The organism is Streptomyces sp. NBC_01618 (assembly GCF_045209435.1).
Lineage (GTDB): Bacteria > Actinomycetota > Actinomycetes > Streptomycetales > Streptomycetaceae > Streptomyces.
This window is the reverse complement of the sequence record NZ_CP109297.1, coordinates 4,521,809-4,632,774: the sequence shown is the minus strand read 5'-3', so window position 1 is coordinate 4,632,774 and position 110,966 is coordinate 4,521,809. Positions and strand designations below refer to the sequence as shown.

General features: G+C 70.9%; 108 protein-coding genes and 2 pseudogenes (2 of these 110 running past the window's edge). 54 read left to right on the top strand and 56 right to left on the bottom strand.

The features are described from left to right. Positions 1 to 1,523, bottom strand: partial view of a protein kinase domain-containing protein gene (locus OH735_RS21605; protein ID WP_406383180.1) — the 5' portion only. Its footprint begins 400 nt before the window's first position; the window shows 1,523 of its 1,923 coding nt (coding positions 1-1,523); it begins with the start codon at positions 1,521 to 1,523; the stop codon falls past the left edge of the window. 427 nt (positions 1,524 to 1,950) lie between these two features. Beyond that, positions 1,951 to 2,829 carry a menaquinone biosynthetic enzyme MqnA/MqnD family protein gene (locus OH735_RS21600; protein ID WP_406383178.1) on the bottom strand — a complete coding sequence of 293 codons (879 nt, stop codon included), beginning with the start codon at positions 2,827 to 2,829 and terminating at the stop codon, positions 1,951 to 1,953. Between the two features lie 388 nt (positions 2,830 to 3,217). Between OH735_RS21600 and OH735_RS21595 the strand changes: the two genes are divergently transcribed. Continuing rightward, positions 3,218 to 3,421, top strand: a complete 204-nt coding sequence (locus OH735_RS21595) for a cold-shock protein (protein ID WP_003967102.1) — start codon at positions 3,218 to 3,220, stop codon at positions 3,419 to 3,421. A gap of 140 nt (positions 3,422 to 3,561) precedes the next feature. Here the strand turns inward: OH735_RS21595 and OH735_RS21590 are convergent, their stop codons facing one another. Beyond that, positions 3,562 to 4,587 (bottom strand): CU044_5270 family protein, encoded by a 1,026-nt coding sequence (locus tag OH735_RS21590; RefSeq protein ID WP_406383176.1) that lies wholly within the window; start codon positions 4,585 to 4,587, stop codon positions 3,562 to 3,564. After that, entirely contained in the window at positions 4,584 to 5,213 is a 630-nt protein-coding gene (locus tag OH735_RS21585) for an RNA polymerase sigma factor (protein WP_406383174.1), read from the bottom strand. The genes OH735_RS21590 and OH735_RS21585 overlap by 4 nt, the downstream gene beginning before the upstream one ends. Before the next feature lie 124 nt (positions 5,214 to 5,337). Between OH735_RS21585 and OH735_RS21580 the strand changes: the two genes are divergently transcribed. Next, positions 5,338 to 5,886, top strand: coding sequence for a GyrI-like domain-containing protein (locus OH735_RS21580; protein ID WP_406383172.1), 549 nt, complete (start codon positions 5,338 to 5,340; stop codon positions 5,884 to 5,886). 73 nt (positions 5,887 to 5,959) lie between these two features. Here the strand turns inward: OH735_RS21580 and OH735_RS21575 are convergent, their stop codons facing one another. Further along, the gene (locus OH735_RS21575) at positions 5,960 to 7,192 is read right to left on the bottom strand and encodes an amidohydrolase family protein (protein WP_406383170.1); all 1,233 of its coding nucleotides are present in this window, start codon (positions 7,190 to 7,192) and stop codon (positions 5,960 to 5,962) included. Between the two features lie 263 nt (positions 7,193 to 7,455). Here OH735_RS21575 and OH735_RS21570 point away from each other — a divergent pair, with 263 nt between their 5' ends. The 4 genes and pseudogenes from OH735_RS21570 (at position 7,456) to OH735_RS21555 (ending at position 12,893) form a co-directional block, all read left to right on the top strand. Then, positions 7,456 to 10,416: an AfsR/SARP family transcriptional regulator gene (locus tag OH735_RS21570; RefSeq protein WP_406383168.1), complete on the top strand. Its 2,961-nt coding sequence runs from the start codon at positions 7,456 to 7,458 to the stop codon at positions 10,414 to 10,416. 205 nt (positions 10,417 to 10,621) lie between these two features. Beyond that, positions 10,622 to 10,786, top strand: coding sequence for a hypothetical protein (locus tag OH735_RS21565; protein WP_406383166.1), 165 nt, complete (start codon positions 10,622 to 10,624; stop codon positions 10,784 to 10,786). Between the two features lie 412 nt (positions 10,787 to 11,198). Then, a pseudogene (locus OH735_RS21560) lies at positions 11,199 to 12,433 on the top strand (IS110 family transposase). 250 nt (positions 12,434 to 12,683) lie between these two features. After that, complete coding sequence (locus tag OH735_RS21555) at positions 12,684 to 12,893, top strand: hypothetical protein (protein WP_406383164.1); 210 nt, start codon at positions 12,684 to 12,686, stop codon at positions 12,891 to 12,893. Between the two features lie 61 nt (positions 12,894 to 12,954). On the opposite strand, the gene OH735_RS21550 is transcribed toward OH735_RS21555, so the two are convergent. After that, on the bottom strand, positions 12,955 to 13,353 hold the full coding sequence (locus OH735_RS21550) for a PIN domain-containing protein (RefSeq protein ID WP_406383162.1): 399 nt from the start codon (positions 13,351 to 13,353) through the stop codon (positions 12,955 to 12,957). Further along, positions 13,350 to 13,625 (bottom strand): hypothetical protein, encoded by a 276-nt coding sequence (locus OH735_RS21545; protein ID WP_406383160.1) that lies wholly within the window; start codon positions 13,623 to 13,625, stop codon positions 13,350 to 13,352. Before OH735_RS21545 ends, OH735_RS21550 begins: the two co-directional genes overlap by 4 nt. 123 nt (positions 13,626 to 13,748) lie before the next feature. On the opposite strand from OH735_RS21545, the gene OH735_RS21540 reads away from it, so the two are divergent. Continuing rightward, on the top strand, positions 13,749 to 14,108 hold the full coding sequence (locus tag OH735_RS21540) for a hypothetical protein (RefSeq protein ID WP_406383158.1): 360 nt from the start codon (positions 13,749 to 13,751) through the stop codon (positions 14,106 to 14,108). Next, a complete protein-coding gene (locus OH735_RS21535) occupies positions 14,101 to 14,373 on the top strand; it encodes a hypothetical protein (protein ID WP_406383156.1) in 273 nt (90 codons plus the stop codon). Before OH735_RS21540 ends, OH735_RS21535 begins: the two co-directional genes overlap by 8 nt. A 13-nt stretch (positions 14,374 to 14,386) precedes the next feature. Here the strand turns inward: OH735_RS21535 and OH735_RS21530 are convergent, their stop codons facing one another. Further along, positions 14,387 to 15,949 (bottom strand): FadD3 family acyl-CoA ligase, encoded by a 1,563-nt coding sequence (locus OH735_RS21530; protein WP_406383154.1) that lies wholly within the window; start codon positions 15,947 to 15,949, stop codon positions 14,387 to 14,389. A 104-nt stretch (positions 15,950 to 16,053) separates the two neighbouring features. Between OH735_RS21530 and OH735_RS21525 the strand changes: the two genes are divergently transcribed. Genes OH735_RS21525 through OH735_RS21515 form a run of 3 tightly spaced genes read left to right on the top strand, consistent with a single transcriptional unit; the run spans position 16,054 to position 18,431 of the window. Further along, entirely contained in the window at positions 16,054 to 17,202 is a 1,149-nt protein-coding gene (locus OH735_RS21525) for a lipid-transfer protein (RefSeq protein ID WP_406386673.1), read from the top strand. 9 nt (positions 17,203 to 17,211) lie between these two features. Then, a complete protein-coding gene (locus OH735_RS21520) occupies positions 17,212 to 17,652 on the top strand; it encodes a Zn-ribbon domain-containing OB-fold protein (RefSeq protein WP_406383153.1) in 441 nt (146 codons plus the stop codon). Positions 17,653 to 17,657: 5 nt separating this feature from the next. Beyond that, entirely contained in the window at positions 17,658 to 18,431 is a 774-nt protein-coding gene (locus OH735_RS21515; RefSeq protein WP_406383151.1) for an enoyl-CoA hydratase/isomerase family protein, read from the top strand. 66 nt (positions 18,432 to 18,497) lie between these two features. Here OH735_RS21515 and OH735_RS21510 read toward each other — a convergent pair whose 3' ends face one another. Further along, positions 18,498 to 19,046 carry a hypothetical protein gene (locus tag OH735_RS21510; protein ID WP_406383149.1) on the bottom strand — a complete coding sequence of 183 codons (549 nt, stop codon included), beginning with the start codon at positions 19,044 to 19,046 and terminating at the stop codon, positions 18,498 to 18,500. Between the two features lie 170 nt (positions 19,047 to 19,216). Between OH735_RS21510 and OH735_RS21505 the strand changes: the two genes are divergently transcribed. Continuing rightward, positions 19,217 to 19,885 (top strand): hypothetical protein, encoded by a 669-nt coding sequence (locus OH735_RS21505; protein WP_406386671.1) that lies wholly within the window; start codon positions 19,217 to 19,219, stop codon positions 19,883 to 19,885. A gap of 79 nt (positions 19,886 to 19,964) precedes the next feature. Here the strand turns inward: OH735_RS21505 and OH735_RS21500 are convergent, their stop codons facing one another. Continuing rightward, entirely contained in the window at positions 19,965 to 22,373 is a 2,409-nt protein-coding gene (locus OH735_RS21500) for a PQQ-binding-like beta-propeller repeat protein (protein ID WP_406386670.1), read from the bottom strand. 163 nt (positions 22,374 to 22,536) lie between these two features. Further along, positions 22,537 to 23,352, bottom strand: a complete 816-nt coding sequence (locus OH735_RS21495; RefSeq protein ID WP_406383147.1) for a VOC family protein — start codon at positions 23,350 to 23,352, stop codon at positions 22,537 to 22,539. Between the two features lie 303 nt (positions 23,353 to 23,655). Between OH735_RS21495 and OH735_RS21490 the strand changes: the two genes are divergently transcribed. Next, a complete protein-coding gene (locus OH735_RS21490) occupies positions 23,656 to 24,303 on the top strand; it encodes a TetR family transcriptional regulator (protein ID WP_406383145.1) in 648 nt (215 codons plus the stop codon). A 299-nt stretch (positions 24,304 to 24,602) separates the two neighbouring features. Here the strand turns inward: OH735_RS21490 and OH735_RS21485 are convergent, their stop codons facing one another. The 3 genes from OH735_RS21485 to OH735_RS21475 are packed head-to-tail and all read right to left on the bottom strand — an operon-like array spanning position 24,603 to position 26,624. Next, positions 24,603 to 25,109 (bottom strand): nitroreductase family deazaflavin-dependent oxidoreductase, encoded by a 507-nt coding sequence (locus tag OH735_RS21485; protein WP_406383144.1) that lies wholly within the window; start codon positions 25,107 to 25,109, stop codon positions 24,603 to 24,605. Continuing rightward, complete coding sequence (locus OH735_RS21480; RefSeq protein ID WP_406383142.1) at positions 25,109 to 26,371, bottom strand: acyl-CoA dehydrogenase family protein; 1,263 nt, start codon at positions 26,369 to 26,371, stop codon at positions 25,109 to 25,111. The genes OH735_RS21485 and OH735_RS21480 overlap by 1 nt, the downstream gene beginning before the upstream one ends. A 55-nt stretch (positions 26,372 to 26,426) precedes the next feature. Further along, positions 26,427 to 26,624: a hypothetical protein gene (locus OH735_RS21475; RefSeq protein WP_406383141.1), complete on the bottom strand. Its 198-nt coding sequence runs from the start codon at positions 26,622 to 26,624 to the stop codon at positions 26,427 to 26,429. On the opposite strand from OH735_RS21475, the gene OH735_RS21470 reads away from it, so the two are divergent. The 5 genes from OH735_RS21470 to OH735_RS21450 all read left to right on the top strand — a co-directional run bounded on the left by OH735_RS21470 (position 26,623) and on the right by OH735_RS21450 (position 31,067). After that, positions 26,623 to 27,792, top strand: a complete 1,170-nt coding sequence (locus OH735_RS21470; RefSeq protein ID WP_406383140.1) for a thiolase C-terminal domain-containing protein — start codon at positions 26,623 to 26,625, stop codon at positions 27,790 to 27,792. The two genes, OH735_RS21475 and OH735_RS21470, sit on opposite strands and share 2 nt — an antisense overlap. A gap of 108 nt (positions 27,793 to 27,900) precedes the next feature. Beyond that, on the top strand, positions 27,901 to 28,566 hold the full coding sequence (locus tag OH735_RS21465; RefSeq protein WP_406383139.1) for a pyridoxal 5'-phosphate synthase: 666 nt from the start codon (positions 27,901 to 27,903) through the stop codon (positions 28,564 to 28,566). 350 nt (positions 28,567 to 28,916) lie between these two features. Then, positions 28,917 to 29,828, top strand: coding sequence for a zinc metalloprotease HtpX (gene htpX, locus OH735_RS21460; protein WP_406383137.1), 912 nt, complete (start codon positions 28,917 to 28,919; stop codon positions 29,826 to 29,828). A 9-nt stretch (positions 29,829 to 29,837) separates the two neighbouring features. Next, the gene (locus OH735_RS21455) at positions 29,838 to 30,422 is read left to right on the top strand and encodes a hypothetical protein (protein ID WP_406383136.1); all 585 of its coding nucleotides are present in this window, start codon (positions 29,838 to 29,840) and stop codon (positions 30,420 to 30,422) included. Positions 30,423 to 30,479: 57 nt separating this feature from the next. Continuing rightward, on the top strand, positions 30,480 to 31,067 hold the full coding sequence (locus OH735_RS21450; protein WP_406383135.1) for a DUF1707 domain-containing protein: 588 nt from the start codon (positions 30,480 to 30,482) through the stop codon (positions 31,065 to 31,067). A gap of 61 nt (positions 31,068 to 31,128) precedes the next feature. Here the strand turns inward: OH735_RS21450 and OH735_RS21445 are convergent, their stop codons facing one another. Both OH735_RS21445 and OH735_RS21440 read right to left on the bottom strand, forming a co-directional pair. Further along, positions 31,129 to 31,548 (bottom strand): Zn-ribbon domain-containing OB-fold protein, encoded by a 420-nt coding sequence (locus tag OH735_RS21445; protein WP_406383134.1) that lies wholly within the window; start codon positions 31,546 to 31,548, stop codon positions 31,129 to 31,131. Further along, positions 31,545 to 31,997, bottom strand: coding sequence for a DoxX family protein (locus OH735_RS21440; RefSeq protein WP_406383133.1), 453 nt, complete (start codon positions 31,995 to 31,997; stop codon positions 31,545 to 31,547). Before OH735_RS21440 ends, OH735_RS21445 begins: the two co-directional genes overlap by 4 nt. Positions 31,998 to 32,187: 190 nt before the next feature. Here OH735_RS21440 and OH735_RS21435 point away from each other — a divergent pair, with 190 nt between their 5' ends. Beyond that, complete coding sequence (locus OH735_RS21435) at positions 32,188 to 33,372, top strand: flavin-containing monooxygenase (protein ID WP_406383132.1); 1,185 nt, start codon at positions 32,188 to 32,190, stop codon at positions 33,370 to 33,372. Positions 33,373 to 33,408: 36 nt separating this feature from the next. Here OH735_RS21435 and OH735_RS21430 read toward each other — a convergent pair whose 3' ends face one another. Together OH735_RS21430 and OH735_RS21425 are read right to left on the bottom strand one after the other, a co-directional pair. After that, complete coding sequence (locus OH735_RS21430) at positions 33,409 to 33,996, bottom strand: Uma2 family endonuclease (protein ID WP_406383131.1); 588 nt, start codon at positions 33,994 to 33,996, stop codon at positions 33,409 to 33,411. A gap of 49 nt (positions 33,997 to 34,045) precedes the next feature. Then, the gene (locus OH735_RS21425) at positions 34,046 to 35,002 is read right to left on the bottom strand and encodes a helix-turn-helix domain-containing protein (protein WP_406383130.1); all 957 of its coding nucleotides are present in this window, start codon (positions 35,000 to 35,002) and stop codon (positions 34,046 to 34,048) included. A gap of 833 nt (positions 35,003 to 35,835) precedes the next feature. On the opposite strand from OH735_RS21425, the gene OH735_RS21420 reads away from it, so the two are divergent. The 4 genes from OH735_RS21420 to OH735_RS21405 all read left to right on the top strand — a co-directional run bounded on the left by OH735_RS21420 (position 35,836) and on the right by OH735_RS21405 (position 40,951). Continuing rightward, on the top strand, positions 35,836 to 38,064 hold the full coding sequence (locus OH735_RS21420; RefSeq protein WP_406383129.1) for an acetate--CoA ligase family protein: 2,229 nt from the start codon (positions 35,836 to 35,838) through the stop codon (positions 38,062 to 38,064). A 67-nt stretch (positions 38,065 to 38,131) separates the two neighbouring features. Continuing rightward, entirely contained in the window at positions 38,132 to 38,971 is an 840-nt protein-coding gene (locus OH735_RS21415; protein WP_406383128.1) for an enoyl-CoA hydratase/isomerase family protein, read from the top strand. Positions 38,972 to 39,271: 300 nt separating this feature from the next. Next, positions 39,272 to 39,940, top strand: a complete 669-nt coding sequence (locus tag OH735_RS21410) for a HEAT repeat domain-containing protein (RefSeq protein ID WP_406383126.1) — start codon at positions 39,272 to 39,274, stop codon at positions 39,938 to 39,940. A gap of 6 nt (positions 39,941 to 39,946) precedes the next feature. Next, positions 39,947 to 40,951 (top strand): HEAT repeat domain-containing protein, encoded by a 1,005-nt coding sequence (locus OH735_RS21405; RefSeq protein ID WP_406383125.1) that lies wholly within the window; start codon positions 39,947 to 39,949, stop codon positions 40,949 to 40,951. 53 nt (positions 40,952 to 41,004) lie between these two features. Here OH735_RS21405 and OH735_RS21400 read toward each other — a convergent pair whose 3' ends face one another. After that, entirely contained in the window at positions 41,005 to 42,003 is a 999-nt protein-coding gene (locus OH735_RS21400) for a hypothetical protein (RefSeq protein WP_406383124.1), read from the bottom strand. Positions 42,004 to 42,207: 204 nt separating this feature from the next. After that, on the bottom strand, positions 42,208 to 42,648 hold the full coding sequence (locus OH735_RS21395; protein WP_406383123.1) for an ATP-binding protein: 441 nt from the start codon (positions 42,646 to 42,648) through the stop codon (positions 42,208 to 42,210). Positions 42,649 to 42,804: 156 nt separating this feature from the next. Here OH735_RS21395 and OH735_RS21390 point away from each other — a divergent pair, with 156 nt between their 5' ends. Together OH735_RS21390 and OH735_RS21385 are read left to right on the top strand one after the other, a co-directional pair. Continuing rightward, a complete protein-coding gene (locus OH735_RS21390) occupies positions 42,805 to 43,683 on the top strand; it encodes a helix-turn-helix domain-containing protein (protein ID WP_406383122.1) in 879 nt (292 codons plus the stop codon). Further along, the gene (locus tag OH735_RS21385) at positions 43,680 to 43,889 is read left to right on the top strand and encodes a DUF397 domain-containing protein (protein WP_406383121.1); all 210 of its coding nucleotides are present in this window, start codon (positions 43,680 to 43,682) and stop codon (positions 43,887 to 43,889) included. The genes OH735_RS21390 and OH735_RS21385 overlap by 4 nt, the downstream gene beginning before the upstream one ends. 160 nt (positions 43,890 to 44,049) lie before the next feature. Here the strand turns inward: OH735_RS21385 and OH735_RS21380 are convergent, their stop codons facing one another. Further along, the gene (locus tag OH735_RS21380; protein WP_406383120.1) at positions 44,050 to 45,012 is read right to left on the bottom strand and encodes a hypothetical protein; all 963 of its coding nucleotides are present in this window, start codon (positions 45,010 to 45,012) and stop codon (positions 44,050 to 44,052) included. Between the two features lie 181 nt (positions 45,013 to 45,193). Here OH735_RS21380 and OH735_RS21375 point away from each other — a divergent pair, with 181 nt between their 5' ends. Then, positions 45,194 to 45,808: a flavin reductase family protein gene (locus OH735_RS21375; protein ID WP_406386668.1), complete on the top strand. Its 615-nt coding sequence runs from the start codon at positions 45,194 to 45,196 to the stop codon at positions 45,806 to 45,808. A 57-nt stretch (positions 45,809 to 45,865) separates the two neighbouring features. On the opposite strand, the gene OH735_RS21370 is transcribed toward OH735_RS21375, so the two are convergent. After that, positions 45,866 to 47,209 (bottom strand): MFS transporter, encoded by a 1,344-nt coding sequence (locus OH735_RS21370; protein ID WP_406383119.1) that lies wholly within the window; start codon positions 47,207 to 47,209, stop codon positions 45,866 to 45,868. 174 nt (positions 47,210 to 47,383) lie between these two features. On the opposite strand from OH735_RS21370, the gene OH735_RS21365 reads away from it, so the two are divergent. Next, positions 47,384 to 47,713, top strand: a complete 330-nt coding sequence (locus OH735_RS21365) for a hypothetical protein (protein WP_406383118.1) — start codon at positions 47,384 to 47,386, stop codon at positions 47,711 to 47,713. Here the strand turns inward: OH735_RS21365 and OH735_RS21360 are convergent. Both OH735_RS21360 and OH735_RS21355 read right to left on the bottom strand, forming a co-directional pair. Further along, positions 47,670 to 48,116: a DUF2809 domain-containing protein gene (locus OH735_RS21360; protein WP_406383116.1), complete on the bottom strand. Its 447-nt coding sequence runs from the start codon at positions 48,114 to 48,116 to the stop codon at positions 47,670 to 47,672. The genes OH735_RS21365 and OH735_RS21360 overlap by 44 nt on opposite strands. Then, on the bottom strand, positions 48,113 to 49,366 hold the full coding sequence (locus OH735_RS21355) for an MFS transporter (RefSeq protein WP_406383115.1): 1,254 nt from the start codon (positions 49,364 to 49,366) through the stop codon (positions 48,113 to 48,115). The genes OH735_RS21360 and OH735_RS21355 overlap by 4 nt, the downstream gene beginning before the upstream one ends. Before the next feature lie 133 nt (positions 49,367 to 49,499). Here OH735_RS21355 and OH735_RS21350 point away from each other — a divergent pair, with 133 nt between their 5' ends. Beyond that, a complete protein-coding gene (locus OH735_RS21350) occupies positions 49,500 to 50,483 on the top strand; it encodes a GlxA family transcriptional regulator (protein ID WP_406383114.1) in 984 nt (327 codons plus the stop codon). 124 nt (positions 50,484 to 50,607) lie between these two features. Here the strand turns inward: OH735_RS21350 and OH735_RS21345 are convergent, their stop codons facing one another. Further along, positions 50,608 to 51,624, bottom strand: a complete 1,017-nt coding sequence (locus OH735_RS21345; protein WP_406383113.1) for a LacI family DNA-binding transcriptional regulator — start codon at positions 51,622 to 51,624, stop codon at positions 50,608 to 50,610. 113 nt (positions 51,625 to 51,737) lie between these two features. Between OH735_RS21345 and OH735_RS21340 the strand changes: the two genes are divergently transcribed. Further along, positions 51,738 to 53,630, top strand: coding sequence for an amidohydrolase (locus tag OH735_RS21340; RefSeq protein WP_406383112.1), 1,893 nt, complete (start codon positions 51,738 to 51,740; stop codon positions 53,628 to 53,630). Between the two features lie 262 nt (positions 53,631 to 53,892). Here the strand turns inward: OH735_RS21340 and OH735_RS21335 are convergent, their stop codons facing one another. Further along, complete coding sequence (locus OH735_RS21335) at positions 53,893 to 54,942, bottom strand: Zn-dependent alcohol dehydrogenase (protein ID WP_406383111.1); 1,050 nt, start codon at positions 54,940 to 54,942, stop codon at positions 53,893 to 53,895. A gap of 132 nt (positions 54,943 to 55,074) precedes the next feature. Continuing rightward, a complete protein-coding gene (locus tag OH735_RS21330; RefSeq protein WP_406383110.1) occupies positions 55,075 to 56,007 on the bottom strand; it encodes an SDR family oxidoreductase in 933 nt (310 codons plus the stop codon). A gap of 83 nt (positions 56,008 to 56,090) precedes the next feature. Here OH735_RS21330 and OH735_RS21325 point away from each other — a divergent pair, with 83 nt between their 5' ends. Continuing rightward, complete coding sequence (locus tag OH735_RS21325) at positions 56,091 to 57,017, top strand: cyclase family protein (protein ID WP_406383109.1); 927 nt, start codon at positions 56,091 to 56,093, stop codon at positions 57,015 to 57,017. Positions 57,018 to 57,161: 144 nt separating this feature from the next. On the opposite strand, the gene OH735_RS21320 is transcribed toward OH735_RS21325, so the two are convergent. From OH735_RS21320 to OH735_RS21305, 4 genes are all read right to left on the bottom strand, one after another. Further along, positions 57,162 to 57,653, bottom strand: coding sequence for an ATP-binding protein (locus OH735_RS21320; RefSeq protein ID WP_406383108.1), 492 nt, complete (start codon positions 57,651 to 57,653; stop codon positions 57,162 to 57,164). A gap of 517 nt (positions 57,654 to 58,170) precedes the next feature. Continuing rightward, on the bottom strand, positions 58,171 to 59,160 hold the full coding sequence (locus OH735_RS21315; protein ID WP_406383107.1) for an acyl-CoA dehydrogenase family protein: 990 nt from the start codon (positions 59,158 to 59,160) through the stop codon (positions 58,171 to 58,173). A gap of 7 nt (positions 59,161 to 59,167) precedes the next feature. Beyond that, the gene (locus tag OH735_RS21310; protein ID WP_406383105.1) at positions 59,168 to 60,322 is read right to left on the bottom strand and encodes an acyl-CoA dehydrogenase; all 1,155 of its coding nucleotides are present in this window, start codon (positions 60,320 to 60,322) and stop codon (positions 59,168 to 59,170) included. 34 nt (positions 60,323 to 60,356) lie between these two features. Next, on the bottom strand, positions 60,357 to 61,556 hold the full coding sequence (locus OH735_RS21305) for an amidohydrolase family protein (RefSeq protein ID WP_406383104.1): 1,200 nt from the start codon (positions 61,554 to 61,556) through the stop codon (positions 60,357 to 60,359). A gap of 149 nt (positions 61,557 to 61,705) precedes the next feature. Here OH735_RS21305 and OH735_RS21300 point away from each other — a divergent pair, with 149 nt between their 5' ends. Then, the gene (locus tag OH735_RS21300; RefSeq protein ID WP_406383103.1) at positions 61,706 to 63,250 is read left to right on the top strand and encodes a class I adenylate-forming enzyme family protein; all 1,545 of its coding nucleotides are present in this window, start codon (positions 61,706 to 61,708) and stop codon (positions 63,248 to 63,250) included. A gap of 90 nt (positions 63,251 to 63,340) precedes the next feature. Here OH735_RS21300 and OH735_RS21295 read toward each other — a convergent pair whose 3' ends face one another. Both OH735_RS21295 and OH735_RS21290 read right to left on the bottom strand, forming a co-directional pair. Then, a complete protein-coding gene (locus OH735_RS21295) occupies positions 63,341 to 63,862 on the bottom strand; it encodes an EF-hand domain-containing protein (RefSeq protein ID WP_406383102.1) in 522 nt (173 codons plus the stop codon). A 215-nt stretch (positions 63,863 to 64,077) separates the two neighbouring features. Then, complete coding sequence (locus OH735_RS21290; protein WP_406383101.1) at positions 64,078 to 64,452, bottom strand: STAS domain-containing protein; 375 nt, start codon at positions 64,450 to 64,452, stop codon at positions 64,078 to 64,080. A gap of 278 nt (positions 64,453 to 64,730) precedes the next feature. Here OH735_RS21290 and OH735_RS21285 point away from each other — a divergent pair, with 278 nt between their 5' ends. Further along, complete coding sequence (locus OH735_RS21285) at positions 64,731 to 65,333, top strand: RNA polymerase sigma factor (RefSeq protein WP_406383100.1); 603 nt, start codon at positions 64,731 to 64,733, stop codon at positions 65,331 to 65,333. Beyond that, a complete protein-coding gene (locus OH735_RS21280; RefSeq protein ID WP_406383099.1) occupies positions 65,330 to 66,766 on the top strand; it encodes a zf-HC2 domain-containing protein in 1,437 nt (478 codons plus the stop codon). The genes OH735_RS21285 and OH735_RS21280 overlap by 4 nt, the downstream gene beginning before the upstream one ends. 326 nt (positions 66,767 to 67,092) lie before the next feature. Here OH735_RS21280 and OH735_RS21275 read toward each other — a convergent pair whose 3' ends face one another. The 3 genes from OH735_RS21275 to OH735_RS21265 all read right to left on the bottom strand — a co-directional run bounded on the left by OH735_RS21275 (position 67,093) and on the right by OH735_RS21265 (position 69,862). Next, positions 67,093 to 67,302, bottom strand: coding sequence for a YbdD/YjiX family protein (locus OH735_RS21275; protein ID WP_406383098.1), 210 nt, complete (start codon positions 67,300 to 67,302; stop codon positions 67,093 to 67,095). Next, on the bottom strand, positions 67,299 to 69,506 hold the full coding sequence (locus tag OH735_RS21270) for a carbon starvation CstA family protein (protein ID WP_406383097.1): 2,208 nt from the start codon (positions 69,504 to 69,506) through the stop codon (positions 67,299 to 67,301). Before OH735_RS21270 ends, OH735_RS21275 begins: the two co-directional genes overlap by 4 nt. 104 nt (positions 69,507 to 69,610) lie before the next feature. Further along, positions 69,611 to 69,862, bottom strand: coding sequence for a DUF3311 domain-containing protein (locus OH735_RS21265; RefSeq protein ID WP_406383096.1), 252 nt, complete (start codon positions 69,860 to 69,862; stop codon positions 69,611 to 69,613). A gap of 341 nt (positions 69,863 to 70,203) precedes the next feature. On the opposite strand from OH735_RS21265, the gene OH735_RS21260 reads away from it, so the two are divergent. From OH735_RS21260 to OH735_RS21250, 3 genes are read left to right on the top strand one after another with little or no spacing between them, the layout of a single operon-like run. Next, positions 70,204 to 71,757, top strand: a complete 1,554-nt coding sequence (locus OH735_RS21260; RefSeq protein ID WP_406383094.1) for a sodium:solute symporter — start codon at positions 70,204 to 70,206, stop codon at positions 71,755 to 71,757. Next, positions 71,754 to 72,422 carry an RNA polymerase sigma factor gene (locus OH735_RS21255; protein ID WP_406383093.1) on the top strand — a complete coding sequence of 223 codons (669 nt, stop codon included), beginning with the start codon at positions 71,754 to 71,756 and terminating at the stop codon, positions 72,420 to 72,422. The genes OH735_RS21260 and OH735_RS21255 overlap by 4 nt, the downstream gene beginning before the upstream one ends. Continuing rightward, the gene (locus OH735_RS21250) at positions 72,422 to 72,682 is read left to right on the top strand and encodes a hypothetical protein (RefSeq protein WP_406383092.1); all 261 of its coding nucleotides are present in this window, start codon (positions 72,422 to 72,424) and stop codon (positions 72,680 to 72,682) included. The genes OH735_RS21255 and OH735_RS21250 overlap by 1 nt, the downstream gene beginning before the upstream one ends. A gap of 92 nt (positions 72,683 to 72,774) precedes the next feature. Here the strand turns inward: OH735_RS21250 and OH735_RS21245 are convergent, their stop codons facing one another. The 4 genes from OH735_RS21245 to OH735_RS21230 form a co-directional block, all read right to left on the bottom strand. Then, positions 72,775 to 74,190 carry an aminotransferase class V-fold PLP-dependent enzyme gene (locus tag OH735_RS21245; protein ID WP_406383091.1) on the bottom strand — a complete coding sequence of 472 codons (1,416 nt, stop codon included), beginning with the start codon at positions 74,188 to 74,190 and terminating at the stop codon, positions 72,775 to 72,777. Between the two features lie 23 nt (positions 74,191 to 74,213). Continuing rightward, positions 74,214 to 74,687, bottom strand: a complete 474-nt coding sequence (locus tag OH735_RS21240) for a RidA family protein (RefSeq protein ID WP_406383090.1) — start codon at positions 74,685 to 74,687, stop codon at positions 74,214 to 74,216. A 252-nt stretch (positions 74,688 to 74,939) separates the two neighbouring features. Further along, complete coding sequence (gene purU, locus OH735_RS21235; protein ID WP_406383089.1) at positions 74,940 to 75,818, bottom strand: formyltetrahydrofolate deformylase; 879 nt, start codon at positions 75,816 to 75,818, stop codon at positions 74,940 to 74,942. A 28-nt stretch (positions 75,819 to 75,846) separates the two neighbouring features. Next, positions 75,847 to 76,293 carry a hypothetical protein gene (locus OH735_RS21230; RefSeq protein ID WP_406386667.1) on the bottom strand — a complete coding sequence of 149 codons (447 nt, stop codon included), beginning with the start codon at positions 76,291 to 76,293 and terminating at the stop codon, positions 75,847 to 75,849. Positions 76,294 to 76,467: 174 nt separating this feature from the next. Between OH735_RS21230 and OH735_RS21225 the strand changes: the two genes are divergently transcribed. Further along, positions 76,468 to 77,757, top strand: a complete 1,290-nt coding sequence (locus OH735_RS21225; RefSeq protein WP_406383087.1) for an ABC transporter substrate-binding protein — start codon at positions 76,468 to 76,470, stop codon at positions 77,755 to 77,757. Positions 77,758 to 77,818: 61 nt separating this feature from the next. Here OH735_RS21225 and OH735_RS21220 read toward each other — a convergent pair whose 3' ends face one another. Continuing rightward, on the bottom strand, positions 77,819 to 79,276 hold the full coding sequence (locus OH735_RS21220; RefSeq protein ID WP_406383086.1) for a hypothetical protein: 1,458 nt from the start codon (positions 79,274 to 79,276) through the stop codon (positions 77,819 to 77,821). 194 nt (positions 79,277 to 79,470) lie between these two features. Then, the gene (locus OH735_RS21215) at positions 79,471 to 80,853 is read right to left on the bottom strand and encodes a transcriptional regulator (RefSeq protein ID WP_406383085.1); all 1,383 of its coding nucleotides are present in this window, start codon (positions 80,851 to 80,853) and stop codon (positions 79,471 to 79,473) included. A gap of 359 nt (positions 80,854 to 81,212) precedes the next feature. On the opposite strand from OH735_RS21215, the gene OH735_RS21210 reads away from it, so the two are divergent. Both OH735_RS21210 and OH735_RS21205 read left to right on the top strand, forming a co-directional pair. Continuing rightward, entirely contained in the window at positions 81,213 to 81,890 is a 678-nt protein-coding gene (locus OH735_RS21210; protein ID WP_406383084.1) for a bifunctional DNA primase/polymerase, read from the top strand. 42 nt (positions 81,891 to 81,932) lie between these two features. Continuing rightward, a pseudogene (locus tag OH735_RS21205) lies at positions 81,933 to 82,277 on the top strand (AAA family ATPase); the annotation flags it as partial. A gap of 24 nt (positions 82,278 to 82,301) precedes the next feature. Here OH735_RS21205 and OH735_RS21200 read toward each other — a convergent pair. Both OH735_RS21200 and OH735_RS21195 read right to left on the bottom strand, forming a co-directional pair. After that, on the bottom strand, positions 82,302 to 83,195 hold the full coding sequence (locus tag OH735_RS21200) for an alpha/beta fold hydrolase (protein WP_406386666.1): 894 nt from the start codon (positions 83,193 to 83,195) through the stop codon (positions 82,302 to 82,304). 575 nt (positions 83,196 to 83,770) lie between these two features. Beyond that, positions 83,771 to 84,463 (bottom strand): metal-dependent transcriptional regulator, encoded by a 693-nt coding sequence (locus tag OH735_RS21195; protein WP_266747775.1) that lies wholly within the window; start codon positions 84,461 to 84,463, stop codon positions 83,771 to 83,773. A 206-nt stretch (positions 84,464 to 84,669) separates the two neighbouring features. On the opposite strand from OH735_RS21195, the gene OH735_RS21190 reads away from it, so the two are divergent. After that, positions 84,670 to 85,425, top strand: coding sequence for an SIS domain-containing protein (locus OH735_RS21190; protein WP_406383083.1), 756 nt, complete (start codon positions 84,670 to 84,672; stop codon positions 85,423 to 85,425). A 258-nt stretch (positions 85,426 to 85,683) separates the two neighbouring features. On the opposite strand, the gene pdxH is transcribed toward OH735_RS21190, so the two are convergent. Beyond that, positions 85,684 to 86,310, bottom strand: a complete 627-nt coding sequence (pdxH, locus tag OH735_RS21185) for a pyridoxamine 5'-phosphate oxidase (protein ID WP_406386665.1) — start codon at positions 86,308 to 86,310, stop codon at positions 85,684 to 85,686. 221 nt (positions 86,311 to 86,531) lie between these two features. Between pdxH and OH735_RS21180 the strand changes: the two genes are divergently transcribed. Continuing rightward, a complete protein-coding gene (locus OH735_RS21180; RefSeq protein ID WP_406383082.1) occupies positions 86,532 to 87,671 on the top strand; it encodes a citrate synthase 2 in 1,140 nt (379 codons plus the stop codon). 106 nt (positions 87,672 to 87,777) lie between these two features. Here OH735_RS21180 and OH735_RS21175 read toward each other — a convergent pair whose 3' ends face one another. The 3 genes from OH735_RS21175 to OH735_RS21165 form a co-directional block, all read right to left on the bottom strand. Continuing rightward, positions 87,778 to 88,572 carry a TIGR03084 family metal-binding protein gene (locus OH735_RS21175; protein WP_406383081.1) on the bottom strand — a complete coding sequence of 265 codons (795 nt, stop codon included), beginning with the start codon at positions 88,570 to 88,572 and terminating at the stop codon, positions 87,778 to 87,780. A gap of 123 nt (positions 88,573 to 88,695) precedes the next feature. Next, positions 88,696 to 89,112, bottom strand: a complete 417-nt coding sequence (locus OH735_RS21170) for a hypothetical protein (protein ID WP_406386664.1) — start codon at positions 89,110 to 89,112, stop codon at positions 88,696 to 88,698. 105 nt (positions 89,113 to 89,217) lie between these two features. Then, entirely contained in the window at positions 89,218 to 90,192 is a 975-nt protein-coding gene (locus OH735_RS21165) for an EamA family transporter (protein WP_406383079.1), read from the bottom strand. A gap of 150 nt (positions 90,193 to 90,342) precedes the next feature. On the opposite strand from OH735_RS21165, the gene OH735_RS21160 reads away from it, so the two are divergent. Further along, the gene (locus tag OH735_RS21160) at positions 90,343 to 91,254 is read left to right on the top strand and encodes a LysR family transcriptional regulator (RefSeq protein ID WP_406383078.1); all 912 of its coding nucleotides are present in this window, start codon (positions 90,343 to 90,345) and stop codon (positions 91,252 to 91,254) included. A 47-nt stretch (positions 91,255 to 91,301) separates the two neighbouring features. Here OH735_RS21160 and OH735_RS21155 read toward each other — a convergent pair whose 3' ends face one another. Beyond that, a complete protein-coding gene (locus OH735_RS21155) occupies positions 91,302 to 94,112 on the bottom strand; it encodes an FAD-binding and (Fe-S)-binding domain-containing protein (RefSeq protein ID WP_406383077.1) in 2,811 nt (936 codons plus the stop codon). Between the two features lie 368 nt (positions 94,113 to 94,480). Here OH735_RS21155 and OH735_RS21150 point away from each other — a divergent pair, with 368 nt between their 5' ends. The 8 genes from OH735_RS21150 to OH735_RS21115 all read left to right on the top strand — a co-directional run bounded on the left by OH735_RS21150 (position 94,481) and on the right by OH735_RS21115 (position 101,869). After that, a complete protein-coding gene (locus tag OH735_RS21150; RefSeq protein WP_406383076.1) occupies positions 94,481 to 95,947 on the top strand; it encodes a sensor histidine kinase in 1,467 nt (488 codons plus the stop codon). Next, positions 95,944 to 96,387, top strand: a complete 444-nt coding sequence (locus OH735_RS21145; protein WP_406383075.1) for a roadblock/LC7 domain-containing protein — start codon at positions 95,944 to 95,946, stop codon at positions 96,385 to 96,387. Before OH735_RS21150 ends, OH735_RS21145 begins: the two co-directional genes overlap by 4 nt. After that, on the top strand, positions 96,384 to 96,746 hold the full coding sequence (locus OH735_RS21140; RefSeq protein WP_406383074.1) for a DUF742 domain-containing protein: 363 nt from the start codon (positions 96,384 to 96,386) through the stop codon (positions 96,744 to 96,746). The genes OH735_RS21145 and OH735_RS21140 overlap by 4 nt, the downstream gene beginning before the upstream one ends. Further along, positions 96,727 to 97,407, top strand: coding sequence for a GTP-binding protein (locus tag OH735_RS21135; RefSeq protein WP_406383073.1), 681 nt, complete (start codon positions 96,727 to 96,729; stop codon positions 97,405 to 97,407). Before OH735_RS21140 ends, OH735_RS21135 begins: the two co-directional genes overlap by 20 nt. Then, positions 97,404 to 98,696 carry a cytochrome P450 gene (locus OH735_RS21130; protein WP_406383072.1) on the top strand — a complete coding sequence of 431 codons (1,293 nt, stop codon included), beginning with the start codon at positions 97,404 to 97,406 and terminating at the stop codon, positions 98,694 to 98,696. Before OH735_RS21135 ends, OH735_RS21130 begins: the two co-directional genes overlap by 4 nt. Then, entirely contained in the window at positions 98,693 to 99,901 is a 1,209-nt protein-coding gene (locus tag OH735_RS21125) for a cytochrome P450 (RefSeq protein ID WP_406383071.1), read from the top strand. The genes OH735_RS21130 and OH735_RS21125 overlap by 4 nt, the downstream gene beginning before the upstream one ends. 94 nt (positions 99,902 to 99,995) lie before the next feature. Continuing rightward, the gene (gene serC / locus OH735_RS21120) at positions 99,996 to 101,114 is read left to right on the top strand and encodes a phosphoserine transaminase (protein WP_406383070.1); all 1,119 of its coding nucleotides are present in this window, start codon (positions 99,996 to 99,998) and stop codon (positions 101,112 to 101,114) included. 143 nt (positions 101,115 to 101,257) lie between these two features. Continuing rightward, complete coding sequence (locus OH735_RS21115; RefSeq protein WP_406383069.1) at positions 101,258 to 101,869, top strand: Uma2 family endonuclease; 612 nt, start codon at positions 101,258 to 101,260, stop codon at positions 101,867 to 101,869. Positions 101,870 to 101,886: 17 nt separating this feature from the next. Here OH735_RS21115 and OH735_RS21110 read toward each other — a convergent pair whose 3' ends face one another. Beyond that, complete coding sequence (locus OH735_RS21110; RefSeq protein WP_406383068.1) at positions 101,887 to 102,405, bottom strand: GNAT family N-acetyltransferase; 519 nt, start codon at positions 102,403 to 102,405, stop codon at positions 101,887 to 101,889. A gap of 51 nt (positions 102,406 to 102,456) precedes the next feature. After that, a complete protein-coding gene (locus OH735_RS21105) occupies positions 102,457 to 103,461 on the bottom strand; it encodes a WD40 repeat domain-containing protein (RefSeq protein ID WP_406383067.1) in 1,005 nt (334 codons plus the stop codon). Positions 103,462 to 103,519: 58 nt separating this feature from the next. Here OH735_RS21105 and OH735_RS21100 point away from each other — a divergent pair, with 58 nt between their 5' ends. Continuing rightward, complete coding sequence (locus tag OH735_RS21100; protein ID WP_406383066.1) at positions 103,520 to 104,206, top strand: GDSL-type esterase/lipase family protein; 687 nt, start codon at positions 103,520 to 103,522, stop codon at positions 104,204 to 104,206. Positions 104,207 to 104,242: 36 nt separating this feature from the next. Here the strand turns inward: OH735_RS21100 and OH735_RS21095 are convergent, their stop codons facing one another. Beyond that, positions 104,243 to 104,869, bottom strand: a complete 627-nt coding sequence (locus OH735_RS21095) for a helix-turn-helix domain-containing protein (RefSeq protein ID WP_406383065.1) — start codon at positions 104,867 to 104,869, stop codon at positions 104,243 to 104,245. A gap of 48 nt (positions 104,870 to 104,917) precedes the next feature. After that, entirely contained in the window at positions 104,918 to 105,508 is a 591-nt protein-coding gene (locus tag OH735_RS21090; RefSeq protein WP_406386663.1) for a TetR/AcrR family transcriptional regulator, read from the bottom strand. A 465-nt stretch (positions 105,509 to 105,973) separates the two neighbouring features. On the opposite strand from OH735_RS21090, the gene OH735_RS21085 reads away from it, so the two are divergent. The 3 genes from OH735_RS21085 to OH735_RS21075 are packed head-to-tail and all read left to right on the top strand — an operon-like array spanning position 105,974 to position 108,841. Next, a complete protein-coding gene (locus tag OH735_RS21085; protein WP_406383064.1) occupies positions 105,974 to 106,813 on the top strand; it encodes a class I SAM-dependent methyltransferase in 840 nt (279 codons plus the stop codon). Then, positions 106,810 to 107,043 carry a DUF397 domain-containing protein gene (locus OH735_RS21080; RefSeq protein WP_406383063.1) on the top strand — a complete coding sequence of 78 codons (234 nt, stop codon included), beginning with the start codon at positions 106,810 to 106,812 and terminating at the stop codon, positions 107,041 to 107,043. The genes OH735_RS21085 and OH735_RS21080 overlap by 4 nt, the downstream gene beginning before the upstream one ends. Before the next feature lie 43 nt (positions 107,044 to 107,086). Further along, complete coding sequence (locus OH735_RS21075) at positions 107,087 to 108,841, top strand: NlpC/P60 family protein (protein ID WP_406383062.1); 1,755 nt, start codon at positions 107,087 to 107,089, stop codon at positions 108,839 to 108,841. 73 nt (positions 108,842 to 108,914) lie between these two features. Here OH735_RS21075 and OH735_RS21070 read toward each other — a convergent pair whose 3' ends face one another. The 3 genes in view from OH735_RS21070 to OH735_RS21060 are tightly spaced (each overlapping or abutting the next) and all read right to left on the bottom strand, a layout consistent with a single transcriptional unit that may run on beyond the window. Next, positions 108,915 to 109,778, bottom strand: a complete 864-nt coding sequence (locus OH735_RS21070; RefSeq protein WP_406383061.1) for an ABC transporter permease — start codon at positions 109,776 to 109,778, stop codon at positions 108,915 to 108,917. Further along, positions 109,738 to 110,616, bottom strand: coding sequence for an ABC transporter ATP-binding protein (locus OH735_RS21065; RefSeq protein ID WP_406383060.1), 879 nt, complete (start codon positions 110,614 to 110,616; stop codon positions 109,738 to 109,740). Before OH735_RS21065 ends, OH735_RS21070 begins: the two co-directional genes overlap by 41 nt. Further along, positions 110,613 to 110,966, bottom strand: partial view of a MarR family winged helix-turn-helix transcriptional regulator gene (locus OH735_RS21060; RefSeq protein WP_406383059.1) — the 3' portion only. The gene runs 156 nt beyond the window's last position; 354 of the gene's 510 nt are visible here — the last part of the coding sequence; its start codon lies beyond the right edge, outside the window; its stop codon occupies positions 110,613 to 110,615. Before OH735_RS21060 ends, OH735_RS21065 begins: the two co-directional genes overlap by 4 nt.

Genomic DNA, 110,966 nt, shown 5'->3' with positions numbered 1-110,966 from the left:
CCACCCGTGTCCGTGCCCGAGGTCCGCGAGGGTTCTGTGGAGGCGGAGGGCGTGGCGGCGGACGGGGTCCGGCCGACACCGCCGTTCTCGGCGCCGTCCCGGCTGCCGCCGCCCGGCATCAGATCCAACAGATACGCACTGCCCACGGTCACGGCGGCGAGCGTGCCCGCCACGGCGAGGGCGACGGTGCAGCTCAGTCGGCGGCCACGGTTCGCATCGGCGCGGGCCGGGCCGGAGTCCGCGCCGACGGTGACGGAGAAGTGGGGGGCGGACGCCCGCTGCCCGGGCAGCCCGGCCGGCCCGGATGTTCCCGACGGACCGGCCGGCTGTGGTGTTCCCGACGACCGGGCCGGCTCGGCCGTACCGGCGGTCGCGGGCCACGAGGGCGGCCCGTTCGGCCGGGGCGGCCGGGTCGGTTCATGCGACAGGACCGGCTCGACCGGCGGGCCGAACCCACCGCCCGCGCCACCCCCACCGTTCGCACCGTTCCCCCACCCGTCCGGCCCCAGGGCACCATCCGCACCACTGACACCACTGACACCACCGGCACCACTGACACCACCGGCACCGCTGACACCCCACGTCGCACTGCTGAACGGCACCGGCCCCGACTGCACCGGCGCGTCCTGCGGCTCCAGGTCCAGGAGCGCGACCGCCGCCCGGCTCACCTCGCGCACGAGCGGGCCGGGCAGCCAGCCCGCCGCCACCAGCGCCGCCGCCCCGCCCGGCGCCAGCCGCCGGGCCAGCTCCATCGGGGTCGGCCGGTCCTCCGGCTCCTTCGCCAGGCACCCGGCGACAACGTCCCGCAACTCCCCGTCCAGCTCCCCCAGCTCGGGCTCCTCGTGCACCACCTTGTAGAGCAGCACGGCGGAGGAGTCGCCGAGGAAGGGGGCGTTACCCGTCGCCGCGTACACGAGCACCGCGCCGAGCGAGAAGACATCGGCCGCGCCCGAGATGTCCACGCCCCGGATCTGCTCCGGGGCCATGTAGCCGGGCGAGCCGACCGTGACCCCGGTGGAGGTGAGGGAGGCGGTGTCGCCGATGGCGTGGGCGATGCCGAAGTCGATGAGCCGGGGGCCGTCGAGGGCGAGCAGTACGTTGGACGGCTTCACGTCACGGTGGATGAGGCCCTGCGCGTGCACCGCCGCCAGGGCCTCCCCCAGCCCGGCGCCCAGCGTCCGTACCGCCTGGTCGGGCAGCGGCCCGTGCTCGGCGACGGCGGCGGACAGCGGGGGCCCGGCCACGTAGCCGGTGGCGACCCACGGAATGGGCGCGTCCGGGTCGGCGTCCAGGACGGGCGCCGTCCACTGCGCACCGATCCGCCGCGCCGCGTCCACTTCCCGCCGGAAGCGGGCCCGGAACTGCTCGTCGAGAGCGAAATGGGGATGCACGACCTTTACCGCGACGGTGCGTCCGCCCGCGCTGCGCCCCAGATAGACCCGGCCCATGCCGCCCGCACCGAGCCTGCCGAGCAATCGGTAGGCACCGATGGTCAGCGGTTCGCCGGCTTCCAGCGGCTGCATATGGACTCCCCCTGTGGACCGGCCGGACCTCCGACCGAAGCCTAGGGGCGAAGGTCATCGGGTCACAGAGGAAACCATCCGCCGATTTCCCCCCTAAGGGAACGAACAACGGCTTTCGACACAACAAAAGGCGTGAACACGTCGTTCACCCGAGCGATTCTGGTACACGAGCGGGACTCACCCCGGACACCGTCCGGGAATCGACTATTCGACGCGTATTAACCCGAATCGATTCGATGGCCGACCGGAGGAAGGGGTGGGAGAAGGACGGAGAGAAGAACAGGAGAGAAGAACAGGGGGAAGGGGCGGGAAGCGATATCGGACCCGGAGGTACGGGATTCACCTATATCCCGGCCCATTCCCTCGTCCGGCGCACCCTGCGTCCGCGCCGCACTCCGCCCCGCCCCCTCCCGCGCCCCTCGTCCGGTCAGCCGCCGAGCAGCTCGACCTTCACGTCCGCCGGGAAGCCGGTCGTCGGACCGACCCGGCGTGCGAACTCCTGTACGCCGGCCAGCTGGTCCGGGCCGAAGCGGAAGTCCAGGGTCGTGAAGTACCGCTCCAGCACCTCCGCGTCGAAGGCCTCCCAGCGCGCCGCCTGCTCCGCGACCTTGGTGACCTCCTCCAGGGAGACGTCCCGCGAGGCCAGGAAGGCCTCGTGCACCTTGCTCACGTGGTGGGGCTCGGCCGCCAGGTAGTCCTTGCGGGTCGCCCAGACCGCGAAGACGAAGGGGAGCCCGGTCCACTCCTTCCACATCTGCCCCAGGTCGTGGACCTGGAGGCCGAGCCGGGGCGCGTCGTGCAGGTTGGCGCGCAGCGCGGCGTCGCCGATCAGCACGGCGGCGTCCGCCTCCTGCATCATCAGGCCGAGGTCCGGCGGGCAGGTGTAGTAGTCCGGGCTGACCCCGTACCGCTCGGCGAGCAGCAGCTGGGCCAGGCGCACGGAGGTGCGCGAGGTGGAACCGAGCGCCACCCGGGCCCGGTCCAGCTGGTCCAGCGGCACCTGCGACACGATCACGCACGACATGACGGGCCCGTCGCAGCCCACCGCGATGTCCGGGAAGGCGACCAGATCGTCGGCATTGCGGAGGAACTCGACCAGCGTGATGGGGCCGATGTCCAGATCGCCCCTGACCAGCTGCTCACTGAGCTTCTCCGGGGTGTCCTTCGAGAGCTCCAGGTCGAGCAGGGTTCCGGTTCTCGCCAGTCCCCAGTACAGGGGGAGGCAGTTCAGGAACTGGATGTGGCCGACGCGCGGCCTGCTGCGACGGTCGTCGCCTGCGACGGTTGAGACGGTTGAATTGTCCACATCGCGAGGCTAGACCCGCGGTGCGGCCCGGGCGGCACCGGGTACGCGCGGCGTCGCCGGATCCCGCCCCGGGGAACGCCCCGAATCCCTGCCCGCGCCCCCTGTCCGTACCCCTCGAAAGCGCCTCCGCGAACCGTTCACGACACCCCCGCGACCCCCCTCGCGACACCCACTTCGTCAGGCCATCGGCACGGCAATCAAACATCCGAGTGAAGTGATCTTTCCCTCTACCCTTCCCCACATGCTGCGTGCTAGGCTCGTCGCAAGTTGCAGTTTGGTTTCCCTTGCAGTACAGAGCCTGCGGAGCATGTAACCCGCAGGCTTTTGTAGTTTTCAGACTTGTTTGCAGGTTCTGGAGCAGGGCAACCCTTTGGCCCAAGGAGGGCTTATGGCTACCGGAACCGTCAAGTGGTTCAACGCTGAAAAGGGCTTCGGCTTCATCGCCCAGGACGGCGGCGGCCCGGATGTCTTCGTTCACTACTCCGCGATCAACGCGTCCGGGTTCCGCTCCCTCGAGGAGAACCAGGTCGTGAACTTCGACGTCACTCAGGGACCCAAGGGTCCGCAGGCTGAGAACGTCACCCCGGCCTAGTTGCCCGGGTCGGCCGATCGCGGCCGGTAAGCAGTACCCAAGGAGCCCTGCTCCTCCGCTTCGGCGGAGGAGCAGGGCTCCTGCCTGTGAGTGGCCGCCCTGTGGGTGGCCGCCCTGTGGGTGGCCACCCACACGTTTCCCTACTTCTTCGGCGTCTCGTACCGGCTGTTCACGACGCCGCGGTCGAGCACGGCCTGCATCTCGGTGACGGTGCCCTTCTTTCCCAGCTCGGTGTCCTGGACCAGGTAGGCACGCATCCCCAGGTAGTCGTAGCTGTTGGCGTCGAACACCAGCTCCTTCCGCTCGTGCGTCCGCTCGTCCGTACGGGCCAGTGCCACACCGGGCCGGCCGTCGCCGTCCTGTGCCTTGTCCAGCGCGACGACGCCGGGGATCTGCGCCGCGGCACGGTAGAGAGCGGCACCCGTCTCCGGCGGCAGGATCGACTCGCTGATCAGGCCGCCCACGTAGTCGAAGAGGTTCTGGTCGGACGAGCCGGAGTACGCGGCGTCCTCACGGAGCTTCTTCAGCAGCGCACCGGGTTCGGTGGGCAGCTTCTGGAGCGCGGCGTAGGTGTGATTGCGGTTGTCCTGCGCATGGTCCTCGGAGCGCGGAGCCGACCAGATGATGTCGTCGCCCGGCTGCTTGAGCCGGCTCTGCACCTTGTCGGGGTTCTGGGACGTCCACGACTCCCGGTAGTACGTTTTCAGCTTGAAGGGGCTGCCGTCGACCGCCTGCATGTTGGAGTAGTGCGAGCGTACGTATACGAACTGGTTCTGGCCGACGCGGTTCGCGGGAGCCTGTGAGGCGCGCTCGGCAACGTTCTCCATCAGCGCTCCGACGCCGTTCGCCGAGCCGACCTCGACCTTGACCACCGGGGCCGCGCTGAGGTGGAACCCGTCGTCGCCGCCGCTCCGGCCGGGACCGGCCAGGAAGGTGAAGGCGAGCGCTCCTGCGGCGACCATGCCGACAGGCACGGCGTACCACGCGCGGCGGCGGCGCGGCCGCGCGTCCTGCGGCGCCTTCTCGGCCAGGACCTGGACCTGGTGGATCTCGTTCATCAAGTGCTCCTTGAGCAGCCGGTGACGGTCGCCCGGCAGGACCGGTCCGTGCGGCTCGGGCAGTAGCGCCCTGAGCTCCCCCGCAACCTTCTTCGCATCGGCACTCATCGGTTTCCCTCCCTTTCGTTCGACCGGACCGCAGTGGCGCGGCCACTCCGGTACTGTCCGCCTGCTCCGGGTAGTTCCATGTTTCTTGCGATTTTCTTTATTTCGTCCTCGGTGAGGTCCCTCAGTCGCTTCCTGGCCCGTGAGAGCCGCGAACGGACGGTCCCGACGGGGACACCGAGCGCCCGTGCGGCGCCCCGGTAGTCCAGGCCGTCCCAGACGCAGAGCAGGAACACCTCCCGCTCCTTGGGTCTCAGCCGTCCCAGCGCGGCCTGCGCGGCGACGAGCTGTTCCGCGTCATGGATGCGGCCCACCAGCTCATCGGCGAAGTCCGGCACGGCCGGCCTGACCGGCATCCGGGTCAGTGCCGCGGCATGCCGTCCGGCGGCGCGGCGGGTGTTGCGCAAGACGTTGGTCGCGATGCCGAGCAGCCAGGGCTTCAGCTCCTCGTCCGAGTCCCGCAGGGTCTCGCGCAGCCGCCACGCCTCCAGGAAGGTCAGCGATACGACGTCCTCCGCACCGGCCCAGTCGCCGGTCGAGCGGACCGCGTACCGGAACACCGTCTGTGCGTAGTCGTCGAAGAGGCTGCCGAACGCGTCCGGGTCACCTGCCCGTATCCGGGCTCTCAAGGAATGCTCCACATCACGTCCTGTCCGCAGCAGGACCGGGGTTCCGGTGACCTGTGTCATATTCACGTCGGGGTGCTGCGGCGCTTGACCTCGACACCGTGTGAAGCAGTGCAGTGGAGCCATCATGTTCACCATCGGAGACTTCGCCCGGTACGGACGGGTGTCGGCCCGGTTGCTGCGCCACTACGACGCCATCGGGCTCCTGCACCCCGACCGCACCGACCCCGCCACCGGCTACCGCTTCTACGGCGCCGCCCAGCTCACCCGCCTCAACCGCGTCATCACTCCGTTGATCGGCCCGCTGTACGACCGGCTCTTCCCGCTGCCGGACACGGTGGACGTCAGTCCGAGCGGCCCCGGGATCGCGCATTACGAGGACGCTCCGGAGGGCGGCGGCGCGGTCGTCGTCCACGCCGGGGTGACGGTCTCCGCCCCGGTGGGCCCGCTCGGGGACACCGGAATCACGGTGGTCGAGCTGCCCCCGTTCGAGGCCGCGACCATGATGCACCGGGGCTCGACGGACGGCGTACTGCCGACGGCCCAGACCCTGGCCCGCTGGATCGACGCCAACGGCTACCGGTCCACGGGATACGCCCGCGAGATCAGCCTGGAATGCCCCGAGGACCAGGACGAGTGGGTGACGGAACTCCAGGAGCCGATCATCAGGGTCTGACCCGCTCCGGACACCCATGGGTGGAAAAGAACGTGACACCCGATGCCTGGAGTGTCACGTTCTTTTCCTCCCCCTACCGTCCTCCTCCGGGCCCAGCCCACAGCCCGTCGTCCGTCAGCCCCAGCAGGTCGATCGCGTTGCGGCGCACGATCCGGTCCACGACATCGGCGTCCAGATGTCCCATCTGCGCCTCGCCGACCTCGCGCGACTTGGGCCAGGTGGAGTCGGAGTGCGGGTAGTCCGTCTCGTACAGGACATTCCCGACGCCGATCGCGTCCAGGTTCTTCAGCCCGAAGGCGTCGTCGAAGAAGCAGCCGTAGACGTGCTCGGCGAACAGCTCGGACGGCGGGCGGTGGACCTTGTCGGCGACGCCGCCCCAGGCCCGGTTCTCCTCCCAGACCACGTCGGCGCGTTCCAGGATGTACGGAATCCAGCCGATCTGGCCCTCCGCGTACATGATCCGGAGGTTCGGGAACCGTTCGAACTTGCCGCTCATCAGCCAGTCGACCATCGAGAAGCAGCAGTTGGCGAAGGTGATGGTGGACCCGACGGCGGGCGGCGCGTCGGCCGAGGTGGACGGCATCTTCGAGGATGAGCCGATGTGCATCGCGATCACCGTGCCCGTCTCGTCACAGGCCCGCAGGAACGGATCCCACTCGTCCGTGTGAATCGACGGCAGCCCCAGATGCGGAGGTATCTCGGAGAACGCCACCGCGCGCACACCGCGCGCGGCGTTCCGCCGGACCTCGTCCGCGGCCAATTGGGCATCCCAGAGCGGGATCAGGGTGAGCGGGATGAGCCGGCCCCGTGCCTCGGGCCCGCACCACTCCTCCACCATCCAGTCGTTGTACGCCCGCACCCCGAGCAGCCCCAGCTCGCGGTCCTTCGCTTCGGTGAAGGTCTGGCCGCAGAAGCGGGGGAAGGTGGGGAAGCAGAGGGCGGACTGGACGTGGTTGACGTCCATGTCGGCCAGCCGGTCGGGAACCGAGAAGGAACCCGGGCGCATCTGCTCGTACGTGATGACCTCGAGCTTGATCTCGTCCCGGTCGTAGCCGACCGAGGTGTCGAGCCGGGTGAGCGGGCGGTGCAGATCCTCGTACACCCACCAGTCGCCGATCGGCCCGTCGTCGCCCTTCGCACCCATCACGGGCGCGAACTTGCCGCCCATGAAGGTCATTTCCTTGAGCGGTGCGCGGACGATCCGCGGCCCGCGGTCGAGGTACTTGGACGGGAGCCGGTCCCGCCAGACATGAGGGGGCTCCACCGTGTGGTCGTCCACCGAGATGATCTTCGGGAAGGTCTCCATGCCTCCCACGGTAGCGTCGATCTGACGAACCGTCAGCTATCTGCACCGGCCCCCGTTCCACAATCGTTGTCGAGGGCTTGTGCAGAGAGTCGCCCACTGCTGACGTGTCGGCCCCTGACAAGGCAGACTGTTGAGCGCGATACCAGCGGTACCGAACAATCCGGATTCACCCGTACCCGACCGGCACATGGGCGGGCAATCCGAAATGGACAGCACCAGCACGATCGGCAGGACCGGCGGGGCGAGCAGGGCAGGGGGCAGCAATGGACCGTGACCACGGGCCGCGCATGCATGTTCCGGAGCAGCGAGCTCCACAACAGGCGGCGGCCGACGGCGCCGATCTGCGATTCTCCGTGCTCGGCCCGGTACGGGCATGGCGGGGCGGCGAGGTGCTGCCGTCCGGTTCACCGCAGCAGCGCGCCCTGCTGACGGCGCTGCTACTGCGCGGCGGCCGCACCGCCACCGCCTCCGAACTCATCGACGCCATCTGGGGCGAGGACCCGCCCTCGCAGGCGCTCGCCGCGGTACGCACGTACGCCTCCCGGCTCCGGAAGGTCCTCGACCCGCGGACGCTGGTCAGCGACGCCGGCGGTTACGCGATCCGGACCAGGCGCGACGCCCTCGACCTGACCGTGGCCCAGGAGCTTGCGGCCGAGGCGGACAAGGCCCGTGCGGCCTGCGACCGCGCCCGGGCCCGCACCCTGCTCAACAAGGCGCTCGGCCTGTGGGACGGCGAGGCCCTGGCCTCCGTGCCCGGCCCGTACGCCGAGTATCAGCGCACCCGGCTGGAGGAGTGGCGGCTCCAGCTCACCGAGACCCGCCTGGACCTGGACCTGGAGGTCGGCTGCCACGCGGAGGCGGTCTCCGAACTGACCGCGCTGACCGCCGCGCACCCGCTGCGTGAACGGCTGCGCGAACTCCTCATGGTCGCCCTGTACCGCAGCGGCCGCCAGGCGGAGGCGCTCGCGGTGTACGCCGACACCCGCCGGCTGCTCGCCGACGAACTGGGCGTCGACCCGCGCCCCGAACTCTCCCAGCTCCAGCAGCGCATCCTGCGGGCCGACGAGGAACTGGCCCGTCCGGCCGACGAACCGGCCCCGGCCCCCGCACCCGTCCGCCCCGCCCAACTCCCGGCCACGGTCCCGGACTTCACCGGCCGCGTGTCCTTCGTACGCGAGCTGGGCGACCGGCTGGCGACCGCCGAGGGTTCGGTCATGGCCGTCTCGGCGGTCGCCGGCATCGGTGGCGTCGGCAAGACAACCCTCGCCGTGCACGTCGCCCACCAGGCACGCCAGCATTTCCCGGACGGCCAGCTGTACGTGGACCTCCAGGGCGCCGGCGCGCGGGCGGCAGAGCCGGAGACGGTGCTCGGCGCGTTCCTGCGCGCCTTGGGCACGGCGGACTCGGCGATCCCCGACTCGCTGGACGAGCGTGCCGCGCTCTACCGCTCCACGCTCGACGGCCGCCGCATCCTGGTCCTCCTCGACAACGCCCACGACGCGGCCCAGATCCGCCCCCTCCTCCCCGGCACCGCGGGCTGCGCGGCCCTGGTCACCAGCCGCGTCCGGATGGTCGACCTGGCCGGCGCGCACCTGGTCGACCTGGACGTGATGTCGCCGGAGGAGGCGCTCCAGCTCTTCACCCGCATCGTGGGCGAGGAGCGCATCAACTCCGAGCGTGAGGCCGCCCTCGACGTGGTCGCCGCCTGCGGCTTCCTCCCCCTGGCCATCCGCATCGCCGCCTCCCGCCTGGCCGCCCGCCGCACCTGGACGGTCTCGGTCCTGGCCACCAAACTCGCCGACGAACGCCGCCGCCTGGACGAGCTCCAGGCCGGCGACCTCGCGGTGAAGGCCACCTTCGAACTCGGCTACGGCCAGCTGGAACCGGCCCAGGCCCGCGCCTTCCGCCTCCTCGGCCTCGCCGACGGCCCCGACATCTCCCTGGCCGCGGCGGCAGCCCTGCTGAACCTGGAGGCCCACGCTGCGGAGGACCTCCTGGAGGCCCTGGTCGACACCAGCCTCCTGGAATCGGCCGCCCCGGGCCGCTACCGCTACCACGACCTGTTACGGCTCTACGCGCGCGCGTGCGCGGAACGGGACGAGCAGCCGCCGGAGGAGCGGGAGTTGGCGCTTTCTCGGCTGCTGGACTTCTACTTGTCCACGGCGGCGGGGGTGTATGCGCTGGAGCGGCCTGGAGACCGGTTGGTGGATCACTTGGAGCCGACGGAGCACGAGGGGCTGTCATTCACGGACCGGCACTCGGCACTGGACTGGCTCTACGCGGAGGCAACCAACCTGCTCGCGTGCGTGTGCCAGTCGGCCGGTCCCAGCACACTGCGCCGCGCCGTTGACCTGCTCTATGCCGCACTCGACCTGGGCGAATCGGGTGCGAACTCGAAGCAGTACGAAGCTGCTGCTGTCACGATTCGTGAAGCGGTCCGAACGTGCGGCGATCCCCGGGCAGAGGGTCGCGCCGTCATGTCCCTTGCCAACGTGCACCAGCTCGCGGGGCGGTTCGACCACGCGGATCGCGAGGCTCAGGAGGCGATGCGACTCGCCGGCACGGTCAACGACCCGCTGCCGGTCTGCTGGGCGTCCAATGCCCGCGGCATCATCGCTCTCTACCAAAATCGACATGCGGACGGCGAAGCCTTCCTGACCCAGGCGATCGAAGCGTTCCGGAGCGACAAGAACCGCCCCGGAGAGGCAAGCGCTCTGTGCAATCTCTCCCGCATACATCTGGCCACCGGGCGCACGAAGAGTGCCATCACCCTTGCCCAGTCCGGCATCGAGATCTACGAGTCCCTGGGCCACGCGCTGCGCAGTGCCAATGGTCGCTATGCCCTGGGACTGGCCCTCACCCAGAGCGGAAAGTTCTCGGCCGCGACGGACGAGCTGAACGAAGCCCTGGCCGTCTTCCGGGACAGTCGCCAGCGGCTGTGGGAGGGCATGGCCCTGTTCCGCCTGGCAGAAGTCGATATCGCCGCCGGCCACCCCGCCCAGGCTGCCCAGTTCGCCGAGTTGGCCCTCACCGTGCTGCGTGGCATCGGTGGCGAGTGGCGTCGTGGAAACGTGCTCACGGTTCTCGGGCGAGCACTGGCGGGAATCGGGCAGACCGGACGCGCCCAGGTCTGCTGGCGCGAGGCGCTGACCATCTACGAAGAGCTCGGCTCCCCGGAAGCGGAAGACGTTCAGTCGCTGCTGACACCTGCGGCAGCCGCCTGAAGACGGGGCGTTCATCATTCGTTTATCGCCCCCATGCATTCTCATACCTGTCGATCCGTCGCGTCGGGGGGCAGACGGGGGCGACAGCGGCCACACCACTAAGGTGAGCGGCCCGAGAGAGGCCCGTCCGGCAGTCCACGGGGGAACAGCCGGGCGGGCCTCGCCCAACCATTGCACTTCGTGCGCTCAGAGGGAGTTGACCACCATGGCCGATGCCAAGAAGCAGGACCCGATCACCAAGCCGGCAGACCAGCACGCCACTGGTGAACCGGAGACTCCGGTCACCACGCAGGACCAGCACGCAACTGGCGAAGAGGTAACCACTCTGGACCAGCACGCCACGTCGGAGCCGTTCAAGCCGACCATCTAGACCCAACCTGCACGGGGGAGCGGCCGCGGCGGCGCGGAGGGGGAGCCGTCGCGGCCGCCGCACGTCTGCGTACGTACACAGTCAGCGCAATCGCGCCAACGTTCGACTACTTCCCGCCAGAGGGGTACCGCCATCGCCCCGTTACCTTTTCTGTGGCCCCGAAATGGGGCGCCTGGCCCCCGGGTCCGGTATGGCTGTGTGCCCCCTGTCGAAGTCGATGACCTGGGGGGTGTTGCCGCCGGGCTTCGGGGCACCGCTTGACCGCTGATGAGGGGCCTGACGACTGCCTGGTCCGGTGCAACGCCGGACCGCTTCACGGGCGGGATGTCTGCGTAACGTGGTTGCCGGCGTGTGGTGCCGCAGGGACGGCCGGGACGGATGCGAAAGGCACGACCGAAGAGGGGCATCGCGCATGGCCGACACCGTCATCGATATCTCCGGCATAGGTCTGTTCCTCGGCCTGGACCTGGGCAAGGAGTTCCACCACGCCCGCGGCCTGACCGGGCAGGGCAAGACCGTCCACGACAAGAAGCTGCCCAACACCGAGGCCCGCCTGCGGGAGTTGTTCGACAAGCTCAGGGCCAAGTTCGGCACCGTCCTGGTGATCGTGGACCAGGTCGCCAACATCGGCGCGCTGCCACTGACCGTGGCCCGCGCGACCGGCTGCCGGGTCGCTTACCTGCCGGGACTCTCGATGCGCCGGGCCGCCGACCTCTACCCGGGCGAAGCCAAGACCGACGCCCGCGACGCCTTCGTCATCGCCGACACCGCCCGGACCATGCCGCACACCCTGCGCGTGGTGGACCGCGACGACGAGAAGCTGGCCGAGCTGACCATGCTCACCGGCTACGACAACGACCTGGCCGGCGAGGTCAACCGCACCTCCAACCGGCTGCGCGGCCTGCTCTCCCAGATCCATCCCACCCTGGAGCGGGTGGTCGGCCCCCGGCTGGGCTACCCCTACATCCTGGCCCTCCTTGAACGGCACGGCTCCCGGCCAGGCTGAAGAAACTGGGCCGCACCCGCTGCGAGGCCCTGCTCAAGGCGCACGGCTCGCGCAAGGCCCGCCACCTCACCGCGGAGATCTTCGACGCGCTTGCCGAGCAGACCGTCATCGTGCCCGGCACCGAGGCCAGCGCGCTGATCGTGCCCGGACTTGCCGCCCAGCTCGCCGCCGCCCACACCCAGCGCCGCCAGGCCGAGCAGGAGATCGCCGCCCTGCTGGAGGCCCTCCCTCTTTTCCACCTCCTGACCTCCATGCCCGGCATGGGCGTCAGGACCACCGCCGCCGTGATCGTCGCCATCGGCGACGGCACCACCTTCCCCACCGCAGGACACCTCGCCTCCTACGCCGGACTCGCCCCCGCCACCAAGTCCTCGGGCACCTCCATCCGTGGCGAGCACGCACCCCACCGCGGCAACCGGCTCCTCAAACGCGCCCTCTTCCAGGCCGCGTTCGCCGCGATCGGCTGCAAATCCGACCGCTCCTCCCGCACCTACTACGACCGTCAACGCGCACGCGGCAAGACCCACACCCAAGCGATCCTCCGCCTGGCCCGCCAACGTGTGAACGTCATCCACGCGATGATCCGCACCGGGGCCCTCTACGAACCACGAACCCCCGGCGACATCGGCCTCGCGGCCTGACAGCACCACCGTCCCTACCTTCCTGACCCCATCACGCGCGCACCGGCACGGCCACCCCCGCCGTGCCGGCCACCGGGCTGCCCATCAGGCACCCGATCCGCCGGGAACGTCCCGCTTCGCGGGACGTTCCCAAAAACCAGCACCAACTCCCACGAACCGACCCTGACAGGGTTGACGAAACAGATAGGGGCACCCCCCTGTCACTAGCGTCACTAACGTCCGGAAGCTCGCTCCCATCACAGGAGTTGGAATGACCCGCACGAAGAAGACGCTCGTCGCCGCCGCGTTCGCCGTGGCCCTCGGTCTCGGCGCGGCCACCCCGGCCCTGGCCGACAACCACGCGAGCGGCGACACCCCGGTCACCACGCAGGACAACCACGCCAGCGGCGGCGACGCCAGCACGCAGGACAACCACGCCAGCGGCGGCGACGCCAGCACGCAGGACAACCACGCCAGCTGAGGTACGCGGGCGCATAGCGAGGGGCCCGAGCCACCCGGCTTGGGCCCCCTCTCCGTACCCCCTAGACCCCCCTGACCTGCACCCCCGGCAGGCACAGCTTCCGCATGTCCTCCTCGTCCGAGGTGAACACCGCGACCCGCCCCCGCTGTCGCCCCGCGATCACCGCGAGCGCCGCGTCGATGGCGTACTTGTGGCCGTGCAGGCCGGTGTCCGCGAGCAGCGCGATCGCCTCGTCCGCGACCTCCTTGGTCACCGGTTCGACGACGATCCGGGACATGGCCCAGTTCCATTCCGAGCGCCGGATCTTGCTGTGATACGCCTCGATGAGGGTCGTGGAACTGGTCACGACCCGGACGCCGGCCTGATGGGCCTTGGCGAGCACCCCGGTCATGGCCCGCTCACGGAGCACGGCCCTCGACAAAGCCTCGCTGTCCAGCACGAAGCAGAGAGCGGTCGTCACGCAGCCGTCGCCCCGCCCTGCGCACCGGACTCCCGCTCCTCGAACCACCGCTCGATGTCGCGCATCTCCGACGCGGCAGCCGCCTGTTCCTCCTCGGTGAGCGGCCCGCTCTTCTCCTGCATCCACGCCACCAGCTCCCCCAGCCGGTCGTGCTCGCGCTGGCGCTCTATGGCGTGAGTGACATACGCGCTGAACGCCCCCGGGCCCACCTCGCTGCGGATCTCCTCCGCGAGCTCCTCCGGCAGCGTGACGGTGTACTTCTTGGTTGCCATACCTGTCACCATACCGGCGTGATCGGTGCCCGCCCCACCTGCTTCACTCCATGGGGTGAAGCACATGCGCCGTCGCACGCCTCTCCCGTACCGTGACTGTGAAAGCCGCGCGAAGGGACCGGAATGACCGCACAGCACATCGACCCTACGGAGCCCCTCATCCCGCGCCCGCAGCGGACCCCGGCGGCGCTCCGAATCGCCCTCGCACAGGTGGCTCCGCACCGGCTGGGCGAGATGGAGCAGCAGAAGGACGCAGCCATCGCCCTGGCCACGGAGACGGGTAGCCTGGGGCCGATCATGCAGTTCCTGGAGTCGTGGGCCGTGACTGTGGAGATCGCCCGGCTGCCAGTTGCCGCCGCCCGCCTGCACTCCGCCGAGTACGCGGCGCAGAACCTCGACAGGGATGCCCCTGCCTGGCGGGCAGCCATGGACGAGATCCGTCACGTGCACGCGTCCGCACGGGAATCCCTCGCCCGTGAGTGAATGGCGTTGGGAATACGACCCGGACGAGACCCACGTCATCGGCGGAGCGACGCCGCCGCCACCCGTCTTTGTCGCAGAGGTCGAGAAGCGCACCGATGAGCTCGTAAGGGCCGCATCCGCGCTGCATCTCGACGGGACATCGTTCCAGGGGGCCGGCGACGGCGTTCAGACCGCGTTCGTACCGGGCGGGATGTTCCTCTACCTCACCATCATCCGACACCAGTGCATCTACGTGCTCCAGGTGACACCTTGGCCTTCGGTTTGAGCGACCCGACCCGTCAGGCCCCCCGCCCCCGCAGCTCCCCCTTCATCACCTTGCCGCTCGCGTTGCGCGGCAGTTCGTCCACGAACTCCACCGCTCTCGGGACCTTGTAGTTCGCCATTTCCCGCCTCGACCAGGCGATCAGGTCGTCGGCCGTGACCGTCGCGCCCGGTCTGCGTACCGCGTAGGCCTTGCCGACCTCGCCCAGGCGGGGGTCGGGGATGCCGATGACCGCCACGTCGGCCACGTCCGGGTGCAGGCCGAGGAGTTGTTCGATCTCGGCGGGGTACGCGTTGAAGCCGCCGACGATGAACATGTCCTTGATCCGGTCGGTGATCCGGAGGTTGCCGTCCTCGTCGAGGACGCCCACGTCGCCCGTGTGGAGCCAGCCGTCGGAGGTGATCGTGGCGGCCGTGGTCTCCGGGTCCTCGAAGTAGCCGCGCATCACGTTGAAGCCGCGGACCAGGACCTCGCCGGGGGTGCCGGGGGCGGGGGCCAGGACGCGGAGTTCCGTGCCGGGGATCGCCCGGCCGGATGTCGAGGCGATCGTCCGCGCCGGGTCGCCGCGGCGGCACATCGTGACGATGCCGCTCGCCTCGGAGAGGCCGTACGCGGTGAGGACCGTCGCTATGCCGAGTTCCGCGCGCAGGCGTTCCACCAGTTGGAGGGGGACGACCGCCGCGCCCGTCACGACCAGGCGGAGGGCGGAGAGATCGTGGGCGTCCCGGGCCGGGTGGTCCAGGAGGGACTGGTGGAGGGTGGGCGGGCCCGGCAGGACCGAGATGCGTTCGGCGGCGATGTTGGCCAGGACCGTGTCGACGTTGAACACCGGTTGCGGGACCATCGTCGCGCCCCGCATCAGGCACGCGATGATGCCCGCCTTGTAGCCGAAGGTGTGGAAGAAGGGGTTCACGATCAGATAGCGGTCCCCCTCGCGCAGATCCGCCAGTTCGCTCCAGATCGCGTAGCAGCGCAGAGTCTGGGCGTGGGTGATGACCGCGCCCTTGGGCCGGCCGGTGGTGCCCGAGGTGTAGATGATGTCGGAGGGGGCCGAGGGGGCGATGGCGGCAGCCCGGGCCCGTACCGCCTCCGGCGCCACCCCCTCCCCCGCGGCCAGGAAGTCCTTCCAGGTGACGTAGTCGTCCGGGGCGCTGTCCGCCAGCACCACCACCCGTTCCAGGTGCGGCAGCGGTACGTCGGCCCGGCGCAGGGACGCCACGTACGACGTACCGAGGAAGGTGCCCGTGACGAAGAGCAGTTTCGCCCGGCTGCGCTGCAGGATGTACGCCGCCTCCGTGCCCTTGAAGCGGGTGTTGAGGGGGACGAGAACCGCCCCGGCCGTGACGGCACCGAGCGCGGAGACGATCCAGTCCAGGGTGTTCGGGGCCCAGACCGCGACCCGGTCCCCCGGCTCGACGCCCGAGGCGATACAGGCGGCGGCGGCCCGATCTACACGGTCGCCGAGTTCGGCGTACGAGATCCGGGTCCGGCCCTCGACGACCGCCTCCCGGTCCCCGTACCGCCGCGCCGCCGCCCGTACCAGCTCCGGGATGCTGCCCCACTCCTCGTCGCCGCGCATCGTTCGCCCTCTCTGACGCAGTAGCCGACCCAGTAGCTGACTATCCGTCAGATTAGCTGTAGCCTCAGCCGCTGTCAGCAGTCATGACGGTCTCGGAGGTGGCGGTGGCGGCGCTCAAGGACGTGACAGCGATAGCAGGCATAGGGCAGACGGCCTTCGCGAAACAACTCCCGGAATCCGAGAAGACCTTGGCCTGCCGGGCCATCGTCGCGGCGCTCGACGACGCGGGCATCGCCGCCTCGGAGGTGGACGCCTTCGCCTCGTACACGATGGAGGAGACCGACGAGGTCGAGATCGCCAAGGCCATCGGTGCGGGCGATGTCACCTTCTTCAGCAAGGTGGGGTACGGGGGCGGCGGTTCGTGCGCGACGATCGCGCATCTCGCCGCGGCCGTGGCGACCGGGCAGGCGAGTGTCGGTGTCGCCTGGCGGTCGCGGAAGCGGGGATCGGGGCCCCGCCCCTGGAAGAACACCGCCGCGCAACTGCCCACCCCCGCCCAGTGGACCCGGCCGTACGGACTGCTGCGGCCGGCCGACGAGATCGGAATGCTGGCGCGGCGGTACATGCACGAGTACGGGGCGACCCGCGACCATCTGTTCAACGTCGCCCTCGCCTGCCGCAACCGCGCCAACCAGAACCCGGACGCGGTGATGTACGAGCGGCCACTGACCCGCGACATGTATATGACCTCACGCTGGATCAGCGAGCCGCTCTGCCTCTTCGACAACTGCCTGGAGACGGACGGCGCGCTGGCCTGCGTCATCGTCTCGGCCCAGCGGGCCCGCGACTGCCGGCAGAAGCCCGTCTACATCCACTCCGTCGCCCAGGGGCTGCCCGCCCAGCACCACGGCATGGTCAATTACTGGAACGACGACCCGCTCACCGGCCCCGCCTGGACGGCCGCCCGGCAGCTGTGGAAGCAGGCCGACTTCGGCCCCGACGACGTGGATGTCGCGCAGATCTACGACGCGTTCACCCCGCTCATCCCGCTCTCGCTGGAGGGTTACGGCTTCTGCGGGCGCGGCGAGGGCGCCGCGTTCACCGAGGGCGGGGCGCTGGAGAGCGGCGGGCGGCTGCCGATCAATACCGGCGGCGGCGGGCTCAGCGAGGCGTACGTGCACGGCTTCAACCTGATCAACGAGGGCGTGAAGCAGCTGCGCGGTGTCTCCATCGCCCAGGTCCCGGACGCCGGTACGTGCCTGGTCACCGCCGGGGAGGGTGTGCCCACCTCCGCCATACTGCTGAGGAGTTGAGGAGCCGACATGGATGCCCTGCTGATGCCTGTCGTGGACGAGGACGGCGCCCCCTTCTGGGAGTACGCGGCGCGCGGCGAACTCCGCGTCCAGGCGTGCGCCGCCCCGGAGTGCGGACGGCTCCGCTTCCCGCCGCGGCCGTGCTGTCCGCACTGCCAGTCCTTCGCGAGCGAGTGGCGGCCGATGAGCGGACGCGGCCGCATCTGGTCGTACGTGCTGCCGCATCCGCCGCTGCTGCCCGCGTACGCCGCGCAGGCCCCGTACAACGCCGTCGTGGTCGAGCTGGCCGACGCCCCTCAGATCCGGCTGGTCGGGAACGTGGTGAGCGGTCCGGACGCCCCGCTGGACTCGGTCGATCCGGGTCGGCTGCGGATCGGGGCGCCGGTGCGGGCGGTGTTCTGCCCGTCCGGGTCCGGGGTGACGCTGGTGCGCTGGCTGCTGGAGCGGTGACGGCGATGACGCTGCGGACGGAGACGGACAAGGAGACCGGGGTCGCGCTCGTCACCCTGGACCGGCCGGAGAAGCACAACGCGATCGACCTGGCGACGGCCGCCGAACTGACCGCCGCCTGGCGGGCGTTCCGCTTCGACGACGGGGTGCGGGCCGTCGTCGTCACCGGGGCGGGCGGCCGGGCCTTCTGTACGGGGATCGACCGGGACGTGACGGTGCCGCAGCCCTCGTCCCCGTACACGATCGACGATCCGCTGATCGCGATCGGGCCGAAGGCGAACGACCTGTGGAAGCCGGTTATCGCGGCCGTGGAGGGAATGGCCTGCGGCGGGGCGTTCTATCTGCTGGGCGAGGCGGAGTTCGTCATCGCGTCCGAGGAGGCGACGTTCTTCGACCCGCACACCACATACGGCATGGTCAGCGCGTACGAGGCGATCTCGATGGCGCAGCGGATGCCGTTCGGCGAGGTGGCCCGGATGTCCCTGATGGGTACGGCCGAACGGGTCACGGCCCGGCGGGCGTACGAGACGGGGCTGGTCAGTGAGGTGACGGCGCCCGGCGACGCGGTGGCGGCGGCGCTGCGGGCGGCGGCGGTGATCGCCTCGTACCCGACGGAGGGTGTGCAGGGGACGGTCCGGGCGGTGTGGTCCGCGAAGGAGGCGGCCAGGGCGCAGGCCATGGCGCACGCCCCGCACCTGATCGCGCTCGGGAACCTGGCGCCGGAGCGGCAGGCCGAGTTGTTCCGGGGGCGGGGCGGCAGCGGCTTCCGGCTGCGCTGAGGCCAGTAACCCAGCAGGTCAGTAACCCAGCAGGCCAGTAACTCAGCAGGTCAGTAACTCAGCAGGTCAGTAACTGAGCTCGGCCTCCACCCGGCACCTCTTCACCTTGGAGACCTTGCGCGGGCTGTCCATCCGTACGGAGACGGTCTTCGTCTCGCCGCCCTCGGCCTCCACGCTCGCCTCACCGCGGTCGATGGTGTTGCCCTGCGCGTCGAGGAAGGCCACGTCGACGTCGTACGTGTGCGAGCCGAGGGCCTGAGCCGTGAGCCTGACGGTGGAGGTGGTGACGGCCTTGCGCTTGCCCTTGCGGGGCATGGCGCAGCGGACGACGTACACCTGGGGTGCGTCCGAGGCGCTCGGGGACGGTGTCGCGTAGCCGGCATTGCCGGAGGAGCCGCTCGACGAGTCGTAGCTGTCGTCGTTGTCGTCGTCGTAGTCGCTGCGGTGGTAGCTGCCGTTGCTCTTCTTGGAGTTGGAGCATCCGCCGCCGCTGCCGCTGCCGCTCGATCCCTTGCTCTTGCCGCTTCGGCCGCCGTGGCTGGAGGTCGAGAAGCCGGTGAGTGCGAGTACCACCACGACCAGGACTGCGGAAAACTTTATGTGCTGCCGCATCATCGATGCAGCCCCCCTTGAGTTGTTGTCCGTCTCTGCTGTTGTCGAATGCTGTCGAACGACCGCGCGACACCGTAGCGCAAGGATGCGGGGGGCAGAGGCCAGGCGTAGCGTCGGGGGCGGTAGCGGTACAGGACCGTGACGCCGGTCCGCGCACACGCAGGAGGCCGATGATGGTCCGCAACGTCCTCGGCTCCTTCCTCGCTCTCCTGGGAGCGGCGGCCGCCGTGCTGAGCCCCTTCCGTCAGTGGTACGACGGCCGTCTCGGGCGTCACTACCGGGTCGACGAACTGTTCACCGGTATCACCGGCAGCCGGCCCGGACCGCTGGGCTCGATCCTGGTCGTCTTCCTCTTCGCCGCTCTGCTGACGATCGTCGGCGTGGTGCTGCGGTCGCGGCTGCTGGTGGCGGCCGCTGGTGTGGTGACGCTCGGGTTCACCGTGCTGTGGATGGTGCGCCAGGGGGAGGCGGTGGGCAGCCTGACGGTCTCGGGCGACGGTTCGGGGCTGCGGTGGGGCGCGGCGGAGGCGACGGTGGGCGCGGTGCTGATGCTGCTGGGCGCGTTGGTGATGTCGGGTCGGCGCGGTGGCGGGCGGCGGCACGGGGGCGGGGGCCATGACCACCCGTACGCCGCGCCCGGTTCGGAGAACCCGGACACGTGGCCGCCGACGCAGGAGCCGGGGCCTTCCGTGCAGACGAGTCCGTTGCCGGAGCCCGAGCCGGACCTGTACACGGGGCCGCCGCCGGGGGCCCGCCGCCCCGGTCCGGAGGACCAGGACACGACCCCGCACCCCGTCGTACCGGACGAGGGGCCCGGTCCGCGCCGCCCTCCGCCCTCCTGAGGCCCTCCGCGCCGGGGGTTCCGTCCTCGAGCAGGGGTTCCGTCCTCAAGCACCGGACGGGCTTGAGGTGGTCGACGCGCTACGCCCGGGCCCGGTTGCCCGTCCCCGTGCCCTTCAGCGCGTCCAACGCGTACACGCAGCGGTCCTTGCTGCACGCGTACACGACACCGCCCTGCGCCACCGGCGACCCCGTGATCTCGCCGCCCGTCGCGAGCTTCCAGCGGAGCTGTCCGCCCGCCGCGTCCAGGGTGTACAGGACGTGGTCGGCGGAGCCGAAGTGGACCCGGCCGTCGGCGACCACCGGGGCCCCCACCACCTCGCCGCCCGCCGCGAACCGCCACTTCGGGGTGCCGGTGACCGCGTCGAGCGTGTACAGGGCGCTGCCGCTGCCGACGTGGACGTTCCCGGCCGCCACCAGGACCGGTTCGATCGACTGCCGGGCCTCCGTGGCGATGCGCCAGCGGTCCTTGCCGGTCGCGGCGTCGAGCGCGTACACCGTGCCGAGGTAGTCGGCCAGGTACACCCCGCCTCCGGTGACGGCGGGCCCCGGCACGAACGCGGGCGGGGAGAGGAAGACCGCGGGCGATTCGAAGTGCCAGCGGACATGGCCGGACACCGTGTCGACGGCCAGGACCCGGGCCCCGGCGCTGACGTACACGAAGCCGTCCGGCGCCGGGGTCACCCGGACCGGCACTCCACCGCAGGAGGCGGCGTCGCCGATGGGGTACGACCAGCGCTCGATGCCGGTACGGGCGTCGACCGCGCGCAGCCGGGCGTCCTGCCAGAGGTAGACCGTGCCGTCGTGGATCACGGGCCCGGCCTCCGGCGTCTCGAAGTCGATCTGTACGCCGCCGCTCTCCCACAGCTTCTCACCCGTGGACGCCTCCCACGCTTGGACGCCGCCGCCCCGGGTGCCGGTGACGACGGTGCCGCGGTCGGCCTTGAGGGAGTAGACCCAGGCGTCGGTCTGCAGCCGCCACCGTTCGGCGCCGCTCGCCGCGTCCAGGGCGTACAGCGACGGCCCGTCCGAGGCATGGATACGGCCGCCCTCGACGGCCATCACCCAGGCCACGTCCCGGGTCTTGAACTGGCGCCGCCCGTTGCCGACGTCCAGGGCGTGCACCTCGAACGACGTGACGTAGAGGAGGTCCCCGGCGACGACGGGCGTCCCCCAGACGTCGTTGGACATCCGGAACCGCCAGGGCCGCCAGCGGTCGGGACCGGGGAGCGCGGACTCGGGGGCGTGCGCGGGCCCGGGCAGGGGGGCGGGCGGGGCGGCGGGGGCCGCGCCGTTCACCCCGGCGGGCGGGCGCACCCAGCCGGTAGCGGGGCCGGCGTCAGCGGTGGCCGTGGCGGCGGCCCGGACGTCCTGGGCGCGCGGGCCGGGGCCGATCGGCACCTTCGCCCCAGGCAGCCGCACCGGGCCGCCCCCGTCGGGCAGGTGGGCCGGAGCGGCGCCCGGGGAGCGCAGGTCGGCGCCGCTGCGCCAGGCGGTGTCCCGGTCCGCGCCGGGCGGCTGCTGGGGCGGCGGCGGCACGGGGGCGGGCGCAGCCGCGGGGGCGGGCGCCGGAGCGGGGGCGGGCGCTGCGGCCTTGCGGCCGCCGCGGCGCTGCTCGATCATCGCGGTCGCGGAGGTGGGCAGCCAGGCCGAGGCCGTACCGCTGTCGTCTCCGCCGGAGGCGAAGAGGTGCGGGGCGAGCTGGGCCTGCAGGTCGGCGGGGGTGGGCCGCAGCCCGGCGTCCATCTGCATGCAGGAATCGATCAGCGGCCGCAGTTCGTCGGGCAGGCCCTCCAGGTCGGGGCCCTCGCGCAACAGCATGAAGACCGTCTCGACGGGGTTGGCGCCGTGGAACGGCGCATGGCCGGTTGCGGCGAAGACTAGCGTCGAGCCGAGCGAGAACACATCGCTGGCGCCGGTGACGCTGCGCGAGTCCCGCGCCTGCTCGGGCGACATGTACGCGGGCGTGCCGACAGCGACGTTCGTCATGGTCAGCCGGGTGTTGGAGACCCCGGACGCGATCCCGAAGTCGATCACCCGCGGGCCGTCCTCGACGACCAGCACGTTCGACGGCTTCATGTCGCGGTGGACCAGGCCCGCACCGTGGATCGACTGGAGCGCCTCGGCGATACCGGCGGCCAGCCAGCGCACCGCCTGGACCGGCATGGGCCCGCACTCGTTCACTATCTCTTCGAGCGACGGTGCGGGCACATAGGCGGTGGCCAGCCACGGCACGGCGGCCCGCGGATCGGCGTCCACCACCGCGGCCGTGTAGAAGCCGCTGACGGCCCGGGCGGCCTCCACCTCACGCGTGAAACGGACCCGGAACAGCTGATCCTCGGCAAGCTCCGTACGTACCGTCTTGATCGCCACCCGTCGGCCCGAAGCCGAGCGGGCGAGATAGACCAGCCCCATGCCACCGGCCCCGAGCCGTCCCAGCACCTCGAACGGGCCGATCCGTCTCGGGTCGTGCTGCGTCAGCTGCTCCACCACTTGCCCTGCCACCTCCCCGTACGAGCCTCAGGAACAGAAGCCCGCGAAAACCCGCCCTGTACGGCGTCTCACCACTGGGCACCACCCGGCGGTGCGCACCCCGATTGTTCCTGGCTGAGCCCCCGGTTGCGAACCCGGGGGCCGACCGGGGTGTCACAGCTCACTCTGCCCTCTTCCCGGACACAGGAGGCTGAAGTACGGCGAACACGGCACCCTGGTCGTCCTGGAGGACCGCCATCCGTCCGTACGGGATGTCGAAGGGCGGCGCTGAGATGCGGCCGCCGAGGCGTACGGCGTGCCCGGCGGTGGCGTTGCAGTCCTCGACGGCGAAGTAGCTCAGGAAGTAGCTGGGCATCTCGGCCGGGAAGGCGTCGGTGATGACGCTGCGCCCGCCGATCGCGGTGTCCGGTCCCGGTTCGGTGCCCGCCGGGGACCACATGCGGAAGTCCACGCCGGACTCGGAGGCGCCGGACTCGGAGGCGTCCGAGGTGTCCAGGTCGGTGCCTTGGAAGCCGAAGACCTCCTCGTAGAAGGCGTCGACGCGGTCCTTCTCGCGGGTGTACACCTCGGTCCAGCAGAAGGAAACCGGTTCGTGTCGCTTCTGGAAGCCCTCGCGTTCACCGGCCTGCCAGAGCCCGAAGACCGCTCCGCCGGGGTCGGCCGCCTGGGCGAGCACTCCGGCCCGGCCGGCCCGCACGGGGTCGGTGATCACCTGACCACCGGCCTCCCTGATCCGGGCGACGGTCGCGACGATGTCGTCGGTGGCGAAGTAGACGCCCCACGCAGTGGGCATCCGGCCGTCCTGCTTGGCGGCGAGTGCGGCGACGAGCTTCCCGTTGCTGAAGGCGTCCGCGTACGGGCCGTCGCCGGCCCGGAAGGTCCAGCCGAACAGCTCGCCGTAGAAGCGCTTGCCCGCTTCGAGGTCGGGGAGCTGCACATCCACCCAGCACGGCGCGGATCGCGCGAATGCGGCCATGGGCCCGGGTCCTTCCGTCACGGTCGTACGCGGCGAGTGACGCTCGTCACGGCAAACGTAACCGGTGGCGGCACGCACCGCGCCCCGACCCGTCCACATCGAACTAATTTTCGATAGTGGACTTCCTTGCTCGCGGCATCACCGAAAGTTATCCACGGAAGTTATCCACAGGCTGTTGATAAGACTTATTGCCCTGCGGGTCGCATCCGTCGACATCCGGCCACTCCCCCCGCCCCGTCTGCGGCGCTCCCCATTTGCAGTCGGCCGAATCGCGCTCCGACCCCCCCTCGGTAAGCTGACGGCATGACAGGACAAGTGCGCACCGTCGACGGCCGCGTGGCCGGTCGACGCGGACAGGCGACGCGGCAGAAGCTGCTCGACTGCCTCAGCGAGATGCTCAGTTCCTCGCCGTACCGGGACGTCAAAGTCATCGACGTGGCCCGGAAGGCGGGGACTTCACCCGCGACGTTCTACCAGTACTTCCCCGACGTCGAGGGCGCCGTCCTCGAAATCGCCGAAGAAATGGCCAAGGAGGGCGCCGGATTGACCGAACTGGTCGCAGGCCGCTCCTGGGTCGGCAAGGCCGGCTGGCAGACCGCCGAAGAACTCGTCGAGGGATTCCTCGACTTCTGGCGACATCACGACGCGATCCTGCGCGTGGTCGACCTCGGGGCGGCCGAGGGCGACAAGCGGTTCTACAAGATCCGCATGAAGATCCTGAACTCGGTCACCAACTCCCTGACGGATTCGGTGAAGGAGCTCCAGGCCAAGGGCAAGGTCGACAAGGACGTGAGCGCCGCCGCGATGGCGGGCTCGCTGGTCGCGATGCTGGCCGCGGTCGCCTCGCACCAGAAGGGCTTCACGACCTGGGGCGTCAAGCAGGCCGAACTCAGGCCGAATCTCGCGCTGTTGGTGCATCTGGGCATCACCGGCAGGAAGCCGACGAAGTAGCGCCGCGCCGGGCCCCTTCCCCGTACTGGGCACCGCGCGGTGATTCCGGGCGCCCCAGGTCCTGTCTCACCGACGGCGGACCACGCAAGTGGTCCGCCGTCGGCGCGCCCGGACCATTCCGGTGATCGCCCCAACAGCCGTTCCCACACACGGTGTTCACGCGCCCGGCGTTCGTGCACGCAGTGTTCCCGCACACGGTCTTCGCGCACGCGGTGCTCCCGCACACGGTCTTCGCGCACGCGGTGCTCCGCCGTTTCCGAGGCGTCGAGTCCGGCACACCGATTCCGCCTCCGGCCGTCTCAGGTCGTGGCGTCGTCCCGCCGCTCCAGCCGGAAGAGCCGGATCTCCCGCTCGATCCGCGCCTGGTATGCCGCGTACGGCGGCCAGAACTTCAGCGCCGTCTGCCACACCGCGTCCCGTTCCGCACCCTTCAGCAGCGTGGCGCGCACGGGAATGTCCTGGCCCTTCCAGTTGACGACGGCCGCGTCGGGACCGGCCAGCAGATTCGCGGTCCAGGCCGGGTGCCCCGTACGGCCGAAGTTGCTGCCGACCAGGATCCAGCTCTGCTCCGCCCCGCTCTCCGGCCCTCGCTCCGGCATGCAGGCCAGCGGAGTGGTCCTGAGCTGCCCGCTCCGCGCGCCCGGCACCGTCAGGATCAGCCCCGGCAGCATCCGGGCGCTGAGCAGCACCTTGCCGCGCGTGAGCCGGTGCACCGTACGGTCCATGGCAGGCACGACATGCGGGGCGATCCTCGCGAACGTGCGGGTCGAGGAGACCTTCTGGATCAGCCGTACGCCGGGCGCCATCAGACCGCCACCTGCCCGGCCGAGCCAGGGGTGACCGATTTCGGGACGGCCGGTTCCGGGACCGCCGATTTCGGGACGGCCGGTTCCGGGGCAGCGAAGAGCCCGGCGCGCTGGGCCGCATGGTCGCGGAGCCGGTGGACGGGGCCGAAGAGCAGTTCGTCGGCGGCGGCCCGCTTGAAGTACAGATGCGCCTCGTGTTCCCAGGTGAAGCCGTTGCCGCCGTGCAACTGGACGGCCTCCGCGGTGGTGATCCGCAGCGCCTCCAGGGCCTGGGCGAGCGCGAGCCCCCCGGCCGTGGCCGGGTCCCAGGCCGCGTAGTACGCGGCGGAACGGGCCGCCTGCACCCGTACGTACAGATCCGCGAGGCGGTGCTTCACGGCCTCGAAGGAGCCGAGCGCCCGGCCGAACTGTTTGCGCGCCTCGACGTATGCGACGGTCCGCTCCAGGGCGCCCGCCGCCGTCCCCACCGCCTCCGCCGCGAGCAGGGCGGCGGCCCCGTGTCCGACCGAGTCGAGAGCGCCGGTCACGTCCGCGGCGTCGTCCGCGCCGAGCAGTTCGGCCTCGGCGTCGCGGAGTTCCACACGGGCCAGCGGGCGGGTCTCGTCCGACGAGGTCCGGCGGGTGCGGACGACTCCGGCCGCCGTGTCCGGGCGGACCAGGAAGAGGAGCGTACGGCTGCGCGGGAAGCCGCCGGCGTGGGCCGCGACCAGGAGGAGCCCCGCGCTGTGCCCGTCGAGGACCTGGTCCGCCTCCCCGTACAGCCGCCAGCCCGCCCCGCCGCCGACCGGCCTCGCCTGGACGCCGCCCGCCCGGCCGCCACCCGCCCAGGCGCCGCCGGTCGGGTCGCCGGTGAGGCCGAGCGCGGTGCCGAGCGAGCCGCCGGGTACGGCCGGCGTCGCGGTCAGTTCCCCGGCGGCGATGCGCGGCAGCAGGGCGGTGCGCTGGGCCCCGGTGCCGAGTGCGGCGATCAGGGGCGCGGCGAGCGCGGCGGTGGCGATCAGGGGTGACGGCAGCAGCGCGCGGCCGGTCTCCTCGCAGGCGACGGCGAGGTCGGTGAGGCCGCGGCCGCCGCCTCCGTACTCCTGAGGGAGGGCGAGTCCGGGCAGCCCGAGGTCCCGGGCGAGCCGCCGCCACAGGGCCGCGTCGTACCCGTCGGCGGCCCGCACGGCGCTCCGGAGGTCTTCGGGTCCGCCGTGTTCGGCGAGCAGTTCGCGCAGGGCGCGGCGGATCTCGTCCTGTTCCGCGGTGAAGGCGGCATCCATCGTCGGGCTCCTTCTCCTCAGGGGCGTTCGGCCTCTGATCTGACGGTCCGTCATGCTAGGGGTGAATCTTCGAGATGCCCAGGGCCGCGCACGTCGGCGGCCCGCCCGGCGCCTCACCACCCTGCCCCGCACCCAACCCCGCGACGCACTCCGTGCCCCACTCCGCGACCCACTCCGCAGCCGACTCCGTGACCCACTCCGCGACCCACTCGGCGGTCCGCTCGGCGCGTATCTGATGTACCGTCAGATCCATGCCTTCTTCCCACCGCAAGGTCGCTGTCGTCGGCATATCCCTCGCCGACTGCGGACGCGTCGACGAGGCCACGCCGTACGCCCTGCACGCCCAGGCCGCCCGCCGGGCCCTGGCCGATTCGGGGCTGGACCGGTCCGTCGTCGACGGTTTCGCCTCCGCCGGGCTCGGCACGCTCGCCCCGGTCGAGGTCGCCGAGTATCTGGGACTGAAACCCACCTGGGTGGATTCCACCGCGGTCGGCGGCTCGACCTGGGAGGTGATGGCGGCCCATGCGGCGGACGCCGTCGCGGCCGGGCACGCCAATGCCGTACTGCTGGTGTACGGGTCGACGGCCCGGGCGGACATCAAGGCGGGCCGCCGGACGTCCAACCTCTCCTTCGGGGCGCGCGGCCCGCTCCAGTTCGAGGTGCCGTACGGGCACTCGCTGATCGCCAAGTACGCGATGGCCGCCCGCCGCCATATGCACGAGTACGGGACGACCCTGGAGCAGCTCGCCGAGGTGGCGGTCCAGGCACGGGCGAACGCGGCGGCCAACCCGGACGCGATGTTCCGTGACCCGATCACCGTGGACGACGTGCTGTCGGGGCCGATGATCGCGGACCCGTTCACCAAGCTGCACTGCTGCATCCGCAGCGACGGCGGCTGCGCGGTGCTGCTGGCCGCCGAGGAGTACGTACCGGACACGGCGAAGGAACCCGTGTGGATCCTCGGTGCCGGTGAGCACGTCTCGCACTCCACGATGTCCGAGTGGGACGACTTCACGGTCTCCCCCGCGGCGGTCTCCGGCCGGCTGGCGTTCGAACGGGCCGGGGTGCGGCCGGACGACATCGACCTCGCCGAGATCTACGACGCGTTCACCTATATGACGCTGGTGACGCTGGAAGACCTGGGTTTCTGCGCGAAGGGCGAGGGCGGCGCGTTCATGGAGAAGGGCCGGACCGGCCTGACGGGCGAGCTGCCGGTCAACACGGACGGCGGCGGCCTGTCCGCCTGCCACCCCGGGATGCGCGGGCTGTTCCTGCTGGTGGAGGCGGTACGGCAGCTGCGCGGCGAGGCGGGCGACCGCCAGGTGCGCAGGGCCGGTGGCCGGCTGCCGGAGCTGGCGGTGGCGTCGGGGACGGGCGGCTGGTTCTGCTCGTCGGGGACGGTGGTGCTGGGGCGGAGGTGAGGAACCCGGCATGCGCGAGGGCGATCCTTCGGACGTCCTGTCCGAGACGTCCTGCCCAAGAGGTCCTGCCCAAGACGTCCTGCCCAAGAGGTCGTGTCCAATAGGGCCATGAGTGATGCGCAGAAGACCTTCCGTGACCTCCTTCACGCCCAGCGCGTCTGGGATGTCGACCTGCCGGTCTTCGTCCCGGCCACCGCACCGCCCGCCCCGCTCCCCCTCTTCCACCTGTGGTTCGCCGAAGCCGTGGACGCGGGGCAGGTGGAGCCGCACACCATGACGCTGGCCACCGTCGACGCCGAGGGTCACCCCGACGTACGGACACTGATGCTGCACGACGCGGACGAGCGCGGCTGGCACTTCGCCACGCACCGCACCAGCGCGAAGGGCCGCCAGCTCGCCGCCCACCCGTACGCGGCGCTCGGCTTCTACTGGCCGGCCCAGGGACGGCAGGTACGGGTACGAGGTCCGGTCACCGCTTGCGCGCCCGCCGAGAGCCGAGCCGATCTGCATGCCCGCTCGACCGGCGCGCTCGCGTCGGCGCTGGTCGGACGGCAGAGCGAGGTACTCGGCTCGTGCGAGGAACTGAACCGCGCCTCCGACGCGGCCTGGGAACGGGCGCGGACGGAACCGGAGGCGGATGTAACGAGCTGGACGCGGTACGTGGTCGATCCGCACGAGGTCGAATTCTTCCAGGGCGACGCGAGGCGCCGGCACCTCCGGCTGCGATACCGCCGACAGGCCGCTATCTGGGAGCGGGAGCTGCTCTGGCCCTAGCGGGTGCGTCCCCAGGCAGGCGCAAGGGGCGTTCCCAGGTCGTCCGTCCCGAGGTCGCGCCCGCCTTTCAGGGCTTCTTCGTGGCCGGGCAGCAGTTCACCGAACCCGTCGTCGTCCTGGGTGAACGGTCGGTGTGCGGTTGGGACCCGAGATCGGGCCGGAGAGCGGGCCGGAGATCGGGCCGGGTGCGGTCAGCAAACGCGGGGCTGCTCGACTGCGCCGCTCCAAACCCACTCAGGTCTCTCCTGTCTCCTCACCTTCCTTGCCTCCTCGCCTCTCTTATCTCTCTTATCTCCGCTTTCCATGGGAAAGGGGCAAGATGGAAGGCACTAGGGCGACTGGAGGCAACGATGAGCCGAACCCGTTCCCGCTACGCCCCGGACCGCGGGCTGACCACACGCATGGTGAGCACCATGTTCCTGATCGGCTTGCTGTACGTGGTCCTGGTCGGCGTGCTGCTCGCGGTGCTGCGCGGCGCCTGGCCGATCATTCTGATCCTCGTCGGCGGCATGTTCATCGCGCAGTTCTGGTTCAGTGACCGCATCGCGGCATTCAGCATGGGAGCCCGCGAGGTCACTCCGGAGGAGGCTCCCGAGCTGCACGGCGCCATCGACCGGATCTGTGCCCTGGCCGACATGCCGAAACCGCGCGTGGCCATCGCCCAGAGCGACGTACCGAACGCCTTCGCGACCGGCCGCAGCGAGAAGTCCTCTCTCGTCTGCGCCACCACGGGGCTCCTGCGCAGACTGGATCCCCCAGAGCTGGAGGGCGTGCTCGCGCACGAGATGTCACACGTCGCGCACCGCGATGTAGCCGTCATGACCATCGCCTCGTTCCTCGGTGTGCTCGCCGGGATCATCACCCGCGTCGCCCTCTGGGGCGGCCTCTCCCGCAACAGCCGCAGCAACGACCCCGTCGGCATCGCGATCATGCTGATCCCGCTGGCAAGTGCGGTCGTGTACTGCCTCAGCTTCCTGCTCACCCGACTGCTCTCGCGCTACCGCGAACTCTCCGCCGACCGCACCGCCGCCCTCCTCACCGGTCGCCCCTCGGCGCTCGCCTCGGCGCTCACCAAGGTGAGTGGGCAGATGGCCCGGATCCCGACCGAGGACCTGCGGAAGGCGGAGCCGTACAACGCCTTCTACTTCGTCCCCGCGTTCTCCTCGAAGGAGAGCCTCAGCCGGCTGCTCTCCTCGCACCCGACCCTCGAACAGCGCCTCGACCAGCTGGCCCGTATCTCCGCCGACCTCGCCCGCCCGTAAGGAACGTCCATGGGTCTTCTCGACGCCATTCTGGGCCGCAGCAAACCAGTCCGCCCCGACCTCGACCAGCTCTTCGCCGTGCCCTCCGCCGCCCTCACCCTCCAGGCGGGCGCCGACTTCACCCCCACCGGCCTCGGCTCAGTCTGCTTCGCGGGCGTCGAGGGCGGCACCTTCGCCCGTATCCAGCAGGACGTACAGGAGCTCTTGGACGCCGACACCGACAAGGGCGGCATCCCGGTGGAGTTCAGCCAGGACAGCTACGGGTACACCTGGCTGCTCGCCCGCCAGTCCCCCGACGACGTGGCCTCTCTGGTCAACGACCTGCACGCGGTCAACACCCTGCTCCAGGACGGCGGCTTCGGGCCCCAGCTGCTCTGCTCACTGATCGCCTTCCGGGACGCGCGGGACCGTCCGCTGGCGCTGGTCTATCTCTACAAGCGCGGCACGTTCTACCCGTTCGCGCCCTTGCCCGGCGGTGTCGAGAAGCGCGACAACCAGCTGGAGTTGCAGGCGAGGGCGGTACTGGGGGACGACCTCCGCATGGAGAAGGACCTGGCCCGGTGGTTCCCGGTGTGGGGGGCGCCGGGGCTGTGACGCGGGGAGGGCCGATGGCAGGGGCCCGGCGTCGCACCCGCCCGTATCATCGCTTTCATGACTGCTGAGCCCTCCCGTTCCGCCGACCGTATGCGCGCTTCGGATGCCGATCGCGAGACGGTGGTCGAGCAGTTGCGGGAGGCGGCGGCCGAGGGCCGCATCGACATGGACGAGCTGGACACCCGGCTCGGGCTGGCGCTGTCCGCCAAGACCTACGCCGAACTGGCGCCCCTCACCGAGGATCTGGTCCCCATCGAGGTGGCGACGGGTGAGCCGCTGGTCCTCAAGGGCGGGATGCACGGCGTGACGCGCTCGGGCGTCTGGAAGGTCCCCCCGGTGATACGCGCGCAGGGCGGCATCGGCGGCGTCCGGATCGACTTCACCCGCGCCGAGTGCCGACTGCGCGAGATCGCGCTGGAAGTGCGCGGAGAGATGGCCGGGGTGAAGATCGTGATCCCGGAGGGCTGGACCGTGCACACCGACAACCTGGATCACGGCCTCGGCGGCCTGAAGGACAGGACCACGGACGAGAGGACGCCCGGCGCCCCGCTCCTCCGGCTGACGGGCTCCTGCGGCATGGGCGGTGTGGTCGTCCGCCACCCGAACTTCCGCGAACGCCGCAAGCTGCGCAGCATCGAGCCCTGATCCGGGCTGAGCTGCACTGAGCCGCGCTGAGGCACATGCACATGCACTCCATGCGTGGACCTCAACAGTCTCCGGGGTGGAAGACCGGAACAGCCTCCTCCCCCTCCTCCCGCCGGAAGGCCACCCGCAGCGCCATGCCGATGGCGAGGCCGGACTCCTCGCACCCCACGATCTCCGTCATCATCCGCGGCCCCTCGGCCAGGTCGACCACGGCCGCGACGTACGGGACGCGGGCACCGAACGGCGGCAGGTCGTTGCGGTGGACGACGGACCAGGTGTAGAGCGTCGCGTGTCCGCTCGCCCGTTCCCAGGTGACGTCCTCGCTCCAGCAGTGCGGGCAGAACTCGCGGGGGTAGTGGTGGGCTCGTCCGCAGGCGCGGCAGCGGCGCAGCAGCAACTGCCCCTGGGCGGCGGCGTCCCAGTAGGGGCGGGTGAAGGCGTCGGGCTCGGGGAGGTCGAAACGTACGGCTGCCGCGGTCAAAGGAAGAGTCCGATCGCGTCGTCGAGGGACCAGGTCTGCCAGGACATCGCGAACAGCGCGACGAGCGAGATGAGCGCCATCATCGCGTTCTGCCCCTGCTCGGCCCAGTCGTGGATCATCAGCACCAGGTAGAGGAGGTTGAGCAGGAGGCCGGCGACCAGCGCGACCGGGGTGAGGAATCCGGTGATCAGGCCGAGGCCCAGGGCGAGTTCGGCGTACACGACGAGATAGGCCATGGCCTTGGGGCGCGGGGCGACGACCCGCCGGAAGCCCGTGCGTACGGCCGCCCACCGGTGCTTGTCCGCGACGTCGGCGGCCCAGGCGATGCCCGTACCGCGCTCGAACCACCCCTTCTTGTCCTTGTGCCGCCAGCTCTCCAGCCACCACAGGCCGAGGCCTATCCGGAGGACGGCGAGCCACTCGGCGCCACCGAGCCAGATCGTCTGCATGGGTCTCCCGCTCACTGGAACCAGAATCTGACGGTACGTCAGTTCACCTGATGGCGAGGGTTGCCGCAAGAGGCGTGCGCAATCAACTGGCCCACGGAAACGTTCAAGAACGCACACACGTGATCAATTCGCAATCGATTCCCCTCTTGACCGAGACCCATCAAGTAAGTGCGCGATTACGCTCCGGACCATGCCCGACAGCAAACCGACCGCCGGTAACACCGTCCCGGCCCCCACCCGCACCGAGGACCGGCCCGTATACGTCATCGGCGGCGGCCCGGGCGGCCTCGCCGCCGCCGCGACCCTGCGCGAGCGGGGGGTGCGGGCGGTCGTGCTGGAGAGGTCCGAGAACGTGGGGACGTCCTGGCGCCGCCACTACGACCGGCTCCACCTCCACACGACCCGGCGCCGGTCCGCGCTGCCGGGGCTCGCGATGCCACGCCGGTTCGGACGCTGGGTGGCCAGGGACGACGTGGTGCGCTACCTGGAGAAGTACGCCGAGCACCACGAGCTGGAAGTGGTGACGGGCGTCGAGGTGTCCCGGATCGACCGCTCCCCGGACGGAGCCGGCTGGCAGCTGACCGCGACCGGTGGCCGGATGCTGACCGGCCGGGCCGTCGTCGTCGCCACCGGCTACAACCACACTCCGCGCATCCCCGACTGGTCCGGACGCGACACCTTCACCGGCGACCTCGTGCACGCCTGCGACTACCGCAATCCGGCCCCGTACGCGGGCCGGGACGTCCTCGTCGTCGGCATCGGCAACACGGGCGCGGAGATCGCCGTCGATCTGGTGGAGGGCGGGGCGTCCCGGGTGCGGATCGCCGTGCGCACCGTGCCGCACATCGTGCGCCGCTCGACCGCGGGCTGGCCCGCCCAGGCGACCGGCATCCTGGTACGCAGGCTGCCGGTCCGTCTCGTCGACCGGGCCGGGGGCCTGATGGCCAAGATCGCCGTGCCGGACCTCGCCGCACAGGGGCTCCCGCGCCCCGACACCGGCCTGTACTCACGGGTCCGGGACGGTGCCATCCCGGTGCAGGACGTGGGACTGATCGACGCGGTACAGGGCGGCCGGGTGGTACCGGTGGCAGCCGTCGAGTCGTTCGACGAGGACGCGGTGGTGCTCGCCGACGGGGACCGGATCACCCCGGACGCGGTCATCGTGGCGACGGGCTACCACCGGGCCCTGGAGAGCCTGGTCGGCCACCTCGGCGTCCTGGACGCCCGAGGCCGGCCGGTGACGCACGGCGCCCGCACACCCAAGCAGGCCCCCGGCCTGTACTTCACCGGGTTCACCAACCCGATCAGCGGCATGCTCCGCGAAATGGCCCTGGACGCACGGAAGATCGCCAAAAAGCTGGCGCGCACCGGCTGACTGTTCGGGGGCCGGGCGGGGACCTCCGCGCGGGCGTCAGGCGTAACGCGGGAGCGCGTCGGTCGAGATCGTCCACTCGCCGATGGTGACGTCCTCGCCGTACACGAAGTCCTTGCGGATCGCATATCGCGGACCTTCCGGCGTCGGGTGGATTTCGGAGAGGACGGCGCCGGTGCCCGTGCGGGGATCGAAGATCGCGTAGATGGGGATGCCGAGCAGGGGGTAGTCCCGCATCTTGCTCACCCAGTCGTTGTCCGGGTTGGACCGTGAGACGACTTCGATGGCGGCGATGAGCGTACGAGGGTCGACGGAAGTCACCACCTCCATGTCCGTCTCGGCGATCACCATGATGTCCGGGTGACGCAGGATGCCCCGAGGCGTGTCCTCCACGTCAGGAGTCCCGGTATGGGCCACCAGCTCTTCCGGCATCACCTTTTCCAGGCGTTTCCGGACGCGCAGCACCGTCAGCTCATGGGGTCCGGCGGGCGCCATCATGTCGTGGACGATTCCTTCTTCGGTGATCTCGAATTTGCCGGGAACGCTGTCCTGCATCTGTTCGACGATGTCGCGCATGGCCAGGTAGTGGACCGAGTCCCGCTGTGCGTCGTCCGGGGCGATGGCCATGGCGTGCGCTCCTCGTCTGTGCCCGGGGGCAAGGGTCGTCACGTTCATGCTAAGCGGCCTCCATCAGATCGGATCGGCAGTCGCGGCAGTGACCCGGCTCAGGAGCCCGGAAGGCGCGGTCGCAGCTGTCGCAGTTCTGGAGCGGGTCGGGGCGTGGCACGGCTTCCCGAACCGGGGCGGTGGGCAGTGGGGGCGGCAGGAGGGTGGTGAGGCGGTGGGCGAGGAGGCCCGCCGGGTGTGTCAGCGGCTCGGGCAGGTCGGCGACGAGGGTGCGGCGTACGGCGTCGGGGTGGGCATCGCGTTCGAGCCAGGCGGCGACGGCGGGCGCCAGCCGTCGGACGTCGTCCTCGGTCAGCAGCAGTCGGGGTTCGTGGCGGCGCAGGCCCGCGAGGAGATCGGTGGCCGCACGGTGACGGTCGAGGTCGGGAACCTGCGGCTGGGGAAGCGGCGGGCGCGGTGGTACGTGGGTGGGGGCGGGTTTCCCTGTTTCCGGCTCGGGCGGGGGCGCGGGGGCCGTCTCCGGGGCCGGGGCCGGGGCCGGGGCCGGTGCGGGCGCAGAGGCCGGTGCGGGCGCAGAGGCCGGTGCGGGCGCAGAGGCCGGAGGCCCGGGGGCCGGGCGGACAGGCCTGGGCCGAGGCCCGGGCACTGCGGCGGGGCTCGCATCGGTGATGGGCTGGTTGTAGGAGACCGTGCGGGTGACGACCCGGCCGCTGGGGAGACGTTCCCGGGTGCGCTTCAAGTAGCCGTGGGCTTCCAGTTCGCGCAGGGCGGCGGCGATCCGGGCCTCGCTCTCCGGGAAGCGGTCGGCAAGGAACCTGATGCCGATCCTGACCCCGTCGGGCAGCGACTGGATGTGGGCGGCGAGCCCGATCGCGGTGAGGGACAGCTCACCGTGCTGGGTGAGGTGGTTGCCGACGACCGTGAATCGGCTGGTGTGCCGGGTGTTGATGTGCACGACACCGGATGACGGGGCGCGCGAGGGCGCGCTAATCTGCGGGGTATCCAACGGGAAGCCTCTTACTTCTCGGTGGTCAGGCCCTCGATCAGGATTGCCGTCCTGGCCGGGGGCCGTCGCATGTCTGGGGTTGTGAGGGCGAGCTTATGCCAGCCAACCGGGCTGGAATCCAGTCGAGTTGGCAAACCTCACCCGTGTGAGTGACGGGAGGCAGGGTGGGGTTGGGAAGGGTGATTTCCCCGGTTCTTGAATCCTTTGATGTCGCGCGCGACCGCGTCGCGGCCCGTCGGGCCCCGGCCCGTCGTGCCCTGGCCCACCGAGTCGTGACTCACCGGGTCGTGGCTGCCGCGACCCGGTGGAGGTGGTCACGGGCAAGGCCGAGCGTGAGATCGGCCGCCGGGCGAGGTGCCGGCTTGTGCGGCTGGCCCTATTCCCGGGAACCTCCTCCCGAACCCGTCGTGCGACCGGGCCGCAGCCCACTCCCGTACCTGTGCGAGGTGGCCTGCTCGGAGCCCGATGCGCGGATCGGGCTCCGAGCAGTGTCGGATGGCCACGGGCGGCGCGTTCGGCGGCCCATCCATGGGGGGGTCTCCAGGGGCTGTGTGCTCCGGGGCGGGCGTTTCCCCCTCGCCATGTCACGTCCACGCACGGGGGGCGGAGGAGCAGGGCCACTGCCGCACGGGGAGGAGGGACCCAGGCCATACCCCGGAATTCCGGAATGGATATCCGGGTGTCCGGGTGTCCGGGCGTCCAGGTATCCGGTTCAGCCTTTGCCTGCATACCCATTCCTGACGGGCCGTCAGTTCAGTAACCTGACAGAGTGTCAGCTTCAGGCTGGGCGGGCACGATCACCCGACAGACCCCGAGCAGGAGTGGGCGGAACGATGCTTGGATCGACTCACGGCACCCTCACCACCGACTTCCGCGCCAGGGTGGTGGCCTGCGGCGAGGAGCCGTACGCCATCGTCCACAGCATGGCGGCCACCGCCGCGGAGGGCGATCTCGATGTCAGCGGCCGCCCACTGCACGCGCCCGTGCCGGGCCTGGACCGGTTCTTCCGGCCCGAGTCCGTGGCCGTCATCGGCGCGTCCGACACCGAGGGGCGGCCCAATACCGGCATCACCCGGCAGCTGATCGGCTGGGCCGAGCGGGTCGGGGCGCGGCTGCATCCGGTGCATCCCACCAGGGAGTCCGTGTTCGGGCGGGCCTGTTCGCCTTCCGTCGCGGACCTGCCGGAGCAGGTCGACCTGGCGGTGCTGCTGGTCGGCGATCCGCTCCCGGTGATCGAGGAACTCGCGCAGGCCAAGGTGAAGTTCGCCGTCGCCTTCGCCTCCGGGTTCGCCGAGACGGGCGACGAGGGCGCTGCCGCCCAGGCGCGGCTGGCCGCGGCGGTGGAGCGGTCCGGGCTGCGGCTGCTCGGGCCGAACACCAACCTCAACGCCTTCGAGAAGTTCCGCGACGACCTGGACGGGCCGGCGATCGCGCTGATCACCCAGTCCGGTCACCAGGGACGCCCCGTCTACACCCTTCAGGAGCTGGGCGTGCGCCTCTCACACTGGGCGCCCACGGGCAACGAGGCGGATCTGGAGACCGCCGACTTCATCTCGTACTTCTCGCAGCGCCCCGAGGTCGGGGCCATCGCCTGTTACGTGGAAGGGCTCAAGGACGGGCGCTCCTTTCTGCTGGCCGCCGACCGGGCGGCACGGGCCGGCGTTCCGGTGGTGGCGGTCAAGGTGGGGCGTACGGAGGCGGGCGCCAGGATGGCCGCCTCACACACCGGCAAGCTGACCGGCGCCGACCAGGTGGTGGACGCGGCGATGCGGCAGTTCGGCGTGATCCGGGTGGACGGGCTCGACGAACTCCAGGACACCGCGGCCCTGCTGGCCCGGGCGCGGAAGCCGCAGGCCGACGGCGTCGTCGTGTATTCGATCTCGGGCGGCACGGGCGCGCACTTCTCGGACCTGGCGACCGGCGCGGGGCTGAGGCTTCCCACGCTGTCCCAGGAGAAGCAGCGCGAGCTGCACGAGTGGATCCCCGGCTATCTGAACGTGGCGAACCCGGTCGACAACGGCGGCCACCCGGTCGGCGACTGGCGCGGCCGGAAGATCATCGACGCGATCCTCGCCGACCCCGCCGTCGGCGTGCTGATCTGTCCGATCACCGGCCCCTTCCCCCCGATGAGCGACAAGCTCGCGCAGGACCTGGTGGACGCGGCGGAGACCACGGACAAGCTGGTGTGCGTGGTGTGGGGCTCGCCCGTCGGTACGGAGGACGCGTACCGCACGACGCTGCTCGGCTCGTCGCGCGTCGCCACCTTCCGTACCTTCGGCAACTGCATCACCGCCGTGAAGGCGTATCTGGACCACCACCGGTTCGCCGCCTCGTACCGCTCGCCCTTCGACGAGGCACCGCGCACGCCGTCGCCCTCGTTCCGCAAGGCGCAGGCACTGATGCGCCCGGGCCGACAGCTGAGCGAGCACGCGGCGAAGCAGCTGCTGCGGGCGTACGGAATCCGCGTCCCGCGCGAGCAGTTGGTGACCAGCGCGGCGGCGGCCGTCCGGGCCGCGGCGCAGGTCGGCTACCCGGTCGTCATGAAGGCCTCGGGCACCCGGCTCGCCCACAAGACCGAGCTCGGCCTGGTCAAGGTCGGGCTCACCTCCGCCAGCCAGGTGCGGGACACGTACCGCGAACTGACCGACATCGCGCGGTACGAGGGTGTCGAGCTGGACGGGATCCTGGTCTGCCAGATGGTCGAGCGGGGCGTCGAGATGATGGTCGGCGTCACACAGGACGCGTTGTTCGGGCCGACGGTGACGGTGGGGCTCGGTGGCGTACTGGTCGAGGTGCTGCACGATGCGGCGGTGCGGGTACCGCCGTTCGGCGAGGACCAGGCGCGGTCGATGCTCGGCGAACTGCGCGGCCGGGCCCTGCTGGAGGGCGTACGTGGCGGTCCGCCGGCGGATGTGGACGCGCTCGTCGAAGTCGTGCTGCGGGTCCAGCGGATGGCCCTGGAACTGGGCGACGACCTCGCCGAACTCGACATCAACCCACTGATGGTACTCGGGCGGGGGCAGGGCGCGGTGGCGCTGGACGCGCTCGCCGTCTGCCGCTGACCGGTCACCCCGCCGACCGCCTCGACGGCCGCGCCAACGACCGACCCACCTACCCAGGAGCTGCCTCATGCCGTCCTCCCCCGAAGACACCACCGAGTCCACCGAGTCCACCGACCCGCTTGATTCATTGGTACTCCACACCACTGACAACGGCGTCTCCTGGATCACGCTCAACCGCCCCGAGGCGATGAACGCCGTCACCTGGGACCAGCGGGAACGCGTCATCGCCCTGCTCGCCGAGGCCTCCGCCGACCCGGCGGTCCGGGCCGTCGTCCTCACTGCCACCGGCCGCGGCTTCTGCGCGGGCGCCGACCTGCGCGGCGCCCCGGCGACGGGCGACCGGGTGCCGGGCGATGTCGCCCGTACGATCCGGCTCGGCGCTCAGCGCCTGATGGCCGCGGTCCTGGACTGCGAGAAGCCGGTGATCGCGGCCGTCAACGGCACTGCGGCCGGTATCGGCGCCCACCTCGCGTTCGCCTGCGATCTGGTGCTGGCCGCCGACTCGGCGAAGTTCATCGAGGTGTTCGTACGCCGCGGCCTCGTGCCGGACGGCGGCGGCGCGTATCTGCTGCCGCGCCTGATCGGCCCGCAGCGCGCCAAGGAGCTGATGTTCTTCGGCGACTCGCTCCCGGCGAGGGAGGCGGAGCGTCTGGGCCTGGTCAACCGGGTGGTCCCGGACGAGGAACTGACGACGACGGCCCGCGCGTGGGCCCAGCGCCTGTCCGACGGCCCGACCCGCGCGATCGCCCTCACCAAGCAACTGGTGAACGCCTCCCTGGACTCCGACCGCGCGACGGCGTTCGCGGCGGAAGCAATGGCCCAGGAGATCAATATGACGACACAGGACGCCAACGAGGGCGTGGCAAGCTTCGTGGAACGGCGTACGCCGAAGTACCGGGGACTGTGAGCGACCCCGGAAGCCCTCTGGCGTCCCTCCGGCCTTGAACACACCTTCAGAATGATCAAGCAGACACTGGACTGAACCCGCCCGAAACTCCGCACCCCACAGGCAGCCGACCGCTGGACCTGGCTGATCAACGCCGCCCACACCCAACCACGTGAACGTGCCTCATAACGTCACGCACGTCTCATCTGACGTGACACGCACCGAACTCGGCGGACAGAGGGTGCCTGGTGATCTCGCGGCGTGGCCCCACTTGACCTTGACACAGTGACAAGGCCTTCACTGCGTCAAGGAGGTGGTCCGATGACCATGCCGAAACAGGACACGGATACGATTCGAGCTCTCCAGGGGCTGGAGGACAGCCGCTCGTCAGTGCGACTGCGGGCAGCGCTGGCGGTCGGCACGACCCCTGACCCGCGGTTCATCGACAAGCTCATCGAACGATGCGCGATCGAACCCGAGTTCTACGTGCGCGAAATGCTTACGTGGGCACTCACCCGCCACTCAGCATCAATGACGGTGCCAGAGCTTCTCAATGAAGTCCGCTCGGAGCGTGCGCAGGCACGAAGCCAGGCGTTGCACACGCTGTCCAAGATCGGGGATCGGCAAGCGTGGCCGGCGATCACACGGGCGCTTCTGTCCGACGCCGACGACGAGGTGGCGCGGAGCGCTTGGCGGGCAGCGGTCGTGCTCGTGCCCGAAGGTGAAGAGCCCGAGTTGGCCGTAGTGTTGTCGACACAGCTCGGGCGCGGCGAACGTGAGACGCAGCTGAGCCTCAGCCGGGCGCTGATCGCGCTCGGTGAGGTGATTTTGTCAACTCTGCGCGCTGCGATGACGGATCGCGACCCTCGCGTGCGCGCGCACGCAATCGCCACGGAACGGCTGTTGCACGACCCGGATGCCGGATTCGAGTCCGCGGTCGAGGAGGCGAAGCGCGTCGTAGCCCTCGGCAGAGCCAGCCAGGAGGGGTGATAGGCAGTGTTGATCGGTGATGTGGCACGACGGTCCGGGGTCAGCGCCCGCATGCTCAGGCATTACGACTCGCTCGGCCTGGTGCGGCCAACGGGTCGTACCGACGCCGGCTATCGAGAGTATTCCAGCGAGGACGTCCGACGGATCTTCCATATCGAGAGCCTGCGGTCATTGGGGCTGTCGCTGCGTGAGGTCGGGCGCGCGCTCGATGATCAAGGCTTCACGCCCTCAGAGCTCGTCGACGACCTCATCCGCCAGACGCGAGAGCGCATTGCGGGTGAGACGGAGCTGCTCACGCGACTCCGTCGGATCGGTGCCGCGGAACCCGCCGGCTGGGACGACGTCCTCCAGACCGTCGCACTCCTCCAGGCGTTGGGGTCAAAGAGCGCCGGGACGCGCCAGCGCGCGGCCTTGTCCTCGATCGAAGAGGTTCCGGTGCCAGTGGAAGCACTGGTCGAGGCAGCGCTGAGCGAGACCGACCCGAACGTCGCCGGAGCCCTTCGATGGGCTTTGGCGCAATCGGGCAATGGCGGATTGGCGCTGCTGGCGGAGGGCCTCGGCTCGCCAGCAGCCGAGGTGCGGAAACGTGCCGTCCGGTCCATCGCCGAGATTCCGAACGGTGAGGCGACCGCACTGCTGCAGGACGCCCTCACGAACCCCGACATCGTGGTCCGCAGGTATGCAGCTCTGGCGCTCGGGGCACGTGGAGTAGCCGACGCGGTCCCGACGCTCATCGATATGGTCGTCGAGGAGACGAATGACGTCGATGCAGCCGATGCACTGAGCGTGCTGGCGAGTCGTCCCGCGTTGGCGGATCAGATCGCTACCAGGCTCGTTGATTGCCTCGCCCACGGCACCGTTGAATCGTCTGCACGTCGACGGCTGGCACAGGCGCTCGCGGATATCCCGGGAATCACAGCGTCACGTGCCCTCGCAGATCTGTCACATGACGAAGACCGTGCCGTTGCGCTTACTGCGGCATACATTCTCGGGATACGCAACGCACGATAACGGATCTTTCCTGGGGTGCTGTGTGCGCGGGGCCCAGTTGTTGCTGGCCGGGATTACTTCTCGGTGAAGACGTCCTCGACCGATGTCGCAGTGGGCGCGCGCAGGAGCCAGCGGCTCAAAGTGTCGAGGTCGGTGCAGCCCGTGATCCGTTCGCGCGCCTCGTCGGACACGTCGATACCGGCCCGGGCAAGGAAGAGCAGGATGCCCTGCGCAAGTCCTTCTGTACGGCCCTCTGTACGGCCTTCTGCCCGGCCTTCGTCCCGGATTTCTTCCGAGAGGGGTGACTTGTAGAAAGAAAGGTCCACGGCCACCAGGTTCCTCCACTGTTGTGCGGCCGGGCGGTTGCCCAGGCCCTGTGCGGTGAGTTCGACGATGGGGTCGGCGATGGTTTCCGGTGCGTCGCGCAGAGCGGTCGACAGCGTTTTGAGTATGGCACCGATGTCCGGATCGCCTGCGTGTGTGATCGCGGCCAGCGTGGCTAATGCCAGGTCCTTGCGGGCCTCGGCCACATCCGTGATCACCGGCATGTTGTGCGGGCCCGCGACGAGGGCTTGCAGGGTGAGCACGGGTGATTGCGGGTGGCCGACGGTGAACGGGCGCATTGCCCATTCGGCGGTGGCTCGGTCCTGGCAGACGACCAGCAGCATGGGTGGCAGCTTGCACTTCGCCTGGAGGTACGACAGGTAGTACATCCAGCTCGCCGGCTTGTCCGGGTCCTTCTTCCCCTGGGCCTCGCTCTCCGGGAAGCGGCCGGGGAGATCCTTGATGCCGATCCTGACCCCGGCAGGCAGCGACTGGATGTGCGCGGCAAGCCCGATCGCGGTGAGGGAGAGCTCGCCGTGCTGGGTGAGGTGGTTGCCCACGACCGTGAAACGGCTGGTGTGCCGGGAGTTGTCGTGCACTACACCGGACGACGGCGTGGCATCCCTGCGTACGCGGGACGGGGCGCGCAAGGGCGCGCTAATCTGCTGGGTATCCATCGGGAAGGTCTTCTCTTCCTCGTTGGTCAGGCCCTCGATCGGGATGCCAGTCCCGGCCGGGGGCCGTCGCATGTCTGGGGTTGTTCTGCCGCGACGAGCATATGCCGACCAACCAGCCCGAATCGCAGGAAAGTTGGCAAACCTCACCCGTGTGGGTGACGCTTGGCGGGTGGGGTTGGGAAGGGTCATTCCCCAAGGTCTTCAAGGCTTTTGATGTCGCGCGGCGCCGCATCGCGGACCACCGGATCGTGGATATCCGCGACCCGGTGGCGGCGGTCACGGTACGAGGTCGCACTCGGCCCAGACGGTCTTGCGGGGGAAAGGACCGGGGATGACACCCCAACGGTCGGCGATCGCGTCGACAATCAGCAGACCACGCCCGGACTCGGAGTCGCCGTCCGGGGCGGCCGTGCTCGCCCGGCCGGGCGGAAGGCACTCGCCACGGGCGTCGCTCACCTCGATCCGCAGGAGCGCGCCATCGTCGTGGACCGTGAGATCGAGCCGGAAGTCCCGCCCCGGTACGCGGCCATGGACCATGGCGTTGTTCGCCAGCTCGGCGACGATCTGCGCGGCCGACTCCGACGGCAGCCCCCACTCGCCCAGATGCACGGTGGCGAGCAGCCGGGCCAGCCTGGCTCCCCGGCGAGTGGGCGAGAGCAACACGGTGAACGTGCGGCTCGGGGCGGGGGGTTGAGGGAGAGCAATTTGTTGTTTCACGTCACTCAGCGTGGCCGGGCACACGTACGCTGACCAGTGATCAAGCGGATGCGTACGGTGACTGTCCGGCGCTTGTCCGGAGCTGTCCGGGCTGTCCGGAGCAGGCGTGCGGGTATGTGGTGCCGCGATGGTGACGGCACGTCGGAGGTGGCGCGGATGCGAGTGGACACGGACGGTACGGAGCAGACCGGGGGCGAGGCGGACGAGCCCGGTTGGGACGTCGACCCCGACGACGAGTCGGGTGCGGCCGTCGTCGCCACGGTGGGGCGGCAGTTGAGGCTGCGCCGGGAGACGGCCGGGATGCGGGCCGCCGAGTTCGGTGTGGCGATCGGGTACGGGGAGGACCAGGTCTACAAGGTCGAGGCCGGGAAACGGATTCCGCGCCAGGAGTATCTGGACAGAGCGGACGAGGTGCTGGGGGCGGGTGGGCTGATCGCCGCGATGAAGAAGGACGTGGCGGAGGCCCGGTACCCGAAGAAGATTCGGGATCTGGCGCGGATGGAGGCGCGGGCGGTCGAGCTACTGTCGTACGGCGACCACAACCTGCACGGTCTCCTGCAGACGGAGGAGCACGCTCGGGCGTTGCTGAGGACGAGACGTCCAGCCCTGTCGGACGACGAAGTGGAGCGTGGTGTCGCAGCCCGCATGGCCCGGCGCTCCATCTTCGACCGCTCGCCGGCCCCCGAGCTGAGCTTTGTCCAGGAAGAGGCGACGCTCAGCCGCCCCACTGGAGGCAAGATGGTGCTGCGCAGGCAGCTGGAACACCTCCTGGAGGTAGGACAGTTGCGCAACGTCGAAATTCAGGTGATGCCGACCGTCTATTGGGATCATCCTGGGACAGGCGGGCGGATCCAGGTGCTGAAGTTCGAGGACGGCACGGCAGTCGGGCGCTCTGATGACGAGTTCGGCGGTCGTCCCGTCTCCAGCCCGAAGCAGCTACGGATCCTTGAACTCCGCTATGGCATCATCCGGGCGGAGGCTCTCAGCGCACGGGAGTCGCTGGCCTTCATCGAGCGAGCGCTGGGAGAGACATGATCCGGAAGACCTCCGCTGGGGACGGCTCCGAGTTGGCGTGGTTCAAGAGCAGCTACAGCGACAGCAGCAACCCCAACGACTGCGTCGAGGTCGCCACCACCCCCAGCACCGTCCACGTCCGCGACTCGAAGAACGCGCAGGGCCCCCGGTTCGCCGTCGCGCCCGACGCGTGGGCGGAGTTCGTCACATACGCCGCCGGAAGCTGATCCGCCGAGCATTCACGCCCCGAGCCCGGCTCCTTCGGGTCTCGGGGCGTTCCTGACTGCGCCTCGCACCCGGAACTCTCACTCCGCCCTTCCTGCCCGACGCGACGGAGGCGCTCCACTGCTGTTCCGCCAGAGCTGTTCGGGCGGGCTCGGGGGGCGGTCACCGGGTGAGTGTGTACCAGTCCGGTGAGTCCGGATCGCCGTACTCCTGGTTGAGTTCGGGCCGGTCCGGCGTGCCGCTGATCCGCCAGCCGTCGGAGTCACTGGCGAAGGAGCAGTTCTCGATGTCGAGCCGCACACTCTGGCCCCACGTGCCCCACGTGGTGGTGTCCCCGGGCTCGTAGGACCACGTCCCCCGCCCCGAGCAGCGATACTTCCCGGCTTCCGACACCGCACCGCGCTCGACGGCGGAGTCGTGATCCGTCAGCGCATCGGCGCGCGCCGTGCCGTCGGCGGCCAGCCGCAGCGTGCCGCCCTCTCCGTCGGTCCAGGTCCCGACCAGCTGAGTGGCGTCGACCTTCGGCGGTCGGTACTCGGTGACCAGCCCGGTGGCGAACACGGCCGTACCGATTCCGAACACGGCCATCGCGGCGAGCGCACCGTAGCCGAGGATGCGCCGGAGCCGGCCCCCGTGCAGCGCGGCGTCGCGCGCCAGGAGGGCTGCCCCCGTCAGCAGCGCCGCGCCTGTCAGCCAGCTCAGGGTCAGCAGGCCGGAACCCGGGCGTCGGGCGATACCGAAGGCCACCACGCCCACACTCACCAGCGCCATGGCGGCGACCGGCACCCACCCCCACGCATCCCGGCCGGTGAACCGGGCGCTCGCCCAGCGGGCCACGGAGGCCGTGGGCAGCACGACGAGCAGACTCGCCACCAGGGCGAACGGTCCGCCGAAGCAGACGAGGAACGGCGCGACCAGCAAGGTCATTCCGGGTCCGTCCGGCGGAACGGGCGCCTGAGCGGCCAGCTCCGCGAACCCCGCGACCTCGACGCCGAGCACGGCCCCCATGAACAGCGCGCCCGCGCCCGCCAGGATCGACCGCCCGGTCCATACGTCCGGCAGGCCGGCGGACGCCTCGGCACCGGCTGGCGTCGCCCGCGAGTCCTGCGCAGCGTGCATCGACATGCGACTCCCCTCCGCTGCGCATCCTCTCCCACGCGGGACCGCACGCAGCGAGTGGGGCTCACCTCGACCGGCACCGGTTCCACGTCGTAGCACCCACTCGGTGCACGAACCGTCTTCGCCCCAACCCTTCCGATCTGACGCTACGTCAGTTTCAATGGAAGGCGTGATGGGACACGCAGGCATGGCCGCCACCGCCGTCCGGTACCTCAGGTCCGTCGGCGCCGCCACCACCGCAGGGACGGCGCCGGTCGACCCCCTGCCGCGCCCGGATCTTCGGGCCGTCGCCGACGGCGAGCGGCTGCCGGTCGATCCGGCCGAATTCCGCCGTGTACTCGGGCACTTCGCGACCGGGGTCACCATCGTCACCGCGCACGATCCGGACGACGCGGAGGGTCCGGCCGGCTTCGCCTGCCAGTCGTTCGCGTCGCTCTCGCTCGACCCGCCGCTGGTCACGTTCATGGTCGCCCGTACGTCGACGACCTGGCCGCGCATCGCCCGCGCCGGGGCCTTCTGCGTCAACATCCTGGGCGCGGACCAGGGCGCACTGTGCCGGAGCTTCGCGGTGAGCGGGGCCGACAAGTTCGCAGGGGTGGCGTACGAGGCGGCTCCCGCGACCGGATCGCCGCTGCTGGACTCCGTACCGGCCTGGATCGACTGCCGCATCCAGGCCGTCCACACCGGGGGCGACCATCTGATCGTGGTGGGCCGGGTGGAGGCACTGGGGGCGGCGGACGGGGACGGTCCGCTGCTGTTCCACCGGGGGGTGTTCGGGCAGTTCGGGCCGCTCGGCGGGTGAACGTTCACCGTGCCCTGACGGTCGCAGCACCTCTGAGCCTGAGACCGGTCCGCACTGTCAGCCGAGTCCCGCGGCGGCGCCCGAAGGCTCTCGGACCCGCCGGATCACCAGCGCCATGAGTGCCGCCATCGCGCACAGCGCCCCCGACGCGTACCAGACCACGTCGTACGAGCCGAACACATCGCGCGCCACCCCGCCCAGGAACGCCACCAGCGCCGCGCCCACCTGGTGGGAGGCGAGGACCCAGCCGAAGACGATGGCGCTGTCCTCGCCGTACTGCTCGCGGCACAGGGCCAGCGTCGGCGGGACCGTGGCGACCCAGTCCAGGCCGTAGAAGACGATGAAGAACACCATCGGCGGATGCACCGTCGGCGCCAGCAGCATCGGCAGGAACAGCAGCGAGACGCCGCGCAGCGCGTAGTAGACGGCGAGGAGCCGACGGGCGTCGAAGCGGTCGGTGAGCCAGCCGGAGAAGACCGTGCCGATGACGTCGAAGACCCCGATGACGGCGAGCAGCGAGGCCGCGGCGGTGATGGGCATGCCGTGATCGTGGGCCGACGGCACGAAGTGCGTACGGATCAGGCCGTTGGTCGAGGCCCCGCAGATCGCGAACGTACCGGCCAGCAGCCAGAACGGCCCCGTGCGCGCCGCATCGGTCAGTACGCGCAGGGCCCGCCGCGCCGCCCCGCGGGTGGGCGCGGGCTTCTCCACGTAGCTGCCGCCGTACGGGGCGAGGCCCACATCGGCCGGGTGGTCGTGCAGCAGGAGCCAGACGAACGGGACGACGACCAGCGCGGCGAGCGCGACGGTCACCGAGGCCGGGCGCCAGCCGTGTTCCGCGACGATCCACGCGCACAGCGGCAGGAACACCAGCTGGCCGGAGGCACCCGCCGCGGTGAGGATGCCGGTGACCAGGCCGCGCCGGGCCACGAACCAGCGGTTGGTGACCGTGGCGGAGAAGGCCATCGCCATGGACCCGGTGCCGAGGCCGACGAGCAGCCCCCAACAGAGCATCAGCTGCCAGGAGGCCGTCATCCAGATGCTGGTCAGCGCCCCGGCCGCCACCACGCTCAGCGCGGCGACGACGACCCGGCGGATGCCGAAGCGGTCCATCAGCGCGGCGGCGAACGGTGCGGTGAGCCCGTACAGCGCCATGTCGATGGAGACGGCGAATCCGATCTCCCCGCGCGACCAGCCGAACTCCGTGTGGAGCGGGTCGATGAGGAGGCCGGGCAGAGAGTTGAAGGCGGCACCACCGATGATCGTCACGAAGGTGACGACGGCGACGATCCAGGCACGGTGAACGCGTCGGCGGGAGCGCCGGCCGGGGGCTGCGGGGGTGACCTGCCGGTCGTCGTCCCGCGCGGCGCTTTCGGTTGTCTGGGTCACGTCACTCAGCATCGGGTCGCGACATGCCTCCTCACGAGTGGCCGGAGGGCCACCCTTCGCAGGGATCGGGCCACGCACCGCGGTCGCTCCCAGCACTGTGCGTACGATCACCTGTCGGTCGGCGGCCGTACGCCGCGCCGTCGTTGCACACCGAAGTCTTCGCCACACACCGAACCGGGGGATCTCATGCAGTGGATAGCACGCCAGCAGTTCCACCACCGCTCCGCGCTGATGCAGGGCTGGGGCGCCGTGCTTCTGATCGTTTCCTGCGCCCTGTGGATCTGGCTGGGCGTCCTGCTGGTGGAACAGCAGGACGCGTACTGCTACCGGGTCACGAACGACTGCGAGATGATCACCGAGTGGCCGAAGCAACTGGCCATTCTGGGGATCTCCGCGCCCTTGTCCGTGTGCGGTGCGGCGCTGCTCGTCGGCGGCAGTGTGCGCAGGCAGACGAGCGCCCATGTCTTCGAGGTCATCGAGATGCAGCGGTCCGAGGAGCGCTCCCGGAGCAAGTAGTCAGGGCCGCCACGGCCCAGGCGCACCCCGCCCCCACCGCGTACCAGAACAGGTCGGGTGCGTTGAAGGTCGAGCCGAGCACCAGCCGCGCCACCGCGCTGTGCCGGGAGAGTTCCGCGGGCAGCCCGGTCAGTTGCAGCAGCTCGACCGCCCAGCTGAACGCGAGCGCCGTCCCGGCCGTGACGGCCGGCCGCGCACGCGGGGCGATCACCGTGGCCAGGGCGAAGATCAGCACGGTGTAGAGCGCGTCCCCGGTGTACTTGGCGACGGCACCGTCCGCGAACGCCCTGACCCCGAGCCCGGCGGCGACGGTCAGCGCCGCGGCCCCGGCCGCGACCGCGCGGGCCCGCAGAGCCGTCCGCGCCGCCCGGGGCACGACCGTCTCCGGCCCTCCCCCGGTCATCCGATCCGCTCCAGCCGCCGGATCGGCCGGGCCGCCAGCAGCACCGCCACCACCACCATGTTGATCACCGCTCCGGCCAGCAGCACCTCCGGTGCGCCCACCCGGTCCGCGACCGGTCCGGCCAGCGCCCGGCCCGCCGCCAGCATCAGCAGCGAGCCCGCCACGTCGTACGCGTGCAGCCGGTTCAGCGCCTGTGGCGGCACATGGGTCTGGACCGTCGTCGACCACATCACCAGCCAGAACGCGAACGCCGCACCCGCCGCGAACTGCCCCACCCCGAGCGCGGGCACCGGCATCCCGAGGCCCAGCACCACCAGGTTCACACAGACCGCGGTCAGCGCCACGGCCCCCGCCGCGAGCGGGCGGCGCGGTCTCAGGCGCAGGGCGAGCAGGCCACCGGCGACGCTGCCCGCGCCGTTCACCGCCATCATCACGCCGTACGTCCCCGAGCCGTGCGCCTCGGTGACTTCGACCGCGGTGAGCGGCAGCATCGGGCCGAGCACCGCGAAGCCGTACACCGTCCAGATCGCGATCACCCCCCACAGCCAGCTCCGGGCCCGGAATTCCCGCCACCCGTCGACCAGTTCGGCGACGAAGGTGCCGCGTTGCGCCTCGTCCGCCGGGGCCGGGGCCAGCCGCAGCAGGAACAGGCACAGGCCGGAGACCAGGAACGTCGACGCGTTCGCCGCGTAGACCGCCCCGGCGCTGGCGAACCCGACGAGCATGCCCGCGAAGGCCGGGCCCGCCATGGTCATCAGCGCCTCGGAGACCCGGAGCACCGCGTTGGCGCGCTGCACGTCCCAGGCCACCCGGGGCACGGTCGACGCGACGCCCGGCTGGAAGAGCGCGGCGCCCACGCCGGCGACCGCGCTGAGCGCGTACACCGCCCACAGCGGCGGGTTGCCGGTGGCGAAGGAGGCCGCCAGCACCGAGGCCCCGACCAGCCGCAGCGCATCGGCGATGATCATCATCCGGCGAGGGGTGAACCGGTCCGCCAGTACGCCGCCGAAGAGCACGAAGAGGGCCAGCGGTCCCATCCACGCGGCGAGCGCGAACCCCACCGACGAGTGCGGCCGGCCCGCCCCCAGCAGGCCTGCGGTGAGCGCCACCGGAATCATGCCGTCGCCGAAGAGCGCGGCGGTACGGGCGACGAAGAAGAGCCGGAAGTTACGGTTCCAGAGCTCGGCCGGGCGGCCGCGGCCGATCAGCTCCGGACCCTGGGGATCCGTGCCCGGGACCGGATCCGGCATACGGGGCGACGGGGACGGTACGCTCGCGCGCTCCGTGGCGGGAATGCGCGGATACTCCGCTGACTTTTCCTTCACGGAAGTGACATGTACCAGCTGGAGGTCTATACCAGCTAGGGATGAAAGGGGTCCGCCCGTGCCGCACCGCATCGCAGTCCTGGCCCTCGACGGGCTGCTCCCCTTCGAACTGGGCATCCCCCAAAGGATCTTCGGCCGTTCGCTCGGTTCGGATCCGCGCACCAAGGGCCGCAATCTCTATGAAGTCGTGACCTGTTCCGTCCGCCCGCCGGGCCCGGTCCGCACCGACGCGGACTTCACGATCACCGTGGAACACGGTCCGGAGGCCCTGGCCACCGCCGACACGGTCGTGATCCCCGCCAGTTACGAACTGGGCCCCGTCTACGCGGAGGGCAGGCTCACCGACGAGCTCGCCGCCGCGTTCGCGCACATCAGGCCGGGCACCCGGATGGTCTCCATCTGCACGGGCAGTTACGTGCTGGCCGCCGCCGGATATCTCGACGGGCGGCCCGCCACCACGCACTGGTCCTGCGCCGACCATTTCCAGCGGCTCTTCCCGAAGGTCCGCGTCGACCCGGACGTCCTGTTCATCGACGACGGCGACGTCCTGACCTCCGCCGGGGTCGCCGCCGGAATCGACCTCTGCCTGCACATCGTGCGCCGCGACCACGGCACCGCCGTCGCCAATGACGTCGCCCGCCGCACGGTCGTACCCCCGCACCGGGACGGCGGGCAGGCGCAGTACATCCAACGCCCCGTGCCCGAGACGCAGTTCGCGGCCACCACCACCGCACGTGCCTGGGCGCTCGGACGGCTGGAACGGCCGATCCTGCTGCGCGACATGGCGCAGCAGGAGTCGATGAGCGTACGGACGTTCACCCGCCGCTTCCGGGAGGAGGTCGGGGTCAGCCCCGTCCAGTGGCTTACCCGGCAGCGGGTCGAACGGGCCCGGCAACTGCTGGAGTCGACGGACCTGTCGATCGACCAGGTGGCGCGGAACGCGGGCTTCGGGACACCCACCTCGCTGCGGCAGCACCTCCAGGCGGCGCTGGGGGTGTCCCCGACGGCGTACCGGCGAACGTTCCGGGCGGGGAGGGCATAGGCGGCCCCCTCCGGCACGGCGACGTCGACCGCCGCGCCCGTCTCGCACGCGCGCACGGCCGGGCCCGCGGAGCGAGACGCGGCACGCCGGACCGGCTTCGGTCGTGTGCAGGCCGTCCGTCGGATCACGGTGGCCCTTGTGGGCTGGGCCGGGCCCGGCTGCGTGAGGAGCGGCGGGGATGGAGGACCGCCGGGACCGTCAGGGCGCCAGGGGGTGGTGGCGGGGCGGTGGGAGAAAGGAGGGAGACCAGGGCCGTCACCGCGGTCTCGGCGATCGTCGCGGGGCGCAGGGTCACGGTGCTCACCGGCGGATCGTTCTCGGCGTAGGCCGGGTCCTCGCTGGCGCAGACGAGGAGGAGGTCGTCGGGGATCCGCAGGCCGTGGCGGGCCGCTGCGGCCAGGACCTGGCGGCCGCCGGGGTCGTAGACCGTGTAGACCGCGTCGCAGGCGTGGGCGGCGAAGACCGCGTCGAAGCCGTGGCCCGGGGCGTCGTACGGGTCGAAGGTGAGGAGCAGTGGCGTCCGGCCGTGCTCGTGGCACCACTGCTCGTACGCGCGGGTCACGGCCCGGGTGTAGTGCTCGTCGCCGTACCCGGCGTGCAGGGCGATCCGCCGGGCGCCCGAGGCCGCCAGGTGGCCGAGGACCTCGCGGGTGGTGGCGGTGTGGTCGTTGTCGACCCAGACGTCCCCGGGCCTCGGATCGACGGGCCGGCCGTCGAAGACGAGCGGGATGCCTCGGGCGCGCAGGGCACGCAGCACCGGGTCGCCTGCGGGGCTGTCGAGGAGCAGCATGCCGTCCACGGTGAGGGTGTGCCACGGCGCCTCGGCTCCGCGGGCTGCGGGGAGGATGGTCAGGGCGTAGCCGTGGGCGTGCGCGGTGGCGGTGGCGGCGGTCAGGAGCCGGGCGAAGTACGGGACTTCGAGGAAGTTCCAGGCCGATCCGGCGTAGGTCGTGACGGCCACGCCCAAGGTCCCCCCGGTCCGTGGGGTCCACCGGGCGCCGTAGCCGAGCGCGGTGGCCACCTCGCGGACCCGGCGGCGCGTGGCGTCGGCGAGCCGGCCGGTTTCGTTGAGAGCGTGCGAGACGGTGGCAGTGGAGACCTCCGCCGCACGGGCGACATCGGCGAGGGTGGGCCCTGACATGGCGCCATCGTATGGATTGCGGTGCGGATTCCGTCGTCCAGGGTGGGTTCTGGTTACGGCGTTAATCAATGAGGGTCCGGCCACAGCAACGGAGCCCAATCCTTGGAGTGGTCATGACTTCTTCTTTCGCTCGGCGGAGCGTGCTCGCCGCGGGCGCGGCCGGACTGGTGGGTGCGGCGGCAGGCCCCGCGGCCGCCGCGCAGCGGGGCGCCGCGCGCCGCCGTGCCGCGGCCCTGGTCATCCACAACGCACGGGTGTTCACCGGGCTCCCCGGCGCCCGACCCGTCGAGGCCGTGGCCGTCGGGCACGACGGCCGGATTCTCGCCACCGGCCGGGGCCGCGAACTGCACCACCTCGCCGGGCGGGACACCGAAATCGTCGACGCGCGCGGGGCGACCGTGATGAGCGGCATCCACGACGGCCATGTGCACCCGCTCGGCGCGGGCGAGCGTTCGCTGCGCCCCTCCCTGGAGGGCGCCGAGACGACCGCCGAGGAACTCCTGGCGATCCTCACGGGTTTCCTCAAGGACACGCCCGGCCAGGAGCCCGACGGCTGGCTGGTGGTCTCGGACTGGAACCCGATCGGGCTGCTGCCGCGTGGCACTCTTCCCCACCACTCCCTGCTCGACACCCTTCCCACCCGACGCCCGATCGCCCTCCTCGGGAGCGACGGCCACAACACCTGGGTCAACGGCCGCGCCCTGGAGATCGCCGGCATCACCGCGGCGACCCCCGATCCGGTGGCCGGAAAGATCGTGAAGGGGCCGGACGGGAAGCCCAGCGGGGTGCTCAAGGACGACGCACAGCCCCTGGTGACACGTCACATCCCGGAGCCGAGCGAGGCCGATCTGGTCGCCGCCTGCTCGCGGGCCCTCGCCCAGGTGGCGGCCTCCGGGGTGACCACGATGATGGACGCGAATGTCGGGCAGAGCGGGTTGTCGACGTATCAGGCTCTGGCGAACGCGGGGACGCTGCTGCAGCGGATCGTCCCCGCGATCGGGATCGACGCAGACCTGGCGAAGGACCCGAAGGCGGCGCTCGCGTACGCGAGCGGGCTGCAGCGCTCCTTCCGTAACGTACCTGGGCTGCGGTTCGGGACGATCAAGGTGTTCCTCGACGGGGTGATCGAGTACCCGGCGCAGACGGCGGCGCTCCTGGCGCCGTATCTGGACGACTCGGGGCACCCGACGGACAACCGCGGTGAGTTGTATGTCTCTGGACAGGATTACGGGCAGCTGACCGCGGCCTTCAACCGGGCCGGCTGGCAGATGCATGCCCATGGGCTCGGTGACCGCGCGGTGCGCACGGCGCTCGACGGGTACGCGTACGCCCGGCGCGCGACCGGGCTGCGCGGTGCCCGGAACACCATCGCTCACCTCCAGCTGGTGGACCCGGCGGATCTGGGGCGGTTCGCCGCACTGGACGTGGTGGCCTGCATGCAGCTCCAGTGGGCGGAACAGGACACGTGGACGATGGACGCCCTCCTGCCGTACATCGGGCCCGAGCGGCACCGGTGGATGTACCCCGCCCGCTCCCTGGAGCGGCACGGGGCCCGGCTCTCGGGCGGCTCGGACTGGCCGGTGGACCCGCTCCAGGTGTGGAACCAGATCCGTACGGCGATCGACCGCACGGGCGCGGAGGGCGACGGGCCGCTCTACCAGGAGCTGGAGGGGCTGAGCCGTACGTCGGCGCTGCGCATGCACACGCAAGGCACGGCATGGCAGCTGCGCATGGACCAGCTGACGGGAACAGTCCGGCCCGGTCTGGCCGCGGATCTGATCGTTCTCGACCGTGATGTAACGAAATGCCCGGTGGCGGACATCAGTGACACCCGTGTCGAGCTGACCCTGGTGGGCGGCCGGGTCGTCCACGACGCGCACACCTCGGCGGGACGGGCCGCGGCCGCGCGACTCGACCGGGCCGCCACCGCGCCCCGCCCGTCGGCATACGCGGCGGTGCACGGCGGACGACACAGCGCCTGCGGCCACGGCGACGACCGGCCTTAGCGGTCCTTGGCTCCGCGCCCCTGCTCGGCGAACGGCGCCCGTTCGGGTTACGCCCCGCACGGAACGCCGTCCGGCAGGGGCGGCCGCACCAGCCGCTCACTTCCCGCTGCCCCCACGCCACCGGCCCGGCGGTGTCTCACCGCCGGGCCGGTGGCTCGCCGCAGCTCCGCCCCACGGATTCACCCGGCCGGCCACCCGCACCCCTTGACAACGTCCGCCCGGCGCCAACTGCACGGCATTGCCCCTGGTGCCCCTTGCGGCGCTAGAACACCAGCACGCCCCGCGCCACGCGCCCCTGCTGCGCGTCGTCCGCCGCCTTGGCGAAGTCCTCCACCGGGTAGGTCTCGGTGACGAGTTCGTCCAGCAGCAGCCGGCCCTCCCGGTACAGCTCCGCGTAGAGCGCGATGTCCCGCTGCGGGCGCGAGGAGCCGTACCGGCAGCCCAGGATCGACTTGTCCAGGAACAGCGACGAGACGAGGAACGAGGCCTCCGCCGTCGCCGCGGGGACGCCCAGCAGGACCGCCTGGCCGTGCCGGTCCAGCAGGTCGATCGCGGTACGGATCAGTTCCGTACGGCCCACGCACTCGAAGGCGTGGTCGGCGCCGCTCGGCAGGATCTCCCGTACGCCGTCGGCCGACGTCAGGAAGTGCGTGGCGCCGAACTGCCGTGCCACCGCCTCCTTCGCCGGGTTGGCATCGACGGCGACGATCGTCAGGGCGCCCGCGATCCGGGCGCCCTGGATGACGTTGAGCCCGATGCCGCCGGTGCCGATCACCACGACGGAGTCGCCCCGGTCGACCTTCGCCCGGTTGAGTACGGCTCCGACTCCCGTCACCACCCCGCAGCCGATCAGGGCCGCCGAGGTGAACGGCAGGTCCGTGGGGATCTTCACCGCCTGCACGGCCTTGACCAGGGTCCGTTCGGCGAAAGCCGAGTTGGACGCGAACTGGTACAGCGGCTCGCCCCGCCGCGAGAACGGCCGCCCAGGCATCCCGATCGCCTTGCGGCACATCGTCGGCCGGCCCCGGTCGCACTGTGCGCACGCCCCACAGCTGGCCAGTGTCGACAGCGACACGTGGTCGCCGGGCGCCACATGGCCGACGCCCGCACCGACCGCCTCGACCACGCCCGCGCCCTCGTGCCCGAGCACCACCGGCGACGGGAACGGAATCGTCCCGTCGATCACCGACAGATCGCTGTGGCACAGTCCGGCCGCGGCCACCGCCACCAGCACCTCGCCAGGGCCCGGATCGCGTATCTCCAGATCGTCGACGACCTCGGTCCGTTTGCCGTCGAAGACGACGCCTCTCATCTCGGCTCCCTCGGTAGGCCGAGCGCTCGCTCGGCGATGATGTTCCGCTGGGTCTCGTCCGAGCCGCCGTGGAGGGTGCCGGACCGGGTGAACCGCCATGGGCGGGGGGCTCCGCCCCTGAGCCCCCGTTCCTCAAAGGCCAAAGGAGCTTGTTCTGTTCGGCCGTGCCTTCGCCGCGGCCGCCGCGGCCATCTCCTCCAGCTGCGCCAGCATCGGCATCGGGTCCGAGCCCACCGTCCCCGGCAGGAAGTCCGCGATCCGTTCCGGGGTCCAGGCCCCCTCCGCATACCCGGCCCGCAGCTCCCTCGGCTGGGCCCAGACCGCGATCTTCGGGCCGGCGATCGTGTACACCTGGCCGGTGATCTTCTCCTTGCGGGCCCGCTCGCTGAGCAGGTAGACGACGAGCGCCGCCACATCCTCCGGCTCGCCGATCTCCTTGAGTTCCATGGGCACGTTGGCGGACATCCGGGTACGGGCGACGGGCGCGACGGCGTTCGCCGTGACGCCGTACTTGTGCAGGCCGAGCGCCGCGCTCCGTACCAGCGAGATGATCCCGCCCTTCGCGGCGCTGTAGTTGGCCTGGGCGACGCTGCCCTGATGGTTGCCGCTGGTGAAGCCGATCAGCGTGCCGCCGTCCTCCTGCTTCCGCATCACCGCCGAGGCGGCCCGGAAGACGGTGAACGTGCCCTTGAGGTGCGTGGCGACCACTGGGTCCCATTCCTCCTCGGACATGTTGAACAGCATCCGCTCCCGCAGGATCCCGGCCACGCACACGACGCCGTCGATCCGCCCGTACTGTGCGAGCGCCGTATCCACGATCCGTTGCCCGCCCGCCATCGTGGAGATGTCGTCGGCGACGGCCACCGCCGTGCCGCCCGCCGCCTCGATCTCCTTGACGACGGACTCGGCTATCTCACTGCTCGGCTCGCCGCCCTCGATGGACACGCCGTAGTCGTTGACGACGACTCTCGCCCCCTCGGCCGCCGCCGCGAGCGCGACCGCCCTCCCGATGCCGCGCCCGGCTCCGGTCACGGCCACCACTTTGCCTGCCAAGAAGTTCCCCATGCCCGGCCCCTTCCCGCGGTTTCTGACGGACCGTTAGATTTTATGGGCCATCAGGTCCACGAACACAAGCCCCGGGAGGCTCCATGTCACTGCCGGCCGAGTTCCACGACATCGCCAAGCGAGTGAACAACTGGGGCCGTTGGGGCGCCGACGACGAGATCGGCACGCTCAATCTGATCACCGACGCGGTCGTGCGGGAGGCAGCGGCCGCTGTCCGCACCGGGCTGCGCGTGCCCCTCGCGCTGCCTCTCCAGCAGGACGGCGTCCAGAGCGGACTGATACCCGGGCGGATCAATCCGCTGCACACCATGATCCAGATCAATCAGGAGCTCTTCGGCCCCGGCACCGTCGCCACCAGCGACGACACGGCCGTCCTGAGCCTCCAGACGGCCACCCACTGGGACGCCCTCACCCACGCCTCGCACTCGGAGAAGATCTACAACGGCCGCCCGGCCGCCACGATCACCGCCCACGACGGAGCGCGGTTCAGCGGGATCGACAAGGCGCCGCACATCGTCTCGCGCGGAGTGCTGCTCGACGTGGCCCGCGCCCACGGCGTGGACAGGCTGCCCGGCGACCACGCCGTCACCCCCGAGGACCTGGACGCGGCCGAGGATCTGGCGGGGGTCCGGGTCCGGGCGGGTGACATCGTGCTCGTACGGACGGGTCAGGTGCAGGTCTACCTGGCGGGCGACAAGCACGCGTACGGCTATCCGTCGCCCGGGCTCTCGATCCGGACGCCCGAGTGGTTCCGGGCGCGCGATGTGGCGGCGGTCGCCAACGACACCCTGACCTTCGAGATCTTCCCGCCCGAGATCGAGGATCTGTGGCTCGGGGTGCACGCGCTGGACCTGGTCGAGATGGGCATGCTGCAGGGCCAGAACTGGAACCTGGAAAAGTTGTCCACAGCCTGTGCGGACGAGGGGCGCTACAGCTTTCTGCTCTCCGCGATGCCGGAGCCGTTCGTCGGCGCCACCGGCACCCCGGTCGCGCCGGTCGCCATCCTCTGAAGGCGCTCGGACCGGTGAAGACGCGCCGATCGGCGCCGGACCGCCCGAACCCGCGCCGGACCGACCGCTTCGACCTTTATGCGGGTTTAACCTTTATACGGACTTAACCTGTATACGGGCTTGACCCTTACGCGGGTTAAACCTTTACGCGGGATTCGTCACAGCGTGTGACGCCTTGCGTGCCCCGAGGTCCGCATCGCCCGTGCCGTGTACGCCCGGCACGACCTGGATCAGCGGGGCGTCCCGGTCGACCTCGCACCAGATGCGCTTCCCCGCGCCCTCCGGCTGCCAGCCCCAGCGGTCGGCGAGGCCGTCGACGAGCTCCAGGCCCCGGCCGCCGGTGTCCTCGCCCTCCGCGTGGCGCTGCTGCGGCGGGCGGCAGCTGGCGTCGGCCACCTCGACCCGTACGGTCCCGGCCGCCCCCGCCGTGCCGAACAGCATGCACAGCACGGCCGGGCACCCGGTGTGGACCACCGCGTTGGTGACCAGCTCCGAGATCAGCAGGATGAGCGTCTCGGCCAGCGGCTCGTCGTCTCTTATCCCGGACCCGATCAGTCTCGATCGCGCCCATCTGCGGGCCCGCCCGACCTCTGCGGGATCCGGCCCGACCTCCAGCTGAACCTGAAGCACCTGCACCGCTCACACCATCCGAACCGGCGGACACATCGCCTCGCGCCTCCTCAGGGTCACGGAACGTGATTCCCTTACGAGACAGCATGGTTGACGTACAGTCACCGCAACAAGCGCTTCGGGCATATTCCAGCGCGAAGGAGTACGCGTGGTGCATACTGTGCGACGCACGCTGCGGGAAGTCGAACAGAGGCGCATCGAGGCCGCGGGAGTCGCCCTCCGGGCAGGCTCGGCGCTTCTGCGTGGAAGGCGATCAGGGCATCTCTTCCGGACCGGAGTCGCCGCACGGGCAACACCCGGATCGCCCGGTTCCAGATCCTGTCGCATCCAACGGAGCGTACCCGAGCCCGGCGCCGACTCCACCCCGTGACGAATCACGCAAAGGACACAACCCGGCTCCGGAGCCGGCCGACTGCGCTGCGTAACTCCGCTGTGTGAGGCTCAGCGGCCCGCTTGTCCCGTGCGGGCCCCGCGCAGCCGCCCGCCGCCGTGCGGCGGAAACCTGCACGGAACCCGCCGGGATTCAGCACAGGTCGGCCGCAAGTGCCTCCTCGGCCGTCGCCGCCGTCAGCCACCGGACCGAGCGCAGCCAGGCCCGCTTGAGGTGCAGATGGACGTCTGCCTCCCAGGTGAAGCCCATCCCGCCGTGCACCTGGAGGCAGTCGCGCGCGTTGCGGACCGCCGCGTCGTCGGCGAGCAGCTTGGCGCCCGCGATCTCGACCGGGTCCGCGGTCACGGCCGCCGCGTAGACGGCGCCGCGGGCCAGTTCGGTGCGGACCAGCATCCCGGCGCACAGGTGTTTGACCGCCTGGAAGGACCCGATCGGCGATCCGAACTGTTCACGTTCACCGGCGTGTTGGACGGCCATCTCGGTCGTACGGGCGGCGCTGCCGAGTTGTTCGGCGGCGGCGAGCAGGGCACCCTCGGCGCGCAGCGCCCCGCCGGGCAGGGGCTCGACCGGGCCGACGCGGCCCGTGACCCGCCACAGGGGCGTGAACGGGTCGAGCGACCGTACGGGCTCGGCGGCCTCCCGTATCCGTACGGCATCGCGCACGATCCCGTCGGCCGGGCCCGGGCCGTCCCCCGACCTCGACCCCGAACCGGCCCCGGCCCCCGCATCCCCCGCCCCGAGCACGAGCAGCCCGTCCGCGTCGCCGAGGTGACCCACCGGCTGCCCCGCGTCCAGCACGGCGATCACCGCCTCGCCCTGCGCCGCCCCCTTCACCGCACCGGCGGCGAGGTGGGTGGCGATCAGTGGTCCGGGCAGCAGCGACCGCCCCACCTCCTCGAAGAGGAGGACCGACTCGGGCAGGCCGAGCCCGACACCGCCCGCCTTCTCCGGCAGCCGCAGCGCGAAGAACCCGGCTTCGCCGAGCTCCCGCCACAGGGCCCGGTCGACGCCCGTACCGCCGTCGAGGGCCGCCCGCATCCGGTCCCTGCTGAAGCGTCCGGCGAGGAGGTCCCGTATCCCCGTCCGCAGGGCCCGCTGGTCGTCCGAGAGCTGGAAGTCCACCGTCCGCTCACCGCCCCTTCGGCAGGCCGAGGATCCGCTCGGCCACGATGTTCCGCTGGATCTGCGAGGTGCCCGCGGCGATGGTGTACGAGAGCGAGGAGAGCCGGTCCAGGACCCACTCCCGGTCCAGATCGGCGCCGTCCGCGCCGAGCACCTCGGCCGCCGCCTCGTACAGTTCCTGGCGGGCCTGCGAGTAGCGCAGCTTGAACACCGAGCCGCCCGTCCCCGGCACTCCCCCGCTGCGCTGCGCCTCGCTGACGTTCCACTGGGTGAGCCGCCACAACGCCCGGAATTCGGCGTTCAGCCTGCCCAGCCGGCGGCGCAGGACCGGGTCGTCCCAGCGGCCGTTCGCCCGTGCCTCGGCGGCCAGGGCGGCCAGCGTGCGGCGGCAGGCGACGACCTCGCCGACGAAGGCCGTACCGCGCTCGAAGGAGAGGGTGACCATGGTGACCCGCCAGCCGTCGTTCTCCGCGCCGACGCGGTGCGAGACCGGTATCCGCACCTCGTCGAGGAACATCTCGGCGAACTCGGTGGACCCGGCGAGGGTGCGCAGCGGGCGGACGGTGACGCCGGGGGCGTCCATCTCCATCGCGAGCCAGCTGATCCCGCGGTGCTTGAGCGCCGCCGGGTCCGTGCGCACCAGGAGTTCGCACCAGTCGGCGACCTCCGCGTGCGAGGTCCAGATCTTCTGCCCGCTCACCACGTAGTCGTCGCCGTCGCGCACCGCCCGGGTCCGCAGCGAGGCGAGGTCCGAACCGGCGTCGGGCTCGCTGAACCCCTGGCACCAGATCTCGTCGCCGCGCAGCACCGGCGGCAGCCAGCGCGCCCGCTGTGCGGCGGTGCCCTCGGCCGCGATCGTCGGACCGGCGTGCAGCAGCCCGACGAAGTTCGCGCCGACGTACGGGGCGCCGGCCTTCTCCGTCTCCTCCAGGAAGATCAGGTGCTGGGTCGGGGTGGCACCGCGCCCGCCCGCGTCGACGGGCCAGTGCAGGCCCGCGTAGCCCGCGTCGTACAGCATCCGCTGCCAGGCGGTGTCGTACGCGCGCCGCCCCGGCCAGTCGTCGGGTCCGGGCTTCGCGGGCAGTGCGGGGAGCACGGCGGCCAGCCACTCGCGCAGCCGCGCCCGGAACTCCTCTTCTTCCTGCGTGTACGCGAGATCCACTTCTTCCTCCGGGTACGCGAGATCTGCCGCGCGTCTACTTGTCGAGGTCCAGATCGAGCATCCGGATCGCGTTTCCGCGCATCAGTTTGTAGACGGTCTCGTCGTCCAGTCCCTTGACGTGGTCGAGGGCGACCTCCTTGGTGTGCGGGAAGGTCGAGTCGACGTGCGGGTAGTCGGTCTCGAAGGTGGCGTTGTCCCGCCCGACGACGTCGAGCGAGGCGACCCCGTGCTTGTCGCGGAAGAAGCAGCAGAACATCTGCCGGTAGTAGTACGTGGACGGCGGCTCGGGGATCAGGTCGCGCACCCCGCCCCAGGCCCGGTGCTCCTCCCAGACGTCGTCGGCGCGCTCCAGGGCGTACGGGATCCAGCCCATCTGGCCCTCGCTGTAGGCGAGTTTCAGCCGGGGGAACTTCACCAGGACTCCGCTGAACAGGAAGTCCATCATCGAGGCCATGGCGTTGTTGAAGGAGAGGCTGGCCTGCACGGCGGGCGGGGCGTCGGGCGAGGCGGCGGGCATCTGCGAGCTGGACCCGATGTGCATGTTGACGACCGTGCCGGTCTCCTGGCAGACCGCGAAGAACGGATCCCAGTAGCCGGTGTGGATGGACGGCAGCCCGAGGTGGGTGGGGATCTCGGAGAAGGTCACCGCGCGCACGCCGCGCGCCGCGTTCCGCTTGATCTCCGCGACCGCCAGGCCGATGTCCCAGAGCGGGATGATGCAGAGCGGAATGAGCCGGCCGCCGCTGTCGCCGCACCACTCCTCCACCATCCAGTCGTTGTAGGCACGGACGCAGGCGAGCGCGACTTCCTTGTCGTGCGCCTCGGCGAAGGTCTGGCCGCAGAAGCGCGGGAAAGTGGGAAAGCAGAGGCTCGCCTCGACGTGGTTGAGGTCCATGTCCTTGAGCCGCTCGGCCGGGTCCCAGCAGCCGGGCCGCATCTCGGCCCGGGTGATCCCCTCCAGCGTCATGTCGTCGCGGTCGAAGCCGACGGCGGCGATGTTCCGCTTGTACGGGAATTTCAGGTCCTCGTAGATCCACCAGTCGGTGGGCGGCCCGTCGGGGTCCATCGTGATGACGTACTTGCCCCCCGTGTACGCCAGCTCCCCGATGCCCGCGGTGAGCGGCTGCGGGCCGCGCTCGCGGTACTTGGCGGGCAGCCAGGTCGAGAAGAGGTGCGGCGGCTCGATCACATGGTCGTCGACGCTGACGATCCGAGGCAGTTCCGCTGACGTCATGGTGTCCCCTTCGGCGCACACTGAAAGTATCTGATGGTTCGTCAGATTCAGTTTCGGCACAGGTTAGCCCCGCACCCCTGGACCGACAAGGCGCAGCGCTCTACGCTCTCGGCACTATCTGACTATCCGTCAGCTGTGAGGGGTTCGCCGTGAACGAGACCGCACACGCGCTGAGCGCATCGGGCACCTTCTGGGAGCTAGTCGAAGGCCGGGCCGCCCTGACCCCGGACCGCCCGTTCCTGATCCAGGACGACCGCACGCTGACCTTCGGCGGGCTGCGCAGCCGCGGCGAACGGGTCGCGGCCGGGCTGTGGGGGATGGGCGTGCGCCCCGGCGGCGTCGTCGCCTGGCAGCTGCCGACCCGGATCGAGACCGTGCTGTTGTCGTTCGCGCTGACCCGGATCGGGGCCGTGCAGTCGCCGGTCATCCCGTTCTACCGGGACCGCGAGGCGGGGTTCGCGCTGCGCGAGTCGAAGGCCGGCTTCTTTGCCGTGCCGGGCACCTGGCGCGGCTTCGACCACACGGCGATGGCACGGCGGCTGGCGGCGCAGGCCGAGCGTCCGCCGCTGGTCTTCGAGGCGTACGAGTCACTGCCGGACGGCGACCCGGCGGTACTGCCGCCGCCATCCACCGACGGCACGGCGGTGCGCTGGATCTACTGGACCTCGGGGACGACCTCCGATCCGAAGGGCGTCCTGCACACCGACCGCAGCCTGATCGCAGGCGGCTCCTGCCTGGCCCACGCGCTGCACCTGTCGGCCGACGACATCGGTTCGGTGGCCTTCCCGTTCGCCCATGTCGGCGGGCCGGACTACGCGGTGATGCTGCTGCTGTACGGGTTCCCCGCGGTCCTGTTCGAGCACTTCGCGATGCCGGACGCGCTGGCGGGCTACCGGCGGCACGGGGTGACGGTCGCGGGCGGGTCCACCGCGTTCTACTCGATGTTCCTGACCGAACAGCGCAAGGACCCCACCGCCAGGGTGGTCCCCACCCTGCGGCTGCTGGCGGGCGGCGGGGCGCCGAAGCCGCCGGAGATCTACCACGCGGTCGTACGGGAGATGGGCGTCCAGCTCACCCACGGCTACGGCATGACCGAGGTCCCCATGATCACCATGGGCGCCCCGGACGACACGGTGGAGCACCTCGCCGAGACGGAGGGCCGGCCGCCCGAGGGCATGGAGATCCGGATCACCGACGAGGACGGCAAACCACTGCCGTACGGCACCGACGGCGAGGTACGGCTGCGCGGCGAGGCCGTCTGCTCGGGCTATCTGGACCCGGCGGCGACGGCGGCGGCCTTCGACGCGGACGGGTTCCTGATCACCGGCGATGTCGGCCATGTCGAGGCGGGCGGGCACCTGGTGCTCACCGGCCGGCTGAAGGACATCATCATCCGCAAGGGCGAGAACATCTCCGCCAAGGAGATAGAGGACCTGCTGCACCAGCACCCGGGCGTCGGCGACGCGGCGGTGATCGGGCTCCCGGACCCGGAGCGCGGCGAGCGCGTCTGCGCGGTCGTGGAACAGCCGGCGGGGGCGGCCCCGCTGACGCTGCCGGACATCACGGGGTACCTGCGCGCGGAGGGGCTCTCCGTGCACAAACTGCCGGAACAGCTGGAGGTGGTGACGGCGCTGCCCCGCAACGAGGCGCTGCGGAAGGTGCTCAAGTACCGGCTGCGCGAGCAGTTCTCCTGAGACGGACCGGGGCGGGGCGGCCGCCGGGGCGGTCCACCGCACGACGGCCGCCGGGCGGGACCGGCCCCGCTCCGGCTGCCCCGGCCCCGGCTACGCGTCCGGTGCGATCACCGTGAAGTAGTCGGCGAACGCGGCCACCACCGCGTCCTCGGCGACCTTGCCCTCGTGGTCCGTGTCCAGGCTCCGCGCCGCGACCGCCGCCGTCTCCAGGGGCGCGCCCAGCACCCGCAGCGCCCGTTCCACGGCGGGTACGGAGGCCGCGCCCTCGTCGTCCCGGTCCGCCACGGCGAGCGCGGCGCGCAGGAACGGGCGGGCGATCTCCGCGAAGCGCTCGGGGTTGTCGCGCAGCCGTTTCACGGCTCCGCCCACGAACTCCTCACGGGTGACACGCTGGTCCCCGTCGACGTCCGCGATGCCCGCCATGCCCTGCCAGAGGGCTTCGGCCCCGGTGTAGAGCGCCTGGCCCTTGTCGCAGCGGGCCGTCGTACCGAATTCGGTGAGCAGACGGGCCGCGGCGGCACTGAAATCCGCGCGATCGATGTATCCGTTGCCGTCCTGGTCGAAGGCGGCGAAGCGGAAGGCGATCTTGCGCTCATACTCTGCGCTGTCCATGCGGGGAGCGTACGACGCCGACCGGCGCCACGTGTCACTTTGGACCGACCGGCAATTGGGCCCCGCGACGCCGCCCCCGATTGCCGGTCGGTCTTAGACCGACCGGCAAATGGGGGGCGGCAACGCGGAGCGTTGGTGATTGACGACAACGCCGCAGATGCGCGTGCCCGGCCCCGCGACGCCGCCCCCCATTTGCCGGTCGGTCTTACGCGCACTCACGCCGAGAGCGGCCGGGCCTCGTCGTCGACGGCCGCGTACCGGTCGGGGTAGACGTCGAAGAGCCGGCGCACGCCGAGGGCGGCGAGCACCCGGTTGACGTGGGAGCCGTCCTCCGCGCCGCGGGCCGGGAGGATCAGCCGCAGCCGGCCCCCGCAGGAGCGCATCAGCCGGCGGGACGCGATCAGCACGCCGACGCCGCTGGAATCGCAGAACAGGACCTCGGAGAGGTCGAGCACCACGTCGCGGCGGCCGGTGGCGACCGCCTCATGGACGGACTGGCGCACGACGGGCGACGACACCAGATCCAGTTCGCCGCGTATGCGCAGCACCGTCCAGTCGTCCTGCACGGTCTCGGCCACCTTCAGTGTCACGCGACTGGGCCTCTCGTTCCGGGGATTCCGACGATCCGGAAGTTTCCGTTCCTCCTCGCGGCTGCCCCCGCCGCAGGCCCATGAAACACCGGACCGCTCGACAGACACAGTCGGATTCGAACCGAAATGATCGATTCGGGCCCGATCCCTTCACCCATGGATGGCGCATTCTCTATCATCTCCGGCCTCTTCAGGGGCGTACTTGCCGTAAACGGGCGTGCGTGGCCGGTGCCGCCGACTACATTCGATGTGACGAGGGGAACAGGGCTGGGGGTCGCATGGCGAGAAACGCACCACCCCGCTGGGACCGCAAGATGCAGCAGCGGCTGGCACGCGGTGAGGCGGCTGCGCTCGGCGAGCTCTACGACCGGTTCGCCTCGCTCGTGCACAGCCAGGCCCACCGGATGCTCGACGACGAGACCGCCGCCGACCTGGTGACCCGCGAGGTCTTCGGTTACGTGTGGGAGAACCCGGACGCGTACGACCCGAAGCAGGGCTCGATGCGGTCCTGGGTGGCCCGGCTCACGCACCGCCAGTCCGTGCGGCGGCTGCGCGAGGAGGCGGACGGCCTCCGGGACGGTACGGACGGTACGGACGAGCATTCCGGGGCCGCCTCCCCCGACGATCTGGAGGAGCGGGTGCGCCGGGCCACCGCCGCCGCCCGCGCCGACTACATCGTGGCGTCCATGCCCGCCCCGCTGCGGGCCGCGCTGGAGCTCGCGTACGTCCAGCGCCGGGACTACCGGCAGACCGCGACCGACCTCGGGGTCACCGAGGACGAGGCCCGCCGCCGGCTGCGGCTCGGGCTCCAGCTGCTCTCCACCGCGCACACCCGCCCGCTGGAGGGGTCCTCGCCCCCGGGATACGGACGGCCGCTGTGACCGGCGACGACGACGCGAACAGAGGCGAGGGCGGCCGCCCCGAGGACGGCGGGCGCGAGGACGCCCGGCGTGGCGACGACGGACGCGGCGACGAGGTGCGGGGCGCACGGCGCATACCGGGACCGCGGGCCGCCGCGGACGACTTCGACCTCGACGCCGTACCCCTGCCGCCGCCCGTTCCCCCGACCGGGCCTCAACCCCAGTCCTCGCTGCCAATCCCGCGGCCGACGACACCGGAACCGGAATCTGCCGTGGCACCACCGGATCCACCGGGCTCACCCGCCCCATCGGACCCGCCCGCCGCACCGGCGCTGGTGCTCCCCCACCGCGTCCTCAAGGCCCTCCTCGGCGCCTGGGCGCTGGCCGCCTGTTCGGTGGAGGAGACAGAGGCCGTCGAGGCGCATCTGACCGAGTGCGCCGCCTGTGCCGACGAGGCCCTCCGGCTGCGCGACGCGGTCGGCCTGCTCCAGACCGACCGCAGCCTGGACCTCGATCCGACGCTGCGTTCCCGGGTGATCGACACCTGCCTGAGCCGCCGTCCGGCCAAGATCCCGGTGCCGGACTGGGCCGCTCCGTACGACGCGGAGACCGCGCGGCTCGACGCGCTGCTGCGTGACATCGGCGGCTCGGAGTGGCACGCCCCGTTGCGGCTGAGATGGTTCGAGGGCGAGACGGAGGTCAACCGCAAGACAACGGTCGCGGGTGTCATCGGCCATCTCATGACCGTCGACGGGCTGGTCGCCACGGCCCTCGGGCTCGACGTACCGCTCGGCGACGGCACCACGGGCCGGGGCGACGACTGGCCGCTCCCGCCCACCGCACGCACCGAGAAGTTCTGGTCCACGGCCCGCCGGCCGCCCACCCGCGCGATCCACGAACCGTGGCGCGCGCAGAGCCACACCCTCATCCGTACGGTGTCCTTCGCCGGCCGCGGAGTCGCCGAACTCTCCGTCTCGTACGGCGACTTCGCCCTCCCCATGCACGACGCGCTGCTGGACCGGGCCTTCGAATGCTGGGTGCACGGCGGCGACATCGCGGATGCGGTGGACTATCCGTACGAGGCGCCGTCCGCCGCCCATCTCCACCGGATGGTCGACCTGGCAGCCCGGCTCATCCCGGCCGCCCTCGCCGAGCGCCGCAGATCGGGACTGGCCGGCCCGGCCCGCCATCTGGTGACGGCGGGCTCACCGGGCCGTTCGCTGCATCTGGAGATCGAGGGCACGGGCGGCGGCGACTGGTACATCCCGCTGGACTCCCCCGCCGCGGTCGGCTCGGCCGCGCACACGGTGGCGCAGGTCGCGCTGGACGGCGTCGAGTTCTGCCGACTGGTGGCCGGACACGTGCCTCCGGTGGAGGCTGCGGCCGGTCAGGAGGGCGACCGCGAGGCGATCCGCGACGTGCTGTTCGCGGCGGCGTCCCTGAGCAGACTGTAAGACCGACCGGCAAATGGGGGGCGGGAGAAGGAGCGGGGCTGGGTGCGTGCAGCTGCAAGGCGGAGGATTGAGGCAGATGGGGTCTCCCCTGCTCGAGCGAAGCCGAGAGCTTGGGGAAGGAGCGTTGGTGATTGACGACAACGCCGGAGGGGGTCCCCCCTGGCCCTTAAGGCCTTGGGGGAGCGCGTGCCCGGCCCCGCGACGCCGCCCCCCATTTGCCGGTCGGTCTAAGTACCCATGAGATTCCCCCATCGGGTCACGCGGCTCGCCTGCGGCTTCGGGGTGTGGTGGCTCGTGCCCGGGCCAGGGACACGAGCCACCCGTGGTCAGCAGCAGCGGCTCTGCGGATTGGCCTCACGGTGCCGGGCACGCAGCCGCTCGTACGCCCGCCGGGTGGGTACGGTCTCCCCGGGGTGATGGTGCTCGTGCCGACGGCAGAAGCGGTCGTAGTCCGCCGCACCCGATATCTCCCGCAGGTACCACCGGATGCCTCGGAGCAGCCGGGCCGGCAGTTCAAGCAGCCCCTCGGCCCTCATCCGCGCTCCCGCGCCCCGACCAGCGCCTCGGACCGGGCCGACGGGAGGTCGATCGCGGACTCCACAAAGGGCACTTCGGTCGTCGGCAGCGGTTCCGCGGACCGGATGGCACGTACGCAGGTCACGGCCGCGTGGCCGATCACGAGCGTCACCAGTACGAGGAAGACGGCCATGATGACGCCGTCGACGGTGGAGTTCAGCACCACCGTGTGCATGTCGTCGAGCGACTTGGCCGGGGGCAGGATCTTCCCGGCGTCGAGGGCGTCCGCGTACAGCTCGCGCTGGGCGAAGAATCCGATCTTCGGGTTGCTGTCGAAGATCTTCTGCCAGCCGGCGGTGTAAGTGACGGCCACGTCCCAGACCAGTGGGATTCCGGGGACCCATGCCCAGCGTAGTTTTCCGGCCTTGATGAGCAGGGTCGTGGCGACGGTCAGGGCGATCGCGGCGAGCAGTTGGTTGGCGATGCCGAAGAGGGGGAAGAGCTGGTTGATGCCGCCGAGCGGATCAGTGGCGCCGACGTAGAGGAAGTAACCCCACAGGCCGACGATGACGGCACTGGTGATCCAGATGCCCGGCTTCCATGTGACCCGGCCGATCGGCTTCCAGACGTTGCCGAGCATGTCCTGCAGCATGAAGCGGCCGACCCGTGTGCCCGCGTCCACCGTGGTGAGGATGAACAGCGCCTCGAACATGATCGCGAAGTGGTACCAGAACGCCTTCATCCCGTGTCCGCCGAACACGCCCGAGAAGATCTCCGCCATGCCGAAGGCGAGTGTGGGCGCCCCGCCCGTGCGTGCGATCAGGGTCTGTTCCTCGACGGACTTCGCGGCCGCTGCCAGGGCGTCCGGGCTGATGGTGAAGCCGAGGTTCGTCACCGCCTGGGATGCGCTCTCCACGGTGGTGCCGAGCAGACCGGCCGGGGCGTTCATGGCGTAGTACATGCCCGGGTCGAGCACGGATGCCGCGACCAGCGCCATGATGGCGACGAAGGACTCCATGAGCATCGCGCCATAGCCGATGAGCCGGACCTGCGACTCCTTCTGGATCAGCTTGGGCGTGGTGCCGGAGGCCACGAGGGCGTGGAAGCCGGACAGGGCGCCGCAGGCGATGGTGATGAACAGGAACGGGAACAGCGCCCCGGCGAAGACCGGTCCGGTGCCCGAGGCGGCGAAAGGGCTCACCGCGTCGTTCCTGAGCATCGGGGCGGTGACCACCACGCCCACCGCCAGCAGCACGATCGTGCCGATCTTCATGAAGGTGGAGAGGTAGTCCCGGGGAGCCAGCAGCATCCACACCGGCAGTACCGAGGCGACAAAGCCGTATCCGGCCAGACAGAAGACCAGGGTCGTGGGTGCCCAGGTGAAGTGCTGGGCCAGGGAGGAGTTCTCGACCCAGCCGCCGCCGGCGATCGCGAGCAGCAACAGGACCACACCGATGACGCTGGTCTCCATCACGCGCCCGGGGCGCAGGTAGCGCAGATAGAACCCCATGAACAGGGCGATGGGGATCGTCATCGTGACCGAGAAGGTGCCCCAGGGCGAGTCGGCCAGCGCGTTGACGACGACGAGGGCGAGCACCGCCAACAGGATGATCATGATGGCGAGGACGGCGATCAGGGCAGCTGTGCCACCGACCCTGCCTATCTCGTCGCGCGCCATCTGGCCGAGGCTCTTGCCGTCCCGGCGCATGGAGATGAAGAGGACCACCATGTCCTGGACCGCCCCGGCGAAGATCACGCCGACGACGATCCAGATGGTGCCCGGAAGGTAGCCCATCTGGGCCGCCATGACAGGGCCCACCAGGGGTCCAGCGCCCGCGATGGCGGCGAAGTGGTGGCCGAACAGAACCCGTCGGTCGGTGGGTTGGTAGTCGATGCCGTCGTCCAGCCGCTCAGCGGGCGTGGCGCGGCGGTCGTCGAGCTCGAGGACGCGGCGGGCTATGAAGCGTGAGTAGAAGCGGTAGGCGATCGCGTACGAGCCGAGCGCGGCCACGACCAGCCAGATGGCCGAGATTTCCTCCCCCCGGGTCAGCGCGACCATGCCCCAACAGACTGCGCCGATCAGGGCGACGCCAGTCCAGAGCAGGATCGTTTTCGGAGTGGGTCTCGCGCTGCGGGCACCGTTACTTGGCACGGGTACTCCAGTTCTTGAGGTCTCCGGTACGGAGAACACGCGAAGCGGATCGGATTCGCGGAACAGGTTCATGGAGGGGTTGCCGTCGCCCGCACCTCGGTTGACAGGAGGTTTCCTGAAGTTTTCACCGTCGGCTCTCGCACCCCGGACCTGCGCCCGAGCCGGCCCGGCGTCCTTCAAGCACGGTTTTTCGGCGAGCGGTTCGGCCCCTTCCTGCGCCGGCTGAGGAAGCAGGCACCGGTCAGCAGGACCGCGCCCAGCGGAACCCACAGGAACTGGTACCAGTAGAAGAACGGCCAGCCGAGGAGACGTGGTTGTCCCGCCATGTACACGGGCGCCAGGAGCGGCCCGACGAACACGGCCAGCAGGCAGATCCAGGTGGCCGCTCCAGCGACTTGTCCGTTGCTCGGCAACCGGCGTCTACGCATCCGGTGGCACCTCTCTCTCGGCCGGCGCTCGCGCGACGGGGACATGCGAGGTCGTCACGCCGCACGCCGTCCGGCCCGATGTCAGGGGTCTATCCCTTGGCTGAATTGGGTGGTTCACTCCTCGACTACCAGGGCTTCCCCCTCCCCTTGTTGGTGACTCGTTCGGCCTCACGACGGCCTCCCGGCATGGGTTCTGCGTCCGTGTAGTTGCGTGTGGGCCCGCGAGGGTTTACCGCAACGTGGCTGATTTCCACTGCCGACGGCGTTCCGCCGTCGCTTCGTCGGTGGAGATCGATGGGCCGCGAGCCGGACTTCAGGCCACGAACGAGCTTGGAGGATTCATGAGCAACCTCGCCCCTGTGATCACCTGTGCGGTCGTCGTACTGGTGGCCTCGGCGATCGCACTGAAGGGTTCCCGCTTCCGCCCGGGCGGAGATACCGCTGTCAGGGCGGACCTCGAGGACTGGGCACTGGCCGACCGTCGACAGGGCGGGGGCCTCATCTGGTGCCTTCTCGGTGGCACCATCTACACCGCGTACACGTTCACCGCCGTGCCGGGCGCCGTCTTCACCTCGGGCGGCATCGGGTTCTATGCCCTGCCCTACACGGTGATCATCTGCGCGATCGCCTTCGTGCTGCTGCCGCGGCTGGCGTCGGCGGCCCGGGCACACGGCCACGTCACGATCGCCGACTTCGTACGTGAGCGGTACGGATCACCGCTGCTCGCCCTTGCCGTGTCGCTCACCGGGATCTTCGCCACGATGCCGTACGTCGCGCTGCAACTGCTCGGTCTACGGGCTGTGCTCACCGTCCTGGGGCTGAGTTCCGACGGAGTTCTGGGCGATGTCGCGCTGACGGCCGTCTTCGCGGTGCTGGCCGTTTCCACCTACCGGTACGGGCTGCGTGCACCGACCCTGGTCGCAGTCCTGAAGGCCGTTCTCGTCGTGGGCTCCACGATCGCCATCGGCTTTCTGGTCCTCTCCGAACTCGGGACGCCTGCAACCCTGTTCGCCCGCGCCGACGCGGCGCTCATGGAGCGCGACGGCGTCTCCACCCTCGTGCCCGACCCGTCCCTGGCACCGACCTACATCTCCCTGGCCCTCGGGTCGGCGCTCGCGCTGTTCGCCTTTCCCCATGTCCTGCTGGTGGCGTTCTCCGCCCGCACGACCGACGTCCTTCGGCGGTCGTCGGCCACTCTCCTCGGCTGGACAACGATGCTCGGTCTGTTCGCCCTCTTCGGTATCGCGGCACTCGCCTCCGGCGTCGAGCCACCGCCCGGCCGCTCCGAACTGGTGATACCCCGGCTCGTGCTCGGCCTCGTGCCGGGGTGGGCGGCCGGGCTGCTGCTGGGCGCCCTCGTCGTGGCGGCACTGGTGCCCGCCGCCGTGATGTCCATCGGCGCGGCCACCCTGTTCGCACGCAACGTCTATCTGGAATTCGTCAACCCCACGGCGACGGCGGCCCAAGTGACCCGGATGGCCCGCCTGATGTCGCTGGTCGTCAAGGTGGGCGCGCTCGTCTTCGCGCTCGCGCTGCGCAATCAGGCCGCCATCAATCTCCACCTGCTCGGAGCGGTATGGGTGCTGCAGATCCTGCCGACGATCGCGCTGGGGCTGCTGCACCGGACGCCGCATCGGCTCTCCCTGCTCGCCGGCTGGCTGCTGGGCATGGTCGTCGGCACCGTCCTGGTGAACGCGGGCGGCTACTCGTCGCTGGTACAGATCGCTTTCGGCCCGGTACAGGTGCAGGTCTACGCAGGCGTGGTCGGGCTCACGGTCAACCTCGCCGTCGTCGCACTGGGCAGCCCGCTGCTGGACCGGCTGGGCGTGCCTCGCGGCCTGACCGGGGTGCTCGCACCGGCCTCCTCCGCGCGCAAGAGCGGGGCGATGTCATGAGACGTACCGACAAGCCCTGGCGCCGCACCCAGATCGCCACGGACGCCGAGAGCGATGCGAGCAGCGCCGGGTCCGCGGCCGGCCTCGCGAGTGCTACGAGCAGCGTGCGCGCCTCTGCCCCGACGAGCGCGTCACAGCCGATGCCCGCCGATATCGAACCCGGCGTCGATCTGCGGGACGTCGAGCGGGAGGCCGCGCTGATCAGGCTGTTCGACAGCCGTCATGCTCAACTCGTGCGCCTGGCCGTCCTGCTGGGCGCCGAGCAGGAGGCCGAGGACGTGGTCGCCGAGGCTTTCTGCGCGTTGCACCACCGCTGGTACCGACTCCGTGCGCCGGAGGCCGCACCCGCGTACCTTCGTTCTGTGGTGTGCAACCTCGTGCGGATGCGGATACGGCGCCTGCAGGTCTCTCGGCGCCATGCCGACGTGGAGGTGTCCGACATTGCCTCCGCCGAATCCACCGCCCTGATGCACGAAGACCAGCGGCAGGTCGTCGACGCGCTGAAGAACCTGCCCGCCCGGCAGCGTGAAGCATTGGTGCTCCGCTACTGGATGGATCTCAAGGAACGGGAGATCGCCGAGGCGATGGGCATCAGCAAGGGTGCGGTGAAATCGCACATCTCCCGCGGGATGAACGCACTGTCGCGGGCCATGGAGAACCACTGATGAGTGTGGACGACCCCGAGACCCGGCTGCGCAACACCCTCGAATCGCTGGCTTCGACGGTGGTGCCGTCTCCCGACGCCTATGCCAACGCCCGTTCGGAATGGCAGCGGCGGGACCGGCGACGGCGGCTCGTCATGCTGGTGCTCGCGCTGGTGATCGTGGCCGTCGCCGACGTGGTCGGTCTCTGGGCGCTACATTCCTTCGCCGAACCCGACCGGCCGCCGCGCCACGAACGGATCGACGTGATCGTCCAGCCCTGAGGGGCGGGCGCCCGGATACGAAGCACAGGGCCGCGGAGTTGTCTCCGCGGCCCCGTGCCGGCCCACGACTCGGGCACTCGTCGCCGACTGCCTCAGGACATGTCGCCCGACAGCGCCCACAGCGCGTCGACGACGCGTTCCACATCCTCCTTCTGGTGGAACAGGTGCGTGGACACGCGCACCGCCTGATGCGACTTGGAAGAGCCGGCCACCGGGAAGTCGCTGGTGCGAATCACGATCCCGTACTCGTCCTTGAGTCTCGCCACCAACCGCGCCGTCTTCTCCACATCATGGACATCGCCGGCCGCCCGGAACGGTGCGAAGGAGGTGAGAGCGCACACCAGCCGGGGGTCGTCCTTGGGTGAGTACAGGGACTTCACTCCCCACCGCTCGACGATGAGCTCCTTGAGGTAGCCCGACAGGCCGAGGACGTGGTCCTGGATCCTGTCCCGGCCGATGCGGTCCCACACCTCGCAGACGTTGCGCACGCCGGCCATGATCGCCAGGCTGCTGTTGCCGACGGTCTGCAGGTGCGACGCCATGTCGTAGCTCGCCGTGGAGCCCTTCGAGCGGGGCGGCAGACCGCCCTCGGCCGGATAGCCGCTCGACACCACCGGCCAGAACTCCGGCAGCGGGTTGGGGTTGTAGCGCGGCAGTACCTTGTTGCGGATGTAGAGGATGCCCGTGCCACCGGGCCCGCACTGCCACTTCGCGGCCGACCCGGCGAGGAAGTCCACTCCGAGCTCATGGAAGTTGTACGCCATCATGCCGGGTATGTGCGCACCGTCCACCACGCTGATCAAGCCGTGGTCCTGCGCGAGCTTGGCCAGCATATGGATGGGCAGCATGGTGCCGGTCTTGTAGGTGGGGGCAGAGAAGGCCAGTACCTTGGTGCGCGAGGTGATCGCCCGGCGGAACAACTCCACATAGTCCTCGGCCCGTTGGTCGTTGCCGACCGGGAGCGCCACCCGCTTGATCACCACGCCGTGGCGGTCGCGCGCCATGGCCATCGGCACGTTTCCACCGGAGTGCTCGTGATTCGTGGTGAGGATCTCGTCGCCCTCCTTCAGGGCGAGGCCCGCCAGGATCTTCGACATTCCGTCACTGGTGTTGTGGGAGATCACGAGTTCGTCGGGATCACACCCGTACCCACGGGCCGCCACGGCACGTACGTCGGCGAAGTTGCTGTAGGCCGAGACGGCGCCGACCGCCACCTCGCGGTGGACCCGATCGACAGTGTCGACGACCTCGCGCGGGGGTGAGCCGACGGTGCCCACGTTCATGAAGAGCACCTTCTTGTCCAGCATGAACAGGCGCTCCACCGCGCTCCAGTAGTCCGGAGACGAGGTCGGCGGAAGCACGGTGGAGCCCACGGGCGGCGCGGCAGCGTGCGCGAGCGGCGCGGCAGCCACCCCGCCGATGCCGACCGTCGCCGCTCCCGCCCCCAAAAAACCCACGAAACCCCGCCGGGAGACCCCGGATGCTGTGCCTGTGTGCAGTTTCGGCATGGCCATGTCCTTTCGGCTGTGTCTCATCGGACGGCGATGGCAGAGATCTCGACCTTCGCGTCGCGCGGCACGCGCGCGACCTCGACGGTTGCCCGGGCGGGCGGCGCGGTGGAGCCGAAGTATTCGGCGTATGCGGAGTTGAAGCGGGCGAAGTCGTCGAGATCGGCGACGTAGACGGTGGTGCTGACCACGTTCTTCAGCGACATGCCGTCGGCCTTCAGTACGGCCTCGACATTGCGCAGCACCTGGCGCGTCTGCTCCTCGATGGACGCGTCGGCGGAAAGTGAACCGGTCTTCGGGTCGATCGGAAGCTGACCCGAGACGAACATGAGGTGCCCGGCAGAGATTCCCTGCGAGTAGGGCCCGATCGCCGCGGGCGCGTCCGGGGTGGAAACCACCCGGTGCCGGGCCCCGGGGTCGGCCACCGCCGATGAACCCCCCAGGCCGACGACCAGGGCCGCCGCAGCGGCAAGCGCGGGCACCGACCTTCGGAACATTCGGCGACTGCCGCGTGGATGGGGCTGGTACGACGTCTTCATCCGTGTCCTCCCGCTCGTCAACACATCTGCTTTCGAAGCGTGTTGCCCCATTGGTTGCAGGACGGGGCGCGGGGGTTTACCGGATTGGCGAAGTGACCTGGGTCACAGGTGGCGCGAAACGAGTGCGGGGCTGCCCCGGCCTGCGGCCGGACAGCCCCTTGAACAAGATCTTCAGCAACCGCCTTCGGGCAGGCCGCACCGTCCGCGGCGCTACGCGAAGATCACCGTACGGCGGCCGTTGAGCAGAATGCGGCGTTCCGCGTGCCACTTCACCGCGCGCGCCAGCGCCTGGCACTCCACGTCGCGGCCGATGGCGACCAGCTGGTCCGGGGTGACGCCGTGGCCCACCCGCTCGACCTCCTGCTCGATGATCGGGCCCTCGTCGAGGTCGGCCGTCACGTAGTGCGCCGTCGCACCGATCAGCTTCACGCCGCGGGCGTGCGCCTGGTGGTACGGCTTCGCACCCTTGAAGCTCGGCAGGAAGGAGTGGTGGATGTTGATGATGCGGCCGCTGAGCTGCTTGCACAGATCGTCGGAGAGGACCTGCATGTAGCGGGCGAGGACGACCAGCTCGACGTTCTCCTCGCGGACCAGCTCCAGCAGCTCCGCCTCCGCGGCGGCCTTGGTCTCCTTGGTCACCGGGATGTGCCGGAAGGGGACGTCGTAGGAGGCGACGAGCTCCGCGAAGTCCGTGTGGTTGGAGACGACGGCGGCGATCTCGATCGGCAGCGCCCCGATCCGCGAGCGGAACAGCAGGTCGTTGAGGCAGTGGCCGAACTTGCTGACCATCAGCACGACCCGCATCCGCTCCGCGGCACGGTGGACCTGCCAGTCCATCCGGAAGGAGTCGCCGATCGCGGCGAAGCTGGCCCGCAGCTTCTCGACCGTCACCGGGCTGTCCGCCGAGAAGTGGACCCGCATGAAGAACAGACCCGTGTCGTGGTCGCCGAACTGCTGGCTGTCCTCGATGTTGCAGCCGGTCATGAAGAGATAACTCGACACAGCATGCACGATGCCCTGTTTGTCCGGGCAGGAGAGGATGAGGACGTACTGCTCCGGTGTGGTTTCAGCAGGCTGCGGCGCGGTCATCCCCGTAGCGTGCCATATCGGGCCGGTATCAGGCCGACCTGATCAGGATGCGGAGCACGTCCAGGGAGCGCGGTGGGGTGTCCGGGTCCTCCGCGTCGTTGGTGGCGAGCAGCACATGGGCCTCGCGGGCGGCCCGTACGGCCTCCGGCCAGCCGTGGTGCTCCAGATACGCCGAGACGGGAGCGTCCGCGCCGACCTGGTGCATGATGCGCAGCACCCGGAGCACGGCGACGTCCACGAGGGCGGACTCGTTGGCGTCGCGGAAGATCGTCCCGATGTACTTCTCGGCGGACCAGTTGTCCAGCCAGGTGTCCTCGACCAGGCGGTACACGGCGTCGGTGACGTCGCCGTACCCTTCCCGGCCGGCCAGCCAGCACTCGTGGTGGAAGACGGGGTCGGAGAGCATGTGCAGCGCCGAGCGCACGTTGCTGCGCCAGCGCCACCAGGGCATGTCATTCAGCGGCATGCCGCCCATGGTGGAGGAGCGACGGCCGCGACGGGAAGTGTTCTCCGAACATTGCTGCACGGTTGTCGATCGTACGTTCCCTTTCGGGCTCCCCGCACCGGCCCCCGCAATTCACCCGGATGTCACCGAGCGTTGCACGGAGCACACTGTGGCGTTACCCCGCGGCAGGAAATGTTCATTCCCATGACCGGACGGCGACGCCCCACCTCACACCGCCCCTACACGTTCCTCACGAGTACGGCGGCGGCCGGGGCCTTGCTGGTCACCGGTTGCGGTGTGCTCCCTGGGGCCTCGGGGGACTCCAGGGAGCCCCTCACCGTGGTGACGTGGGCCCCCGGCGGCGCGGCGAAACCGGACACGGTGAACCCGGTGAACATGTCGGGCATGACCGCCATGGCGCGTGCGTACGCCCGCTGGGTCAACAACAACGGCGGCCTCGACGGTCACCGGCTGCGCGTCGTGACCTGTGACGAGTCGGACACCTCGACCGGCGCGGGGAACTGCGCCCGGCTGGCCGTCAAGGAGAAGGCGGTGGCGGTCGTCGGCTCGTACAGCCGCTACGGGTCGTCGTTCATGGCACCGCTGGAGACCGCCGGAATCCCCTACATCGGCGGTTACGGGGCCTCCGAGGAGGAGTTCAGCAGCTACACCTCCTATCCCGTCAACGGCGGCCAGGCGGCGCTCCTCGCAGGCAACGCCCGGCAGCTCGCCCGCAGTTGCGAGCGGGTGTCCATGGTGCGGCCCGACACCCTGGGCGGCGACGGCCAGGCCTGGCTCCTGAGGACCGGCCTCACCGACGCCGGCCGGCCCGAGCCCGTCGACATCCGGGCGGCGGAGTCGGCGACCTCGTACGACGACGCCGCCGGGCAGGCGCTCAAGGCCGCGGGGGCGGACGGCGGCTGTGTGACGGCCGTGCTCGGGGACCATACGGGGACGTTCTTCGACTCCTTCCGGCGGCTCGAACCGTCGTACGGGAACGTAAGGATCTCGTCCGTCCTCGGCAGCGTCGGGCAGCCGCTGATCGACAGCACCGGCGGCCGGAACAGCCCGTTCGAGGGGGCCTACGTCACCGGCTGGTACCCGGACTCGGGCGACGCCCGCTGGAACCGGATGCGGGAGGTGATCCGTAAGCACGCCTTCGGCGACAACCGGATCGACCCGGCCGACACGGGCGTCCAGACCACGTGGATCGCGTACACCGCGCTGACCGAGCTCGTGAAGGCGATCGACGCCCCGCGGATCACCGCCCAAAAACTCGTCTCCGCGCTCAACAACGGCACCCCGGTCGACACCGGCGGCCTCACGCCGAAGCTGCGCTGGAGCTTCAAGGACATGCTCGGCTCGTCCGCGTACCCGCGCGTCGTGAACACCGAGGTGACGTTCCAGGCGGTACGGAACGGGCGGCTCGTCGCGGACAAGAAGGGCTTCGTGGACGTCACGAAGACGCTGGCGGACGCGAGCGCGAAGAGATGATGAGGTGCCGGGGCTCGCGCCCCCGGCACCCCGCTTCAGGACCGCCCGGCGGGCGCGGTCCTCAGAGCTCGGTCGACGCTCGCCGGGTCAGCCCGTACTTCGACGCGATCGAGTTCCACAACCCCGACGCCTCCCGCTTCGCCTTGCTCGCCTCGCCGCTCTGCACGGTGGCCTGCTGGAACTCGGAGGTGTTGGTCCGGGCCTTGCCGTGCTTGCAGACCTTCTTGCCGTCCTTGGCCTGGCCGGCCCACGCGGCGTAGTGCTCGTCCGCGGAGGCGGACGCCTGCCAGGCCTTGGTGAGGGAGGCGGTGAGCCGGTCGTGGTTCGGCAGCTGGTCGACGCTCAGACCCTGGAGCCGGGTCACCAGATCACGGCGCTGCTGGGCGGCGCCCAACAGATCGGCCGCGGCCCGGTCCAGGTCCGTACAGTTCTTGGTCTTCTCGACGGCCCCGATGACCGCGGCACGGCTGTTGTTGCTGTCCGCCAGGAGCTTGTCGAGCGCCTCGGCCTGCGGCTTCGCCGGATCGGCCGCGGCCTGCGTGGAGGGCTCGCCGGCGGGCGAACTCGCGGCCGCCACCGGCTGCTTGTTGTCCTCGCTATTGTCGTCGCCGCCGCCGCTCATCAGCGCACCCGCGCCGAGGCCGACGACGGCGCAGCCGACGACGACCGCCGCGATGAGCGTGACGTGCGCCGGTCTCTTGCGCTGCCCGGCCCGCCCCTGCGGCCCGTCGTCCACGGGCTGGTACGGCGGCTGCGGGGCCTGCGGCGCGTGGGGCTGGGGCGCCTGAGGAGGCTGGTAGGCGCCCTGGTGCTGCCGGCCGGGATCGAACTGGGGCATCTGCTGGGTGGCGCCCGAGGGCTCCTCGTCGCGGAAGAGGTTGTCGAACTCGGCGGGTGGCTGCCGGTCGCCGGGGACCCCGGGCCTGATGCCGTACGGGGCGCCGCCGGGGACGGGCGGGATGTACTGGGTCGCTTCGGCGTCGCCCCCGTGCGCGGGCGGCTGCTGCTGGTACGCCTGCGGCTGCGGGGCTCCGTGGTCGAGGAACTGGGTGGCCTCGGCAGGGCTCTCCGGCGGCAGCCCGCCCGGCGCGGAGCCGGGGGGCACCGGCGCGATGTACTGCGTGGCGTCCGCGTCCCCGCCCATGCTCATCCCGGGCACGGCCTCGGGCGGCAACGGCTGCGCGTACGGCTGCTGGGGCTGGTGGTGTTGCTGGGGGTGGTGCTGGGGGTGCGCGGGGGGCAGCGGCTGGGCGGAATGAGGCTGTCCGTACGCCTGCGCCGGCTGCCCGTACTGATCGCTGCCCTGGCCGTACGGCCCCTGCGGCTGCGACGAGGCGTCCTGGTGCGCCGCCTGCGGCCCCCAGGGCTGCCCCCACGGCTGGCCGCCCGCCGGGGCGGCCTGATCCGCGGGCCCCCCTGGTATCCAGGGCTCACCGCCACCCGCGGGCAGCACGACACCTTCGTGCGCGGGCCGTACAGCAGGGAGCTGCTGCTCGTCACCCTGTCCGCTCTGCGTCACCGGGACTCCTACGTGTAAACCTACGGAATCGTCGGCTCACGCTATCGGGTGGCTGCCGCCGTTCGCCAAGCGCGTGTGGTCACTCACGACCCCTTCACACGAGCCGTAACACCCAGCACACGAGCTGTAACGCCCAGCGCCCTCGCGGCGCGGTCAAGGGGCACCCGGACGCGATCCCCGGTCCGCCCTCCCCGTCACGCCGCCTGGAGCTCCAGCCGCGCCCCGAACTCCCGCACCGCCGCCTCGTCCCCGTAAGGCACCAGCCGCTGCTGCAGATCGTCCAGATACTCCGCGCCCCGGCTGGAGCGCACCGACCCCAGCAGTTCCATCGCCCGGGTGCCTGTGTGGCAGGCCTGCTCGACCTCGCGCAGCTGCACCTGGGCCGTGGCCAGGAGCACCAGGCCGATGCCGCGGCGGCGGGTCCGGGACTCCGGGTGGCCGTCCAGGGACTCCTTCGCCCGGCGTGCGGCCGCCTCCGCCTGGCCGAGGTCGCGGTGGCAGTGCGCCAGCTCGTCGGCGAGGTAGGCGTGGTCGAAGTGGACGATCCAGTCCGGGTCGTCCCCCGTCTCCGGTTCGGCGCGCTCCATGGCCGTCAGCGCCCGGCCCGTCACCGCCTGGCAGGTGCCGGCGTCGCCGAGCAGGGCGTGTCCGCGCGCCTCCGCCGCGTAGAACATCGCTTCCGCCCTCGGGGTGACCCGCCCGCGCGCACCCTCCTGCGCGGCCCGCGCCAGCTGGGCGATCTCGCGCGGATTGCCCAGCTGCGCGGCGAGATGGCTCATCGACGCGGCCAGGACGTAACCGCCGTACGCCCGGTCGCCCGCCGCCTGCGCCAGGCGCAGCGCCTGGATGTAGTAGCGCTGCGCGAGACCCGGCTGGCCCGTGTCGACGGCCATGTACCCGCCGAGTTCGGTGAGCCGGGCCACCGCCGCGAACAGCTGCCGGCCGACCGATTCGCGGTACGCCCCCGAGAGCAGCCCGGAGACCACGCTGTTCAGGTAGTGCACCAGGACCGGCCGCACATGTCCGCTGCCGAACCGGTGGTCGAGGTCGACGAGCGCGGCCGTCATCGCCCGGACCGCCGCCACGTCCGACATCCCGACGCGGGCCCCGGCGGGCCGCGCCACCTGCGGGTCGGCGCCGGTGATCAGCCAGTCGCGGCTGGGTTCGACCAGCGCCGAGGAGGCGACCGTCGAACCGGACAGGAAGTCGCGGCGGCCGACGTCGCTGCGCCACAGCTCACAGACCTGCTCGATCGCGCCGATCACGGTCGGGGCGAACTGCAGGCCGACGCCGGACGCCAGATTCTTGCCGTTGGCCATGCCGATCTCGTCGACCGTGACCGTACGGCCGAGCTTGCGGCCGAGCGCCTCGGCGATGATTCCCGGTGCCCTGCCGCGCGGTTGCTGTCCACGCAGCCAGCGGGCCACGGAGGTCTTGTCGTACCGCAGATCGAGCCCGCGTTCCGCGCCGACCATGTTGACGCGGCGGGCGAGGCCGGCGTTGGAGCATCCGGCTTCCTGAATGAGCGCCTGGAGCCGTTCGTTCGGCTGGCGGGCGACGAGAGGCCTGGCTGCCATGTTTCCCCCTGAGGCCGCAGTGATCGATGAGCGGATCACTGCCCGGCAATTGCACGGAAAATGCGCACATTCATCGTGATCGTCAGGTCCGTCGTGTTCCTTGCCATTCGTGTCGGCATACGTTCGGCATACGTGCGTCATCCGTGTCGGCATATGACAGAGGCCGACCGTTCGGGAGGCGCCCGTAAGTGGCTACCCGCCCGTCCGGGCACCGCCTCGCGCGCGCCCCCGTCCATGCATCCGTGCGCCCCGTATGCCGGATCGGTACGTCGTGACCGCGCTCGCCACGCCCGTAACCCCGGGTGGTGGCGGTAGTTGTGTTGTGCGTGGAAGAGCCCATCGGAGTCGAAGAGCCCATCGTGATCACTCAAGCCCCGCAGGTCCCCCGGCAGCGGGGCGAGCAACTGCTCGACGCAGCCGTGCGGTACGCGGAGGAACGGCACTGGGACGTGTGCCCCGGCACCTGGCTGGAGGCCGCGGAGGGGGCCGAGCGGTGCTCCTGCGGCGACGCGGGCTGCGCCTCCCCCGGCGCCCATCCCGCCGGACCGGACTGGGCGGGCCAGGCGACCGGCAGCGGTGCCGCGGCCCGCCGGATGTGGTCCAGGCACCCGGAGGCGTCGATCCTGCTGCCCACCGGCCGCGCCTTCGACGCGATCGAGGTACCGGAGTCCGCCGGGTTCCTGGCGCTGGCCCGGATGGAGCGGATGGGACTGCCGCTCGGGCCCGTCACCCGCACCCCCGACCGGCGGATGTACTTCTTCGTCCTGCCGGGCGCGGCGGCCAAGGCGGACGATCTCGTACGGAAGTTGGGCTGGCGGGCCGCCTCGATCGACCTCGTCGGCCGCGGTGACGGCCACTACGTGACGGGGCCGCCGACCTGGGTCGGCGGGCGCGGCGCGGTGCAGTGGGCGCGCCGGCCCACCCACGCCAACCGGTGGCTGCCGGACGCGGAGGAGCTCATCAGCCCGCTCGCCTACGCCTGCGCGCGGGAAGCGGCCGATGCGCGAGAACGCCTTGCGCAGAGCGCCCTTTCGTAGGGTGGTCCCCATACACGGGGACACCGAAAGGCAGCGCGCATACGGGCCACCCAGCTGCTCGATGTGCTCGACCTGGCGGGCGCCCAGCACAAGCTGGTCGTCGACTGCTCGACCGGCATGCGGAAGAAGATCGGGCTCGCGGCGGCGCTGCTGCACAACCCCGAAGTGCTCTTCCTGGACGAGCTGTTCGAGGGCGTCGACCCGGTGTCGGCGCAGACCATCCGCGAGGTTCTGGAGCGTTACACCCACTCCGGGGCGACCGTCGTCTTCTCCAGCCATGTGATGGAACTGGTGGAGTCCCTCTGCGACTGGGTGGCCGTCATGGCCGCCGGCACGATCCGGGCCCAGGGCACCCTGGAGCAGGTGCGCGGCGAGGCGCCCTCGCTGTACGGGATACGTGCGCGCGGTCGCCTACGGGGATACGGGCTCGCGGTCTTCCTGCGGGTCCTCGGCGAACTGTTCCAGGAAGGGTTCGACCGCCGCGCGCCAGCCCTCCGGCTGGTCGTAGTGGACGAGATGACCGGCATCGGCCACCTCCGCGTACTGCCCGCGCGGCAGGACGCGGACCATCTCCTGGGCCTCCGCCCGGCCCAGCTCGCCGTCGAGGCCGCGGAGCACCAGGGCCGGGCACCGGACCTGTGCCAGCTCCTCCCAGTGCGCGTCGAACACCCAGGTCGCGCGGGACTGGAGCATCTGGCGGCGGGAGAAGAGGGGGCGCCAGCCATCGGCCCGCTCGGCCATCACCTCGGCGAAGAACTCGCCGCGGGCCGGATTGGGCCGCTCCACCCAGGGATCGTCCTCGCCGAACCACTTCCGCACGTCGGAGAGCGTCGCGAACGGCACCGGCCAGGACGTGAACCAGTCCTCCCACTCCCGCTGCGAGGCCGCGCCGAGCGAGGAGGCCCGCATGTCGCAGATGACCAGCGCCCGGACGAGATCGGGGCGCTTCGCGGCGAGCTGCCAGGCGGTGAGCGCCCCCATGGCATGTCCAACGAGGGTGACGGGGGCGAGGTCGAGCTGTTCGATCGCCGCCTCGACGTCGCAGACGTACGCCTCACGGGTGTACGGACCTTCGGCCGGCTTCTCGCTGCGGCCGTGCCCGCGCTGGTCGAGGCCGACGGCACGATACCGCTCGGCGAGCCAGCGGATAGTCGGGGCCCAGTGCGCGGCCCGGCCCATCAAACCGTGGAGCAATAAGACCCCGGGGGCGCTCTCGCCCTCCGTGCGCCCCTTGGGCGGGTCGGCGAACTCCCAGGCCGCGAGGCGTACGCCGCCGGTCCCGGTCACATCGATGCGCCGCACCATATGTCCTGGCACCCCCTTCTGGTCCTCGATCACCGCTTGATCCCGCTCGATCACCGCGTGGTCGCACCACCGCAGACTATCGAACCTTTATTCGAAAACCGGGTTCCGCCGTCCAACACCCCTCGTTCGAGTGACCGGCGCGAAGGATTGACCCCGGCCGCGGAGGGGAGATCTTCACCGGGAGGCGGGCCACTCGGGGATGAGGGCCCGTGGGGACCGACCCTGAGAGCTCGGGGCTCCGGGTCGGAACAGGGGAGGACAGGCCCCGGCGCCGCAAGGCGCCGGGGCCCTCTGCGTGCGCAACCGGGACGTGCTCAGCCGGGACGCGGACAACCGGGACGTGCGAAACCCGTACGTGCACGACGTACGGAACGGACCGAACATGCCGAACGAGCAAGTACCACGGGCGCATGCGCCTGCTCCCTCCCCGACCCGCACGGTCAGGTGGCCGACACTCTCAGGTATGCCTCAGCCACAGCCTCGCACGCGATCCGTCCGAGCGCTGCTGTTCCGGACGGAAAAATAAGGAAGCGGACGTCATGCTTCAGCGTCCGTCGCGCCCGGCCGCGAATCCGTCAGCGCTTGGCCACGAACACATGCGAGGCGACCTCGGCGTCCAGCTCCGCCGCCTCGCCACTGCTGCCGACCAGCACCCCGCCGGGCGACTGGGTCACGCTGACCACGGACCCGGGCTGCACACCCGCCCGCCGCAGCGTGTACATCAGCTGGGCGTCCGTCTGGATCGGCTCACCGATCCGGCGCACGACCACGGTCTTGCCCTCGGCGCCCGGGTCGAGCTCCGACAGGCTCACCATGCCCTCGTCGAGGAACGGGTCGGCCTCGGCCTTCTCGCCCAGCTCCTCCAGGCCCGGGATCGGGTTCCCGTACGGCGACTCCGTCGGGTGGCGCAGCAGCTCCAGCACCCGCCGCTCCACGGCCTCGCTCATCACATGCTCCCAGCGGCAGGCCTCGGCGTGCACCTGCTCCCACTCCAGGCCGATCACGTCGACGAGCAGGCACTCGGCGAGCCGGTGCTTGCGCATGACGCGGGTCGCGAGGCGGCGCCCCTCGCCGGTCAGCTCCAGGTGGCGGTCGCCCGCGACCTGCACCAGGCCGTCGCGCTCCATCCGCGCCACCGTCTGGCTGACCGTCGGACCGCTCTGGTCCAGCCGTTCCGCGATCCGGGCGCGCATGGGCACCACGCCTTCCTCTTCGAGTTCGAGGATGGTGCGGAGATACATCTCCGTGGTGTCGATCAGTCCGGACATTCGTGCCCCTCGATGCTGTGACATGAAAAACGTCGTTGCCCTGGACCCAATTCTGACGCATACCGCCGACAACCGTGCCGCGCCGACAGAACACCGTGCAGCGGAGCGGCGTGGGCGGTATTGACAGGTCAGTGGTCCAGACCGCAACGTGATCCGCGGCACGGACACCCCACGGACCATTCTCACCGCTGGAAAGGGCCTCCTCGATGAGCGACAGCAAGCTGGCCGGTCAGTTCTTCGATGCAGCGATCGGCCTGCTGGAGCGTGTACGCGACGAGGAGTCCGGCAACATCGCGGCCGCCGGTGCCGCGATCGCCGACACGGTCGCCGCGGGCGGCCGGCTCTTCGCCTTCGGCGCCGGGCACTCCTCGCTCGCCGCGCAGGACGTCGTCTACCGGGCGGGCGGACTCGCCCTGATGAACCTGCTGGCCGTGCCGGGCACGGTCGGCGTCGACGTCATGCCCGCGACCCTCGGCTCGGCGCTGGAGCGGGTCGACGGACTGGCGAGCGCGGTCCTCGACTCCAGCCCCGCCGAGGCGGGCGACGTCCTCGTGATCATCTCGCTCTCCGGGCGCAACGCGCTGCCGGTGGAGATGGCGATGAACGCGCGCGCGCTCGGCCTGAAGGTCATCGGCGTCACCTCGGTCGCGTACGCGGACGGCACCCGGTCCCGGCACGCCTCGGGCGGCTTCCTGCGGGACCACTGCGACATCGTGCTCGACAGCAAGATCGCCATCGGCGACGCGGAGCTGACCACCAAGGGGATCGAGGCACCCTTCGGACCCGCGTCGACGGTGGTCACCAGCGCGGTGATGCAGGCGATGATGGCCGCCGCGGCGGAGCAGCTCGTGGCGCGCGGGATCGAGCCGCCGATGCTGCGGTCGGGGAACGTCGACGGCGGCCACGAGTGGAACGGGCGCGTCATGACGGAGTACCGGGACCGGATCTTCTACCGGCGCTGAGAAAAAAATGGGTTGTGGCAGCCCCCGCCCGTTCCTAGGCTGCTGCCAACGAAGAAAGGAGGTGTTCCGGAAGTGATTTCTTCTCGGACTCGTGAGGTGACTGCGGGCTGACGCCCGTTGTCGCGCTCTTTGCAGTGCAGGCCGGTCATCGGCCAATTCCAAGCAGTCACCGACCCGCAGGCTCGCCGGTAAGTCCGGCCGGCTTCTCCGCAAGGAGGAACCAGAGCCTGCGGGTTTCTGCGTGTCCGCACCGGTTCGCTACGGGCACAGGCGCTCGACGCGCCAGTTCTCGCCCTCGCGTACGTACCTGAGGCGGTCGTGCAGCCGGTTCTCGTGGCCCTGCCAGAACTCGATCGTGTCGGGGACGACGCGGAAGCCGCCCCAGTGCGGGGGCGCGGGGATGTGTTCGCCCTCGGGGTAGCGGGCGGCCAGTTCCTCGTAGCGCCGGATCAGCTCGTCGCGGGAGCCGATCACCGACGACTGGGCGCTCGCCCAGGCGCCGAGCTGGGAGCCGTGCGGGCGGGTGCGGAAGTAGGCGACCGTTTCCTCGCGGCCGACGCGGGACGCCTGGCCGGTGATGATGACCTGGCGGGCCATCGGGTGCCAGGGGAAGAGCAGCGAGACGTAGGGGTTGGCGGCCAGTTCGCGACCCTTGCGGGACTCGTAGTTGGTGAAGAAGACGAAACCGCGTTCGTCGTACTTCTTCAGCAGCACCGTGCGTGAGGACGGGCGGCCCTCGGGGGTGGCGGTGGAGACCACCATGGCGTTGGGCTCGTAGAGCACCCCGCCCACGGCGACCTGCCGGAACCAGTGGGCGAACTGCTGGATCGGGTCGTCGGCCAGCGTGTCCTCGGTGAAGCCCTCGGAACGGTACTGCTCGCGCATCGCGGCCGGATCGGTGGTGGAATCGGAGGAGGAATCTGCGGTGGGCACGGGGCCATCCTGCCGCAGCGGCCAAGTCCGCCCGTCAAGGAGGGGCGTCAATCCTTCACCGGTGAATGGGGAAGCTGTGCCGGATGTCACCCTTCCCCGCGTCGTGGGAACCCGCCAATATCTTGGGGCAGGCCACTGTGGCCTCCGTACAGCCGCCGACCGAGGGAGCCGCCATGTCCGACTTCGTACCGGGACTAGAGGGAGTCGTCGCGTTCGAGACGGAGATCGCCGAACCGGACAAGGAAGGCGGTTCGCTGCGTTACCGGGGCGTCGACATCGAGGATCTCGTCGGCCATGTGTCGTATGGCAATGTCTGGGGTCTGCTGGTCGACGGGGCGTTCAACCCCGGCCTGCCCCCCGCCGAGCCGTTCCCGATCCCGGTGCACTCGGGTGACATCCGGGTCGATGTGCAGTCCGCGCTGGCGATGCTCGCTCCCGTCTGGGGCCTGCGGCCGCTGCTCGACATCGACGAGGAGACGGCGCGCAACGATCTGGCGCGGGCCGCGGTGATGGCTCTGTCGTACGTCGCCCAGTCGGCGCGCGGGCAGGGGCTGCCGATGGTTCCGCAGAGCGAGATCGACAAGGCGCAGTCCGTGGTCGAAAGGTTCATGATCCGCTGGCGCGGTGAGCCGGACCCGCGGCACGTCAAGGCCGTCGACGCGTACTGGACGTCGGCCGCCGAGCACGGAATGAACGCGTCCACGTTCACGGCCCGTGTCATCGCGTCGACCGGCGCCGATGTGGCGGCGGCGCTGTCGGGCGCGGTGGGCGCGATGTCGGGGCCGCTGCACGGGGGTGCGCCGTCCCGGGTCCTCGGCATGATCGAGGAGATCGAGCGCACCGGGGACGCCACCGCGTACGTGCGCAAGGCCCTGGACAAGGGTGAGCGGCTGATGGGCTTCGGGCACCGGGTCTACCGGGCGGAGGACCCGCGGGCACGCGTTCTGCGGCGTACGGCCGAGGAGTTGGGCGCGCCGCGCTTCGAGGTGGCGCTGGCGCTGGAGAAGGCCGCGCTGGAGGAGCTGCACGCGCGGCGCCCGGACCGGGTGCTGGCGACGAACGTGGAGTTCTGGGCAGCGATCATGCTGGACTTCGCGGAGGTTCCGGCGCACATGTTCACGTCGATGTTCACGTGTGCGCGTACGGCGGGCTGGTCGGCGCACATCCTGGAGCAGAAGCGGACGGGGCGCCTGGTGCGGCCTTCGGCGCGGTATGTCGGGCCCGGTGCGCGTGATCTCCGGGAAATCGAGGGATACGAGCAGATCACCGCTCTGCGGAAGCTGGGACCGACCGGCCCGAGCCCGGTGGCGTGAGGCCCGGCGCCGGGCGGCGGGCTCGGATTCGGCCGAGTGCGTCGTCCAGCCGTGCCGCCCACCGCGCCACGACCCGTCGGCGTCGGACGGTGTCGTCGGTGAGGAGTCACTTCTCCCCTTGCCCGGGTGCGCGGCCGGGGCCGGGAGGCCCGGCGAACGCCTGGGCGATGTCGAGCCATTGGCCGGCGTCGGGTCCGGTGGCGCGGACGGCGAGGTCGTCGCGGTGGGCGCGCCGGGTGACCAGCAGGCAGAAGTCGAGCAGCGGCCCGGTGACGCGCTGCGGTGCGTCCTCGGCCCCGAAGGCGAGCAACTCACCGTCCGGCGCGATCAGTTCGACCCGGAACTCCTCCTCGGGCGCCGCGATCCCCCGCACCAGGTAGGCGTAGTCCCTGGCCCGCACCCCGATCCGGGCGACGTGCCGCAGCCGGGCGGTGTGGGTCCTGGTGACGCCGAAGGCGTCGGCGATGTCCTGACCGTGCGCCCAGGTCTCCATGATCCGGGCGGTCGCCATGGAAGCGACGCTCATCGGCGGCCCGTACCAGGGGATGCGCACACCGGCCGGCGCAGCCCGCAACACCGCCTCCAGCCGCGCCCTCCCGTCCCGCCACCGCGCGAACAGCACATCCGGCGCGAGGACGGCCAGCTCCTCGGCGCCCCGGTCGACAAAGGACTCGGGCGCCTCCAGGGCCTTGGCCGCTTCCCCGGCGAAGGCGTCGGGATCGGTGGCGGCCAGCAGCGCCATCTCGTCGGTCCAGGTGAGATGGGCGATCTGATGCGCGACGCTCCAGCCGGGGGCAGGGGTCGCGGCGGCCCATTGCACGGCGCTCAGCCCCCGTACGAGTAGGTCGAGTTCCTGGCTCTCCTCGCGCAGATCGTCGATCACGGCTGCGACATCGGGCACGGTGCGCTCTCCTCGGGGCAGGGCGGTGTGGCCAGGAGCATGGCAACGGACTCTTGAACAAGCAATCGTGCTTGCATTGTCGTCCTAATATCGCTCGCGAAGCCGAACGGTCGCGGTAGGACGTCACTGCACGTCGGTGCGGCCCAGCCAGCTCGGCCGGACCGGCACCCCGTCCGCGTAGCGCTCCACCGGCGGCGAGGGCAACGACGGTGACGGCGGGGGCGGAGGCGGCGGCACCGCGGCGGCCGGCAGCTCCGGCTCGGGCTCCGGCTCGGGCGGGGGCGGTGCAGCGCTGTCGTCCAGCAGCTCCGCCACCGTGTACCGGGTGCTGAAGGACTGCCAGGCGCCGTCGATCACCAGAAGAAAGCCGCCATCCTCCCGGAAGAGCCGACGGCGCTTCGGGCTCCGGGGGTGCTCCGGCGTATGGTTCCGGGCCCGCCGCTCCAGCTCCGCCAGGGCGTCTTCGCGTGTGCCCTCCAGGTGCGCCAGCACGTATGCCTCCGTGTGCTTGCGCTCCCCCACCCCCACGGTCGTCTCCATGACCAGTCCCCAGGTCGCCACGTGCCCCACCCCTTCCCGTTCGGATCAGGAGCAAGCCTAGGAGGCGCGGCGGGACAGCGCACCGGTGGACGGGCGGGCGGGCCGTCAGGCGTGGTCGCGGCCCTTCGCGCCCCGCACCTGGCTGCGTACCGCGCCCATGCTCGCCCCGATGACCAGGGCGATGGCCAGGGCGTCCGTCGTGGAGAGGGCCTGGTCGAGGATGAGGAAGCCGGCCGTGGCCGCGATCGCCGGTTCCAGGCTCATCAGGATCGCGAAGGTGGGCGCGGGCAGGCGGCGCAGTGCCATGAGTTCGAGGGTGTACGGGAGGACCGAACTCAGCAGTGCCACCAACGCACCCAGTCCCAGCGTGGACGGGACCAGCAGTTTCGAGCCCGACTCCAGGATGCCGAGGGGCAGGGAGAGGACCGCGGCGACCACCAGCGCCAGGGCCAGGCCGTCCGCCTGGGGGAAGCGGCGGCCGGTGCGGGCGCTGAAGACGATGTACGCCGCCCACATGACGCCCGCGCCCAGAGCGTACGCGGCGCCGACCGGATCGAGACGGTCGAAGCCACCCCCGCTCAGCAGCACGACCCCGCCCAGCGCGAGGCCCGCCCACACCACATTGATCAGGCGGCGGGAGGCAATCACCGAGAGCGCGAGCGGGCCCAGCACCTCCAGGGTGACGGCCGCGCCCAGCGGGATGCGGTCGGCGGCCTGGTAGAAGAGCGTGTTCATGCCGCCCATCGCCACCCCGAACGCGAGGACCGTGCCCCAGTCGGCGCGCGTGTAGCCGCGCACCTTCGGGCGGCAGACGATCATCAGGACGAGCGCGGCGACGACCAGGCGCAAGGTGACGACCCCGAGCGCCCCGGCCCGCGGCATCAGCAGGACCGCGACCGCCGAGCCGAACTGGACGGAGAGGCCGCCCGCGACCACCAGCGCGACTGGCGCGAGCGCCGCCCCGCGGCGCCGGGGGCGGGCCGGCGCCGCCGCCCCGTCCAGGGCGGGCACCGCCTCCGGTACGGCGACGGCCGCGGCCCGCTCCGTGGCCGCCCCTGCTGCACTGCGCTGGTCGTTCACCTGCGGTGTTCCTCCCCAACCCAAAAGTTCATTTCAATGCACTGCTTGATTGAAGGTACTGCACTCCCGCCGTGCAGCACCTCCTCTCAAGGTAGGTATCTCCGCGTGGCACGTAAAATGCCTGCTGTGCTCCCGTTATGCTCCACGCGCATGAGCCTGGGACGCAGCGGTGACGGCCGTACCGGAAGCCAGTCGAGCCGCGGCATCGAGATCCGCCATCTGCGCGCCTTCCTCGCTGTCGCCGACGAGGGCAACGTCACCCGTGCCGCCGCCCGGCTCCGCCTCACCCAGCCCGCGGTCTCCCGTACGCTCGCCGCCCTGGAGCAGCACCTCGGCATCCGACTCGTCGACCGGTCCACCCACCATCTCGCCCTCACACCCGAAGGCATCGCCTTCCGGGACAAGGCCGCCGCCGCGGTCGCCGCGTTCGACGAGGCGCTCGACGCGGGCGGGCCGCACCACTGGCCGCTGCGGATCGGGCACGCCTGGTCCGCGTTCGGCCCGTACACCACGCCGCTGCTGCGCCGCTGGCAGGAGCGGTACCCGCAGATCCCGCTCGAACTGCTCCGGATCGACGACCGCACCGCCGGGCTGACCCGCGGTGAGGTCGATGCCGCGCTGCTGCGGGGGCCCGTCGAGGCGCCGGGGCTCGTCACCGAGGTGCTGTTCGACGAGGACCGGGTCGCGGCGGTGGCGGCGGACGGGCCGCTCGCCGCCCGCGCCACGCTCCGGCTCGCCGATCTGGCGGGCGGCACCGTCGTCCTCAACACCGTCTCCGGCACCACCACCCTGGATCTGTGGCCGCCGGATTCGAGGCCCGCCTCGACGCTCACCGTCGCCAACACCGACGACTGGCTGACCGCCATCGCGGCGGGGCGCGGCGTCGGGGTCTCCGCCGCGTCCACCGCCGGGATGCACCCGCACTCCGGGGTCGCCTACCGCCCGCTCGTGGACGCCCCGACCGTCCCGGTCCTGCTCGCCCGTCGCGACGCCCCGGGCCATCCCGCGCTGCCGCAGCTCGCCGCGCTCGCCCGCGAGATCGTGCGCTCGGCCGCCCCGTGACCGGGGCCCGGCCCCTCAAGCACCGGCAGCTCCGGTGGGGGGCGGCACTACCCCGCGTCGAGCCCCTCCGCCAGCACCTCCGCCAGGTGCCGGGCCCGCACACCGCCCAGCTGCGCCAACTGCGTCCGGCAGGAGAAGCCGTCCGCCAGGAATTCCGTGCCGGGCTCCGCCGCCCGCACCGCCGGCAACAGGGTCTCCTCCGCGCAGGCCGCCGACACCTCCCAGTGGCCGCGCTCGAAGCCGAAGTTTCCGGCCAGCCCGCAGCAGCCGCCGCTCAGCTCACCGGTCAGCCCGGCCCGTTCGCGCAGGCGACGGTCCGCCGCGTCGCCCAGAACGGCGTGCTGGTGGCAGTGGGTCTGGCCGGTGGCCGGGCGGTTCAGGCGCGGGGGTCGCCAGTCGGGGGCGTACTCCTCCAGGTACTGCGCCAGGGTGCGGACCGAGGCGGCCAGCCGCGCGGCGCGCGGGTCGTCGGGGAGGAGTTCGGGCAGGTCGGTGCGGAGGGTGGCGGCGCAGCTCGGTTCGAGGACGACGAGCGGGCCGTCGAGGTGGCCGTCCATCCGGTCCAGGGTGCGGCGCATCACCCTGCGGGCCTTGTCCAGCTGGCCCGTCGACACATACGTGAGGCCGCAGCACAGCCCGCGGCCGGGCAGCAGTGTCCGGCGGCCCGCCGCTTCCAGGACCCGGACCGCCGCCCGCCCCGCTTCGGGCGAGAGGTGGTTGGTGAACGTGTCGGGCCAGAGGGTGACCGTCCGGCAGTCGCTCGGCGGGGTCGCCGTCCTCCTGCCCCGGTGCCACCGGGTGAACGTCTCGCGCGCCAGGGCCGGGAGCGTCCGCTCCGGGGCGATCCCCGCCAGCCGCTTGACCAGGGCCGCCAGCGGACGGACCCGGGCCAGGGCGTTCAGGACGGTTGCGAACGGGGACGCGAGGCGCAGCCACTGCGGCAGCCGGCCCATCGCGTAGTGGGCCGCCGGGCGCAGCCGTCCCCGGTAGTGGTGGTGCAGGAACTCCGCCTTGTACGTGGCCATGTCGACGCCCGCCGGGCAGTCGCTGCGGCAGCCCTTGCAGGACAGGCAGAGATCGAGCGCGTCGCGCACCTCCGTCGACCGCCAGCCGTCCGTGATCACCTCGCCCGCGAGCATCTCGTGCAGCAGCCGGGCCCGGCCGCGGGTGGAGTGGGCCTCCTCGCCGGTCGCGCGGAAGGACGGGCACATCACGCCCGCGCCAGCCGGCTGCGCCGTACGGCACTTGGCGACGCCCACACATCTGCGTACCGCCGAGGAGAAGTCCCCGCCGTCGCGCGGGTAGCCGAACGTGACGTCCACCGGGCGCCTGGGCAGCACCTCGAAGCGGAGGTTCTCGTCGAGCCGGGCGGGGCGGGCGATGATGCCGGGGTTCATGCCGCCGTCCGGATCCCAGATGTCCTTGAACCGGGAGAAGAGGGCGACCAGTTCGTCCCCGTACATGCGCGGGAGCAGTTCGGCGCGGGCCTGGCCGTCGCCGTGTTCGCCGCTCAGGGACCCGCCGTGCGCGACGACCAGGTCCGCCAGTTCCTCGGAGAAGCGGCGGAAGCGGGCGACTCCGTCGGGGTTCAGCAGGTCGAAGTCGATCCGTACGTGGATGCAGCCGTCGCCGAAGTGCCCGTACGGGGCGCCGCGCAGGCCGTGGGCGGCGAGCAGGGCGCGGAAGTCGCGGAGGTACGGGCCGAGGCGGGCGGGCGGTACGGCGCAGTCCTCCCAGCCGGGCCAGGCCTCCGTGCCGTCCGGCATCCGGGTGGCGGTGCCCGCCGCGTCCTCACGGATGCGCCACAGGGACCGCTGCCCGGCCGGGTCGGTGACGACCGCACCGTCCAGCGCGTCGGCCGCCCGGAGGATGCGCTCGGCGTGCGCCCGCGCCTCGGCCGGGGTGGCGCCGCCCGTCTCGACGAAGAGCCAGGCCGCGCCGCGCGGCAGCCCGGCGGGTTCCGGTACGAGGTCGGCGGCCATGCCCTCCACGGTCAGCGGGTGGTGCGGGAGCAGGCCGGGGGCGGCTTCGGCGGCCGCGGCCTCGTCCGCGTAACCGAGTACGGCGAGCGCGCGGGCCGCCGGTGCCTCGACCAGCCGTACGGTCGCCTCCGTCACCACGCCGAGCGTTCCCTCGCTGCCGCAGAAGGCGCGGGCGAGGTCGGTTCCGCGCTCGGGGAGGAGCGCGTCCAGGGCGTATCCGGAGATGCGGCGCGGGAGTTCGGGGAATCCGGTACGCAGGAGGGCGAGGTTCGCGGCGACGAGCTCGGGAAGGCCGGACAGCGCTCCGGGCAGGGGGGACTCGCGGCCCAGCCGCAGTGTGCCGCCGCCGTAGCGGGCCACGGTCAGGCCGTGCACGTTGTCGGCGGTGGTGCCCCACGCGACGGAGTGCGCGCCGCAGGAGTTGTTGCCGATCATGCCGCCGAGCGTGCAGCGGCTGTGCGTGGCGGGATCGGGGCCGAAGGTGAGTCCGTGCGGGGCGGCGGCGGCGCGCAGGTCGTCCAGGATCACGCCCGGCCGGACGACCGCGGTACGGGAGCCGGCGTCCAGCTCGACGATCCCGCGCATGTGGCGCGTGAGGTCGAGGACGACGCCGGTGCCGGTGGCCTGTCCGGCGATGGAGGTGCCGCCGCCTCGCGGGACCACGGGCACCGCGTGCGTGCGGCAGACGGCGAGTGCGGCGGCCACGTCGTCGGCGTCGCGCGGGGTGACGACACCGAGCGGTACGCGGCGGTAGTTGGAGGCGTCCATCGTCGTCAGCGCCCGTGCGGTGCGGCCGAAGTCGACCTCTCCGCGGACCGCGGTGCGCAGGGCCTGTGCGAGTGCGTCGCGCTCCGTCGGTTTCTGATGTGCGGCCATGGGGCCAGGATGCCGCCGATCCGGCCACCCGGCGGCCCGCACCTGTGCGAGTCCCCCGAAAACGTCCATACGAAAACGTCCATACGAAAACGTCAATACGTCGGAATACGTCGAATGCGTAGTCACATACCTGACAGAGAACGCCACAAGTACTTCCCAAAGAGAGCGTCAATTCTCATATAGTGACCACAACTTGTCTGAAAATTATCAGCTCCAGTTGTCTTGTTCGCCCCCGCCGTACCGATCCGTCCCCGTCGGATCCGTAGGCCACGCCTGCCCCGTAAACCCCGCCGTAAGCCCCTTGAGCCCCGCGTTCGTCCAAGCCCCGTAAGCCCCCCGTTCGTACCGTCCGCCCCCAAGGACTCCACTTGAGCCCCTCATCCCGGCCGACCGCGCCGGCCCTGCTGATCTCACTGGCCGTCACCGGTTCCCTGTGCCTGTGGGCGGTCGTCGCCGCCCCCGACTCGGTGCGGACCACGCTGGCCTGGGGTGCGGGCGCCGCCGCCGTGGCGTTGTCCGCCGCCGTGGCCACCGCCGTCCACGCCCGCGCCACCGCGAACCGCCTGCGGGACCGTCTCGCGGCGGAGACCCAGCGGTTCACCGGCGAGATCAGCCGGCTCGTGTCCGCCTCCGCGGCGGAGGGCCAGCGGTTCACCGCCGAGACAGCCCGGATCAAGGCCGGCGCCGAGGCCCAAACCGCCCGGATCACCGCGCAGGCCACCGCCGACACCGAACGGTTCACCGGCGAGGTCGAGCGGCTCACCGCCCGCGCGGCCCGCAGCGACACCGAGCGTTCCGCCGCGATCGCCTCCTGCGCCAACGCCGCCGGCCGGATGCAGGCCCTGGCCACCAGCATGCTCGCCGACCTGCGCGAGATGGAGCACCGGCACTCCGCAGAGGACGTGCTCGGCGATCTGCTCCACCTCGACCACCGCACCGCCCAGGCGGGCCGGCTCGCCGACTCCATCGCCGTGCTGACCGGTGCCCGCTCCGGGCGGCGCTGGGCGAAGCCGATCGTGATGGAGTCGATCCTGCGCGGCGCGATGGGGCGGATCAGCGGCTATCAGCGGGTACGTCTCCACTCGACCAGCGACGTCGCGGTCGCCGGCCACGCCGCCGAGGGCATCATGCACGCACTCGCCGAACTCCTCGACAACGCCGCCAACTTCTCGCCGCCCACGGCCGAGGTCCATGTGTACGTCGAGGAGGTACCGGCCGGCATCGTCCTGACCGTCGAGGACAGCGGCCTGGTCATGAGCGATGTGCAACTGCGCCGCGCCGAGCGTGCGGTGTCGGCCACCCACCAGGATCTGGCGGGGCTCTCCGGCACCCGGCTCGGCCTCGCCGTCGTTGGCCGGCTGGCCCGCAAGCACGGTCTGACCGTGTCGTTCCGGCCGTCCGCGCGCGGCGGCACGGGCGCCCTGATGATGCTCCCGCAGGAGCTCCTCACCCGGGCCGCGGTGCCGGTACCGGCGCAGGTGCCGCCCCCGGTCGCGGAGCCGTCGTCCGGCCCGGCGTCCGGGTCGACGCCCGAGCCGGAGCCCGCGCACACAACGGCCACCACGGCTTTCGCCACCGACGCCCCGGACTCCCCGGACTCCCCCTCGTCCGAGACCACCCGCAACCTCCCCCGGTTCGGCGAGAGCGGGCTCCCCAAGCGTCCCCGCGGCCGCACCCTCGCCGCCGCCGAGGCCCGTGCCCACGCCAACTCCGACGGCGCCGCGACCCCCCGGCCCCGTACCTCCGACCCCAAGGAACAGGCAGCCCGCTTCAGCAGCTTCCGCCAGGCTGTCCGGCCCAATCCCCCGCACCCGGAAGAAGGCAACACCCGATGACCGCGACCACCGACGAGAAGCTCAACTGGCTGCTGGAGGGGCTCCTGGAGCGCACCCCCGGCACCCGTCACGCCCTCGTCCTGTCCAGGGACGGCCTCAAGCTGTGCCGCACCCCTGAGCTCTCCGTCGACCAGGCCGATCAGCTGGCCGCGATCTCCGCCGGTATCCAGAGCCTGTCGCACGGCGCGTCCGTCGAGTTCGGTGACGGCACCGGCGGCGTACGGTCCGCGATGGCGGAGTTCTACGGCGGTGTGCTGTTCATCGTCGAGGCGGGCGCGGGCGCCCATCTCGCGGTCGTCGCGTCCGATGAGGCCGACGTCGGCCTCATCGGCCACAACATGAGCGAACTCGTCGAGCAGCTCGGCGAGCACCTCAGCGCCCCGCCGCGCTCCCCCTCGGCCACCGAGGCCACCGCAGCCGACGCGGCCGCATCCGTATGACTCGCCCCCGCCCCGGCCGGGACGACACCCCGGACCGGCTGTACACCCTCACCGGTGGCCGCAGCCGGTCCGATTCGGACGCGTTCGACCTGGTGACACTGGTGGTCTCCGAGTGCGAGCCGGCCCCCGGCATGCAGTCGGAGCACGTCACCATCCTGCGGATGTGCCAACTGCCCACCGCGGTCGTGGAGATCGCGGCGGGCCTCGGCCTGCCCGTCAGCATCGTCCGGATCATGCTGTCCGATCTGCTGGACACCGGCCGGATCAGCGCCCGCCACCCCCGTACCGCCCGTGTCGCGGACCGGCTCCCCGACCCCGACATCCTGGAACAGGTGCTCGTTGGACTCCGCAACCTCTGACCGTGCCGCCCTGCGGCCGACGGCCGACAACGGACTGAAGATCGTTGTCGTCGGCGGCTTCGGGGTCGGCAAGACCACCATGGTCCGGTCCGTCAGCGAGATCCGTCCGCTGAACACGGAAGAGACCATGACCCGCGCGGGCGAGGCCGTCGATCACCTCGACGGTGTGCACGCGAAGACGTCCACGACCGTCGCCTTCGACTTCGGCCGGATCTCGCTCGACGAGCGCTCGGTGCTGTACCTCTTCGGCGCCCCGGGCCAGGAACGGTTCTGGTTCCTGTGGGACCGGCTGTTCTCGGGCACGCTCGGCGCCGTCGTCCTCGTCGACACCCGCCGGCTCGCCGACTCCTGGTACGCGATCGACCGCCTGGAGCACCACGGCACGCCGTTCATCGTGGCCTGCAACGACTTCGGCGGCCCGCTCCACACCGAACAGCAGATACGCGAGGCGCTCGACCTCTCGGACGACGTGCCGCTGGTGGAGTGCGACGCCCGGGACCGTTCGTCCAGCAAGTACGTACTGATCACGCTGGTCGAGCACCTGCACGCCCTCTCACAGCGCAAGGCCGCCACCCCGTCCACCGACGGTCCGTCCGCCGCCACCCCGTCCGCCGCCAGTCCGGAGATCACGCCGGCGAAGACCCCGGAGCCCACCTCGTGACCCAGCCCCCGGCGCCACCCGCCGGCTGCCCCGTGTCCCAGGGCCGCGCGCCGCTCTCCGGTCCCCGGTTCCAGACCGAACCGACCCGGCTGTACCGGGAGATGCGCCGCGACCACGGGGCCCTTGCGCCCGTCGTCCTCGACGGCGACGTGCCCGCCTGGCTCGTGCTCGGCTACCGCGAACTGCACCAGGTCACCGGCGACCCGGTGCTGTTCAGCCGCGACTCCGACCTGTGGAACCAGTGGGACCGCATCCCCGACGACTGGCCGCTGCTGCCGATGATCGGCCGCAAGCAGCCGTCGATCCTCTACACGGTCGGCCCCCGGCACACCGAGCGCGCCGCGATGATCAGCAACGCCCTGGAGTCCGTCGACCCGTTCGCCCTGAAGCGGTACGCGGAGGAGTTCGCCGACGCGCTCGTCGACCGGTTCTGCTCCACGGGCGGGACGGAGATCATCGCCGAGTACGCGATGCTGCTCCCCGCCCTCGTCCTGGCGAAGATCTACGGCTTCAGCGACACCGTCGGCGCGGAGCTCGTCGGCTCGATCAACGACATGGTCGACGGCCGGGAGCGGGCGCTGGCCGGGCAGCAGCACCTCGCCTCGTCCATGGTCCAGTTGCTGGTCGACAAGCACGCCGCGCCCGGTGACGACGTCGCGACGCGGATGCTCGCCGACACCGGCGGCTTCACCGACGAGGAGGTCGCCCAGGACCTGATGGTCATGATGGCCGCGGGCCACCAGCCGACCGCCGACTGGATCGGCAACTCGCTGCGGCTGATGCTCACCGACGACCGGTTCGCCGCCTCCCTCTCGGGCGGCCGGCACAGCGTCGCCGAGGCCATGAACGAGGTGCTCTGGGAGGACACCCCGACGCAGAACGTGGCGGGCCGCTGGGCCTCGCGCGACACCCGGCTCGGCGGGCGCCACATCGAGGCGGGCGACCTGCTGCTGCTGGGCATCGCCGCCGCCAACGCGGACCCGCAGGTCCGCACCGACGGTTCCGCGCTGACCGGCGGCAACAACGCGTTCCTCTCCTTCGGCCACGGCGAGCACCGCTGCCCGTTCCCGGCCCAGGAGACCGCCGAGGTCATCGCCCGTACCGGCATCGAGGTGCTGCTGGACCGGCTCCCGGACATCGACCTCGCCGTCCCCGCCGAGCAGCTCACCCGGCGCCCGTCCCCGTGGCTGCGCGGGCTGACGGACCTGCCGGTGGTCTTCACGCCCGCACCCGCCCTCGGAACCACCGACGGAACCACCCTCAAAACCGCCCTCGGAGGCCAGAGATGACCCGGATCGCCCTCGACCCCTTCGTCACCGACCTCGACGGCGAGAGCGCCCGGCTGCGGGCCGCGGGCCCGCTCGCCGAAGTGGAACTGCCGGGCGGGGTGCACTGCTACGCGGTCACCCACCACGCGGAGGCACGGCAGCTGCTCACCGACAGCCGGCTCGTGAAGGACATCAACGTCTGGGGCGCCTGGCAGCGCGGCGAGATACCCATGGACTGGCCGCTGATCGGTCTCGCCAACCCGGGCCGCTCCATGCTCACCGTCGACGGCGCGGACCACCGCCGGCTGCGCACCCTGGTCGCGCAGGCGCTGACCGTGAAGCGGGTGGAGCGGCTGCGGGCCGGCATCGAGGCGCTGACGACGGCGAGCCTGGACCGGCTTTCCGCGCTGCCCGAGGGCGAGAAGGTCGACCTGAAGGCGGAGTTCGCGTACCCGCTGCCGATGAACGTGATCAGCGAACTGATGGGCGTGGACAGCGCGGACCACCCGCGGCTGAAGGAGCTGTTCGAGAAGTTCTTCTCGACGCAGACGCCGCCCGAGGAGGTCCCGCAGATGATGGCGGACCTGGGCGCGCTGTTCACGAAGATCGTCGACACCAAGCGGGAGAACCCGGGCGACGACCTCACCAGCGCCCTGATCGCGGCCTCGGAGAACGGCGACCACCTCACCGACGAGGAGATCGTCAACACCCTCCAGCTGATCATCGCGGCCGGTCACGAGACCACGATCAGCCTCATCGTCAACGCGGTCGCCGCGCTCCAGACCCACCCCGAGCAGCGCAAGCAGGTGCTCAGCGGGGAGGTGCCGTGGGAGAACGTGATCGAGGAGACGCTGCGCTGGAACACCCCCACGTCCCATGTCCTGATCCGGTTCGCCACACAGGACATCGAGGTGGGCGAGAAGGTCCTGCCCAAGGGCGAGGCGCTGATCGTCTCCTTCGGCGCGCTCGGCCGCGACGAGGCGCAGTACGGACCGACGGCCGGTGACTTCGACATCACCCGCTCCCCCAACCGCCACATCGCGTTCGGCCACGGCCCGCACGTCTGCCCGGGTGCGGCACTGTCCCGGCTGGAGGCGGGGGTGGCACTGCCCGCGCTGTACGAGCGGTTCCCGGACCTGGAACTCGCCGTTCCGGCGTCGGAGCTGCGCAACAAGCCGATCGTCACCCAGAACGACCTGTACGACCTGCCGGTGGAGCTGGGCTGACTCCGCCGTTCGAGGTGGTCCACGTACCGGAGCGGGTGTCTCATCCGACGGACACGGTCCTCGACCGTGTCCGTGAGGTACTACGCTCCGGTTCGTGGCCGATATCCAGATCCCCGCTGACATCAAGCCCGCCGACGGACGCTTCGGCGCCGGTCCTTCCAAGGTGCGGACGGAGGCGCTCGACGCACTGGCCGCCACCGGTACGTCTCTTCTCGGTACGTCCCACCGCCAGGCCCCGGTCAAGAACCTGGTCGGCGCGGTGCGTCAGGGCGTGCGCGACCTCTTCTCCCTCCCCGAGGGATACGAGGTGATCCTGGGCAACGGCGGCTCCACCGCCTTCTGGGACATCGCGACGCACGGCCTCATCGAGACGAAGTCCCAGCACCTCACCTTCGGCGAGTTCTCGTCGAAGTTCGCGAAGGCCGCCAAGCTCGCCCCGTGGCTGGCCGACCCGACCGTGATCGCCTCCGACCCGGGCACCCACCCGGAGCCGAGCGCCGAGGCGGGCGTGGACGTCTACGCGTTCACGCACAACGAGACCTCGACCGGTGTCGCCGCGCCGGTCAAGCGCGTCGCGGGCGCCGACGAGGGCTCCCTGGTCCTGGTGGACGCCACCTCCGGCGCGGGCGGCCTGCCGGTCGACATCACCGAGTCGGACGTCTACTACTTCGCCCCGCAGAAGTCCTTCGCCTCCGACGGCGGGCTCTGGATCGGCGTCTTCTCCCCGGCCGCCCTGGAACGCGCCGCGCGCGTCCACGCGTCGGGCCGCCACATCCCGGAGTTCTTCAGCCTGCCCACGGCGATCGACAACTCCCTGAAGAACCAGACGTACAACACCCCGGCCCTGGCCACGCTGTTCCTCCTGAACGAGCAGCTGACCTGGATGAACACCCAGGGCGGTCTGGACTTCACCACCGGCCGCACGGCCGCCTCGGCGCGGAACCTGTACGGCTGGGCGGAGGAGTCCAAGTACGCGACCCCGTTCGTCACCGACCCGGCGAAGCGCTCGCAGGTGATCGGCACGATCGACTTCGCGGACGAGATCGACGCCTCGGCCGTCGCCAAGGTGCTGCGCGCCAACGGCATCGTCGACACCGAGCCGTACCGCAAGCTGGGCCGCAACCAGCTGCGCGTGGCGATGTTCCCGGCGATCGACCCGTCGGACATCCAAGCACTGACGGCCTGCGTCGACTACGTGATCGAGAAGCTGTAACGAGTACCCGTACGAGAAGGGCCCCGCGCTGATGCGCGGGGCCCTTCGTCGTTCACTCGGCGGGGTGACGGAACCGTTCGGGCACGGGCGGCCGTATCGTCCTACGATGATGGCCTCGACATCACATTTTCAGGAGGCCCGCAATGTCTGCAGCAGCAGTCGAGCACCCCTGTGACGGTGAGCCGGAGTCGCTGCTCGAAACGGCCAACAGCCTCATGGAACAGCACCCGGGTTACCGCGTCGAGATCATCGGAGGCGTCATCACCGTGGCCCCGTCCCCGGATGCCCCGCACGCCCGAGTGCTGACCAAGATCATGCGTCCTTTCATCGCAGCCGGTCTCGACGACGGTGAGACCGAGGTCCTCCAGGGAGTCGGCCTGTGGCTGCCCAGTGGCCCCGAGGACTACGCCATCCCCGACCTGGCGATCGTCGATGCCGATCTCGACGAGCACCTGGCGGAGAACAACTGCTACGACCCCGCCGTCTTCCGCCTCGTGCTGGAGGTCACCTCCAGCAACTACAACAACGACCTGCGCAACAAGGTCGCCGCCTACGCCGAGGCAAAGATCCCGGTGTATGTGATCGTCGACCGCAAGCACGGCCGGGTCCATGTCCTGACCGAGCCCATGGGCGGCGGCTACGAAAGCCACCAGGTGTACGCCCCGGGGCAGACGGTCACGCTGCCCGATTCGATCGGCGCCCCGGTGACCCTCGATGTCGCCGAGTTGGTCCGGGCCGGCCGCCCCCGGAGCTGATCACTGCGGGTCCGGCGTCAGGCCACTGAGCAGCGCTGCCAGCGCTGCTCACCGTCGTACCACTCCTCCGTCGGCACGAGCCCTGCCGCGGCGGCCACGGCGGCGGAGGCGGCATGGTCCGGATGGACGTGGGCGACGACGGTACGCACCAGCCGCAGTGCCGTCAGATGAGCCACCAGCCCCACCGCCGCCTCCTTCGCGTATCCCCACCCCTGCCACCGCGTTCCGACCACCCAGGCGATCTCCGCCTCCGCGTCACGCGCGTTCACCGTCGCCTGTACGTAACCGGCCAGCCGGCCCTCGTCCCGTACCCGCAGCACCCAGTTCCACCAGCCCACACCGGGGTCCGGCGAACCTGCGGTCCAGCGTTCGTAGCGGGCCAGCAGCTCGCCGGGGGTTTCCGGGGCGCCTCCGGTGTACGTGTGCAGGGCCGGGTCGTCGAGCACGGCCGCCATCTCGTCCGCGTACCCGACCCGCAGCGGCAGCGCGTCCAGCCGGGCGGTGGCGAAGGGCGCGGGTCCGGGTCCGGGAATCATTCGGTTCTTCATATCTGCCCGACCCTATGCGCGCCGTGGCGGACCGGAACGTCAGTTGCCCTTCCGTCGCCGTCCCATGAACACCAGGACGCCGATCCCCGCGAGCACCAGCACACCGGTCAGGGTCGTCCCCTTCGCGTCCCCGTCCTTCGCCCCGGCGGACGACGCCGACGATTCGCCGCCCGGGGACGGCGACTTCCCGGCGCCCCCGCCCCCGCCCCCGCCTCCGCCTCCGGCTCCGTCCACGTCCACCCGCACCACATCGCTCCGCTTCCCCTCCGAGCCGAACATCAGGGCCGAGCCGTCCGCCGTGTACGTCACCGACTCGGCCTGCCGCTGCAGCGGTGCGCTGATCACGTGGTCGGCGCCGAGCCTGCCGTTCTCGAAGACGTACCCACGGGCGCTGAAGTACGAGCGCAGCACCAGCTCCTTGCCGTCCGGCGAGAACGTCCCGTCCGTCACCCACGGCACCTCCCCCACCCGCCGGAAGACGTTGGTGGCGCCGGTGGTGAGCTTCGCGGGGCCCTCGTACAGTCCGCCGCCGTCCTCGTTCTTCGACGTGATGTAGACCCGCCCGGTCGTGGGGTGGACCATCAGCGCCTCGGCGTTGCGCGGGCCGTCCGCGTACTTCACGTCGAACTGTGTGGCGTCGACCGTCGCGTCCCGCAGCTGCTTCGGTTCCGGGAAGCGGTAGATCCAGACGTGGTCCCAGCTGCCGTTCAGGTTGTCGCCGATGTCACCGACGTACAGATCGCCGTCGGGCCCGAGCGAGATGGCCTCCACGTCACGCGGCCGACCCACCCCGCGCATCGTGATCGTCGCGACGGTCTTCCCGGTGCGGGAGTCGACGGCGTAGACGTACGGGCCGTCGTCGCTGTCGTTGTGCGTCCAGTAGACGCCGGGGTGGGCGCGGCTCGCCGCGAGGCCGCTGGACTCGGTGATCCGGGGGTCCTCGATCGTGAAGCTCTGATCGGCCCCGTCTCCGGCCACGGCCGGAGCCGCCCCGGCGAGGAGGAGCAGCGCGACGGCTCCGGACACAGTCAGGTACGAAGGCATGACGCAAGTGTCCACCGTCACGTCGCAGGTCGCAGGCGTGATCCGCGATGATGACGCCATGCGTTTCACGTTTGTCGGCGATTCCATGACGATCGGCCGCGCCGGCGACTTCACCTGGCGCTACCGGATGTGGCAGCACCTGTCTGCCACCCTCGGCGCCCCGTTCGCGATCGTCGGCCCGCGCAGCGAGCTGTACGACACCGGGGCGGACACCCCCGGCGGTTACGAGTACGGCGCACCGGACTTCCCCGCCGAGGCCCGCGCCCATCTGGCCGGCTGGGGCGAGGGCTGGCTGCACATGGCCCCGGTGATCGCCGACACGGTCACCGAGCACCGTACGGACGTCCTGCTCGTCTCGCTCGGCCTGATAGACCTCGGGTTCTACACGGACAGTGGCCAAACAGCCCTGAACGCAAGGGCGTTCATCACGGCGGCCCGCGCCGCGAACCCGCACGTCAAGATGGTGCTCCTGCCCGTGATACCGAACGTACGGGCCGAGTCGGACGCCCCGTTCGCCGCCGAGTGCGACCGCTTCAACGAACTCCTGGCGAAGGCCGTCGCCGACCTCGACGACCCGATGTCACCGATCCTGCTGGCCTCCCGCCCACCGGGATACGACATCCACCGGGACACCTACGACGGGACGCACCCCGGCCCCACCGGCGAACACAGACTCGCGGCCGCGTTCGCCGACGCGATGCACCAGGCGTGGGGCCTGGGCGGCCCGTACACGGCCCGTCCCTGACCGGCCGCGACAGACCGGGCAACGGCATGCGGCACCTCACCGCTCCGCAGGCCGGGCCCTCACATGCATCCGCTCGCCCTGCCGCCCGAACAGACTGAGGAATTCGACCGGGTCGGGCCCGGCGCTGGCCCACGCGTGCGGCGTACGCGTGTCGAACTCGGCGACCTCACCGGCGGCCAGCACCAGATCGTGCTCCCCCAGCACCAGCCGCAGCCGCCCCGCCAGGACGTACACCCACTCGTATCCCTCGTGCACCCGCTGCTCCAGCGGACCCGTGGCCCCGCGCCCGCCGGGCAGGATCTGCTTGTACGCCTGCAGCCCGCCGAGCTGCCGGGTCAGGGGCACGAAGGTCATGCCGTCCCGGGTGAAGGGGCGGAAGTGGATGCGCGGGTCGCCGGTGGCCGGGGCGCCGACGAGTTCGTCCAACTGCACCCCGTACGCCTTCGCCAGCGGCAGCAGCAGTTCGAGCGTGGGTTTACGGCCGCCCGACTCCAGACGGGAGAGGGTGCTGAGGGAGATCCCGGTCGTCTCGCTGAGCTGCGCCAGCGTCGTGCCGCGCTCCTGGCGCAGGGTGCGCAGCCTCGGCCCGACGCCGGTCAGGACGGTCGAGATCTCGTCGTCCGTTCGCTCGACGTGCGCCGGGCGCTGTCCGTCTTCTTCCATTGCCCCATTATTCGCCGTCCGGCTTTGCCGTTGCGGCAACGGGGCGTGTCAGGACGGCAGGATCATGGCCAGCGAGAGCCGGGTCAGCTCATCGGTCAGCCATTCGGCGTCGACCTGCCGGGGCCGGCGGCCGTGGTGGGCCATGAGTTCGTCCACCGAGTGGTTCAGCACCGTGACCGTCACGGTGTGGTCGCTCGGCACCGCCTCGCCCCGTCGCACGGCCCGCTCGGCCTCGGAGGTCAGGAACTCGATCCACATCGCCCGCCAGGTCGCGAGGTGGTTCTCCACCGCTCTGCTCACGCCCAGCACCTCGACGAACGCCACTCTGGCCGCGCACGGATCCTCGGTGACGGCCTTCACATAGGCGTCGAAGAGCAGCCGGACCCGTTCCGCCGTCGGACAGTCCTCCATCCCCTCGGCCATCAGGGCGTTCTCGGCGGCGCGCAGCCCGTGGGTCGCCACCTCGTCGTAGATCGCCATCAGGAGCACCTCCCGTGAGACGAACTCCTGCCGGAAGATGTGGACGGGCACCTTCGCCTGCTCGCACAGCGCCTCGACGCTCGTGTGCGCGTACCCGTACGCGGCGAACAACTGGCGCCCGGCGCGCAGGAGTCGGTCCCGCGCCCCCGGCCCCTCCATGGCCTGTCCGGGCACCCGGTTCCGCTGGTTCGCCACGACACCCACTATCGGTCCTCCTTCGTCGTCCGTACCGCTGCCCCCACTCTCCACGCTCTGCCCGGCCGGTGGGGTGTCCGCCACGCGCTCGACCACGCGCAGGGTGACGCGTCGATCAAGTCCGAATGCCCATCGAACCGTTGCTACCAGGGCGTCAACTCCTCGGCCCCGGCCCGGGCCCGGCGCACCGGCGGAACTCGGAACGTCGCGAAAGAAACAGACCACGGAGGAGCCGGAACAACCTCCTTCCCGCCGCTTTACGGGTATTCGTGATCTCGAAAAGCCCAGACGCGAGGGGGGATGCAGGCACCCCCACGCGGGGGCGCCAGACGCCCACCCACGGCCTCCGGCGACCGCCGTCGGCGCGTGCGGAACTGTGCTCCGGAGCCGAGCAGATCTACGATTTCACCCTCCGGGAAAGGGGGGCTCATGGACCGCGACATGCACACGGTGGACGACGTGCTCAGGCTTCTGGACGGCCTGTTCGCACGGGAGGCGGACCGCTGGACGGCCGACGGGGCACCCTGGTGGGACAGCTTCTACGCGGACCGGACGAAGCCGGTTCCGTTCTTCGTGGCGAAGCCCGACGAGAGCCTCGCCTCGTACCTGGACCGCGGCCTGATCCCCCCGGGGCGCGCCCTGGATCTGGGCTGCGGCCCGGGCCGTAACGCCCTCCACCTCGCGTCGCTGGGGTTCGAGGTCGACGCGGTGGACCTGTCCCCGGCGGCCATCGCCTGGGCCGAGGACCGCGCGCGGGAGGCGGGGGCCGACGTACGGTTCCACTGCGGCGACGCGTTCGCTCTCGTGGGGGCGGAGCTGACCGGCCCGTACGACCTGATCTACGACTCCGGCTGCTTCCACCACCTGCCGCCGCACCGTCGCGTCAGCTACCTCGGCCTCCTCGACAACGCCCTCGCCCCCGGCGGCCACTTCGCCCTCTCCTGCTTCGCGGCCGGCGAAGGAGGCATGGGCTCCGAACTCCCCGACGCCTCCTTCTACGAACAGCCCGGCGGCCTCCACGGTGGCCTGGCCTACACGCCGGAGTCGTTGCGCCGGATCTTCGCCGACCTGACGGAGATCGAACTGCGCCGCATGCACGACGAACCGTCCGAGTCCCCGTACTTCGGTGAGCCGTTCCTCTGGACGGCCCTGTTCCGCAACGCCGGTGCCGGTGCCGGTCGTCGTAGGACGACACGAAGGCACCGCACGCAGGCACTCAGCCCGGAAGCGTCCGCGAAGGTGATCGAAGAGGCGGCAGAGGAAGTATGAGCAGCGACCTCACCTGGTTCAAGAGCAGCTACAGCGGCAGCGAAGGCGGCAACTGCGTCGAGATCGCCGTCGCCTGGGCCAAGTCCAGCTACAGCGGCGACGACAGCGGCAACTGCGTAGAAGTCGCCACCTGCCCCCACACCATCCACGTCCGCGACTCCAAGGACCTCAGCGTCCCCGCCCTCGCCCCCGCCGCCTGGGCCGACTTCCTTCCGTACGCGGCGCAGTAGGGCGGAGCAGACAGCGGGCGCGGCACACGCGATCATGTGCCGCATGGTTAACGCATCTCGGCGCAGTCTGCTGACCGCCCTCGCTGCCTCCGCCGCCTCCGTCCCGCTCACCGGCCTGGCCACCGCTCCGGCGCGCGCCGCCGACTCGGCCGTATCCGTGCAGCCTTTCGCGGCGTCGGCCGGTCCGGCCTCGGCTCGTTTCTCCGTGACGATGCCCCCGCTGGACGCCTCCTACTTCACCTCCGTGACGCTGGGCACCCCACTCACCGCCGCCGTGCTGCCGGGGACCCCGGCCCGTACCGAGGTCACCTCCGGCGGCAGGCGCGTCGCGCTGCTGACCCACGGCGCGCGGACTGTCGTACTGCCTGGTCCGCAGCGTACGTTCAGCGAGAACAAGCGGCCCTTCGTGGACGACTTCCGGCGCACGCTGCCGGACCTGTCGCTGCCGACCGCGGAGCGGCGGTACTGGGGCACTTCCCCGGGCGGCGGCAGCTGGTCCACGCTCGGGCCCGCCGACACCGACTACTCGGTGGTGCCGGGTACCGGCGTCATCACCCTGACCACCGAGAACGCCAGCCGCCACGCCAGCCTGCGCGACGACGAGATCACCGACGCCGATGTGCGCTCCGTGGCCGGGTTCGACAAGGTGCCCACCGGTCAGGCGTGCTCGTACGCGCTGTCCTTCGGTTATCAGGACACCCACAACAACTACCGGGCCCGGCTCTCCTTCCTCACCACGGGCGCGGTCGAACTGCGCGTCGAGAAGGAGGTCGCCGACACGGTCACCCAGCTGACGTCGTCCCTGACACTCGCCACGGGCGTGCCCGCGGGCACCGAATGGACGATCCGGGTGCGCCGTGAGGGCTCCCGCATCCAGGTCAAGGCGTGGCGTTCGGCGTCGGCAGAACCTTCCGCGTGGGCCGTCGACGTCAGCGACTCCACCTTCACCAAGGGCCGGGTGGGCCTGCGGGCACTGGCCAACACCGGCTGCACCAACCTGCCGGTCAAGCTCGCCGTCAGTCGCTTCCAGGTGGATGCCGCGAACTGGAACGTCCCGCCGAGTGTCACTCATGGCGACTGGGTGCGTGTGCTGTCCCGGCCCTTCGACGGTACGTGGACCGATGAGGTGGAGCGGAACATACGCGGCTGGGCCGGTTCCACGGCTCCGGACGTGCTCGCGTACGCCGCGATGTTCCTCGGCGGGGCGCCCGCGGTGACGGCCGGGGCGGGGCCGGCCCAAGGCAAACAGGTGCTGGGCGAGGCCGGGTACGGGTACCTGGATCCTCAGGGCTACCGCTATGAGGGCGCCGACTTCCACGAGTACATGAACATCGGCTGGACCTTCGACGACGGCGCCTACACCGGGCCGTCCAGCAAGCAGGTCGGCAATCTCGACTGCTCCGGCTACACGCGCATGGTGTACGGGTACCACGTAGGCGTGCCGCTGGCCGCGGGCGAGGACACCTCCCGACTGCGGATTCCCCGCAAGTCCCGGCACATGGCCGACTACTCGCCCGGTGTGCGCGTCGACCGGACCGACGGCACCAATCCGCCCGCCGCGGCGCTGCTCCAACCCGGTGACCTGGTGCTGTTCAACGCCGACTCCGGCGACGACAGCTCGACGGTCACCGTCGATCACGTCGGCATCTACCTGGGCGAGGACGCCGCCGGCAAGCGCCGCTTCCTCTCCAGCCGCAAGACCGTCAACGGGCCCACCATGGCCGACCTCGGCGGTGCCTCCCTGCTGGACGGTACGGGCACCTACGCCAGGACTCTGCACACGGTCCATCGCCTCTGACACCACGCCATGTGGCCCGGCTCCGGCGGTGTTTCGCGCCCCCTCGGGTGCGTACCCGCCGGAACAGCAGTGCTCAGCGGGCCAGGCGCCCCAGCAGCGAACCGGCGGCGACGATGCCGACCACTGCCGCGAAGGCGAGGACCGCGAGGTCGAGGCCGAGGTGGGCCTGGGTGCCGATGAGCAGCCCGCGCAGGGCATCGACCTCGTAACTCAGCGGGTTCACCCTGCTGACGGCCTGGAGCCAGCCGGGCATCAGGGCGACCGGGTAGAGCGCGTTCGAGGCGAAGAAGAGCGGCATCGTGATGGCCTGGCCGATGCCCATCAGCCGGTCGCGGGTGAGGACGATCCCGGCGATCGACATCGACAGGCAGGAGAAGAACGCCGAGGCGAGCACGACCACCAGCACGACACCGAGCAGCCGCAGCGGGTTCCACGTCATGCCTACACCCAGCAGGGCGGCGATCACGATGACGACAGCGGCCTGGATCACCGCTTTCACCCCGGCGGCGAACGCCTTGCCCGTCACCAGGGCGGTGCGGGGCGTGGGGGTGACCATGAGTTTGGTGAGGACGCCGGAGTCCCGCTCCCAGATGATCATGATGCCGTAGAAGATCGCGATGAACATGGCCGACTGGGCGATGATGCCGGGCGCGAGGAAGTCGAGATAGGGGACGCCCCCGGTGGGGATGGCGTGGATGCGGGAGAAGGTCACGCCGAAGATCAGCAGCCAGAGGGCGGGCTGGACGGCGCGGGTGTAGATCTCGGTGCGGTCGTGGCGCAGCTTCTGGAGTTCGACGGCGCACATCGCGGCCACTCGCGCCGGTACGACGCGCCAGGCGGTGCGAGGCGGCGGCGGGGTCAGCAGCAGCGCGAAGCGCTGGTCGGGCGGGCCGGTCTCAGCCGAGGCGGGATGCGGTGCGACGGGTACGGCGGACATCTCGGAACGCTCCTTTCCCTTCATCGGAACCCCAGCCGGGGTCGTTCAGTCCACTTCCGGAGTGGTAGCGGAAGACGTCCTCCAGGGACGGCGGCGGAAGACCCGTCCCGCCGGATTTCCGGCGGTGGGCGACGAGTTCGTTCTTCAGCTCGGCGGGCGTACCGAGCGCGCGGAGTCTGCCGAGGTGCATCAGCGCGAGCCGGTCGCAGCGCTGGTCGGCCTCGTCCATGGAGTGCGTGGTGACCAGCACGGTCATGCCGGTGCCGACCCGGATCTCGGTGATGCGGTCCCAGACGCTGTCCCGTGCGATCGGGTCGAGGCCGATGGTCGGCTCGTCCAGGATCATCAGCCGGGGCGCGCTGACCAGGGCCTGCGCGAGTTCGAGGCGGCGGACCATGCCGCCGGAGTACGTGGCGGCGAGCCGGTTCGCGACCTCGCCGAGGCCGACCGCGTCCAGCGCCTGGGAGACCCGCGCGGCGCGCTGGCGGCGGGGCACGTCGAAGACGCGGGCGAAGAGCTGGACGTTCTCCCGGCCGGTGAGGTTCGCGTCGGCCGACAGCTGCTGCGGTACGTAGCCGAGCAGGCGCCGGACGGCCATCTTGTGCCGGGCCGCGTCGTGGCCGAAGACCTCGATGACACCGGGCGGTACGGGCAGGAGTGTGGTGATCGCGCGCATCGTGGTGGTCTTGCCCGCGCCGTTGGGCCCGAGGAGACCGAACACCTCCCCCTGGCCGACCAGCAGGTCCAGGCCGTCGACGGCTTTCGCGTCGCCGAAGCTGTAGCTCAGGCCGGTGCAGTTGAGGGCGGGGGCCGTGGCCGGGTCGGTTGCCGTGGTCACGCGATCTCATCCCCTTCGCGCAGTGGGTCCCCCTCGCGCAGGGAGTCCCCCTCGCGCAGTGGGTCCCCTTCACGCAGGGACTCGGCGAGTCCGCGCAGGGCCGGGAGCGCGGCGGCGAGCGCCGCCCGGTCGTCCGCGCCGAGCCGGGCCAGGTGTTCGCGGAAGAGCGCCTCGCGACGGGCGCGCCAGTCGCGCAGCTTCCCGACCCCCGCCGGGGTGGGATACAACAGCGCGGCGCGCCCGTCCCAGGGGTCCTTCTCGCGGCGCAGCAGCCCTTCGGCGACCAGGTGGTTCACCAGGGTGCTGACCGAGTTGGCCGCGAGACAGAGGCTGCGTGCGGCCATCGAGAC

Bases quoted from the DNA above. Each gene is read 5' to 3' on its own strand.
- OH735_RS21140 (WP_406383074.1), top strand. From the start codon at position 96,384: ATGACTCGCCCCCGCCCCGGCCGGGACGACACCCCGGACCGGCTGTAC.
- OH735_RS21385 (WP_406383121.1), top strand. From the start codon at position 43,680: ATGATCCGGAAGACCTCCGCTGGGGACGGCTCCGAGTTGGCGTGGTTC.
- OH735_RS21440 (WP_406383133.1), bottom strand. From the start codon at position 31,997: ATGCAGACGATCTGGCTCGGTGGCGCCGAGTGGCTCGCCGTCCTCCGG.
- OH735_RS21305 (WP_406383104.1), bottom strand. From the start codon at position 61,556: ATGACGTCAGCGGAACTGCCTCGGATCGTCAGCGTCGACGACCATGTG.
- OH735_RS21480 (WP_406383142.1), bottom strand. From the start codon at position 26,371: ATGGATGCCGCCTTCACCGCGGAACAGGACGAGATCCGCCGCGCCCTG.
- OH735_RS21275 (WP_406383098.1), bottom strand. From the start codon at position 67,302: ATGAGGGCCGAGGGGCTGCTTGAACTGCCGGCCCGGCTGCTCCGAGGC.
- OH735_RS21295 (WP_406383102.1), bottom strand. From the start codon at position 63,862: ATGGACAGCGCAGAGTATGAGCGCAAGATCGCCTTCCGCTTCGCCGCC.
- OH735_RS21370 (WP_406383119.1), bottom strand. From the start codon at position 47,209: ATGCTGAGTGACGTGACCCAGACAACCGAAAGCGCCGCGCGGGACGAC.
- OH735_RS21540 (WP_406383158.1), top strand. From the start codon at position 13,749: ATGACCGCACAGCACATCGACCCTACGGAGCCCCTCATCCCGCGCCCG.
- OH735_RS21230 (WP_406386667.1), bottom strand. From the start codon at position 76,293: ATGGGCGGCATGCCGCTGAATGACATGCCCTGGTGGCGCTGGCGCAGC.
- OH735_RS21105 (WP_406383067.1), bottom strand. From the start codon at position 103,461: ATGCCTTCGTACCTGACTGTGTCCGGAGCCGTCGCGCTGCTCCTCCTC.
- OH735_RS21340 (WP_406383112.1), top strand. From the start codon at position 51,738: ATGACTTCTTCTTTCGCTCGGCGGAGCGTGCTCGCCGCGGGCGCGGCC.
- OH735_RS21485 (WP_406383144.1), bottom strand. From the start codon at position 25,109: ATGGCGCCCGGCGTACGGCTGATCCAGAAGGTCTCCTCGACCCGCACG.
- OH735_RS21110 (WP_406383068.1), bottom strand. From the start codon at position 102,405: ATGATTCCCGGACCCGGACCCGCGCCCTTCGCCACCGCCCGGCTGGAC.
- OH735_RS21240 (WP_406383090.1), bottom strand. From the start codon at position 74,687: ATGTTCCGAAGGTCGGTGCCCGCGCTTGCCGCTGCGGCGGCCCTGGTC.
- OH735_RS21270 (WP_406383097.1), bottom strand. From the start codon at position 69,506: ATGAACCTGTTCCGCGAATCCGATCCGCTTCGCGTGTTCTCCGTACCG.
- OH735_RS21245 (WP_406383091.1), bottom strand. From the start codon at position 74,190: ATGCCGAAACTGCACACAGGCACAGCATCCGGGGTCTCCCGGCGGGGT.
- purU (WP_406383089.1), bottom strand. From the start codon at position 75,818: ATGACCGCGCCGCAGCCTGCTGAAACCACACCGGAGCAGTACGTCCTC.
- OH735_RS21530 (WP_406383154.1), bottom strand. From the start codon at position 15,949: ATGCGCGGCGACGAGGAGTGGGGCAGCATCCCGGAGCTGGTACGGGCG.
- OH735_RS21595 (WP_003967102.1), top strand. From the start codon at position 3,218: ATGGCTACCGGAACCGTCAAGTGGTTCAACGCTGAAAAGGGCTTCGGC.
- OH735_RS21465 (WP_406383139.1), top strand. From the start codon at position 27,901: ATGAGTGATGCGCAGAAGACCTTCCGTGACCTCCTTCACGCCCAGCGC.
- OH735_RS21250 (WP_406383092.1), top strand. From the start codon at position 72,422: ATGAGTGTGGACGACCCCGAGACCCGGCTGCGCAACACCCTCGAATCG.
- OH735_RS21375 (WP_406386668.1), top strand. From the start codon at position 45,194: ATGGCCGCCACCGCCGTCCGGTACCTCAGGTCCGTCGGCGCCGCCACC.
- OH735_RS21470 (WP_406383140.1), top strand. From the start codon at position 26,623: ATGCCTTCTTCCCACCGCAAGGTCGCTGTCGTCGGCATATCCCTCGCC.
- OH735_RS21200 (WP_406386666.1), bottom strand. From the start codon at position 83,195: ATGGTGCGGCGCATCGATGTGACCGGGACCGGCGGCGTACGCCTCGCG.
- OH735_RS21125 (WP_406383071.1), top strand. From the start codon at position 98,693: ATGACCCGGATCGCCCTCGACCCCTTCGTCACCGACCTCGACGGCGAG.
- OH735_RS21285 (WP_406383100.1), top strand. From the start codon at position 64,731: ATGGCGAGAAACGCACCACCCCGCTGGGACCGCAAGATGCAGCAGCGG.
- OH735_RS21180 (WP_406383082.1), top strand. From the start codon at position 86,532: ATGTCCGACTTCGTACCGGGACTAGAGGGAGTCGTCGCGTTCGAGACG.
- OH735_RS21400 (WP_406383124.1), bottom strand. From the start codon at position 42,003: ATGCGACGGCCCCCGGCCGGGACTGGCATCCCGATCGAGGGCCTGACC.
- OH735_RS21515 (WP_406383151.1), top strand. From the start codon at position 17,658: ATGACGCTGCGGACGGAGACGGACAAGGAGACCGGGGTCGCGCTCGTC.
- OH735_RS21155 (WP_406383077.1), bottom strand. From the start codon at position 94,112: ATGGCCGCACATCAGAAACCGACGGAGCGCGACGCACTCGCACAGGCC.
- pdxH (WP_406386665.1), bottom strand. From the start codon at position 86,310: ATGCGCGAGCAGTACCGTTCCGAGGGCTTCACCGAGGACACGCTGGCC.
- OH735_RS21335 (WP_406383111.1), bottom strand. From the start codon at position 54,942: ATGAGAGGCGTCGTCTTCGACGGCAAACGGACCGAGGTCGTCGACGAT.
- OH735_RS21085 (WP_406383064.1), top strand. From the start codon at position 105,974: ATGGACCGCGACATGCACACGGTGGACGACGTGCTCAGGCTTCTGGAC.
- htpX (WP_406383137.1), top strand. From the start codon at position 28,917: ATGAGCCGAACCCGTTCCCGCTACGCCCCGGACCGCGGGCTGACCACA.
- OH735_RS21190 (WP_406383083.1), top strand. From the start codon at position 84,670: ATGAGCGACAGCAAGCTGGCCGGTCAGTTCTTCGATGCAGCGATCGGC.
- OH735_RS21570 (WP_406383168.1), top strand. From the start codon at position 7,456: ATGGACCGTGACCACGGGCCGCGCATGCATGTTCCGGAGCAGCGAGCT.
- OH735_RS21360 (WP_406383116.1), bottom strand. From the start codon at position 48,116: ATGACCGGGGGAGGGCCGGAGACGGTCGTGCCCCGGGCGGCGCGGACG.
- OH735_RS21260 (WP_406383094.1), top strand. From the start codon at position 70,204: ATGAGCAACCTCGCCCCTGTGATCACCTGTGCGGTCGTCGTACTGGTG.
- OH735_RS21100 (WP_406383066.1), top strand. From the start codon at position 103,520: ATGCGTTTCACGTTTGTCGGCGATTCCATGACGATCGGCCGCGCCGGC.
- OH735_RS21265 (WP_406383096.1), bottom strand. From the start codon at position 69,862: ATGCGTAGACGCCGGTTGCCGAGCAACGGACAAGTCGCTGGAGCGGCC.
- OH735_RS21080 (WP_406383063.1), top strand. From the start codon at position 106,810: ATGAGCAGCGACCTCACCTGGTTCAAGAGCAGCTACAGCGGCAGCGAA.
- OH735_RS21590 (WP_406383176.1), bottom strand. From the start codon at position 4,587: ATGAGTGCCGATGCGAAGAAGGTTGCGGGGGAGCTCAGGGCGCTACTG.
- OH735_RS21225 (WP_406383087.1), top strand. From the start codon at position 76,468: ATGACCGGACGGCGACGCCCCACCTCACACCGCCCCTACACGTTCCTC.
- OH735_RS21495 (WP_406383147.1), bottom strand. From the start codon at position 23,352: ATGGCCGCATTCGCGCGATCCGCGCCGTGCTGGGTGGATGTGCAGCTC.
- OH735_RS21160 (WP_406383078.1), top strand. From the start codon at position 90,343: ATGAGCCTGGGACGCAGCGGTGACGGCCGTACCGGAAGCCAGTCGAGC.
- OH735_RS21095 (WP_406383065.1), bottom strand. From the start codon at position 104,869: ATGGAAGAAGACGGACAGCGCCCGGCGCACGTCGAGCGAACGGACGAC.
- OH735_RS21490 (WP_406383145.1), top strand. From the start codon at position 23,656: ATGACAGGACAAGTGCGCACCGTCGACGGCCGCGTGGCCGGTCGACGC.
- OH735_RS21505 (WP_406386671.1), top strand. From the start codon at position 19,217: ATGGTCCGCAACGTCCTCGGCTCCTTCCTCGCTCTCCTGGGAGCGGCG.
- OH735_RS21330 (WP_406383110.1), bottom strand. From the start codon at position 56,007: ATGGGGAACTTCTTGGCAGGCAAAGTGGTGGCCGTGACCGGAGCCGGG.
- OH735_RS21575 (WP_406383170.1), bottom strand. From the start codon at position 7,192: ATGGAGACCTTCCCGAAGATCATCTCGGTGGACGACCACACGGTGGAG.
- OH735_RS21430 (WP_406383131.1), bottom strand. From the start codon at position 33,996: ATGGCCATCGCCCCGGACGACGCACAGCGGGACTCGGTCCACTACCTG.
- OH735_RS21390 (WP_406383122.1), top strand. From the start codon at position 42,805: ATGCGAGTGGACACGGACGGTACGGAGCAGACCGGGGGCGAGGCGGAC.
- OH735_RS21195 (WP_266747775.1), bottom strand. From the start codon at position 84,463: ATGTCCGGACTGATCGACACCACGGAGATGTATCTCCGCACCATCCTC.
- OH735_RS21410 (WP_406383126.1), top strand. From the start codon at position 39,272: ATGACCATGCCGAAACAGGACACGGATACGATTCGAGCTCTCCAGGGG.
- OH735_RS21455 (WP_406383136.1), top strand. From the start codon at position 29,838: ATGGGTCTTCTCGACGCCATTCTGGGCCGCAGCAAACCAGTCCGCCCC.
- OH735_RS21070 (WP_406383061.1), bottom strand. From the start codon at position 109,778: ATGTCCGCCGTACCCGTCGCACCGCATCCCGCCTCGGCTGAGACCGGC.
- OH735_RS21565 (WP_406383166.1), top strand. From the start codon at position 10,622: ATGGCCGATGCCAAGAAGCAGGACCCGATCACCAAGCCGGCAGACCAG.
- OH735_RS21355 (WP_406383115.1), bottom strand. From the start codon at position 49,366: ATGCCGGATCCGGTCCCGGGCACGGATCCCCAGGGTCCGGAGCTGATC.
- OH735_RS21325 (WP_406383109.1), top strand. From the start codon at position 56,091: ATGTCACTGCCGGCCGAGTTCCACGACATCGCCAAGCGAGTGAACAAC.
- OH735_RS21170 (WP_406386664.1), bottom strand. From the start codon at position 89,112: ATGGAGACGACCGTGGGGGTGGGGGAGCGCAAGCACACGGAGGCATAC.
- OH735_RS21435 (WP_406383132.1), top strand. From the start codon at position 32,188: ATGCCCGACAGCAAACCGACCGCCGGTAACACCGTCCCGGCCCCCACC.
- OH735_RS21345 (WP_406383113.1), bottom strand. From the start codon at position 51,624: ATGTCAGGGCCCACCCTCGCCGATGTCGCCCGTGCGGCGGAGGTCTCC.
- OH735_RS21510 (WP_406383149.1), bottom strand. From the start codon at position 19,046: ATGATGCGGCAGCACATAAAGTTTTCCGCAGTCCTGGTCGTGGTGGTA.
- OH735_RS21450 (WP_406383135.1), top strand. From the start codon at position 30,480: ATGACTGCTGAGCCCTCCCGTTCCGCCGACCGTATGCGCGCTTCGGAT.
- OH735_RS21090 (WP_406386663.1), bottom strand. From the start codon at position 105,508: ATGGAGGGGCCGGGGGCGCGGGACCGACTCCTGCGCGCCGGGCGCCAG.
- OH735_RS21115 (WP_406383069.1), top strand. From the start codon at position 101,258: ATGTCTGCAGCAGCAGTCGAGCACCCCTGTGACGGTGAGCCGGAGTCG.
- OH735_RS21255 (WP_406383093.1), top strand. From the start codon at position 71,754: ATGAGACGTACCGACAAGCCCTGGCGCCGCACCCAGATCGCCACGGAC.
- OH735_RS21380 (WP_406383120.1), bottom strand. From the start codon at position 45,012: ATGTCGATGCACGCTGCGCAGGACTCGCGGGCGACGCCAGCCGGTGCC.
- OH735_RS21075 (WP_406383062.1), top strand. From the start codon at position 107,087: ATGGTTAACGCATCTCGGCGCAGTCTGCTGACCGCCCTCGCTGCCTCC.
- OH735_RS21365 (WP_406383118.1), top strand. From the start codon at position 47,384: ATGCAGTGGATAGCACGCCAGCAGTTCCACCACCGCTCCGCGCTGATG.
- OH735_RS21555 (WP_406383164.1), top strand. From the start codon at position 12,684: ATGACCCGCACGAAGAAGACGCTCGTCGCCGCCGCGTTCGCCGTGGCC.
- OH735_RS21420 (WP_406383129.1), top strand. From the start codon at position 35,836: ATGCTTGGATCGACTCACGGCACCCTCACCACCGACTTCCGCGCCAGG.
- OH735_RS21475 (WP_406383141.1), bottom strand. From the start codon at position 26,624: ATGGATCTGACGGTACATCAGATACGCGCCGAGCGGACCGCCGAGTGG.
- OH735_RS21145 (WP_406383075.1), top strand. From the start codon at position 95,944: ATGACCGCGACCACCGACGAGAAGCTCAACTGGCTGCTGGAGGGGCTC.
- OH735_RS21520 (WP_406383153.1), top strand. From the start codon at position 17,212: ATGGATGCCCTGCTGATGCCTGTCGTGGACGAGGACGGCGCCCCCTTC.
- OH735_RS21215 (WP_406383085.1), bottom strand. From the start codon at position 80,853: ATGGCAGCCAGGCCTCTCGTCGCCCGCCAGCCGAACGAACGGCTCCAG.
- OH735_RS21545 (WP_406383160.1), bottom strand. From the start codon at position 13,625: ATGGCAACCAAGAAGTACACCGTCACGCTGCCGGAGGAGCTCGCGGAG.
- OH735_RS21415 (WP_406383128.1), top strand. From the start codon at position 38,132: ATGCCGTCCTCCCCCGAAGACACCACCGAGTCCACCGAGTCCACCGAC.
- OH735_RS21580 (WP_406383172.1), top strand. From the start codon at position 5,338: ATGTTCACCATCGGAGACTTCGCCCGGTACGGACGGGTGTCGGCCCGG.